A 110,252-nucleotide genomic window follows, 5' to 3' on the forward strand; every position below is an offset into this window, starting at 1 on the left:
GCTCCAACCCGCCTAAAACCTCGACCCGCATCGCCTGATGACCTTAAAGCTAGACTTAAGGTCACACGCTTCGCGAAATATACCGCATCAGACAAGACGGCGCTCGTCGGATGCGTACGCGGAACCGTAGAGCGCGTCATAAGCAGCCTCGTTCAAGCTCCGCGTCGGCGCATCGATGACAACGCAGCCGCGCGCAAGACCGATGACGCGATCGGTGAAGGTTCGCGCATAGCCGACCTGATGCAGGCTGCAAATCACGGCAACGCCTTCGTCGCGGGCGATGTCCTTGAGAAGTTGCATGACCCCGGCAGCCGAACTGGGGTCGAGACTTGCAACCGGCTCGTCGGCGACGATCAACCGTGGCTCCTGGGCAAGCGCGCGCGCGATCGCGACCCGCTGCTGCTGTCCGCCCGAAAGCGTGTCGGCGCGCTGGAGTGCGTGATCGAGCATGCCGACACGCTCCAGGCATTCGAACGCCTTGAGCTTGTCCGCGCGTTCGAAACGGCGGAATACACCCCGCCAGGTCGGTAAATGGCCGAGCCGCCCGGCAAGTACGTTGTCGAGAGCCGTGAGCCGCCGCACCAGATTGAATTGCTGGAAGACGACCGCGATTTGCCGTAGATCGCGGGGCGTCAGCCGCTCGATCTCGGTGCCGCCGAAGCGAATGCGCCCCGTGTCCGATTTGGCCGAACCGGTGATACAGCGAAACAGCGTGGTTTTACCGGCGCCGCTCGGCCCCAGAACCGCAACGAACTCATGCTCCATCAACGTGAAGCTTACATTCTCTACCGCCGATCGCGCACCGAAGCTCTTCGAGAAGCTCTCGACGGAAAGTACCGGCGGCTTGCCGACAATGTCCGGTTGCGGGCAAAAGGCGAGCCCATCGGCAGATATCCTGTTCACGGGGTCACCCATTGGTCATACGAGCCTCTTGCGCAGCCACCCCGACAGCCAGTCCAGCGCCGTCACGACAATGAGGATGACCGCTATGATTGTGAAGAGCCGGGAGAAGTCGAGAAGGTCCATGCTGTTCTTCAGCTCCTGACCGATGCCGCCGGCGCCGACAACGCCCAACACCGTGGAGGCGCGGACATTGAACTCCAGCCAGAACAGCGAGGTTGAGAGCAGAAGCGGCAGAATATCCGGCAGGAGCCCATATGTGAGTGCAGTAAGCCGTCCCGCACCGGTTGCGCGGATCGCATCGTGAGGACCGAGGTCGGTGCTTTCGATCTGATCGGCGAAGAACTTGGCGGCCGTGCCGGCCGTATGAAGCATTATGCCGAGCACACCTGCGAACGGCCCGAGCCCGACCGCCGCCACGAACAACAGCGCAAACACAAAGGAATCGATCCCGCGCAGCGCATTCAGAAACCATCTCGTCGGGAAATACAGCCACGGTAAAGGCGTGATATTGCGGCTCGCAAGGATTGCAAACGGCAGTCCGATCAGTGTGGCCAGCGTTGTGCCGATCGCTGCCATCGCGACCGTCTCCGCCGTTCGCCAAAGGAACAGCGGGAGCTCGTCGAACCTCGGCGGCCAGGCCCGCGACAGCCAGTCCCAAAGTTTAGGGAGACCCATGCCGAGCTTGCCGAGGTCGAGTTGTGCGAGATCGGCGGCCACGAGATAGAACGCAACAATGGCCGCAACGAGCAGCCAGCCTTTGACTCGCGCAACGCTGAATGTGCGTTGCGCGGCTTCGAGCTTCGCCAGCGCTTCTGCAGCGGTTTTCATCCCGCCGTAACGAGTGATCGCACCGTCGAGGAGACGTCCCGCTCCCGTAGCGTTCATCTCACACCTTTGCCTTGATCTTGCCGACGGAGATACCGGCATTTTCGATCGACCTGTAGGAGGCATGGGTCGCCGCGACGAAGCCGGTGTACCGGTTCGGCAGCAGCAACTTTGCCTGTTCGACCGTGATCGCGGTCAGGATGGCCTGCACTTTGCTCGACATCTCGGCGGAAGCGTTGGCGGGTACCGCGATGGCATCGTTGGGCAGCGGGTCTGATGTCCAGATGATCTTGTTTGAGTCCTCCTTGACCCGGCCGGACGCGATCATTGCATTGCGGTTGCGGTCGAAGTCGGTAGCCATGTCCACTTGGCCAGACGAGACGGCGATCTCGTTGGCCGCGTGTGTGGCCCCGTCACTGTACTTCCAGAAGGCCTTGGGATCGATTTTCCAGACTTCCTTTGCGTAGAAGGTCGGGATCAACCAGCCGGAAGTGGAGCCGACGTCGGCAAAGGAAATCGACTTGTCCCTCGTATCGTCGGGGAATTTCGTCACCTTGAGATCGGGCCGCGCAATGATGATGGCCTGATAAGTCGGCTTTTCATCATATTTGGCGGTGGCGACCGCCCGACAACCGGTCGCATTGTTGGCAATGATGTAGCCCCACGGCCCCATCCACGCCAGATCGAGCTGACCGCCGCCCATGGCAACTGCCATCCCGGCCCAATCGGTGGTCGCCGCCAGCTCGAAATCTGCACCGAGTTCTTTTGCAATGTGGGCAAATACCGGTCCGAACGCCTTTTTCGTGTCCTCGGGGTTGGGCAGAAGCGGCCCAACCGCGAACCGAAGCTTCTTGGTCTGCGCGATGGCTGGCCGAAAAACTGAAGTGGCCGCAGCCGCTGCCGCAGTGGTCGCCAGGAACTTGCGTCTGTTAATGCTCATAACGTCTCCACACATTGCTAGATCGAATAAGGACTAACTTAAGGGTCTGTAGATTGATGCCTTCGCTCGCGAACTCGACGTACAGCGCTCCGCCGGCGACCAGCACCGCACGGACCGAGTTTCTTTCATCCAAGCCCCGTTTCCAGAAACGGGGCGGACACACCCAGATCGCTCCACTTGCTTCCGCAAAATTCGCCGTAAGCCCGACCTGCGGCGCAAATCCGGCTTCGCAACTGACGGCGACATCGGCCCTGACCCGCACGTCGCAAGAATCAAACGCGCGCGGTTGTACCCAAGGATTGCGCGCTCAATTCACCTCGGCGGGACGATCGTAGAGCAAGCGCCGCGCCCGCTTCTGGTTGTCGAACAGGCTGAACCGTTCTTGCGCTTCGGGCGGCATCGGAAAGGGCACGGGGCACGGCAGTGCGACCATCCTCGGGTTGCGGGTCGATTGTCCGCAAACCATGTCCGCTTCATACTGGTCCCAGTTCCTCACGCCCAACAGCGGCCACGCGTCAGCCGCAGCATATCCAATCAAAAGCAACCGGCGGGGCTGGGCGGACATGTTTGGTCCGGAGGCGTGCATTGTACGGACATGGTGGAACGACACGGTCCCTGCCGGACCAACGCACTCTTCGGCGCCGGTGGCGTTCACAGGATCGGCATCCAGATCGACCGCGCTGCAGAAGTACCCGGTATCAGGGTTGTGGTGATCGTAGATCTTGCCTTGGTGCGAGCCAGGCAGGCACAGCAGAGGCCCATTAACACTGGTGATATCGTCCAGGAACACGCCCACCGTCAGGAACGCGTCGTTGGTGTGCGGATAAAAGCACCAATCCTGGTGCCACTCGACGGGCGAACCGATCCGGCCCGGCTTCAGGTTGATCTTGGAGTTGTGTACTCGTACGTCTGGGCCGATCAGCTTCTGGAGACTATCGATAAGGGCGGGATGTCGCACGAACTCCCTGAAGAAGTCGAAGTGCCTGTGCGGCATCTCGATTCGACGAACGGCGGGTTGTTCCGGAGTGTGGGATGGCTCGAGCTCGAAGGTCGGCGTCGGACTTGTTAGCGCTGAGGCTTCGACAATCAACTCGTCAGTGACACGCCGCAACTCGCCGATCTCCTGTTCGGCAAAGAGCCCCTCGGCGACGGTAAAACCTTTGGTGTGATATTCGGCGACGTGACGATCCGTCAACATGCTCCGCTCCTTCCTGGTGACGGGCGGCGCGATCAGCGACGCCGCCCCGTTCGAAATCCCCTCCAGCGCTCACTTGTCCACTCAAGCTAGCTGGCAACCCGCGTTGTTCTGATAGCTCTCTGCGGTGACAGGGGCGTGTATAGTATGTGTCGGTGGTGCGACATTCGCTCCATTGCGCAAAAATACTGCCTGGATCGACTGTTCGATTAGACAAGTGGCTTAGACCAGTTGTATGGCTGTGTTGATTGTCATGAATGCAGAAAGACTCCTGCAGCAGACACGAAACCCGCTGCAGTTTCGCGACATAAGCATTACAAATTATCTTCTCCGCGCAGTGGTCTACGTTAGCGCAACCGAGCCGCATTATTCCCGACAGCAACCATCTTCGATGCGATGTCATCATGAGCGAACAGCAGCAAGCCCGGCGACGGTCGGACCACGAAGAGCGCGGGGTCTATCTTCACATTGCACGGCAGCTTCAGGGACGTATCCGCGCCGCCTATAAATCGGGTGACCGGCTGCCGTCGGAGCGCGCGTTGGCGCACGAGTTCAATGTGCACCGGAATACGATCCGGCGCGCGATCGAAGCGCTGAACAAGGCGGGCATAATTTCAACGACCTGGGGCGCCCGGAGTGTCGTGACGAAGAAGCGGCTCAACCATCGTATCACCTTCAATACGAGTTTCACCGCGTCGGCACTGGCGGCAGGCGTTACCCCCAGAACGGAATTGATTTCGGCCGCGGATCTCCCGTCCCGCACCTCGCTCCAGATCTGTCGCCGCGTCCTGCAAAGGGACCCGACCGGCGAGGTCACCACCGTTCGGTATATGGACGACGAGCCCGTTTGCTGGATCCGGCAATTGCTGTTTGGGTTTAATGCGCAGTGGCTCATGGAGGGCTTTACTGGAGCTTCCGTCCACGAATGGATGTGCGAGAAGATCGGCGTCAGTCCTCAACGTATCGAGACCATCGTCGGAGCCGATCGCGCAACGAGCATCGATTGCAAAATGCTGCGGGTGCCCCGCGGGGCCTCGATCTTGTATTCCCACAGCGTCAACAATGATCCGCGAACCCAGGAATTGATGGAATTGTCGATCACTCGCTTCAGGAGTGAAGCCGCGGAATTGAGAATGACGCTGTAGAAGCCCGGTGGAGCAAGAATGCCGGACTGCGAAAGCCACACACGACGAACGCGCCACAATAGCCCTTAGGACTTCTTGAGCCTCCTTCCGTCTTCTCAACCAGCTCAATCACCATCTGCGTACTATCGCATTCGAACCGTTGATTTACGGCGCATTCGCGCTCGGGCTGAAATCTCGGTTTGCTGGAGAGGCCGATCCTGACCTCTGGAATGTGCTGAGAGGAACTCGCCACTCACGACACCGGCCAGCGAATTGCGATGGCGGGCCAAGCATCGACCTGATGTACAGGTGTGAAGAGATCATTTTGAAGCAATTTGACGCCTTCTGATCGGACGATTTTGGTTCGTCTTGGTTCAGTTTGCGTCGGAGAACCTGCGGCGACGTTTGCATGATCGAACATTACCCCGGCACGCAGTCGTTCGGCTGACATCCCATCGTCATGCATCAACGACGAACTCCTGAAACAGTTCGATCTGTCCCCTTCTGTGTTGCCGGATCCGCCTCGAACGCCTGCTTCCCCTTTGCGCCCCATAGCTCGCGCGCCTGTGCGCCTTGATCGCTTTTGAGCTTGTCTGCCATCCAAAGCAGCGCGCCAAGGATGGTAGCGCGATCATCGCCGGTCAGGTCGATGAGTCCAGCTTTCACGACGAGCCCGCCGAGTTCGATCAGATGCCGCGTGCGCTTGCGGCGCTCGACTTGCCATGTGCGCATATCATGCCGAGCCCTTGCTGCCTGGCGACGGTTGCGCGCCGCCCAGTTTCGCCGGAGCGCCGCCAGTGTTGCGCTCAGCTGCCGGTGCAGTTCGCCGCGCCCGGCCCTGAAAGAACGCGGCCCCACGTTTTGCCCATGCCTCCTTTCTTGCAGTGTCCTTCGTCTCTGCCAGCATGATCAGTGCGCCTGCCAGTTCGTCGGCGCCGAGGCTATCTGCTCCGGTGGCGATGACCACTTCGCCGAGCTGCTGCACCTTGCGGCTCTTGAGGTCGCGTGCCTTGTCCTGAAGTGCTTTCAGTTCCCCATCGAAATCCCGTGGCTTGCGCATCACGTTCTCCAGCAATGTTGATGGAGTGATGATAGTCGAGCGCCCGGTGTAATGCTGTAAGGTTACCGGGACGGCTTGAGACGGTGTAATCCCGCCCGAGAATTTTTCGAAGGAGGGCGCGCTTATACGTCGTTCCGACGTGCGCTTCTCCGTGTAGATGATTCGGTCGCGATGGCGATCTATCATCTTCACGTCAAGGTCATTGGCCGCAAGTCTGGCTCCAGCGCGGTGGCGTCGGCCGCCTACCGCTCGGGCTCGCGGCTGCGCGACGAGCGGCTTGACCGCAGCCACGATTTTTCCGGCAAGCGCGGCGTCGCTCATTCCGAGGTGATGCTGCCTGAACATGCGCCGGAAGCGTGGAGCGACCGTGAACGGCTCTGGAACGATGTCGAGGCGTTCGAGGTTCGCAAGGACGCCCAGCTTGCCCGTGAGGTCGAATTCGCCATCCCGCGCGAGATGACGCAAGCTCAAGGCATCGAACTGGCCCGCGACTTCGCGCAGGCGGAGTTTGTAAGTTTGGGCATGATTGCCGATCTCAATGTGCATTGGGACATCGGCGAAGACGGTCTGGCCAAACCCCATGCCCACGTCATGCTGACCATGCGCGCGATGGACGAGAATGGCTTTGGTCCCAAGGTCCGGGACTGGAACCGCACGGAGATGATCGAGCGTTGGCGCGAACGCTGGGCGGGGCTTGCCAATGAGCGGCTGGCGGAACTCGACATCGACGCGCGGATCGACCATCGCAGCTTCGAGGCGCAGGGGATCGCGCTGGAGCCGCAAAGCCAGATCGGCGCACCCGCGCAACGGATCGAGCGCGAAGGAAACGAGGCCGACCGCGCCGAGATGCACCGCGAGATCGCGCGCGGCAATGGCGCGCGGATCATCGCCGATCCTTCCCTCGGGCTGGACGCGATCACGCGACAGCAATCGACCTTCACGCAGCGAGACATAGCGAAGTTCGCCCACCGTCACAGCGACGGTCTCGACCAGTTCAATGAGGTCATGGGCGCGATGCGTAGCGCTCCAGATCTTGTCGAACTCGGCAATGACGCTCGCGGCGAGGATCGGTTCACCACCCGCGAGATGATCGAGGCTGAACAGCGCCTGCACCGCGCCGCCGAACTCATGGCGGAACGGGAGCGCCATGAGTTGCGTGACACGGATCGCGAAGCGGCTTTGGCGCGTGCGGAAGCGCGCGGCCTTGTCCTTTCGAGCGAGCAAGCTGATGCGCTGTCGCATGTCACGGATGGGCGCGATTTGGGCGTCGTGGTCGGCCATGCCGGAACGGGAAAGAGCGCGATGCTGGGCGTGGCGCGGGAGGCATGGGAAGCAGCGGGCTACGAGGTCCGGGGCGTAACACTGTCTGGCATTGCGGCGGAAAACCTCGAAGGCGGATCGGGAATCTCGTCACGCACCATTGCGAGCATGGAACATGGCTGGGGACAGGGCCGCGACCTGCTCACGATCCGCGACGTGCTTGTCATCGACGAGGCGGGCATGGTCGGCACACGGCAGTTGGAACGCGTACTGTCCCATGCTGCCGACGCCGGCGCCAAGGTCGTGCTGGTCGGCGATCCGCAACAGCTGCAAGCAATAGAAGCGGGAGCGGCCTTCCGCTCGATCCATGAACGCCATGGCGGTGCCGAGATCGGCGAGGTGCGCCGTCAGCGCCAGGACTGGCAGCAGGACGCCACCCGTGATCTCGCCAACGGCAAAACCGGCCATGCGCTGGAGGCCTATCGCTCTCACGGCATGGTGCATGAGGCCCAAACACGCGAGCAGGCGCGCGACGATCTGATCGACCGCTGGGACCGCGACCGGCAGGCATCGCCGGACCGTGCCTGCATCATCCTCACCCATACCAATGACGAGGTGCGCGCGCTCAACGAGGCTGCGCGGACGCGGATGCGTGCCGCCGGTGATCTCGGCAATGAGGTGCGTTTGACCGTCGAGCGCGGCGACCGCGGCTTCGCCAGCGGGGATCGCGTCATGTTCCTGCAAAACGAACGTGGCCTCGGCGTGAAGAACGGCACCCTCGGCACCATCGAACAGGTGAGCGCGCAGTCCATCACCGTTCAGACCGACGATGGCCGATCCGTGCACTTTGATCTCAAAGATTTCAACCGCATCGACCATGGCTATGCGGCGACCATCCACAAGGCGCAGGGCATGACGGTGGACCGCATCCATGTGCTGGCGACACCGGGCATGGATGCCCATAGCAGCTATGTCGCCCTGTCACGACACCGCGACGGCGTGGAGCTGCATTATGGCCGCGACGATTTTGCCAATCGGGACCGGCTCACCCGCACCCTGTCGCGCGACCGGTCGAAGGACATGGCTTTGGATTACGAGCAGCGCGATCCGGTCCAGAGCTATGCCGAGCGGCGCGGCATCACCTTCGGCGAGCGCGTTGCCGAAATTGTCAAGAAGATCGTGCCGGAGAAAGTGCGCAACATGTTCGACGGCCTGCGGCCGTCTCCCCACGCCGTCCCTGGCCCGGACGGCACGCGGAGGCTGGAACTGGAAGCGTCGGAAAAGAAGTCGGTGGAAGACCTGGAAGCGGCGCTGCGCAAGGCCCGCACCAAGGCGCTGCTCCGCCATGCCCAAGCCGTGGATGCGATCTTCGATATCCATGAGCGGGGCGGCAAGGCCAGCCCGACACAGGTGAAGGAATTGCAGGAGGCCCGCAAGGTCTTCGAGGGGGTGCGGCCCTATGGCTCGCACGACGCCGAAGCCGCCTACAAGAAGAATCCGGAACTCGCCCGCGAGGCGGCTGGCGGCCAGGTCAACCGCGCCATCCGCGCGCTCCAGCTCGAAACCGAGCTGCGGACCGATCCGAGCCGCCGCGCCGACCGTTTCGTGGAACGCTGGCAGAAGCTCGACCACACCAGCCAGCGTCAATATCAGGCTGGCGACATGTCCGGCTACAACGCGACGCGCTCGACGATGGGCGACATGGCCAAAAGCCTCGAACGCGATCCGCAAATGGAATCCATCCTCGCCAACCGCAAGAAAGACCTCGGCATCGCGTTCGAATCAGGCCGCCGGCTCGGCCAGGAGTTGGCCTTTACCCACGGCATCGACCTTGGCCGCGGCCGAGGCATCGGAATTTGACCCATCCTATTTTCCGCCGTCTCTCCGCCACGCTCCAACGAGTCGAAAAACCCCTCTTGCGCGTCTTCGAACGCCAGCCTGTCTGGTCTCAGCAGCCGTCAGAAACAGCCAGCAGGAGGCCGCGCGGCCATGCGCGAACCGGACCGTATCATCCGTCTGAAAACTGTCCTTTCCCGGACCGGGCTGTCCCGGTCCACCATCTACCGCAAGATCGCCGAAGGCACGTTCCCGGCTCAGCTCAAAATCAGCACCAACGGGACCGGCTGGCATGAATCCGACATCAACCGCTGGATCGCAGATCCTGTCGGATGGCGTCCGACAGGCGAGTTCGATGAAGTCCGCTGAGGTCAGTGGTTGCCTGCCTTCGGCCAGACCATCCGGCGGCATGTCCTTTTGCTGCTGACAGCAGTGAACCGGACCGGCCTGAGGCCGTAAAGGCTGGCGCTGTCGCCCCCCGCTTCGCGGCTTCGGCCTTGACGGCCTGACGCCGCCCCGGTTTGGGCTCTCCAAGCAGACAAGGCGGATAGCGCTCCCAATCCGGACTGCTATGCCCTGCACCAACCATGTGCTTGGCAACGGCTGCGACGACGCCTGCGCCGTGGACCGCAAGGCGCTGGAAAGCCGCGTGCTGACCGGGCTGCGCGAGCGCATGATGACGCCGGAGATCGACGCCGAGGTCATGCGCGCCTATTCGCAGGAAACCAATCGACTCAACCGCCAGCGCCGAAGCTCATTGGAATCCACCCGCCACGAGCTTGCCGAAGCCAGGAAAGGCCATCGCGGAGATCGCGCTCGTCATCGAGCAACGCGGTTGGCACCGCGCCCTGTCCGACCGGCTGACCGAGCTTGTGGCCAAACAGACAGCCTCACCGCCCGCTGAGCGGACGCCATAGCGTGGCACAGCGCAGACTTGGGCTGTTCACCTACGCCAAGACGCGTGACACAATGCGTACCATGGCTCATCCTCGCAGATCCCATGACCACGTTTCGACGAACAAGGCAGTGTCGAGTGTGGACAACGATAAGAGTACCGGAGTTGATCCGATCGACCCCTCGGCCCTCGGTTTTACGAAAGTAGCGTACGCGGTCGACGAGACACTTGAGTTGCTCAGTATCGGCCGCACTGCGCTGTACGCAGCGGTCAAACGAGGTGATCTCAAACGCGTCAAGTTCGGCAAAAAGACGTTGTTTTACGCTGCCGACCTTGCCGCGTTTATGGCGCGGCTTCGGCACCTGAGCGAATCGGATGAGAGCCAGGGCGATCACGGGCCTCGCTAGATATTAGCGCCTAAATGCAAGATTGACCTGCAGCCCGCCGTGGCACCGACAATCAAGCTGCTCGTGCCGGACCAACTTCAAAAAGTACTTTCCCGACTGATAGCGATCGAGCTACCTTCGTAGTTCGATCGGACGCGATGGACGACCAGAGCGCCGCTGGCGACTGCACGTAGGGCCGGCGGACCGATCTTCTTCCCCTTGGCAACTTTGTTGGTATCTTTGTTGGTACCCGTTGAATCAACATTTTGATAAGACCAAGAAACCCCTCAAGAAAAGCAGCTTCATATGGCGGCTGCCGGGCCCACCAACCATATCAAGAGGTTGAGAGCGCATTGAGAGGTGTCTCCGGTCCCGGCGCAACTTCGGATAACCAGGCTAACGCGCGGCGGGCCGCGTCTTACCACCAGCCTCGTTGCATCGGAACGTAGAACTGGCCGCCGCCCCGGCGCGGTGGCGGATTCGGATTGCGCTGAAAAAACGCGTCGAAGCCGCCGTCGTCCTGCCGGCCGCTGCCCCAGCCGTTGTCGTCCGCCATCAGAACCTCGCTTGGCTTGCGCGTGATGAAGCCGCCTTGAGGCTGGTCGCTCAGCACGACGACAAATTCGGTTCGATAGTTGGTTTCTTCGCTCAGCGGCTCGTCTGAAATGACGATCGAGGATCGCGGCAATGCGGTCGGCGCAACGCGGTCCAAAATTTCCTTCGGGATGGTGATGCGGTCGAGTGCGCTTTTTGCGCCATCGCCGTTGTCGATGGAGACGGCCGTCCAGCGCAGACCTGCGTCGTTGCGCGCCACTGCCGTGAGCACGTGCGTGCCGAGCGGTTTGCCGGGATCGCGGATTGCGATTGGAACTTCGATGCTCGCATCAAACACTTCGCCGCCGCCGTCCGGCGCCGGCTTGTGCGTATTACGCCGGACATAAAGAGTCCGCGTCGCGCGGCTGATGTAGATCGAGACCGGCTCGGCAGCGAGCTTTGCATCGAGAGCCGCTTTTGCTGTGTCGGCTTTCTTTGTCTGAGCCGTCTTGGCGGCTTCCTTCGCGGCGCTGGCTGCATCGAGCTTCGATGAGGCGTTCGCGTTGTCGGCGTCGAACCGGGCCGCCAGTTCCGCTGCCTTGGCAGCAGCCTTCTGTTGGCGGTCCTCGGCCTTCGCCCTGGCTTGATCGGTCTTGGCGGTGGCCAGGGCTTTATCGGCGAACACAAGCTCGGCGTCGGCCCGCGCCTTGAGCCGTTCGAGCTTGCGCAGAGACGTTGCGAGCAGAGCGGATTCTCGGGCGGCTGTGGCGGCAGTCTTCTTTGCCTCCTCGGCCGCCATGGCGGCGTCCGCGGCCTCGCGTGAAAGCGTCTGGGACTTTGCCGGAGCAGCTGCGATGACCTCCGCGTTCGGCACGAATAGCGATAGCGACGGATGAGAAAAGTCGGCTGGGGCAGCATCGTCCGGCGAAATGATCACCCGCATTCCGATTCGGGTCATGTCGAACAGCTTCTCAGCAAAACCGAAAGGCATCCGCACGCAGCCGTGCGAGGCCGCATAGCCGGGCAGCGGTCCGCCGTGCAATGCGAGGCCGTTCCAGGTGATGCGCTGCATGTTCGGCATCGAGGCATCGTCGTACATATTCGAGCGGTGGTCTTTGTTTTTCTGGACGATGGCGAAGACGCCAGCGGGCGTTTCGCGCTCCTTGACGCCCGTCGACACCGGCGCGCGCAGGATCCAGCCCTCGGCGTCATAGATCGTAACCTGCTGGCTCTTGATCGACACGATTGCCATGATCGGCTCGCCTGCCTCGCGCGGCGCTGCCGTCTCGGCAGGTTGCGCGCGGCGTGCCGGTTTCGCTGCGGCGTCGGCGGTCGGGGTCAGCAGTGCGGCTATTGCTGCAAACATCACCACGGCGGATGGTCCCCAACGACGCATCGCCATAGTGGATTTCGCCGACGTCAATCGATCCACCATTCCATTCCCCGTTGCAGCGCGTGTCTGCTGCCGTGACCAACCTCACATATCCGACTCGTGAGAAACAAGCATGCTCGCCGTTGAAGTTGGCGCAAAAACGGACGGCGAGCGCTCGCAGGCCTGCCATCCGACGCCGTTGCTTACAGGCAACACTTCCGGGAAAAGGGTGGGAGCCGCCCGGTTAGGCCATTGCGTGGCCATGACCTTGCTCGAACAATCAAGGGCGTCCGCATGTTTGGCTGTGCACTCCGGTTCCGATGAGGCTGGAATGATGAACCTGCAGCGACCTTCAATGCAAACCCCTATGTTGCGATCCGCCGTTTTTGCGACCGGGATTGTCGGCCTGCTGGCGACGGGGTCAGAAGCACCCCAAACAGCCGTCGCCGCTCCGCGCGACGATATCAGTTCTCACTTCACGGAATACCAGCCCGCCGGTAGATCACAGCCACGCTCAGTGCTCAATGACGATCTTGCGCAAACCGATGCCGCGATGGGCGAACTTGCAGACGCAGTTGCCGAAGCACTCATCGCTTTGGACAGGCAGATCCTGGTTGCCAAAGCTGCCTCGATCAATTCGCCGGATGTGCCGCTAACGCAACCAGCGCCTGTGCAACTCGCGAGCGTGGATCCGTTGGACGTCCAAATCGGCAGGCCAAACAAGGCTGTGAACTCCACCGAAATTGTCGATGAGTGCCTGGTGATGGAAATATGCGTCGATCGATATCTGTGGGCTCTCTATGAGAGGACGTTCAAGGAAGACACCATTAAGGTGCCTGAACGGAGGAGTGTTACCGTCAAGCGCAGAGGCAAGATGGTGACCGTGACCAGAACGTTCACCAAGCTGGTCGATCAGGATTTCGGATGGAAGGACCCGAAGGCGGCGGAACGAGTCCGCATGTCCATGCAGGACTATGTGATCGGCGGCATGGACCGGAGCTTCAAGCTGAAATTGTTTCATATGCTTCACGCGGCGGAGGCCGCGGGTCTTTCGCCCGGCATCACCAGCGGATTCCGTGACGACTACCGTCAGTCGATCGCAAGCGGCCTTAAGGCGGCGAGCAACAGGTCGTATCATGGCGGCAGCTTGCGCGGCGGTTATGGGCATGGGCTCGCGGCTGATGTGGTGAGTGTCGACGGCGGGACGCGCAATCAGCGATGGACTTCTTCCGACAAACTCTGGAAGTGGGTTGATGCGAACGGGAGGGGGTTTGGCATCGGGCGCCCGTATCTCGGCAGGGACCCGCCGCATGTCGCGCCGGTCGATGGCCAGGAATTTGCAAGACACAGCCGTGGCACCAAACAGGCGGCATCGGAGGTGAAGACGGCAAAGAAGGCGGAGGTAAAGAAGGGCGACGTGAAAAGGGCCGACGTGAAGAAGGTGAAGCGCGTTGCCACGCGCGACCACTCACGCCCCGCGAAACGCCCGAGAACTGTAGTCGCTTCAAAGCTGAATCGAGCTGATTAGCTTGGGTCCGCTTGGAACGAAGCCCTGGCGACAATTTTCGAACATCATGGGGCGCTAGCAAAATAGTGCGGCAGGTGATTGAACGGGAATTGTCCAGTCAATTGCCGGCGCGGTCCACGTGTTCGATTCGTGGAGGCGGGGTGGCCTTTCCCGGGCCATTCTGTTCGTCAAACAGAATACGTTCGGCCGCTCCGGCAAGATCATCATATTGCCCGCTTCTGAGCGACCACATGAAAGCTCCGAGCGCTGCGGCTCCAAGTGCGAGCGCGATCGGAATCAGGTAGAAGAAATCAGTCATCGCGCCTCCCCCACCCGAAGCGCATACAACTGGCTGGCGACGGGATTATCCGCGCGCAGCTTTTTGTCAGGGCGCGAGCCCGTCAGACGCAGGGCGTTGGCGATCACAATCAGTGAGGAAGCCGACATCGCCACGGCGGCAATCAGCGGCGTGACATGGCCGAGAATAGCAATCGGCACGGCAATCACATTATAGCCGATTGCGAGAGCGAGGTTTTGACGCACCAAGTGTCCTGCGCGGCGTGCAACGCCGATTGCCAGAGGCACCGCAGTCAGGCTTTCGTGCAGGAACACCAGATCGGCAGTATTGCGGCTCACGTCGGCCGCGGAAGCCGGCGCCATGGAAGCGTGGGCGGCGGCCAATGCTGGTGTGTCATTGAGGCCGTCGCCGATCATCAGCACGCGCCGTCCTGAAGCCGTCAGCACTGCTATGTGATCTGTCTTGCCACCAGGTGAAACGCCGGCGAGATAGGCGACGTCGAGCGTAGCGGCGAGGTGGCGCACAGGCTCGTCGCGATCTCCTGACATGATCTCGACGCGGTGTCCCTGGGACAAAATCTCGGCAACGCTCTGGCAAGCGTCCGGCCGCAGATCGTTATCGAAATGGAATGCGCCTCGCAGCCGTCCGTTTTCCGACAATACGACACTGGAGGACGAGTCGTGCTCAGATCCATCAGTCAGGGCCCAATCGGGTCTGCCCAGCCGGTACTGTGTTTCACCAATGCGGGCTTCAAGACCAGCTCCCGGAATTTCGGAAATCCTGGTCACAGCCAATGGCGCAACACCGCTGTCTCGACCGGCCGCGGCGATGGCGCGTGAATAGGGGTGACGGGAGTGTGATGCGATCGACGTTGCGATACCAAGCGTAGCTGGATCGACGGACTCGCCATTGGCGAGTTTCACGCGATCCAGGGTCAGTGTGCCGGTCTTGTCGAAAACCACGGTGTCGATCTCGGCCATGCGCTCCAGCGCACCGCCGTCCTTGATCATGATGCCGTGTTCGAACAGCCGGCGAGCCGCAACGACCTGTACCATGGGAACGGCAAGACCAAGCGCGCATGGACACGTAATGATCAGAACTGCGATCGCGATGGTTATCGCCCGGTGTGCATCGCCGGCGGCGATCATCCAGCCGATGAGTGTCAGCAAAGCGGTGAGATGCACGACGGGGGCGTAGAGCCGCGACGCGCGGTCGGCGATACGGCGATACACGGAGCGGCCTGCTTCGGCAGCTTCCATCATTCGTACCATTTCCGCGAGGAATGAGTCCTTCGCAGCCGCGGTGGCGACAATGGTCAGAGGTCCCGTCAGGTTCAGCGTTCCGGCTGAAAGCATTGCGCCTGCAACGGCCGGTTGCGGCCGGCTCTCTCCGGTAACGATGGCGCAATCGATGTCCGATGTTCCCTTGATCACTTTAGCATCGACCGGCACGCGTTCGCCCGCAGGCAGGATGAGGATCATGCCTTGCTGGATTTCGCCTACGGGCAGATAGGTATACGCGCCGTCGTCGTGAACGACAAGCGCTCCGCGCGAGGCAAGGCGAGCAAGCCCATTGACGGCATCACGAGCACGCTCTCGCATCATGTGATCGAGCGTCCGGCCGATTAGCAGAAAGAACAGCAGCGAGATGGATGCATCGAAGTAGGCATGAACACCATGGGTGATCGTCTCATAGAGGCTCATTCCAAATGCGAGCAGCACGCCGATGGAAATTGGGACGTCCATATTGGTCTGGCCATGACGCAACGCGCTCCAGGCGGACTGGAAGAATACATGGCCCGAATAAATTAATGCAGGACAGGCGATCAACGCGGACAGCCAATGAAACATGATGCGGGTATCCGGCTCCGCGCCGACCCAGATCGCGATCGATAGTCCCATGATGTTGCTTGCTGCGAATCCGGACACCGCAAGCGCGCGTATCAGCTCCGTCAGCGTCTCATCCTTGCGTTCCGCGTCGAGATCGTTGAGGTGAGCGTGATAGCCAATCCTCTCCAGCGTCTCGATGAAGGGCGGTGGCCGCTTGTCGGTTTCCCAGCGGACCGAGACCCGTTTCGTCGACAGATTGACGCGCGCCTGCTCGACGCCGGGAAGCGCACAAAGCGCTGTCTCGATCTTCTGGATGCAGCCGCCACAATGAATCGAAGGTATGGACAGATTTGTCTGGCGAATCCCGTCGCTGACAACATGGCTGGCGAGCAGCAGTTCGTCATCCGCGATATGCGGATTGGTTATCGCAAGAGCGAGTTCGGCGCCGGGTGCGCAGCAACTCATCGGCTACTCCATCTCCGCGCCGTAGCGCGGCCTTCGCGGCGGCTATGCTTTACGATGCTTCGGCTGAAACGGCTCGATAGGCGTGCCAGGTGCCGTGCCCGAGCACAGGAAACACCACGATCAGTCCGACAAGCCCGGTGACCAGGCAAAGAAGAAACAAGGCGAGGACAAGGGCGCCCCATGTCAGCATCACCGGCAGGTTGTTCCAGACCAGTGCTGTGCTCGTTCCCATGGCTGTCAACGCATCGACGCGTTCGTTCAGAAGCATCGGAATAGAGAATGCGCTGATTGCAAACGAGAAGGCCGCGAACAGTCCCCCGATGGCACTGCCGACGACAAGCATCGCCCAACCGGTGGGCGTGGTGAACAACATCGAAGCGATGTGATTGAGGCCGGGAAACGGCACCAGACCGAAGAACAATGCATAGACGATGACTGCGGCGCGCATCCAGGTGATCATCAGCAGACACAGCAGCACCCCCGCGAACAGGATTTGCCCGCCGGACTTCGGCTTGACGAAAATCATCCGCGTGAGACTTACCGGCAAGCCGGCGGCCAGCCGCTGGCTCTTCTCATACAGGCCGACGGCGAGAATCGGACCGACAACCATGAACCCGGCGAAAGCCGGAAACAGGATGTAGTCCCATCCAAACCGGAACAACCCGAGAACGATTGCGATCGATACCAGAAATATCATCAAGCCATATGCAAGGCTCGAAGCCGGTTGCACGACGAGATCACGCCAGCCAGCCGCCAGCCATGTGAAAGCGTCGGATGGGGCCAGTGACCGATTCCAGCGGTTCTTGACCGGAAGTGGTGGCACAAGGCTCGGGATCATGGTCATGCGAAGTTACTCCGCCGATAGTTTGGTTGGCTTCGCGGCTTTTGGCGAACAGGACGATTTCGCCGCGCTGAAGCTGTTCTTTCCTTCGCTCGCCTCACCACGACGCACGTGATCGACGCACTCCGGCTGCGAGGTTACAGCTACATAAAGCAGGTGCGCATTCGCACCGACAAGCAGAATAAGGCCGAGCCCAGTCACCAGCATGATGAATGGCTTCAACCTCAGCCGGGCAGGGGATGTTGCAGCGTCCATCATTGGCCGGTCGCTCGTTGGTCGAAAAGGTAAAGCGCGAGAATTTTACGGTCGAGCGGTGTCAGGCGGCTTTCCCACGTTGGCATGCGGCCCTGCCGGCCGCTCCAGACAGTGTTGAGAATGGATTGCCTGTCGCCGCCATAAATCCAGGACTTGTCGGTCAGGTTGGGCGCTCCGAGATCGGTCTTGCCCTTGCCGTCGTCGCCGTGACAGGCGGCGCAGGTCGCCGCGAATACGGTCTTGCCAGCCTCGATCTGCCCCGGTTTTGCGTCGTTCGCGGTAGAGGGGGCGGACAAGGTCTGCACATAGGCGACGACGTTGTCGACATCGGCCGACGGAATCATCTGGTCGTGACCGAATGCGGGCATCTGCGAGACGCGCGTGTCCGGATGCGTCGAATTGATACCGACGCGGATCGTCTCCGCAATGGCTGCAGGATCGCCGCCCCACAGCCATGACGAGGTGGTGAGATCAGGGAAACCTGGGCGGCCCTTCGCGTTGAAGCCATGGCAGGCGGCACAGTTGTCGCCGAACAACGTCCGTCCTGACTGGCGAACGATGTTCATCAACCGCGGATCGGCCTGAATGGTCGCATAGCTGTCGGTTTCGATCTTTTTCGCCCATTGATCGCGGCCGAGCGCAGCCTGCTTGAGCGTATCTTGCAGGTTCTGCCGGTCATCAAGCCCAAGCAGTCCCTTTGTGTAGGTCACACCAATCGGCCACGCCGGCATCAACACCCAGTAGCCGAGCGAGAACAGGGCCGTCAGGACGAGGAAGAAATAGACCGGACGAGGGACCGGCGTATTCAATTCCTTGATGCCGTTCCACTCATGTCCGGTGGTCATATAACCGGTATGAAGATCGCGTTCTTCTACCGCCATGGCTTGTCCTCATCGCGCAAAATGGAAGTCGCGGCGCGATCGAAGCTTTTTCTGTTCGACGGCCAGTAGGCGTAGACCAAGACGATGATCGAGAGCGCGATCAGGTAGAACAATCCGAACGATTTCGAAAACCACACCAGCGTGTTGTGCTCGACATCCATGACTATTTCGCCTCCGCAACGGGCTTGTACGCGGCATCTGTCAGCCGGCCGAGAATCTGGAGATAGGCGACAAGCGCGTCCATCTCGGTCAGATCGCCCGGCTTGCCGTCGAACGCGCGAACATTGGTGGCCGCGCCGTACCGCTTCGTCACGCCCTCCGCGAACGGAGTGTCCGGTGCAGCCTGTCCGTAGGTATCGGCCGCGGCATTCGCGATCATGTCATCGGTGTAGGGGACACCGACTGCGCGTTGCGCCTTCAGTTGCAACCCCATGTCATCCGTCCTTAGCGCGGTCCGTGATAGCCAGGCATAGGCGGGCATCACCGAGACGGACATCACGTCACGTGGATTGTTGAGATGGGCGACGTGCCACTCGTCCGAGTACTTGCCGCCGATACGTGCCAGATCAGGACCGGTACGCTTTGAGCCCCAGAGCATCGGATGGTCGTATTTCGATTCGACGGCCAGAGAGTAGGGACCATAGCGTTCGACTTCGTCGCGCAGCGTGCGGATCATTTGCGAGTGGCAGGCATAGCAGCCTTCGCGGATGTAGATATTGCGGCCGGATAGCTCTAGCGGCGTGTAGACGCGCATATCCGGTGCGTTCTCGACGGTCTGGTGGATCGTGAAGAGCGGGGCGATCTCGACCAGTCCGCCGATGCTGGACACGATGACAATGCCCAGAACAAGGCCGATGGCTTTCCGCTCAAGTTTGTAATGCAGTCCGAACATCGGCTTATTCTCCCGCCTGAAGGGCAGGCACCGCGGCAATTGCCGGGCGATCGGCCGTTGTTTCGGGCTCAACGCTTGAGGCCGCCGTCTTGATGGTCATCCAGATATTGTAGCAACCGACCACTGCGCCGATGAGGAACAGGAGGCCGCCAATCGCGCGGGCAATATAGTAGGGCCGCATGGCAACCAGCGAGTCGACGAAGGAGTAGGCCAGCGTGCCGCTCTCGTTATAGGTCCGCCACATCAGTCCCTGAATGATCCCGGAATTCCACATTGCGAAGACGTAGACAATCGTGCCAGCAACGGCGAGCCAGAAGTGAACTTCGACAAGCCTCGGCGAATACATGGTTTTGCTTTTCCACAACCACGGCACGGATGCGTAGATTGCGCCAAACGAGATCATCGCCACCCAGCCGAGCGCCCCGGCATGGACATGGCCGACGGTCCAGTCAGTGTAGTGTGAGAGCGAGTTGACGGAGCGGATCGCCAGAAACGATCCCTCGAAGGTTGTCAGTCCGTAGAACACCGCTGCCACCATCATGAAACGCAGCGTGGCGTCGTCGCGAACCTTGTCCCAGGCGCCGTTCAGTGTCAGCAGCGCGTTGGCGGCAGACGCCCATGACGGTATGAGTAACATCAGCGAGAAGGTCATGCCCAGCGTCTGCACCCACTGCGGCAATGCCGTGTAATGCAGGTGATGCGATCCCGCCCACATGTAGAAGAATGTGATGCCCCAGAAGCTGATGATTGACAGGCGATAGGAAAAGATCGGCCGGCCCGCGCGCACTGGCAGGTAATAATACATCATGCCGAGAAAGCCTGCCGTCAGGAAAAACGCGACGGCGTTGTGGCCGTACCACCATTCCGTCATGGCATCCTGCACGCCGGCGAACAGCGAGTAGCTTTTGGCGTGGCCAAAGGACACCGGCACAGCCAGGTTGTTGACGATATGCAAGATCGCAACGACCAGTATGAAGGCCATGTAGTACCAGTTGGCCACATAGATGTGCGGCTCTTTACGCCGGGCCAGCGTGCGCAGGTAGATGCCGAAGTAGACCACCCAAACGATCACGAGCCAGATGTCTGCGTACCATTCCGGCTCCGCATATTCTTTCGACTGCGTAATGCCCATCATGTAGCCGGTAACGGCCAGAACGCAGAACAGGTTGTAGCCGAGCAGCACGAACCATGAGCTGAGCTGGTCGGGAAGCCGGGCGCGCGATGTGCGTTGCAGGACGTAAAGCGAAGTCGCGATCAGGGCGTTGCCGCCGAATCCGAAGATGACGCTCGTGGTGTGGACCGGCCGCAACCGTCCGAAGCTCGACCATCCGGCATCGAATGTGAGTTCGGGCTTGACCAGCAGCCACGCCACCCAGTCGCCGACGAACAGGCCGAACACGGCCCAGACCATAGCCAGAATGATGCCTAGTTTGGTCGGATCGTCGTAGTAGTGGGCCAAGCGTTCGTCGCTGGGCTCCGGCTCGTAATAGACCGAGATGATCTTGAAGATTCCGGCAAGCGCGGCCAGCACGATCAGCAAGCCGTGCGCGCCAAGGATGTCATCCCTTCCCGCGACACCCAGTGCCAGTCCGCAAAGACTGACGGCAAGCAGAATAATCAGCGCAAGCTGTCGCTCGCTCTTTGTAAGTTGCCCCATCATCATTATCGCCCGTTCCAGCCAATTTGGGCTGGCTCCCTGCAATTAAAATCAAATGCGCGCTGACCGTGTCGATGAGCGCACCAAGCCTACGCCCCGACTTTGGAACCTGGAAGTCTATTAAAACTGCTGCAGCACCTCGGGTTGCTTCTCTCAGGCTATGCCAATGATCGCCGTTGTCTTTGCGCCAGAGCAAAGACATCAGTCCTAAATCCTGTCGCCTAGCCTCCGAAAGAGCTGAAGCGGCATGCCGATCTGGGCTTCCATAAAGAAATATTTTATATATATCTTATTCACATTCAGCAATCTGGATTCAGAAGCCGCAATGCGATTGACCAATTTCTCGGACTACGCACTACGCGTGCTGCTTTATGCCGCCGCACGTCGCAACGCATTGATCACAATCGAGGAAACGGCGCAGGTCTATGGAATATCCCGGGCACACCTCATGAAGGTCGTGAACCAGCTGACGCGCGCCGGTTTTCTGAAGGCGGTGCGCGGACGCTCCGGCGGACTCGAGCTGGCCAGGCGCCCTGAGAAGATCAGTCTTGGCGACGTGGTTCGGACCACCGAGCCGGACTTTGCGCTGGTCGAATGTTTCTCGCCCGAAAACAAGTGTCTGATCACGCCGCGCTGCCGCTTGCGGGGCGTTTTGAATGAGGCGTTGGCGGCTTTTATTGCAACGCTCGACCGCTATACGCTGGCCGACCTGGTTCTTCGCCCGGAGGATTTTGGAATTCAACCGGCTGCGTGAGCCGCGGCCCATTGAGGATCGAAAAAATGAGTGATTTGGAAGCAGGTGGACCTGAGCGCCGGGCGCGGATCACAGCCGATATCATGGCAGAAACCGGCATCGATGAGCCAATGATCGAGCGCCTCGTCAGGTTGTTTTATCAGCGCATCCAGGCTGAGCCTGTGCTCGGACCGATTTTCGCGACGAGGGTCACAGACTGGGAGCATCATATCGCAAAACTCTGCGCGTTCTGGTCTTCGGTTGTGCTGATGACCGGCCGTTATCACGGACAGCCGATGAGGATGCATATGGATCTCCCGGTAAGCGGGGCACATTTCGACCGCTGGCTTGAACTGTTCGAGGGCACGGTTGCGGAGGTATGTCCACCGGCCGCGGCCGCGCATTTTATGGAGCGTGCGCGGCGGATTGCGGACAGCCTTGAACTGGGAATTGCAACGACGCAGGGCAGGATCGACGCACCAAGGCACTTGCGCTCGCAGTCCGGGCAGCTCAGTGGCGTCGTGTGCTCGGGATAAAACTTATGCGGCTGGCCGATAGGTCGTAGGCGGTGGGGCAGGCGCCCGGCACGCCGGTCCTGCGGCTGAAGGGTTGTTCGAGGCTGATGGTCTGGCAGGAGAAGCGGGCGGCAAGTTCGTTTGCGCTGGCGATAATGGCTTCGTCGATCAACTGGCCAGGCATCCGTGCGACCACGAGATTGCCAAGACATAGTTTTTTACGTGCCCTCAGATCGATATCGATCCGGTATCCAAATAGTGCATGAATAAGGCCACGGCGATCCCGGATGGCGATCAGGCCGGTGCGATCCGATGGTTGGCGGCATCGACGCCGAGCGAAGCGCAGCCATTCTTCCAGCGATATGCTGGCGTCATGCAGATAGACCAGCGGGTAAGCGGACTTTGCGTCTTTTAGGCCGATCGAATGCGCTTGAAAATGCTGATCCATCGCCAAGTGAGCCCGCCGCCGACCGTATCCAGTAAAAAGGCAGATTGGACGGTTCGCGGCCCTTCCGGCATTGATGTGCATCAACTATCTGGCACTTTGACATAGATCAAAAATGCTGGACGATTGCGTATATATAGAGAGACAGGTCAACACGGACGGCATCGATGGACAGGTTTGAACAGTGCACGGCGGCGGGCGAGCCATGCAAGCACAATCGCAGCAGTGCCGGATGCGCCGAATGCAGCGTTCGCCTGGTAAGCGTTTGTGGCGCTCTCGAATTGTCCGAGCTTGAGGCACTGGAACGCATCAGTCAGCCGACGACCTTTGCGCCCAAGGTGATGCTGTTCGATCAGGGGGCGCTTGCCAGCCACGTTTTCAATGTAACCGAAGGTGTCGTACGACTTTACAAGTCGCTGCCCGATGGTCGGCGTCAGATCATGGGATTTGCATTGCCCGGCGATTTTCTCGGCCTTGCTTTGATGGATCGTTACGGCGTGACGGCTGAGGCGATCACACCCGTCAAGGTGTGTCGCTTCCTGCGTTCGTCGTTCCTGTCTTACATCGACGGCAAGCCGCATCTGCTGCGAAGGTTGCACGAATTCGCCGGGCATGAGCTCAGCCTCGCACAGGATCAGATGCTGTTGTTAGGCCGCAAGACGGCAGAAGAGAAGGTTGCCGCCTTCCTTGTCAACCTTCAGGCTCGCTACGCTAGAATCGGCCCGATGTCGGTCACGGTTGCCTTGCCGATGGGACGGCAGGACATTGCGGATTACCTGGGACTGACGATTGAGACGGTGAGCCGGACACTGACGAAACTGGCGCGCGAAAAAACCATACTCATCGTGCCCGATGGTGTGAGGTTGCTTAGCGCAGAGCGGCTGGATCACCTGACCGCGGCCTGAACATGTATCGGTTTTGACTTGGCTCAAATGGCCACTTGATCAACAAGCGTAAAAGCTTCTCCACAAGACTGGAGAAGACCATGCCCACAGACACCATTCTCGCTATCGTCCCGGTTATCCTTCTGTTCGCGTTTTTTGCCGCCACTATGGTGTGGGCTGATATCTATAGCCGTAAACAGTGATGCTTGAATCTTGGGAGCGATTCACAACGACAGGATGCGCCCATTACGGACGCATCCTGTCGCTGCCTTAGAATCCTCAGACGGCCGCCGCCTTGTCCGCCTGAAGAAAACGTACGGCCTTGATCCATTCCTGGCCGATGGTCAGGTCGGCTTGCGACAACTGGTGCCCGGTGGGCAGCACCGGATGCTGAACATTCGCACCAGCCTTCGTCAGCAGCGCTGCTAGCTGCGCCGAGTTGGTCGCGGGGATGATCGGATCGAGCTTGCCTGACACGATCAGCACCGGTTTGTCCCTGAGATCGGCCTGCGGCGGTTGCGACAGCGGCACCATCGCACGCAGCAGGATAGCACCCGCAAGAACATCCGGCCTGAGCAGCAGCATCGCAGCCGCGATGTTTGCCCCGTTCGAGTAACCCAATGCGACAGGCGCAGCGATGCCGTAGCGCGCGCGTGCGGATTCAACAAAATCCGCAAGCTCGTCGGCGCGACGTTGTACGTCGTCCTCGTCGAACACGCCCTCGGCCAGCCTGCGAAAGAAGCGCGGCATGCCATGCTCGAGCACCTTGCCGCGCGGCGACAGCAGTGCCGATCCCGGCGAGATCGTCTTGCCCAGCGGCAGCAGGTCGTTCTCGTCGCCGCCCGTGCCGTGAAGCAGCAGGAGCGGTGGTGCTTCGAGCCGGTTTCCCGGCTCGAAGCGGTGGATGAAGTCGTTACTCATCACGCAGCCTTTCCAAGCGGAGGCAGCACGGCCTCGATTTCCTTGCGGTGGGCTTCGAGGAACCTCGGCAGTTTCAGATCCTGACCGAGCGTTGCCACCGGTTCGTCCACGGCGAAGCCGGGAATATCGGTTGCGATCTCGAACAGGATGCCGCCGGGCTCACGGAAGTAGACCGACCGGAAATAGTTGCGGTCCTTCTGCTCTGTCGGATGCAGGCTATGTTTCTCGATCAGCTTCTTTGTCATATCGGCCTGATCGGCATCGTCCTTCGCCCGAAAAGCGATGTGGTGAACCGATCCGGTTCCCTGCCGCCCAGGCAGGAAGCCCTTGGCTTCATAGATGTCGACCAAGCCGCCGGTGACGAGGCCAGGGGCTTTGAAACGGATCACCGATCCCTCACGAGCGGATTCCTCGAAGCCGAACACGTCGGTCAGGATCGCACCGGTCCGGGCCGCGTTGTCGAGCAGCAAGGTGACGCCATGGAAACCTCGGATCGCGTGTTCAGCCGGCACATCACCGTTGCTCCAGCCTGCCTCGTTTTCCGCGCCCGGAACGCCGACCAGCGCGAGGCTCATGCCATCGGGATCGGTGAACGGCAGTACGGACTCGCCGAACCGCTTTTCCAGCGCTTCGTGGGCGATACCTTTCTCGATGAAGCGATGCGTCCAGTAGCCCAGCGAGCGGGCCGGAACGCGGAAGGCAGTCTGCTGGGTCTGGCCCACGCCGCCGCGGCCGGGCGCCGCGCCTTCCCAGGGGAAGAACGTCAGGATCGTGCCGGGGCTGCCGGCCTCGTCGCCATAATAAAAGTGATAGGTGCCTGGATCGTCGAAATTGACCGTCTTCTTGACGAAGCGAAGTCCAAGGGCGCGGGTGTAAAAATCGTAGTTTTGTAATGCGTTACCAGCGATAGCTGTGACGTGGTGAATGCCGGACATGGTGTCTTCTCCTGCGTATGAGGCGGATCAGCCTCTGGTGCAGGAATAATTGGTCGACGTTTATTTGAAGACAATCAGCGCTTTCATGGCATCTCTGTCTATGATTTGATGACAATCTTCAAGGTCATCGAATGCTCTTCCCCGGGAATCAATCACATGGACAAGCTGGCCAGCCTTCGGGCGTTCGTCAAAGTGGTCGAACTCGGCAGCTTCTCCGAGGCGGGGCGACACCTGCGGCTATCGCGCTCGGCGATCAGCAAATACGTCAGCGAACTGGAGCAAAGCCTCGGCGTTCAATTGCTCAACCGGACAACGCGTCACGCGAGTCCTAATGAAAACGGGCAGATGTATTTCGAACGCGCGCTAAGCATCCTCGCGGACATCGATGCCGCGGATCAGGCGGTTGCGCATCTGCAATCCACGCCGCGCGGACTTCTTCGCGTCAATGCGCCGATGTCGTTCGGGACGTTGCAGCTCGGGCCTGCGATCGCCGACTTCATGGAGGCGAATCCCGAACTGCAAATCCATCTGGTTCTGAGTGATGAACAGGTCGATCCGGTGCAAGGCGGGTTCGATGTCACGCTTCGCATCGCTGATCTGGAATCCTCAAGTCTCATCGCGCGCAAGATTGTCCCGATCGAGCGCGTCATCTGTGCGTCGTCATCCTATCTCGAGCGCCACGGCATTCCCACTCATCCAAACGCGTTACGCAATCATGCCGCGCTCACCTATGGCTTCTTGCTCACCGGAAATCAGTGGAAACTCACAGGCAGGGACGGCGATCACTGGATCCAGCCGTCATGGCTGTTATGCGCCAACAATGCCGAAGTCCTGTGTGACGCGGCTGTGAAGGGACGGGGCGTAGCGCTTCTGCCCACATTCATTGCAGGCGCTGCATTGCGTGCGGGCAAGTTGCGGACCGTCCTCGACGATTACAAAGCTCCGCCGCTGACACTCTACGCAATTTACCCGCCGACGCGGCATCTGGCTGTGAAGGTCCGGTTATTCATCGATTTTCTTGTTGCACGGTTCAGTGCCGGTCCGGAAGGAAAGCTCAACACGGTGTGAGCGGAAATTCCTTTGACTGCCGGCAGAACGGCGTCGTTGACCTGTGTCAAGCAAGCGGCAATTATTCACCTCTCCACGGGACCACGACCTGTGGTTACGCACCCGCCAGTGATGACCGGCAAGTGCGATCACGTCAGAGGGGAGAGCGATATGGCCTTCACCATCAATGTTAATGGGACAGCACATAACGTCGACGTCGATGGCGATACACCGCTGCTGTGGGTGTTGCGCGACGTTCTGGGTATGACGGGTACGAAGTTCGGCTGCGGTATGGCGCTGTGCGGCGCCTGCACGGTCCATATCGACGGAGTTGCAACGCGCTCCTGCATCACCGATATCGAAAGCCTTGGCACATCGAAGGTCACGACGATCGAGGCGATCGGCGCGACGCCTGCCGGCGCCAAGATCCAGAAAGCCTGGCTCGATCATGAAGTGCCTCAATGCGGCTATTGCCAGTCGGGACAGATCATGTCGGCATCCGCGTTGCTGGCCGACAAGCCGCAACCGACCGATACGGATATCGACGATGCGATGAGCGGCAATATCTGTCGTTGCGGCACCTATGTCCGCATCCGCGAAGCCATCAAACTCGCAGCGCGAACATAGGGGAGGCTGACATGAATCTCGATCACATCGCGTCTTCCATCCCCGATGCGACTTTGTCGCGACGCAGCTTCCTCGCGACCACCGCCGCCGGTGGCGCTTTCATGTTAAGCCTCAGTCTGCCTCTTGGGAAAAGCGAAGCAGCTTCGCCCGAGGGCTTCGCGCCGAACGCCTTTATTCGTATCGGAAGCGACGGTCAGGTTGCTCTCACCATGCCTTATGTCGAGATGGGACAAGGCACCTATACCTCGATTCCAATGCTGATCGCGGAAGAATTGGACGTGAGCTTGAAGCAGGTGCGTCTGGAGCATGCACCGCCAAACGAAAAGATTTATGCCAACCCGTTACTCGGCGTGCAGGCGACTGGCAATTCCAACGCGATGCGCGGCGCATGGAAGCCGATGCGCGAGGCCGGTGCGACCGCGCGATCCATGCTGGTCGCGGCTGCAGCCAAACGCTGGGCGGTCGATCCGGAATCTTGCCGCACGCAGGATGGCGAGGTGGTGCACCCGCAGACGAACCGGCGTCTGACTTATGGAGAGCTTGCCGCGGAGGCTGCGAAACTTCCTGTGCCGAAGGCCGTCGCGCTGAAGCCGGCGGCGGATTTCAAGCTGATCGGGACGCCGGCCAAGCGGCTCGATGGACCGGGAAAAGTCAACGGGACTGCGGTCTACGGCATCGATGTTCGTCCGCCCGGCCTGAAAGTCGCGACGCTTGTACAATCGCCTGTGTTCGGCGGACGCGTGAAGAGCGTGGATGACGCGGAAGCCAAGGCGGTCAAGGGCGTGCGCCAGATTGTCCGGCTCGACGACGCCGTTGCGGTGGTCGCGGACCATATGGGCGCGGCAAAGAAAGGGCTGGCTGCGCTCAAGATCGAATGGGACGATGGCCCCAATGCCGGACTCGCCACGGCGGATATCGCCCGCGAACTCGAGCAGGCGACGCTCCGTTCAGGACCTGTCGCGCAGAATCTCGGCGACGCCGATAAGGCGATGGCGGGCGCTGCCACCAAGGTGGAAGCGATCTATCAGGTGCCATTCCTGGCGCACGCCACGATGGAGCCGATGAACTGCACGGTGCATCTGCGCAAGGACGAGTGCGAAATCTGGATCGGCAACCAGGCAATTGCCCGCGTTCAGGCGATGGCAGCGAAGGCGGCGGGCCTACCCGCGGAAAAGGTCATCGTGCACAATCATCTCATCGGCGGCGGTTTCGGCCGGCGGCTGGATGCCGATGGTGCGGTCCGCGCGGTCGAAATCGCCAAACACGTGGATGGTCCTGTGAAGGTCGTATGGACCCGCGAGGAGGATATCCAGCACGCGATGTATCGGCCCTATTGGTTCGATCGCATTTCGGCCGGGCTGGACGACAAGGGCATGCCGGTCGCCTGGAAGAATCGTTTTGCAGGCTCGTCCGTGATCGCGCGGTGGCTGCCGCCGGCTTTCAAGGATGGACTCGATCCCGATACGACGGAAGGCGCGATCGATCTGGTCTACAACTTGCCGAATTTCCACGTGGAATATGTACGCGTGGAGCCGCCGGGCATCCCGACAGCGTTCTGGCGCAGTGTGGGTCCTTCCCACAACGTCTTTGTGACCGAAAGTTTCATCGACGAACTGGCGGCGGCAGCCAAACAGGATGCGGTTGCCTACAGGAGAGCGCTGCTCGACAAGTCACCGCGCGCCAAGGCGGTCCTTGATCTCGCCGCCGAGAAAGCCGGCTGGGGACAAGCGTTGCCAAAGGGAAGCGGCCGCGGCATCTCCCTGCAATTCTCGTTCGGGAGCTACATGGCGCACGTGGCCGAAGTCGAGGTGTCGAAAGACGGCGCCGTTCGGGTCCGCCGGGTCATCTGTGCGGTCGACTGCGGCACGGTGGTGAATCCCAATACGGTCCAGGCGCAGATCCAGAGCGGGATCGTCTTCGGTACGACAGCGGCGCTCTACGGCGAGATAACGCTGAAAAACGGCCGTGTCGAGCAGGGCAACTTCGATACCTACCAGATACTGCGCATCAATGAGGCACCGGCTATCGAAGTTCACGTCGTTAAAAGCACGGAGCCGCCGGGCGGCATGGGCGAGACCGGAACATCGGCGATCGTTCCCGCTATCGCCAATGCGATCTTTGCGGCAACCGGCAAGCGCCTGCGCAAGATGCCCATTGATACCAGCGTGCTGAAATCGGCGTGAACGGTTGGGCTTTGCGCCGCTGAAGGCGGTGATAAGTTTGAGGAGGCAGAAGCCGGGCCAGCGTGTGCTCTTTCCCGACCGGCGCGGTGGTGGGACAGTGATGACGGTATCAACGTCGTCCTTCTTCACCGGCTTGCCATGCTCATCGACCAGAGCGACGGACTTTTGGTCCCGTTGTCTTTGACTGGAGCGCCAACGGTCCGGAGCCGTTGCCGATCCACCGGTCACTCCATTCGGTTAGCGCGGTGAAGGACAAGCCAAGCGATTGGCCATGTCGGTGAGCGGATACGCGACCCGCGCGCGTTGCCCGTCGTCGCGATACTCTCTCCGCTCCATGACGCCGGCTTTTACAAGCCGGCGAGGCGGCTGCCGAGTGCGGGCAAATTCCCGAAGATTCCAAGAAGCGCGCAAACTGCATCGTGATCGTCGAGGAAGTACCTGCCGGAAACTGGACTTTCGGCGGACACGATTTGTCGCGCATGCTGGTGTCGTTTGTCGCCACGGTGCTTTCTCCGAAGCTCTCGGAGAACGCTTCGGTGCTCGCCTGCTTCCCGACAGCGCCGCCAACACTGAGTTGCCGCCGTTCTTTGCACCCCCCCACAGCGCCGCTCATCTCACCGACGAGGCTGGGCAGCCGACCAATGCCGCGCGCGATGAGATAATCTCGTTCTTTGCCCGCCGGCTCAAATCGTGACTAAATGCGAGCGATCTTAACTGGTTCGAGGCAAGGCAATGCAAATTGCAGTTATGGGCGCCGGAGCCGTCGGTTGCTATTTCGGCGCGATGCTTGCGAGGGCCGGGCATAGGGTGACTCTGATAGGGCGGTCCCAGCATGTGGAGGCGATCAGGCAGCACGGTCTCCTCCTTGAGCACCGCGATTTCAAGGATCACGTGCGGGTAGCCGCTACGACTGACGCCATCGGTGTTGTGGAGGCGGATGTCGTTCTGTTTTGTGTAAAATCGGCTGATACAGAGGCCGCTGGACGTCTGATCGCACCTCACCTGAAGCAAGGTGCTGTGGTTCTGTGTTTGCAGAACGGTGTTGACAACGCAGAGCGCTTGCAAGCTACGATCGATCAGATTGCTGTTCCAGCGATCGTCTACGTCGCGGCCGAAATGGCTGGCCCCGGTCACGTCAAGCACCATGGCAGGGGCGAACTGATCATTGGCGCCTCGCCTTCTAGTGCGAGTATCGCCGCAACCTTTACACAGGCTGGCGTACCTACCACAGTCTCCGACAAGGTCGCCAATGAGTTGTGGCTTAAGCTCATCACGAACTGTGCCTACAACGCGTTGTCGGCGGTCGCACAAATGCCCTATGGGCGGCTTTTCAAAGTCGACGGCGTCACGGAGGTGGTCAGGGCCGTCGTACGCGAATGCACTGAAGTGGCATCGGCGCTGGACATTGCCGTACCGGAGAACATCGATGAAACGGTGCTGGCCCTGGCGGGATCGATGCCAAATCAGTATTCGTCCACTGCGCAGGATCTGGCGCGCGGCAAGAAAACCGAAATAGACTACCTGAATGGCTATGTCGTCCGGAAGGGTGAGGAGCTTTCCATTCCGACGCCAGCGAACCGGGCGCTCCTTGTCATGGTCAAGTTGCTTGAAGAAAAGACGCAGCAAGCGATCTGACGAACTGCGCGGCGGCGGCATCCTGAGTGATTTGATGATGCAGCGACGACAGTTTGCTGTTGTCAGGCCAAGACACTTGCTGATATTGCGCGCCTCACAACCATCGTGTTGACGAGAGGCGCGCGGAATGAATCGGAACGTTGGTATTGTTGGCGTCGGAATTATGGGCACCGCAATGGCGCGAAATCTGCGCGAAGCGGGCTTTAGCATCGTTGGTTACGATCCCGTGCCGTCGGCGGCTGAGCGTCTCAATTCGCTGGGCGGGCAGGCGCTGATGTCTCCCCGCGCCGTTGCCGAAGCGGCGCCGATTGTCATCATGTCTTTACCGAAGGCCGAAGCGTTGACCGAGGTCATTAGTGGCGTCGATGGTATCGCTCAGGCCGCAGGGACCGGACAGATCGTTATCGAATGCTCCACATTGCCTCTCGACATCAAGCAGGCCGCGCATGACGTCATGCAGAAGAACGGCAAGGTTCTCCTCGATTGTCCGATCAGCGGAACGGGTGCGCAGGCGGTTGCCAAGGATCTCGTGATCCTGGGCAGCGGTGACCAGGCGGCCTTCGAGCGCTGCGCTCCGGTTTTCGCCGGCATGTCCCGCGTGCAGCATTACCTTGGACCATTCGGACGCGGCAGTATCATGAAGTACATCGCCAATCATCTCGTGACGATCCATAACGTTGCTGCAGCGGAAGCCATGGTTCTGGGCATTAAGGCAGGCATAGATCCCGCTGTCGTCTATGACACGCTTGCTGACAGCGCGGGCACTTCGCGGATGTTTCAGATGCGTGGTCCTTTGATGCGCGACGAGCGTTATGACGAGCCGACGGCGACAATCCGCATGCAGCTCAAGGATATTTCGATCATTAATGCCTTCGCGGCCGATCTCGACTGCGCGCTGCCGGTCTATGCGGCGGCATCGCAAGTCTACCACGCGGGGGCGGCACTCGGACGCCGGGAACAGGACACCGCAGCGGTCTGTGCCGTGCTTGAGACAATGCACGGAATTGACCGGACGAAACTCAAGTCGTAGAGCAATCGGCGCATTTTGCTTCTCATTCGCTCGGTTTGAGCACCGTCATTGAAGGGTAGGGCTGGCATGGCCGATCTGACTATTATGGTCGCGCCGAATGGCGCGCGCAAAGGCCATGCCGAGCATCCAAATCTGCCGCTGACAACTGAGGCAATCGCAGCGGATGCGCTTGCATGCAAGAGTGCGGGCGCGCAGGCCATTCATATGCACGTTCGCGATGCGGATGGTCGTCATACGCTTGATGTGGCGCGCTATCTGGCCGCGACCGAAGCGGTGCGGCAGCTCACTGGTCCGGAGTTCGTCGTCCAGATTACAACTGAAGCGGTCGGCATCTTCAGCCCCGACGAGCAGATCGCCGTGGTACGAGCCGTTCGCCCCGAGGCAGTCAGCATCGCGACCAAGGAGTTGATCCCGGACCCGAGCGCGGAAAGCGCTGCTGCGGACCTGTATCGATGGGCCCACGAGCAGCGCATTGCCGTTCAGCACATCGTCTATGCTGCAAATGAATTCGACCATCTGCTCGATCTTGTGAAGCGTGGGGTCATCCCCGGTCATCGGCATTCCGTCATTTTCCCGCTTGGCCGATATGCCGTGGCTCAGGAAAGCGATCCCGCTGAACTCGCGCCATTCGTTGCGAAGGTTCGGGACAACGGCGGCGCGGAACGCTTCGATTGGTGGGTTTGCGCTTTTGGCGCATTCGAGACGGCATCGCTGGTCGCCGCAGCCGCGATGGGCGGGCATTGCAGGATCGGATTCGAGAACAGTTTCATCAATGCGGATGGAAGCCGGGCCGGCAGCAATGCTGAGCGTGTTCGGGATTTGCAGGCTGCATTGTGCGGAATTCATCGTCCGCGCTCGTCGCGAGCGCAGATTTTGAGGGCGCTGGGTCGGCCAGACTAGGCTACCGCGAAGGGTCTAAAGGCCAGCTTCGCATCGGGAATTTCGAGATTTGGCAGGGATAGATCAGTACGCCGCGCGCTTTGTGCGGCGCACTGAGCTGCGCCGTGCTTGCAATTCCGGTTCTGTTGCGTTATTTATCGGGTGATAAAATAAAAAGCTCAACAAGCTCGCGGGAGTGAAGACATGAAAGTCCTTGGTTTCAACCACCTTTCTATTGGCGCGAAGAACCTCGAAGAGTCCGCCCGTTTCTATCAGACCGTGCTGGGCATGGAGCTGATCCCGACCTACAATTTCGGTTTCAAGACCAAGTATCTGCGCTGCGGAGATCTTCAACTTCATCTGTTCGAACTCGAAGATAGTGTTCCGGTCTATCAGCACTTCGCCCTCGACGTTGACGATTTTCATGCAGCTTATGAGAAGGCTAAAGCGATCGGAGCGCTCGATTTCTCGGCCTTCCGCAATGCAGTCAACGAACTGCCGGACGGCTGCGTACAGATGTATCTGCGTGACCCCGCCGGCAATCTGGTTGAGATTGACTGGCCGGATGTGAATACGCTGGATCGTTCGCGTATTCCGGAGATGAAATTGCTGTCCGAGTTTGCGACTCAGGACGACGAAGGACTGCGAGCATCGCTCTATCTCGATCGTCCGCATATCAAGCCAAATGCTCCGAGAAAAGCTGCGGCGCGATAGTTTCAGGGAGGCGAGCATGTCAGGGACTGTCCATAAGCTTGATCTGGATCGGCGTTCGAACGGTCAGGACGGCGCATACTCAGAAATGCTGGAGCGGGCACGCGCGCTTGTTCCAATGTTGCGTGAGCGCGCTGCCAAGACCGAAGAGATGCGGCGCCTTCCGCCTGAAACGGAGAAGGAGCTTCACGAAGCTGGTTTGTTCCGAATTCTCCAACCCAAGCGGGTCGGCGGCTCCGAGCTTGATTATGTCGCGTTGGTCGATTTCGCTGATGTTGTCGCGCTTGCCGATGCGTCGGTCGCATGGAATCTCGCGAACCTGGCCAGCCATCACTGGATGCTCGGCATGTTCGATGCGCGCGCGCAGGACCTGATCTGGAACGAAAATGTCGATGCCCTCATTGCATCGTCGTTTGTGTTTCCAGCCGGCCGCGCCACGAAAGTCGCCGGTGGATATACCCTGTCGGGCCGTTGGCCGTTCTCGTCGGGTGTGGATTCAAGCACGTGGAACATGCTTGCGGGCATCGTGTCGTCCGAGGACGATGCGGATGGCGTGGAATACCGGATATTTCTGTTGAAGCAGTCCGACTACAAGATTCTCGACACATGGAGTTCGACCGGCCTGAAGGGGACCGGATCGAACGACGTCGAAGCCAAGGATGTGTTCGTTCCGGATTACATGACGCTTGCGGTCAAGGACGTTGCCGGTGGCGCGACACCTGGAAGCGCGGTGAATCCCGGTGCGCTCTACGCCTTGCCGGTATTCTCCCTGTTTCCGTTTGTCCTGTCAGGCGCGGGCCTGGGCAATGCGCAGGCGTGCCTTGATGACTATGTCGGGATCGCCAAGCATCGCGCTTCGACCTACAACCGCGCAAAACTTGGCGACCTGCAGACGACGCAAATCAAGATCGCTGAAGCCTCCGCGAAAATCGATGCGGCACGTCTCATCATGCGCCGGACGTGCATTGAAGCGATGTCTGATGCCCGCCATGGTACTGTTCCCGATCTCTCGGAAAAAACCAAATACCGGCGCGATGGGGCATATGCGGTCAATCTGTGCACCGAAGCGGTCTCGACGCTGTTTTCGGCGAGCGGCGCGCGGGGCCTTTACACGACCGGCGCATTGCAACGGCAGTTCCGCGATGCTCACGCAATCAACGCTCATATCGCGTTCAGCTTCGATGCTGCCGGAACCAACTATGGTCGCGTTGCGCTGGACTTGCCGTCCGAAAACCTGACCCTCTGAGGCTCGGTGATGGTTGCATCGCAGAACCCGACGGATTTCAGGAACGAATTGTCGAGCGACAGTTCGCCGATCGATCCGCGCGATTTCCGGAACGCGCTGGGGTCCTATGCCACCGGCGTGACGGTGATTACGGCGGCAACGCCGGACGGCCGGCAGGCCGGCCTGACCTGCAATTCGTTTGCGTCGGTATCGCTGAATCCGCCGCTCGTCTTGTGGAGCCTGGTATCTTACTCTCCAAGCATGAATATCTTTCAGAACGCGAGCCATTTTGCGGTCAACGTGCTCGGAGCATCCCAGCAGGGCTTGGCAAAGCAGTTTGCCACGCGGGCCGAGGACAAGTTCGCTGGGGTGTCCTGGAAACCCGGTCTTGGCGATGCGCCGGTTCTGGCAGATGCGGTCGCCACATTCCAGTGCCGTAGCGCCGACCGCTATTACGGGGGCGACCACGTTATTTTCCTTGGTGCTGTAGAGGCTTATGATTACAACCGTGCGGAGCCGCTGCTGTTTGCACGCGGAAGTTTTGGTCACTTTGTTTCTGGGGCATAACCCCAGCAGGTCTTTATGAAAAAGAAACCGTCACCATCGGTTGCGCGGGTCAAGCAGAAGCGCCTGTCTCCCGAGGACCGGCGTCAGGAATTCGTTCGCAAGGCGACTGAGTTCTTTTCCGAAGAGGGATTCAACGGTGGCACGCGTGAACTCGCGCGCCGGCTGGGTGTGACCCAGCCGCTGCTGTATCGCTACTTCCCGAGCAAGGAAGAACTGATCAAGGAAGTCTATCGCAAGGTCTATCTCGAGCCCCTCGACACCGGCTGGGAGAAGCTTCTCACCAACCGTTCGCGGCCCATCCGCGAGCGCCTTGTGCAGTTCTACGAAGCTTATACCAACGTGATCTTCACGCGGAAATGGCTTCGGATTTATCTGTTCTCCGGCCTGAAGGGCCTGGACATCAACCGCTGGTATGTCGGCGTTGTGCGGGACAAGATCCTGACGCGCATCATCAAGGAAGTCAGGTTCGAAGCTGGTCTGCCGACGCAGGCCAAGCCGACGGCATCCGAGATCGAAATGGCGTGGGTCTTCCACGGCGGCATTTTCTATTACGGCGTTCGCAGGTACATCTACGAGATGGAGCCGCTTCAGGAAAAGGAAGAAATGATCGCGAATGCGATCGACGGCTATCTTGCGGGATTTGCACGCGTGTCCAACAATGTTGCCAAGCGGCCGGCGGTGAAATCAAACCGGCTCAATGCCGCCGCTGGCAGCTGATCGCTGAATGGCTTCGAACGTGCGAACGTTCATTAGCATTTCCTCATGGGTTACGGGATACAGGCTTCCGCCGAGCGCCGCCCTTCCGAAAGCTTCCAGATTATCCCTCACCGCAGGGTGGGGCTGATAGTAAGCGGTTTCCGGTGGCCGATCGCGCTGAACGCGTGTGACGTCCCAGCCGGTCGGGCTCTCCGGATGGGTCCGGTCGCGGATTTCCATCCAGCCCTTTGATCCCAGCAGCGCGAGCCGACCCATAAATGGCGTTGCGAGCACCGCGTTCAGAGTAGCCGTCGTTCGGTTCTCGAAACCGATGGTGATCGAGAGCGTATCCCCGTTTGCAAAATGGCTCCCGAGCGTGGCCAGTCGCGCCCAGACGTGAGTGGGCTTTCCGAGAATCCCGATCGAAAGATCGACCAGATGAATACCGGTTGCCGAGAGGGGGGCGACGGGATTGTCCGTATTCGACAGGCGCCAGTTATCCGGCGGCAGATTGAGGAACTTGTCCTGGCTGAAGTTGCCCTCCAGCACGAGCGCATTGCCGAACTCGCCATCTGCGAACCGCTTGCGCAACTCGATCACGGCGGGCTCGAAGCGGCGCTCATGTCCGATGCCAAGTTGCACGTTCGCCTTTCTGATAGCGGCAATGGCTCGCTCTGCATCTGCTCCGGTCGTGCAAAGCGGCTTCTCGCAAAACACATGACGGCCGGATTTAGCGGCAGCTTCGATCTGCGCCGCATGGCGATCTTGGGGCGTGCAGAGGATAACGGCGTCGATGTCGGAGCGCGCCAGGGCATCCTCGAAGTGGCCGGAAGTTTCAAGCCCCAGCGCGGCACCTTTCGCGCGCATGGGCTCGAGGGGATCGATGCCCAGCACCGGCCTGATGACCTCGCTGGCCGCAAGATTGCTGGCGATGGTCTGTCCCCACCATCCCAGTCCGACAATGGCGGCTCGGATCATGTTTGAACTCCAATCGGATTTTAAGCCTTGGCCATCTGGTCGCGATACCAGTCGCCTATTTCGCTCGCAGTCATCAAGGCAACGCCGTCGTGGCCGATCACATAGTCGAGCAACTGCTCAAGATACTTGATCCGGTGCGGAACGCCCGTGATGTAAGGATGAATTGAGATCGCCATGACACGAGCGTTTTCTTCGCCTTCAAGATACAGCCGGTCGAACTGGTCGATGCATCGGCGCATGAACTGATCCGACGCCATGTGTTGTAGCGCGTGAACGACGATGTCGTTGGTCTCGACAGTGTAGGGAATCGTCGTGATTGTGCCATGCGGGGTATCGATGTCCTGAGGAAGATCGTCGATCACCCAATCCGCGACGTACTCGATCCCGTTCAGTCGGAGAAGATCGAGCGTATCGTTGGTTTCCGTCAATCCGGGACTTTCCCACGAACGCGGGGCCTTGCCGGCGAACTTCGCAATGGTGTCGACAGCGCGCTTGATGGCGTCGCCCTGGTTGTCGAGTTTGTGCATTGGTCCTTGAAGGAAGCCGTGCCCCATGAATTCGAATCCGGCATCGCGCGCCGCCGCCGCGACGCGCGGATACGATGAGCAGACATTGCCGTTGATGGCCAGCGTGGTCGGAATGTTCCGGTCGGTCAGCGCCTTCAACTGCCGCCAGAAGCCCGCGCGCATTCCGTATTCGTGCCACGCCCAGTTTGGCACGTCAGGCAGCAGCGGCTGCCCCATCGGTGGGCTGAGAACCGTGCGCGGCATCGCATTTTCGATCCGCCATTCTTCGACATTCAGGATGATCCAGACCGCCAGCTTCTTGCCGCCGGGAAGGACCAGCTTGGGGCGATCGATGAGGGCTTGGTAGGGGACGCGATCGGTGAGGGCCAATGGAGATTCCTGCTTTAGCAACTACTCTGCGGCTCTTGCCTGTCTGGGCGAACCTGCGTTCACCAGCGGCAAGACTTTTTCCGCCGTCAGGATCATGGATCTTCGCCCGAGTTCGTGGTCTTTCCAATCCTTGCCGGCATAGAGCAGCGTCCCGAATGTGCCGACCTCGTTCTGAAAAGCAAGAAGCTGATCGGCAACGCTGTCCGGCGTGCCATAGATGATCAGCTTGTCGCAGATCATCTCCAGCGTCACCTCGTCATCCGGCTGATCGCGGCGCGTCTTGAACAGTTCGATCCGTCCATTCTTCTTCAGCTTCGTGAACAATGAGCGGTAATAGTTCACATATGGACCGTTGGGATCGGTGGCATAGGCTTTGGCAGTCGCGGCATCGTCAGCCACGAAAACGCTCTTGGCGACACGCCAGTTTGCGGGATCCGCGGGGCGACCGCCGCGCTCGCAGCCTTCAATGTATTTCGGCCAGTGGCTTTTGACCCATGCGGGCATCAGGAAGTTTGCAGAAATCGGGTCCCATCCCCGAACGGCCGCTTCGGTAACGCCCTTTGAAAAGGGCGCGACCGCTGTCACGACGATTGGCGGATGCGGCCGTTGCAGCGGGCGAGGGATGTAGCCCTGGCCGATTTCCTTGATTTGCGTTCGCTGCGTGGACACCGTCCAGTACTTGCCTTGCAGATTGTACGGCGGCTCTCCCGACCAGATGCCAAGCACCTGATTGATCGCCTCGAGGAACATCTCGTTGCGGTTGAAATCGAGATTGCCGAACAGTTCCGCATCGGACAGGAGGCCGCCGGGGCTGATCCCGAAAATGAAACGGCCATCGAGCATATGGTCCAGCATCGCGATGGTGGCTGCGACCGTTGCAGGATGCGTGTTGGGCATATTGACGGTGCCGGTGCCCAATTTGATCTGCTTCGTCGCGGCAGCGATCCAAGCCAGAAATGTCACGCAGGACGTGATGTTCTCTGCCTTGTCGGTGACATGCTCTCCGACATAGGCCTCGGTAAATCCGAGTTCGTCGGCGAGCAGGAAGGCCTCGCGATCCTCGGCCAGCGACTGCCGCCAGTCCTTATCCAGCGGATGGATCGGCATGGTGAAAAAGCCCAGCTTCATTGTGCGTTTCCCGAGACGTTTGTTTCTGAACGCAAGAGTAACGATTGTGGGCTATTAGAAAAATGATTATTCCTACTCAATTGCATTAAGAAAGTTGATGGATGATTTCGCTTCGCCAGATCAGGTCTTTTGTCGCGGTCTATGAAGAGGGCTCATTCACATCGGCTGCCAAACGGGAGGGCGCGACCCAGTCCGGGATTTCGCAGCATCTCAAGCAGCTTGAGTTCGAACTCGGGGCAGCGTTGCTGGAGCGTAATGGCCGCAACATCGAGCCGACACTCGCCGGGAAACTCTATTATCGCGAGTGCGTGGACGTTCTGAAAAAGCTGGAGGCGGCGCAGCAAAGTGTCGCGGTCAATCATGTCCGCGGCGCGATCCGCGTGGGTCTGATGCCAACGTTCACCAGATCGCTGCTCGCTCCGGCGCTCGACAGGTTTCTGACCTCCGCCCCGGGCTCCGAGATCAGCGTCACTGAAGCCTATTCGGGCGTTCTTACCGACATGATCCTGAAAGGCGAACTGGATTTCGCCATTGTGCCGGCGTTTGAGGGGGTAACCGGGATATCGCATCGCCTTCTTGCACGCGATCGGGAGATGCTTGTCAGCGCGAAGCGGACCAAAAGCAATCTGAAGCCGGTCAGGCTTTCAGACCTTGATCCGCTCAAAGTGGTTTTGCCCGGTCCTCAGAACACCCGCCGCCGCAACATCGAAACGTACTTCACCGCCAATGGCGTTACGGTCGCGCAGCGCCTCGAACTCGACGCGATGATGGGCACGCTGCAATTTGTCGCAGCGAGCGACTGGGTCGCCATTCTGCCCTTTGTGATGATGGTTTCGGACCTGGACGAGGATCGCTTCGATGTCAGGCCCCTCGATGAGCCGCCGTTTTATTCCGAGTTCGTTTTGATCGAGCCGGCACGAAAGGTGATGTCCCCGGCGGCGGCTTTATTCGCTGAAATTCTCAAGATGGAAGCCGAACGGGCGCTTCTTGTTTTTCAAAAACGCACTGGTGCGCAGCGAATATCGCAACGGCGCGCGACGCGACCAGCGGTTCGGCGCTAGGAAATTGTGCAACGCGAAAGCCTTCGTTTCCCGGATCTTCCAATTGTGAATTCCGTAACCCTGTCTTTGATTTGTCTTATCTCGCTTATCCATACAGAGGCGGTGAATCGCCTTGATGTCCGGCCGTCCACGTCACGACCTGTTCATGGCAGCGAAATAATCGTTCGATAAACAACGCTTGACCTTTGGTGCGCGGCACCCTCTAATAAAATCCAAGCCCATCATAAAATGAGGCGAGGGGAGGTTGCCGGAATGAAAGCTTCGGCTTTCAACTATGCGCGTGCTTCAAGCGTCGACGACGCATTGGATCTGCTTGCTTTGCACGGCGATCAGGCGAAAGTGCTCTCCGGTGGTCAAAGCTTGATGCCGGCCCTGAATCTCAGGCTGTCGGCGCCGTCGCTGCTGGTTGATATCGGCGCCATTGCCGAACTGCGCGGGGTCTCCGTAACCAATAGCGTTCTCAAGATCGGCGCTCTCACGCGGCACGTCGATGTTCAGAAGTCCTCGGACATCGCCAAACACGCTCCGCTTTTGACCGAAGCTATCGCGCATGTTGCTCACCCGGCGATTCGCAACAGAGGTACTATTGGCGGCAGCTTGGCGCATGCCGATCCGGCATCGGAACTTCCGGCGTGCGTCATCGCGCTTGGTGCATCCATCGTTGTGCGCGGTAAGGACAGTGAGCGCCGCATCCCCGCGGCCGACTTTTTTACAGGAATCTACGAAACATTGCTGTCGCCAGAAGAGTTGCTGGTTGCGGTAGAGGTTCCCGTCGCAATGCCGAACTCCGTCCACTTCTTTCACGAATATGCGCGTCGCAAGGGCGATTACGCCATCGTGGGATTGGCGGCATCCGGGGTTCTTGAGCGGGACGTGCTCTCGGATCTCAGGCTCGGCTTTTTTGCGGTGGGCGACAAACCGATGCTTGCAGGCGCATCAAAGCATCTCATCGGAAAGCCTGTAACGGCATCGATGCTTACCGACGCACAGGCTGCCCTCGATGAAGAGCTTGATCCGCAGGAGGATCAGCAGGCTTCGGCTTCCATGCGCCGCTATCTGGCGCGTCAGCTTCTGGAGCAGTGCGTTGTGACGTTGCTCGGCCGGCCCGATCTCGAAACGAGAAAGCTCGCATGACTGATCTAATGCCGATCTCGCTGATCGTGAACGGAGAGCGCGTGTCCGCGAGCGTGTTTCCTCGGCTCAATCTGGCTGATTTCCTGCGGGAGCATCTGTCCCTTACCGGAACGCATGTCGGTTGCGAGCATGGCGTTTGTGGTGCTTGTACCGTTCGCGTCAATGGTGACATTGTGCGGGCCTGCCTGCTGTTGGCGGTGCAGGTGGAGAACGCGTCCGTTGAAACGATCGAAGGTCTGTCGGACAGCGGCGAGATTTCCGATTTGCAGGCCGCATTTCAGGATCGCAATGCTCTTCAGTGCGGATACTGCACGCCGGGGATGCTGATGGCGGCGCAGGACATCCTGAAGCATGAGCCACAAGCTGACCGCGAGCAAATCCGCGAGCATCTGTCCGGCAATTACTGCCGCTGCACGGGCTATCATGCAATCGTCGATGCCGTGGAAGCCACGGCACGCGCACGCGCGGGGCGGGTGCGATGAACGATAGCTCAATGAAGCAGCGCGGTCTTTCCGTTCTCGACCGCCCGAATTCGTATATCGGCAAGACGGTGCCCCGCCCCAACCTGGGACGGCTCATGCAGGGTCGCGGCCAGTATGTCAGCGACCTGACGCTGCCGCGCATGGCGCACGTCGTATTTCTGCGTTCGCCCTACGCTCATGCCAGGATTCTGAAGATCGACGCGACCGAGGCTAAAGCGATGCCCGGCGTGATCGCGGTCGTGACCGGCGTTGAACTCGCGAAGGTCATTTCGCCGTGGGTTGGTGTCCTGTCGCATCTCAAGGGCCTGAAGTCAGCGCCGCAGCATGCAATCGCCGTCGACCGGGCTTGCTGGCAGGGCGAAGCGGTGGCCGCCATTATTGCGACCAGCCGCGCGCTCGCCGAGGACGCCGCCGAACTTGTCTCGGTGGATTACGAAGAGCTCGTGCCGGTGACGGACATGCGCACGGCGCTCGATCCTGCAACACCGGTGATCCATCCCGATCTCGGCGATAATCTGGCTTTCGAGCGTAATCTCGATGCCGGAGCTGTTGATCAGGCGTTCAGGGAGTCCGACGAGGTAGTGGAAGCCGAGTTTGTGTTCGGCCGCCACACCGGTGTCACGCTCGAGCCGCGCGCGGTGCTTGCGGACTGGAACAGCGGCGATGAGCGTCTCACCGTTTATCTGGGCACCCAGGCACCACATATGGTGCAGAACATTGCCGCCAAGCATCTCGGTCTTGATGAGGCGCAGGTTCGGGTTGTCTGCAAGGACGTCGGTGGCTCATTCGGCATCAAGGTCCATATCTACGCGGACGAAATGGCGACATTGGCGCTGTCGAAGCTGCTGCGCCGCCCGATCAAGTTCGTTGCGGATCGGGTTGAAAGCTTCAACACCGACATTCACGCGCGAGATCACGTTTGTAAGGCGCGAATCGGCGTCAGCAAAAACGGCACGATCAATGCATTCGAGATCGACGACGTCACCGGTATCGGTCCGTATTCGATGTATCCGCGCACCAGCGCGATCGAAGCCAATCAGGTCGTCAATCTGGTCGGTGGACCCTACACGACACCAAACTATCGGGCGCGGACCCGTGTCGTTTTCCAGAACAAGAACGTCACCTGCCAATATCGCGGTGTGGGGCATCCGATCGCATGCTCGATCACCGAGGGTCTGGTCGATCTTGCCGCTCAGCGGATCGGGATGGATCCATTCGAAATTCGGCGACGCAACCTGATCCGCGATGACGCCTATCCGTGCGGTTCGCCATCCGGGTTGAAGTTCGAGGCGCTGTCGCATCACGCCTCGCTCGACAAATTGTACGCGATGATGAATTACGGTGCGCTGCGCGCCGAGCAGGCGGCCCTGCGCAAGCAGGGAATCTATCGCGGCATTGGCATCGCCAGCTTCATCGAGGTGACTAACCCAAGCGCAGCGTTCTATGGCGTTGGCGGGGCGCGGATTTCCTCGCAGGATGGCGTCGCCGTTCGCCTGGACGCCACAGGTCGCGTAATCTGCCAAACCAGCATCACCGAGCAGGGGCAGGGATCGGAATCCCTCACCGCACAGATCGTCGGCAGCGTGCTTGGCGTATCGATGGAGTGTGTGCGAGTCATTCTTGGAGATACCGACAACACGCCTTACGGCGGTGGCACCTGGGCGTCGCGCGGCGCCGGCATCGGCGGCGAAGCCGCGTTGCAGGCGGCCAAGGTTCTGCGCAACAACATTCTGGATGTCGCGGCTGCTATTTTACAGGCCAAGCCGGCGGACCTGGATATCGCTAACAACGCCGTCGTGGACGTTCAGGGCGGCCAGCAACGTATCGAGCTGCATGAGCTCGCCCGAATCGTTTACTTCAGGCCCGATACCTTGCCGCCGGGCTTCCAGCCCGAGTTGATGGCGACACGCCATTTCGTGCCACGCGAGTATCCGTTTGCATTCACCAACGGCATTCAGGCTTCCTGGCTCGAGGTCGACACCCGCACTGGCTTTATCAAGCTGCTCAAGCACTGGGTTGTCGAGGACTGCGGCACCATCATCAATCCGCAACTCGTGGACGAACAGATCCGCGGCGGCGTCGTGCAGGGACTTGGCGCAGCGCTGTACGAACACTGCATCTACGATGAACGCGGACAGCTCACCAACGCCAACATGGCGGACTACCTGGTGCCGATGTCAGGCGAAATGCCGGATATCGATGTCGGGCATATCGTTTCTCCGACGCTGGATGGCGAGCTTGGCGCCAAGGGGGCCGGAGAAGCCGGGACCGCGGCGGCCGCCGCCGTTGTGGCCAACGCAGTGAATGATGCGCTGTCGCCGTTCAATGTCACCGTGACCGAAATTCCGCTAACGCCAAGAGTCATTCTTACCGCTCTCGGGCGCATCTGACCGACGCTACAAAACAATATCAACCTCGGAGGAATACATGGCCAAGAAGACGACAGGTTCTAACTCGATTTCGCGCCGCCGCCTGCTGACCACAGCCAGTGCTGGCGCCGTTCTGGCGGCCTCGCCGTTTCGCATCAATCTTCTTCAGGCACAGGAAGCGACGATCAAGGTTGGTTTTCCCGTTCCGCTGACCGGTCCCTACGGCACCGAAGCCCAGGACCAGGTGCGCGCAGCGGAAGTTGCCATTGCCGAATTCAACGAGGCCGGTGGTCTCGATGGCCGCAAGGCCGAGTTGCTGGTCCGCGATGACAAGCTCAATCCTGGTGAAGCGGCGACCCGCACGCTGGAACTGATCGAGAAGGAAAAGGTCAACTTCATCGTCGGCAGCCTGTCTGCGTCCGTTCAGCTTGCAGTGAACAACGTTACCAAAGAGCGCAAGATCATCTACAACTCGATCAGCCAGTCGGACGAAATCAACGAGGCCAAGGATTTCAGCAAGTACACGTTCCACGAAGCGCTCACGCCGCATCTGACCGCGGGCGCTGTCGGACGCTACGCGTTCTCGAAGTTCGGCAAGAAGGTCGCGTTCCTCACTGCGGACTATGCTTATGGCCATGAAATGGTGCGCGGCTTCCAGGAAGCCGGGAAGGCCTTCGGGATCGAAAGCCTTGTCGATATCCGGCATCCGCTCGGCACCACGGACTTCTCGGCACTGTTGCCGCGCATTCAGGCTTTGAAGCCGGACATTCTCGTCATCAGCAACTTCGGCCGCGATCAGCAGATCGCGCTCAAGCAGGCAACCGACTTCGGCATGAAGAAGAGCATGAAGATCGTTGCGCCGATCCTGCTTTATACGGGCCGCATCGCTGCCGGCGCGCAGGCATTCGAAGGCGTCGTCGGCGGAACCTCGTACTACTGGGGCATTGAAGACAAGGTTGCCTCTGCAAAGGCGTTCAACGATCGGTTCCGCAAAATGCACGGCGGCAAGGTCCCGTCGGACTACGGCGCGCTGGGCTATGCCGGCGTCAAGACGCTGCTGATGGGCGCCAAGGCCGCCGGAAGCCTCGACACAGACAAAGTCATCGCTGCGGTCGAAGCCTTGAAGTACGATTACTACAAGGGCCCTGAATATTATCGCAAGTGCGACCACCAGGCCGTGCAGTCGGTTCTGATCATCGAGTCAAAGTCGAAACCCGAGAAGGGCGAGTCCGACGTGTTCAATGTGCTGGCGACTGAAGAGCCAAGCGAAAAGAACCTGCGCACCTGCGAAGCGCTCGGCCACAAGTCCTGAACTGTGAACCAGCAGACGCGCGTCCCTCGCGGGGCGCGCGTCTTACTTGGAGATAACTATGGCCGGCCTGAGCTTTGATCTGATCGCACTGCAACTCTTCACCGGGTTGGCGCTTGGCGCGATCTACGTGTTGTTCGCCATCGGCTTGTCGTTGATTTTCGGCATGCTGACCGTGGTGAACTTCGCGCACGGCGCCTTCTATATGGTTGGAGCTTATGTCGGACTGTTCCTTCTCTCGCTGGGCGGGAACTTCTGGCTCTGTCTGGTTGCCGTCCCGTTGATTGTCGGCACTATCGGACTTGTCGTCGAACGGTTCCTGATCCGGCCGCTCTACGGCCGCGGCATCGACTATCCGCTGCTGCTGACGTTTGGTCTCAGCTACGTCATGGTCGAACTGATCCGCATTGCCTTCGGCAAGAGCGGCTATCCATTCGATACGCCGGAGCTCCTTCAGGGCGCGGTCAATATCGGTGTCGGATACTTCCCGCTCTATCGTCTGTTCGTGATCGGCGTCGCGGCAGCGGTCCTGCTTGGCTTGTGGCTCTTCCTTGAGCGTACCAGCTTTGGTCTGATTATCCGTGCCGGCGCACGCGATCCGCAGATCGTTCGCGTGCTTGGGGTCAATGTGGCACGGGTATGGCTGTTCGTATTCGGGATCGGCTCGGGAATTGCCGCGCTGGCCGGGCTTCTCGCGGCGCCTCTGCAAGGCGTTATCCCGGAAATGGGAGCGACTATTCTCGCGGAGGCCTTTGTTGTCACCGTGGTTGGTGGCATGGGCTCCATCGGGGGCGCGGTCATCGCCGGCCTGCTGGTTGGCGTGGTCGTCAGCATGACGTCGCTGTTTGCGCCCGAAATGGCCAAGGTTTCAATCTTCGCCCTGATGGCAATTGTTCTCCTCATCCGTCCGCAAGGCTTCTTCGGCCGCGCGGGTCTCATGAGCTGAGGCGGGTATAAAGTAATGAATGAGTTTTCTCAGACCCTGACCCAGCCGGCTGTCGCATCGGCGAGCTGGTTCGATTTCGCCAAGCGTCACCGCGCGATCCTGGCGAGCATCTTTGTGCTGGTGTTTCCGCTGGTGATGCCGTTCACCGCGCTGGCCGTGAACATCCTGATTTACGGGCTCTATGCCGTCGGCTTCAATCTGCTGTTCGGATACCTCGGGCTGCTATCCTTCGGTCACGCCGCGCTGTTCGGCACCGGCGCCTATCTCTGCGGCATCGCTATCGTTCATCTCGGCTGGCCGTGGTATGTCGCGATTGGGATGGGCATTCTCGGCGGCACTGTCATGGCCGCCGCGATCGGTTCACTGGCGATCCGTACTCGGGGCATTTACTTCGCCATGGTGACGATGGCCCTGTCGCAGTGCGTTTTCTATCTCTTCTATCAGGCGGTCGATTGGACCGGCGGCGAGAACGGCCTGCGCGGAATCAACGTTCGCGTCATCGACATCCTCGGTTTCAAATTCGACTTTATCAATCCGCTGACGCGGTACTATGTCGTCGCGGCGTTCGTCATCATGGCGCTCTTCGTCCTGTCGCGAATTCTGGCGTCGCCGTTCGGTGCTGTGATCGAGGCCGTTCGCGAGAATGAAGCACGCGCGCGCGCATCGGGGTATAATGTCACGCTGACGCGGCTGATCACATTCATCCTGTCTGGTGCATTCTGCGGTCTGGCCGGTGCATTGATGGCGTTGCACCTGTCCATCGTGCCGATCGAAATCCTGCACATCGAGACATCGGGCATGGTTGTCATGATGTCTTTGCTGGGCGGGATGGGCACCTTCTTCGGTCCATTCGTTGGCGCCGCGGTTTTTCTGCTGCTTGAGAATCTGGTGTCGTTGTGGACCGTCCACTGGCAATTGATCGTCGGCGCGGTGTTCATGATCTGCGTCCTGTTTTTCCCGGCGGGCATCTGGGGAACGATCTTGAAGCGGATCAACAAATGATGACTTCGACAGATACATCGCAGGTCATCCTGCGCACCACCGGCGTGAGTAAGTCGTTCGGGAAGTTTGTGGCCCTGAACAACATCTCTGCTGAATTCTCGCGCAATGCGATCACATCCATCATCGGCCCGAACGGCGCCGGCAAAAGCACCTACTTCAACCTGCTGTCAGGCGCGTTTCCTCCGTCCAGCGGCAAGGTCGAATTCGAGGGGCGCGATGTGACGAATATCGCGCAGCACGAGTTCGCGCATATGGGGATCGCAAAATCGTTCCAGATCACCAACGTGTTCCCGCTGTTGACGACGCGGGAGAACGTGCGCGTCGGATTGCAGGCCTTTGTGTCGCGCTACGATATCTGGCGTCCTCGGTCCAGGCTTCCGGGTCTTATTGAGAAGGCGGATGCGCTGCTCGCGCTGGTCGGCCTTTGGGATCGCCGCGAGCGGTTGGCCAAGGAACTTGCGCATGGTGAACAGCGTGCGCTTGAGATCGGGATGGCGCTGGCCGCGAATCCGCGTCTGCTGCTGCTGGATGAACCGACAGCGGGCATGAGCCCCGAAGAAACCCGCGTGATGATGGATCTGATCGTGAAGCTCTCGAAGGAGCGCACGGTCATTCTTGTCGAGCACAAGATGAAGCTGGTGATGGGTATCAGCGACCGGGTGCTGGTTCTTCACCACGGCGAACTGCTTGCTCAGGGAACGCCAACGGAAGTCCGCCAGAATGAACAGGTCAAGCGAGTCTATCTTGGCCAGCGGGAGCACTGAAGCGATGTTGCGCGTCGAAAATCTCAACTCCTGGTATGGCGCGAGCCATGTGTTGCAGGATATCGGCCTTGAGGTGAACAAGGGCGAGATCGTCTGTCTGATCGGCCGCAATGGAGCCGGCAAGACCACGACACTCAAATCGATCATTGGTTTACTCGACAAGACCCGCGGATCGGTGGTGTTCAAGGATAAGGAAGTGCTGGGCCAGCCGGCTCACGTCCGCTTCGGTCTCGGTTTGGCGTATGTTCCAGAAGAACGCCGCATCGTGCAGGGACTGACCGTGCGTGAGAATCTGCGGCTCGGCCTTGTTGCGTCGCCTGCGAAGAAGGAAGAAGTCCGTCGCATTGCTCAGATCGCGGAAATTTTTCCCCGTCTGGCGGAGCGGTTGGATCAGGAAGCCGTGACAATGTCTGGCGGCGAACAGCAGATGCTGGCGATTGCGCGTGCGATGATATCGAAGCCCGATCTCATCATGCTGGACGAGCCTTCGGAAGGTATCATGCCCGTGCTCGTCGACGAGATGTTCGAGCTGTTCCGAAAGATGAAGTCGGAAGGCACAACGATTCTGCTGGTTGAGCAGAACGTCGAACTGGCGCTCGATATCGCCGATCGCGCCTATGTCCTGGACCAGGGCTCGGTTGTGCATCACGCGACTGCGGCCGCACTGCTGGCCGATGATGAAATCAAGGAGCGTTACTGCTCGGTGTAGCCTGAAGAAGCTGCTCCGGGCGATCGCTCGCCGACAAAATTATCATTCGATAAATAATGCAAGGAACATCTCCATGAAAGTCGACAGAGCTGCAATCTATGAAGCCGCCAAGAAACTCTCGAACTGGGGCCGGTGGGGTGCTGACGATCAGATCGGAACGCTCAATAACGTGAGTCCTGAAGATGTCATCAATGCAGGCAAGCTCATCAAGAAAGGGAAGGTGTTTGCGCTTGGTCTTTCGCTGAAAGAGCCGATTCAGTCCGGCCTGTTCGGAGGCCGCTGGAATCCAATTCACACCATGCTGGCGACCGGCACGGATGCCGCAGCAGGCAATCAGGACGTTCCTTCGCCGTATCTGCGTTACGCCGACGATGCGATCAACATGCCCTGTCAGGCATCGACGCAATGGGATGCCCTCTGCCACATCTTCCTCGATGACAAGATGTACAACGGCTACGATGCCAAGTTGGTCGACGCCCGCGGCGCGAAGAAGCTCGGCATCGAGCACACGCGCGACAAAATGGCGGGCCGTGGCGTGCTGCTCGATGTCGCCCGGTTCAAGGGCGTGGAGTCGCTCGATGACGGCTATGCGATCACCAATGCGGATCTAAATGCCTGCGCGAAGCATCAGGGCGTTGAAATCCGCAAGGGCGATTTCGTCATCGTTCGCACCGGCCACCAGGAGCGATGCCTGAAGAAGAAAGACTGGTCGGGCTACGCCGGTGGCGATGCGCCGGGCATGGCATTCGAAACCTGCTACTGGATTCGCGAGAAGGATATCGCCGCAATCTGTACCGACACCTGGGGATGCGAGGTTCGCCCGAACGAGACCAATGAAGCAAACCAGCCGTGGCACTGGGTGGTGATCCCGGCGATCGGAATCTCCATGGGCGAAATTTTCTATCTGAAAGAACTCGCGGAGGATTGCGCGCAGGACAAGGTCTATGAATTCTTCTTCACCGCCCCGCCAATGCATCTGCCGGGCGCGGCCGGGTCGCCAATTAATCCTCAGGCAATCAAGTAATCGCGGAGGCACCCGATGACAAAGTATCTCAAGCGAAGCCGTGATGCCGCCCAGCGGGCGGAAGACGATACGAAGGTCCGTACTGCAGTCGAGGGGATTCTTGCGGATATCGAAAAGCGTGGCGACGACGCGGTTCGCGAACTGTCGGTGAAGTTCGACCAGTGGGACCGCAAGGACTACCGGTTGACCGATGCGGAGATCAAAGACTGTGTCGGGCAGCTTTCCAAGCGGAACATCGACGACATCAAGTTCGCGCAGGAGCAGGTGCGCAATTTCGCCCAGCATCAGCGTGACTCGATGAAGGATGTCGAGGTCGAGACGCTGCCGGGTGTCGTTCTCGGCCAGAAGAATATTCCGGTCAATTCCGTCGGCTGTTATGTGCCGGGCGGCAAGTACCCGCTGCTGGCATCCGCACACATGTCGGTCATCACCGCGAAGGTCGCAGGCGTTTCGCGCATCATCACCTGCGCGCCCCCGTTCCAGGGCAAGCCGGCTCCCGCCATCGTCGCCGCCCAGCATCTAGCCGGTGCCGATGTCATCTATTGCCTCGGCGGAATTCAGGCTGTCGGTGCGATGGCGATCGGAACGAAATCGATCGCGCCGGTCGATATGCTGGTCGGGCCGGGCAACGCTTTCGTGGCGGAAGCCAAGCGGCAACTCTACGGCCGCGTCGGTATCGACCTTTTCGCCGGGCCGACTGAAACGCTCGTGATTGCCGACGATACAGTTGATGGCGAGATGTGTGCCACCGATCTGCTGGGACAGGCAGAGCATGGGCCGAACTCGCCCGCGATCCTGCTCACCAACTCGGAAAAACTCGCACGAGAGACAATGGCCGAAATCGAGCGCCTTCTGAAGATACTGCCGACTGGCGCGGTCGCGGCCAAGGCGTGGGAAGATTACGGCGAAGTGATCGTCTGCGATTCCGAAGAAGAGATGGTGAGAGAGGCTGACCGCATCGCCTCCGAGCATGTGCAGGTGATGACCCGTGATCCGGACTATTTCCTGAAGAACATGACCAACTACGGCGCCCTGTTCCTCGGACCGCGCACCAATGTGGCTTACGGCGACAAGGTGATTGGCACCAACCACACGCTTCCGACCAATAAGGCGGCGCGCTACACTGGCGGTCTGTGGGTCGGCAAGTTCCTCAAGACCGTGACCTATCAGCGCGTCCTGACGGATCAAGCCTCCGCGATGATCGGTGAGTACTGTTCGCGGCTTTGCATACTTGAAGGCTTTGCGGGTCATGCCGAGCAGGCCAATGTTCGCGTGCGTCGCTATGGCGGGCGCAACGTGCCTTATGCGAGCGCGGCGGAATGAGCGCTTTGCCCACAACGCCGGCGTTCCGGCTTGACGGGCGGCGCGCGCTTGTCACCGGGGCGGGCCGAGGCATCGGGCTCGCCGCGGCGACGGCTCTTGCGGAAGCGGGTGCGCACGTCACACTGTGTGCACGCACTGCCAGCGAGATTGACGAAGTTGCCTCCGCTCTGCGCAAAAAAGGCTTTTCGGCGGATACGCTTGCGCTCGATGTGACAGACGTCGCTGCGTTTCGTGCCGCGATGGAGGCGCGCGGGCCTTATCATGCCTTCGTCAACAATGCCGGCACCAACCGGCCCAATTCCTTCACCGAAGTGCCGGTTGAGGATTTCGACGTTGTCATGAATCTGAATGTGCGGGCGGCATACTTCGCCGCCCAGTCTGTTGCGCGACGGATGGTGTCGGCGGGTGTATCCGGTTCGATCATCAACATGTCGTCGCAGATGGGGCATGTCGGCGGCGTCAATCGCTCGCTCTATTGCGCGTCGAAATGGGCGATGGAGGGTTTTTCGAAGGCGATGGCGCTCGACCTTGCAGCCAGCAAAATCCGCGTCAACACGCTGTGCCCGACCTTCATCGAGACGCCAATGACCAAACCTTTCTTTGAAAATCCGGCGTTCAAAGAGAGTGTGTTACAGAAGATCAAGCTCGGTCGCCTTGGCACAGTCGAGGATCTGATGGGGGCGATCGTTTTCCTCGCCAGCGATGCATCTGCGCTGATGACCGGTTCGTCCCTGGTGATCGACGGTGGATGGACCGCCGACTAGAGGTTGGCCTCCGCGCCGCGCCGCTATGTCGCTCCCACGCGTTCTCCATCGAGGCGATTTGCTAGTTCACGGACTGTGAGGAGACTAGTCTATAGTGGCGCGAATAGAAAAGCGGCGCGGTGTTGTTTCACCGCGCCGCCAAATTCAGCTCAAGGGTGCTTATCGCGGACCTTAGCCCTTTGCAACCTCGTGGTTGGCCATAGTTTCCAACGCTTTCACCATTGCGGAGTGATCCCAGGCGTTGCCGCCGTGGGCGACGCAGGCATTGAAAAGCTGTTGCGCCGTCGAGGTGTTTGGCAACGATACGCCGAGTGCCCGCGCGCCTTCCAGCGCGAGATTGAGATCTTTCTGGTGCAACTCAATGCGGAAACCGGGATTGAATGTGCGCTTGATCATGCGCTCCCCGTGCAATTCGAGAATGCGCGACGTGGCAAGTCCTCCCATCAGCGCCTGCCGGACCAGAGTTGGATCGGCACCAGCTTTCGAGGCGAACAGCAGACCCTCGGCGACGGCCTCGATAGTGAGTGCAACGATGATCTGATTGGCGACCTTGGTGGTCTGGCCGTCACCGTTACCGCCGATCAGGGTGATGTTCTTGCCCATCTTCTCGAACAGCGGTTTGACGGTATCGAACGCGCCTTGTGGCCCACCCACCATGATGGTCAGCGATGCAGCCTTCGCACCGACTTCACCGCCGGAGACCGGCGCGTCCAGATAATCAGCGCCTTTCGCATTGACCTTTTTTGCAAATTCCTTCGTCGCGATCGGCGAAATCGAACTCATGTCGACGACGATTTTGCCTTTCGAAAGTCCTTCCGCAACGCCGCCGGCATTAAAGAGTACCGATTCAACGTCGGGTGTGTCGGGGACCATGAGGATGATGACGCTGGCTTTCTCAGCGATCTCCTTGCCTGATTTGCACGCCGTGGCGCCGGCGGCAACGAGGTCCTTGGAGGCAGCGGATTTCTCCAGAACAAACAGGCGATGTCCGGCGGCTTGCAGGTGGCCCGCCATCGGCCGTCCCATAATTCCAAGGCCGATGAACCCGATATCGGTCATTCTTTGATCTCCCTCGTTTTTTAATTACGCATCGACCGTATGCGGTTCGTACCACCCAAGACCGTCCAGGGTAGTGGTCTTCGGCTTGTACTCACAGCCGATCCAGCCACGATAGCCGATCGCGTCCAGATAGCGAAACAGGAAGGGATAGTTGATTTCGCCGGTGCCGGGCTCGTTGCGGCCGGGGTTATCTGCAAGCTGGATATGCGCGATACGGCCGAGATGCCTTTTCATGGTTGGAGCGATGTCACCCTCCATGATCTGCATGTGATAGATGTCATATTGAATAAAGAGGTTCTCGGAGCCCACTTCCGAAATGATCTGGAGTGCCTGCTCTGTTCCGGTGAGGAAGAAACCGGGAATATCGCGGGTGTTGATCGGCTCGATCAGCAGCTTGATATGGTGCTTCGCGAGTGCATCTGCAGCGTAGCGAAGATTCTCCACCAACACGGCGCGAAGCTCCGCAGAGTCGGAGCTGGCCGGTGTAATGCCGGCAAGGCAATTTACCTGACGGCAGTCCAGTGCCTTGGCGTATTCGATGGCGCGGCTGACGCCATCGCGGAATTCTGCGACCCGATCGGGAAGGATTGCGATTCCCCGTTCACCCGCGCCCCAGTTGCCTGCCGGAAGGTTATGCAGCACCTGGGTGAGACCATGCTGCTGCAACTGCTCGCCAAGCACTGCTTTTTCGTAGTCATAGGGAAACAGATATTCCACGCCCGCGAACCCGGCCGCCTTTGCTGCCGCGAAACGGTCGATGAACGGCAATTCGTTGAAGAGCATGGTCAGATTGGCTGCAAATTTTGGCACGGCGGAATGTCCTTTTCCTGTTGGTCGTTAGACGGGCAGCAGCTTGCCGCGGGACGTCTTTTCCGGACTTGCTGGCGTGTCATCAAGCGGCAGGTCGAGCACTTCCTCGAATTCGACGATATTGTCGATCTCGGTGCCCATCGCGATGTTGGTGACGCGTTCGAGAATGAACTCGACCACGACCGGGACGCGATACTCCGCCATCATCTCGCGTGCGGTTGCGAACGCCGCCTGCGCTTCTTCGGGGTGGGTGACGCGAATTGCCTTGCAGCCGAGCCCCTCGGCGACGGCGACATGATCGACGCCGTAAACGCCAAGCTCCGGTGCGTTGATGTTTTCGAACGAAAGCTGCACGTGGTAGTCCATGTCGAAGCCGCGCTGCGCCTGACGGATCAGACCCAGATAGGAATTGTTCACGACGACATGGATGTAAGGCAGCTTGAACTGTGCGCCGACGGCAAGCTCCTCGATCAGGAACTGGAAGTCGTAATCGCCGGACAGTGCGACGATCTCGCGTTCCGGATCTGCGGCACGGACGCCCAGCGCTGCGGGCAGGGTCCAGCCGAGCGGGCCGGCCTGTCCGGCATTGATCCAGTTGCGCGGGCGATAGACGCCAAGGAATTGCGCACCGGCGATCTGCGACAATCCGATCACGCTGACGTAGCAGGTGTCACGGCCGAACGCCTTGCTCATCTCTTCATAGACGCGCTGTGGTTTGATCGGCACGTTATCGAAGTGACTCTTGCGCAGCATGGTGCGCTTGCGGTCCTGAACGGCCGCGGGCCACGCCTGGCGCTCTTTGAGCTTTCCGGCCTTGCGCCACTCCTTCGCCACCGTGACGAATAGTTCAAGCGCTGCCTTGGCATCCGAGACGATGCCGAAATCTGGATTGAACACGCGGCCGATTTGTGTGGGCGCGATGTCCACATGCACGAACGTGCGGCCTTTGGTATAGGTTTCGACTGATCCGGTGTGGCGGTTAGCCCAGCGGTTGCCGATGCCGAGCACGAAGTCCGACTCCAGCATCGTCGCATTGCCATAGCGGTGGCTGGTCTGAAGGCCGACCATTCCGGCCATCAGAACATGATCGTCCGGGATTGCGCCCCAGCCCATGAGTGTTGGCACCACGGGAACATTGACGATCTCGGCAAACGCGACGAGAAGGTCGGATGCGTCGGCATTGATGATGCCGCCGCCCGCCACGATCAGCGGGCGTTCGGCAGCGTTGAGCATTTCAAGTGCTTTCTCGACCTGCTTGCGCGTTGCGGCTGGCTTGTAGACGGGAAGCGGCTCATAGGTCTCGTCGTCGAATTCGATTTCGGCGAGTTGCACGTCGAGTGGCAGGTCGATCAGCACCGGACCAGGGCGGGCGGACCGCATGATGTGAAATGCCTGGCTGAAAACCCGCGGCACCAAGGCTGGTTCGCGCACGGTGACGGCCCATTTCGTCACTGGCTTGGCGATCGACTCGATGTCGATAGCCTGGAAATCTTCCTTGTAGATGCGGGCGCGGGGAGCCTGTCCGGTGATGCACAGGATCGGGATCGAATCCGCGATAGCCGAATACAATCCCGTGATCATGTCGGTGCCAGCCGGGCCCGACGTCCCGATACAGACGCCGATGTTCCCCGCCTTGGCCCGGGTATAACCTTCGGCCATATGCGACGCGCCTTCGACGTGGCGCGCGAGAATGTGATTGATCGATCCGCGTTTTTTCAGTGCCGAGTACAGAGGATTGATCGCGGCGCCCGGAACGCCGAACGCACAGACGACGCCTTCCTTCTCAAGGATACGCACCGCCGCATCGATTGCCCGCATCTTCGCCATGTCACACCTCGAATGGGTTAAGTTCGGATGCAATCATCGCGAGGCGTGCTGGCCGGCTCAACGGCCTTCAATTTGTTTCCCGCGATACGATGCCCGCGCGAAAATCTCTCGCGCGATCAAATGCCTAGGATGAAGTAAAAGTGAAAACGGTTTTGGCAAACCGGGCCGCGCGGCAGTCAGCTTTTTCGCGCAGCAGGGGGCATGATTCCGCCAAGCGCAACCGTCAGTTCGGCAGCGACGTCGCGCACGATGTTACCGATGACCGGCAGGCGTTCGTCGGTGAAGCGGGAGGTCATGCCGGAAACTGAAATCGTGGCGAGTGGCTCACTGCAATCGTTGTAGACCACGGCGGCAACGCATCGAAGTCCAATGCGGGCTTCTTCGTCATCCACCGCATAGCCTTGCTGCCGGATTGTTTGCAGCGCTTTGAAAAGTTCGCCGGGCCGCACGATGGATTTCTCCGTCAGCCTCGGCATTCCCTGGCGATGGATGATCGCGCTCACATCTTCATCGGAATAGGTCGCCAGAACGGCCTTGCCGACCCCGGAGGCCACCATCGCCACGCGGCCGCCAACCTTGGTGAGCGAGCGCATGATCTCGCGGCTTTCCACGCGCGTCAGAACGATGATGGTTTCGTCGTCGACCACCGCGAGATTCGCGGTTTCCCGCGTCAGGTCTCGAAGTTTGCGCAGGTACGGCATGGCATGGGCGACAAAATTCCGCCGCCGCGCGAACGTCGAGCCGACGGAGAAGCTGCGCACGCCGATGTGCCACTTGGCTTCGCTGCGGTCGAATTGCACGAAACGGCGCTTTTCCAGCGTCGTCAGCAAACGATGTACGGTTGATGTGGACAGGCCGGTGCGCACCGCCAGATCGGTGAGCCGGTAGCCTTCATCGTCTTCGGCAAGGGTCTCTATCAATGTCAGGGCGCGGTCGACGGACTGAACACCGCCATCCCGGCCTTCGGTCTCTGTCTCAATGCCGACACGGGGCTCGACAGATTTTCGCCGGATCACGCTTTTCTTCATCGCCTACCTACGGCCTGCGGATAGAAGTGAAGGTCGTGCTGGGAACAAGGCGGGTGCCGCCTTTGGAGGCGGCACCCATTGTCAGAACTTACAGCAGGCCGGCGCCGCGTGCCCACTTATATTTTGCACCAAGCACTTCGACCGGAAGTTCGGTCGAGTACGCGTAAGCCGGGATACCGTTCTGATAGAGGTATTCAGCGGCTTCCTCGACCTCGACGTCACCGGCCAACGAGGCGACCATCGGCTTGCTGATACCCTTGGCTTCCATTTCCTTCTTCACCTCGACCATGTTCCTGGCGAAGACCATTGGCGGCGTGACGATGGTGTGCCAGTAGCCGAGGATCAGCGAGTGAATGCGGTCATCCGACAGGCCGAGCTTCACGGTGTTGACGTAGGTGATCGGCGGTTCGCCGCCGGTGATGTCCACCGGGTTGCCAGCAGCGCCGAATGGCGGAATGAACTTGCGGAACGCCGCATCGAGGTCCGGCGGCATCGCCATCAGCGACAGACCGTTGTCGACCACGGCGTCCGACAGCAGCACGCCTGAGCCGCCTGCGCCGGTAATGATGAGCACGTTCTCGCCCTTCGGGGTCGGCAGCACCGGAATGCCGCGAGCGAATTCGAGAAGCTGACGCAGCGAGCGGGCGCGAATGACGCCAGACTGCTTCAGTACGTCCTCATAGATCTTGTCGTTACCGGCGAGTGCGCCGGTGTGCGACGACGCAGCCTTCGCGCCGGCCGAGGTGCGGCCAGCCTTGAGGACAACAACCGGCTTCTTCTTGGAGACACGCTTGGCGGCTTCCGCGAAGGCGCGGCCGTCCTTCAGATCCTCGCAATGCTGCGCGATGATCGTGGTGTTCGGGTCCTGTTCGAAGAAAGCGAGCAGATCGTCTTCGTCGATGTCGGACTTGTTGCCGAGACCGACAATCGCCGACACGCCCATCTTGGCGGACCGCGAGAAGCCGATGATGGCCATGCCGATACCGCCCGACTGCGATGACAGAGCGGCGTGGCCCTTGACGTCATAAGCGGTGCAGAAGGTCGCGCAGAGATTGGCCGGTGTGTAGTAGAAGCCGTAAATGTTCGGCCCCATCAGGCGGATGTCGTATTTCTTGCCGACCGCGACGATCTCTTCCTGAAGTTCGGGCGCGCCAGCCTCGGCGAATCCCGACGGGATCAGCACGGCGCCGGGGATTTTCTTCTCGCCGCATTCGGCGAGTGCTGCGGCGACGAACTTCGCAGGAATGGCGAATACCGCCGTGTCGATCACGCCGGGCACATCCTTCACGCTCTTGTACGCCTTGATGCCCATGATCTCATCCGCTTTCGGATGGATCGGATAGATCTGGCCTTTGTACCCGCCGTTAATGAGGTTCTTCATCACCGAGTTACCGATCTTGCCGGCTTCGGATGACGCGCCGATCACGGCGACCGCCTTCGGCATCATGATGCGGTTCATCGCAGTGACGATTTCGTCATTCGAGCGCGGAGCAGGACGCGGCTTGTAGTCGAAATCGACGACAATGCGCACGTCTGCGGCGATCGCGTCTTTCTTGGTGGCGAAAACCGGGTTGAGATCGAGTTCCACGATTTCAGGGAAATCGCTGACGAGCTGCGAAACGTTGACGATGATAGCCGCCAGAGCCTCGCGGTTGACCGGATCGCCGCCGCGAACGCCGTTCAGCATTTCGTGGGCTTGAATTCCATCGAGCATGGAAAGCGCATCGGCATTGGTTGCAGGCGCGAGGCGGAAGGTGACGTCTTTCAGAACTTCGACCAGAACGCCGCCGAGGCCGAAGGCCACCAGCTTGCCGAATGAGCCGTCGGTAATAGAGCCGACGATGACTTCAGTGCCGCCCAGCAGCATCTGCTGAACCTGGATGCCTTCGATCTTGGCATCGGCCTTGTACTTCTTGGCATTTGCCAGAATTGTCTCATAAGCCTTTTCGGCGTCGGCGGCTGTTTTCACGCCGACAATCACGCCGCCTGCTTCGGTCTTGTGGAGAATGTCGGGGGAAACGATCTTCATCACCACCGGGAAACCCATGCCGGTCGCGATCTTTGCGGCTTCGGCGGCGGACTTTGCCACGCCTTCCTTTGGGACCGGAATTCCGTAAGCATCGCAGACCAGTTTGCCTTCCGGCGCGGTCAGGCTGGTGCGCTTGTCGGCCTTTACGGCGTCGAGAATTCTCCGAACCTCAGCTTTTGCCCGTTGTCCGACGTCGATCTTGCGAGCTGCGTCCTGCGAATGAGCCATTACACTTCCTCCTGTCACGTCCATTTTTGAAATCTGGTTGCGCGCGGGTTGTCGGACGGTCGTTCCCGAGCGCTTAGATCACCACATCTTGGCGTTTGCCCGCACGGATTGAAGCGTGCAGAGACAAAATGTCCATCTTTGGCATTTGGTATGCCAAGAACCATCTTTGTCAAGCCTATTCACTAGGCCCTGCGGCACCGGGCGCGTTGCTTGACATGCTGGCATCTGGTATGCCAAGAACCTAGGCAACGCTTCCGTGGTATACAGCCCCTCTGGAAGAGAGGGAGATGATTCATGGCTACTCAGAAAATCTCAAAGGCACCATTGAATGAGCAGGACATTGCGATCGTTCGCATTGCGCCTGAGGCAAGTTTCAAAAACAAGGCCTATGACGCTTTGAAAGAAGCCATTCTCAAAATGGACATCTACGCCAGCCCTGAGCCCGTGATGCTCGACGAGCGCGCGCTGTCGGAACATCTGGGTGTCAGCCGCACGCCGATCCGCGAAGCGATCGCGATGCTGGAGCAGGACGGTTTCGTCAAGACGGTTCCACGCCGTGGCATCGTGGTGGTGCGCAAGACCAAGGCCGAAATCGTGGACATGATCCGGGCATGGGCTGCGCTCGAGAGCATGGCCGCGCGTCTCATCACTACGACGGCGCGCAAGAAAGACATTTCGGCGCTGCGCAACTTCTTCAAGGACTTCAACAAAGACCGGCTACCGCAGGATCATATCGAAGAGTATTCGAAAGCGAACATCGCGTTCCATCAGGCGCTGATTTCGCTGAGTGAATCTCCCGTCCTGGTCGATATGACCAACGACATCCTTCTGCACGTGCGTGGCTACCGGCAACTGACGATTGGCCGAACCGACCGCACCGCGGTGTCTTTGCCGGAGCATCTTGCCATCATCGAAGCGCTCGAGGAGCGCGACACCGAGCTCGCTGAAAAGCGCGCCCGCGACCACACGCTTGGGCTTGCGACCTACGTCGAAACCCATGGACAGGAAATCTTTACGTAGACCAGACGATCAAAAAAAGAGACTAGGGAGGCCACCGATGCTGACGGCAGCGAGTAAGTTAGAGGCGACGACTGCGAATGATGCAGAGCAGGAGCTGACAGATGGTTTTCATCTGATCATCGACGCGCTCAAGCTTAACGGCCTCAATACGATCTACGGCGTGCCGGGGATTCCGATCACGGACTTCGGCCGCATGGCGCAAGCGGAAGGCATTCGTGTTCTTTCGTTCCGCCATGAACAGAATGCTGGTTATGCCGCGTCGATCGCCGGCTTCCTGACGAAGAAGCCGGGCGTCTGTTTGACAGTGTCGGCACCGGGCTTTCTTAACGGCCTCACAGCGCTCGCCCACGCCACGACCAATTGCTTCCCGATGATCCTGATTTCCGGCTCGTCGGAACGCGAAATCGTCGATCTTCAGCAGGGCGACTACGAAGAAATGGATCAGCTCGCGGTCGCGAAGCCGCTGTGCAAGGCGGCGTTCCGTGTGCTGCATGCGCAGGACATCGGTATCGGCGTTGCGCGTGCGATCCGTGCTGCGGTGTCGGGCCGTCCCGGCGGTGTCTATCTCGATCTGCCGGCGAAGCTGTTCGGTCAGGTTATGAATGCGGACGCCGGCAAGAAGTCGCTGGTGAAAGTCATCGATGCGGCGCCGGCACAGATTCCGGCACCCGACTCGGTGAAACGCGCGCTCGACGTGCTCAAATCGGGGAAGAAGCCGCTCATTATCCTTGGCAAGGGCGCGGCTTACGCACAGGCCGATGATGAGATCCGCACTCTGATTGAGAAAAGCGGCATCCCGTTCCTGCCGATGAGCATGGCCAAGGGCCTTCTGCCCGACACGCATCCGCAATGCGCCGGTGCGGCACGCTCCACGGTGCTGAAGGACTCCGACGTCGTCATGCTGATTGGCGCGCGCCTCAACTGGCTGCTGTCGCACGGCAAGGGCAAGACGTGGGGCGACGCGCCGAAGAAGTTCATCCAGATCGACATCGAGCCGAAGGAAATGGACTCCAACGTCGAGATCGTCGCGCCAGTGGTCGGCGACATCGGATCGTGCGTCTCGGCGCTCGTGCAGGGCATGGGCAGTAACTGGCAGACCCCGCCGGCGGACTGGATCAAAACCGTCCAGACTAAGCGCGACGACAACGTTGCCAAAATGGCTCCGCGCCTGATGAACAACAACTCGCCGATGGACTATCACGGCGCCCTCGGCGTCCTGCGCACCATCATCAAGGAGCGTCCCGACGCGATTCTTGTCAATGAAGGCGCAAATACACTCGATCTGGCGCGCGGCATCATCGACATGTATCAGCCGCGCAAGCGCATCGACGTCGGCACCTGGGGCATCATGGGTATCGGTATGGGTTACTCCATCGCCGCTGCGATTGAGACCGGCAAGCCGGTGCTCGCGGTCGAGGGCGACAGCGCATTCGGCTTCTCCGGCATGGAGGTGGAGACGATCTGCCGCTACAAGCTGCCGGTCTGTGTCGTGATCTTCAACAATGACGGCATCTATCGCGGCACCGACGTCAACCCCTCGGGTGGCCCGGACGTGGCACCTACGGTGTTCGTGAAGGGCGCACGTTACGACAAGATGATGGAGGCCTTCGGCGGCGTCGGAGTCAACGCGACGACTCCCGACGAGTTGAAGCGAGCGGTTAACGCGGCGATGGATTCGGGCAAGCCGACACTCATCAATGCGGTCATCGATCCCGCTGCAGGCAGCGAAAGCGGCCGCATCGGCAATCTCAACCCTCAAAGCGTCTTGAAGAAGAAATAACTGGTCACACGGCAGGGAGCATGTCGCTTCCTGCCGATTTCAGTCCTCGCACTCGGCGTCAGAAGGCGTCGACCGATACGGAGTATTACACGATGACACAGGCGCTGAAGGGCGTTCGGATTCTCGATTTCACCCACGTCCAGTCAGGACCGACGTGCACGCAGTTGCTGGCATGGTTCGGCGCCGACGTGATCAAGGTGGAGCGTCCCGGCGTCGGTGACATCACCCGCGGCCAGCTGATGGATGTCCCCAATGCGGACAGCCTCTATTTCACGATGCTGAACCACAACAAGCGTTCGATCACGCTCGACACCAAGAACCCGAAGGGCAAGGAAGTCCTCACCGAGCTGATGAAGAAGTGCGACGTGCTGGTCGAGAATTTCGGTCCGGGTGTGCTGGATCGTATGGGCTTCCCCTGGGAAACCATCCAGAAAATCAATCCGAAGCTCATCGTCGCCTCGATCAAGGGTTTCGGCCCCGGTCCCTACGAGGATTGCAAGGTCTATGAGAACGTCGCGCAGTGCACCGGCGGTGCTGCATCGACCACCGGTTTCCGCGATGGTCTTCCTCTGGTGACAGGTGCGCAGATTGGCGATAGCGGCACCGGCCTGCATCTGGCGCTCGGTATCGTTACCGCCCTCTATCAGCGTTCGACCACCGGCAAGGGCCAGAAGGTTACTGCGGCAATGCAGGACGGCGTGCTCAATCTGACGCGCGTCAAGATGCGCGACCAGCAGCGTCTCGCCCACGGTCCGCTCAAGGAATACAGCCAGTTCGGCGAAGGCATTCCGTTCGGTGATGCTGTGCCGCGCGCTGGCAACGATTCCGGCGGTGGCCAGCCCGGCCGCATCCTGAAGTGCAAGGGTTGGGAGACCGACCCGAACGCCTATCTCTATTTCATCACGCAGGCTCCGGTCTGGGAAAAGATTTGCGACGTGATCGGCGAGCCCGGCTGGAAGACGCATCCGGACTACGCCAAGCCGGCTGCGCGTCTGCCGCGTCTGAATGAGATTTTCGGACGCATCGAACAGTGGACCATGACCAAGACCAAGTTCGAGGCGATGGAAATTCTCAACAAGGACGACATTCCGTGCGGTCCGATTCTGTCGATGAAGGAAATTTCCGAGGACAAGTCTCTCTATGCCACCGGTACACTCGTCGAGGTCGATCATCCGACCCGCGGCAAGTACATTTCGGTCGGCAATCCGATCAAGCTATCGGACAGCCCGACCGTGGTGACGCGCTCGCCACTGCTGGGCGAGCATACCGACGAAATCCTGAAGCAGGTTCTCGGCTTTAATGACAATCAGGTTGCGGAGATTCACAATTCGGGTGCTCTTTCGCCACCACGTAAGGTCGAAGCAGCCGAGTAAGCATCTGACTTGCGAGACCAAAGGCCGGCGAACTTCGCCGGCCTTTTTGTGGTTTTTAGATACCTTCAAGTCATTGATACTGTGTGGGAAAGTTGAGACATTTCGTCGCGTCCAAGGCCGATGTTGCGATGCACTAACGCAAATGCTGCTATGCGGAATCTCGTATTGAGTCTGGCATCTGGTATACCTAGATTGGCCATGACGCAGCGCGATGCCAGCGCTGAATTCATCGGTTCTGAAAGGCCCTCCCATGTCCAAGACTGCTTCGATCGGCTTTGCTTCTTGCAACGGGCTGTTCCGTCAGCTGATTGCTTTCGTTGATAATTTCCTGATGAAGAGCGCCAAGATTTCCGCCAGGAATGGCGATCTGCCGCGGTTCGGACTGTGACGATTAAGGTACTGAGCGCTCGCAGATAATCGCGAGCATCGTATTAAATGACATTGTGAAAGGCCCCGGTTTTCCGGGGCTTTTTTGTTGAGCGCGCACACTGGCGAATAGTGCAGTGCCGCACTGTGGTGTCTGGAATAACTCTTGTGTCCTGGCATATCGCATACAACGATGCGTTTCAGGCAGCAGCTGTCGGTTTTCAATAGAACAGCGCGCCTTGGGAGAGGGACCATGGCTGATACCGTTCTTACGGTGTCCAGGCGGCCGCGCCGAAAGGCGGATGGCGTGACCATGGCTGTTGGCGCGAACTTCCCCACAACGATCCTGGCTGACCCGTTGCCGCGACGTGGCTGTGAAGTTGCCATGCAGCGTGCATCGTATTCAGCCGTGACTACTCTTCACGAACGTTTCTGGAGGCAGACGAACAGACGTCACCAGGGATCGAACTCTGCAGGCTGCCGTAGGCAGATTTTTGGAATTAAGCCGCCGTTGAGCGGCGTGAAACAACGGGTGGGAGAAACGCAATGATGTTGTCGTCTTATCGAACGTTAGGTCTTGCACTGGGAGTTGGAGCTTCGCTGGGTTTCGCATCCAGTCCCGCCTCGGCGGCATGGGAGCCGACCCGGCCGGTGGAGATCGTGGTTCCCGCCGGTACCGGCGGCGGCGCGGACCAGATGGCCCGCACCATCCAGGGCATCATCACCAAGCACAATCTGATGAAGCAGCCGTTGGTGGTGGTGAACAAGGCCGGCGGCGCCGGCGGTGAAGGTTTCCTTGATGTCAAAGGTTCAGCAGGCAACCCGCACAAGCTGGTGATTACCCTCTCCAACCTTTTCACGACGCCATTGGGTACCGGCATTCCGTTCAGCCACAAGGATCTGACGCCGGTCGCGATGATGGCGCTGGATGAGTTCATCCTCTGGGTGAATGCGGACAGCCCGTACAAGTCCGTGAAGGACTACATCGAGGCCGTGAAGGCGAAGCCCGGTGAGTTCAAGATGGGCGGCACTGGATCGAAGCAGGAAGACCAGATCATTACCGTTGCGATCGAGAAGGCGTCGAACACCAAGTTCACCTACATTCCGTATCGCGGCGGTGGCGAAGTTGCGGTCCAGCTTGTCGGCAAGCATGTCGATTCCACGGTCAACAATCCGATCGAAGCCGTCGCGCAATGGCGTGGCGGAGCCGTCCGCCCGCTCTGCGTGTTCGATGCCAAGCCGCTCCCCTACAAGGACGTAGTCGCAGATGGAAAGTCGTGGGGCGACATTCCGACATGCAAGTCGCAAGGGCTCGATGTCGAGTACGTGATGCTGCGCGGATTCTTCACATCGCCGAAGGCGACCAAAGAGCAGGTCGACTATTACGTGGATGTGTTCAAGAAAGTTCGTGAAACACCCGAATGGCAAAGCCTGATGAAGGATGGTGCCTTCAATCAGACCATGATGGTCGGTCCTGAGTATTCGGCATGGGTCGATAACGAACAGAAGCGGCACCAGGCATTGATGAAAGACGCCGGCTTCCTGGCTGCACCACAATAATTTCAACGACAGATGCTGCCGGCGGACAGGTTCCGCCGGCAAAGGCTTCAGCGTGGGGAAAAATATGAGCGAGCATTCTTCTGGGGTTGGTCAGCGCGGGCCGTCGCATCGATGGACGGAGTTCGGCGTTGGCGTGTTCTGCATCCTGTTCGGGGTGATCACGATTATCGGGAGCATGAAAGCGGGAGCTGGATGGGGGGCGGAGGGTCCCAAATCCGGATTCTTTCCCTTCTACATCGGCATCATCATTGTGCTGGCGAGCTGCGTGAACTGCATCCAGCTTCTGATGGAGCCTGATGACGGTCAGCTCTTTGCGGATTGGGGACAGCTTCGCCAGGTCCTCTCCGTCTTCGTGCCGACCACCATTTACTGTCTGAGCATCCCGTATCTCGGCATCTATGTCGCCTCGGTGCTTCTCATTGCTCTGTTCATGAAGTGGCTCGGCAAATACCCGTGGACTACAACTGCTGCCGTAGCGCTCGGCACGCCGCTAGCAGTCTACCTGTTCTTCGAAAAATGGTTCCTCATTCCGCTGCCAAAAGGCCCGCTGGAAGAGTTGCTTGGTCTCTAAATTCCCGCTGCGGCTGAGGACATTGACATGGAAGAAATCGTAAATCTGTTTCACGGCTTCGCGACGGTACTGCAGCCGTTCAACATCCTGGTCATGGTGATCGGGATCGTTCTCGGTGTGGTAATCGGAGTGCTGCCGGGTCTCGGCGGCGCAAATGGCGTGGCGATTCTGCTGCCGCTGACGTTCAGCATGCCTCCAACGTCGGCGATCATCATGTTGTCGTGCATTTATTGGGGCGCGTTGTTCGGAGGCGCCATTACATCGGTGCTGTTCAACATCCCAGGTGAGCCGTGGTCCGTGGCCACGACGTTCGACGGTCATCCGATGGCACAGAAGGGCAAGGCCGGTGAGGCGCTCACTGCGGCATTCACATCGTCATTCGTCGGTGCATTATTTGCCGTGATCATGATCACGCTGGTGGCGCCGCTGGTGGCAAAATTCGCGCTTCAGTTCGGCCCGGCGGAAAAGTTCGCGGTCTTCTTCATCGCCTTCTGCAGTTTCATCGGCATGGGCAAGGAGCCGCCGTTCAAGACAATTGTCGCGATGATGATCGGCTTCGCGCTGGCGGCGGTTGGTCTTGACAGCATCACGGGACAACTGCGTTTGACCTTCGGCTTCTCCGAAATGCTTAGCGGATTCGATTTTCTGATAGCGGTCATCGGGCTCTTTGGAATCGGCGAGATTCTTCTCACCATGGAGGAGGGGCTCAATTTCAGAGGCAAGCCGGCCAAGATCAACGCACGGGTGGTGTGGGACACATGGAAAGAACTCCCGCGCTATTGGGCGACGTCACTGCGCTCGTGTCTGATCGGTGTGTGGATGGGTGTTTCGCCGGCCGGTGCGACGCCCGCGTCGTTCATGAGCTATGGCATCGCCAAGCGCATGTCGAAGCAGGGCAAGAATTTCGGTAAGGGTGAAATTGAAGGCGTGGTCGCGCCCGAGACTGCGGCGCATGCCGCAGGCACGGCTGCGCTGTTGCCCATGTTGTCACTTGGCGTTCCGGGATCGCCGACGGCTGCGGTGCTGCTCGGTGGCTTGCTGATCTGGGGATTGCAGCCCGGGCCACTGCTGTTCGTCGAGCAGAAGGACTTCGTCTGGGGCCTGATTGCCAGCATGTACCTCGGCAATTTCGTCGGATTGATCGTGGTGCTGACTTGCGTGCCGCTGTTCGCTGCGATCCTGCGCATTCCGTTCAGCATCATCGCGCCGGTGATTCTCGTGCTGTGCGCAATCGGTGCTTACACCGTTCACAACAACACCTTCGACGTCGTGATGATGATGGTGTTTGGCGTGGTCGGTTACGTCATGAAGAAGTGTAACTATCCGATGGCGCCGCTGGTTCTTGCCATCGTGCTTGGCGACAAGGCGGAGGAAGCATTCCGGCAAGCGTTGCTTGGATCGCAGGGCAGCCTCGGCGTGTTCTTCTCCAACGGTCTTGTCGGATCGATCATGACCTTGGGATTGATCGCCCTGTTCTGGCCTTTGATCTCGAACGGCTGGGCGCGGCTGTCGTCGCGCGCACCGAAAACGGCAATGTAAATAAGGAGAAAGAGCTTCTGCGTTTCGGATACTTGGGGCCCGTCGCAAGGCTTCTCTGAAAGAGGATTGTCCTTTTGAATGGCCTCGGCAACCGCCGGGGCCATTTTTCTTGCGCAAACCCATTACAGAGGTGCATAGCTAAAAAGTCGCAGTTCCTTCGAATACCTCTTGCAATCTGGCATATCATATACCAGCCTTCCCCGCTGTAGCGTCTGCCGAACTTTAACAGAGCAAGGGCGCACTCGGAGGAACGATGACGGATACGGTTCATACGGCGGCCCCGGCGGCTGCGCGCGTCAGCGATACCTATCGCTGGGTCCAGTTGGCGATCGGCGTTGGCGCCATGGTGATGATCGCGAACTATCAATACGGCTGGACGTTCTTCGTCCCCGACATTCAGAAACAATTCGGATGGGATCGCGCATCGATCCAGTGGGCGTTCACGTTGTTCGTGCTGTTCGAAACGTGGCTGGTCCCCGTCGAGGGGTGGTTCGTCGACAAGTACGGTCCGCGCATCGTTGTTCTCGTCGGCGGGGTTCTTTGCGCGATCGGCTGGGCGATCAATGCACAGGCCACAACGCTCAACGGTTTCTACCTTGGCATGATCATCGCGGGCATCGGCGCCGGCGGTGTCTACGGCACCTGCGTCGGCAACGCGCTCAAGTGGTTTCCCGACAAGCGCGGTCTTGCCGCGGGCATCACCGCTGCCGGCTTTGGTGCTGGCTCCGCGCTCACGGTCGCGCCGATCCAGGCCATGATCAAGAACGACGGCTTCCAGAACACCTTCCTTTATTTCGGTCTGGGGCAGGGCATCATCATCGTGATCCTCTCGTTCCTGATGTTCGCACCGAAGGCGGGACAGGTGCCGCCGCCAGTTGTGAATGCCGCGCTTCAGCAGACGCGCCGTAACTACGCGCCGACCGAAGTTCTCCGGCATCCAATTTTCTGGCTGATGTACTTCATGTTCGTTATCGTCGGCGCCGGCGGACTGATGGTGACTGCGAACCTCAAGCCGATCGCGGTTGACTGGAAAGTCGACAGCGTTCCTGTCACGCTGATGGCCATGACGATGACCGCGGTGACATTTGCCGCGACCATTGATCGCGTACTCAACGGTTTGACACGCCCGTTCTTCGGCTGGATCTCCGACATGATCGGCCGCGAGAACACCATGTTCATCGCGTTCGGCATGGAAGGCGTCGGCATCTATATGCTCTACCTCTGGGGTCACGATCCGGTCTGGTTCGTGCTGCTGTCGGGCTTCGTGTTCTTCGCGTGGGGTGAGATCTACTCGCTCTTCCCCTCGACCTGCACGGATACTTTCGGGTCGAAGTTCGCGACCACCAATGCGGGCCTGCTGTACACCGCGAAAGGAACGGCAGCGCTGCTTGTGCCTGCCGCGAACTACATGCAGCAAAGCTCGGGCACGTGGGACATGGTCTTCATCGTGGCGGCCGGCGCGAATATTCTCGCTTCGCTGCTTGCCATCATCGTGCTGAAGCCCTGGCGCAAGTCAGTGGTCGAGAAATCGATGGCGACGGCCTGACGCGCAACGACCTGACTGTCTCAAGAGCGCGCTCATCTCCGGATGGGCGCGTTTTTCTTTTTCTGACCCGATTGACTCATACCGGATGAGTGGGGCAATCTCTGGTATACATAATACAAGACAGGGATTTGATCTCATAAGCCCTGAAAACAGGGCGTTTCTTGACCTCGGTCATGACGGGAGGATTGCGATGGATATCCACGAATATCAGGGCAAGGCAGTCCTGAAGACTTTCGGCGTGCCGGTGTCGGCAGGTGCGCCTGCGTTCACTGTCGATGAAGCGATCGCTGCGGCAAAGTCGCTGCCGGGTCCAGTCTATGTCGTGAAATCGCAGATCCATGCTGGTGGCCGCGGCAAGGGCAAGTTCAAGGGATTGCCGGCCGACGCAAAGGGCGGCGTGCGGCTGGCGAAGTCGATCGATGAGGTCGCAAGCTTCGCCAAGGAAATGCTCGGACGCACACTGGTGACCGTGCAGACCGGGCCCGCTGGCAAGCAGGTCAATCGCCTGTACATCGAAGACGGCTCGGACATCGAAAAGGAATTCTATCTCTCGATACTGGTCGATCGCGAAACCTCGCGGATCGCATTCGTGGTGTCCACTGAGGGCGGCATGGACATCGAGAAGGTGGCGCACGATACACCGGACAAGATCGTGACCTTCTCCGTCGATCCCGCGACCGGCGTGATGGCCCATCACGGTCGCAAGGTTGCGCAGGTTCTTGGCCTGAGTGGCGATCTCGCCAAGCAGGCTTCGATCCTCACCTCGCAGCTCTACAACGCGTTCGTCGCCACCGACATGGCGATGCTGGAGATCAATCCGCTGGTGGTGACGAAGCAGGGCGACCTGCGTTGTCTCGACGCCAAGATCAACTTCGATTCCAACGCGCTATATCGTCACCCTGAACTGATGAAGCTGCGCGACCTCACCGAAGAGGACGAGAAGGAAATCGAGGCGTCGAAGTACGACCTGAACTACATCGCGCTCGAAGGCACCATCGGCTGCATGGTCAATGGCGCCGGACTCGCGATGGCGACCATGGACATCATCAAGCTCTACGGCGCCACGCCGGCGAACTTCCTCGATGTCGGCGGCGGTGCGACCAAGGAAAAGGTCGCGGCGGCGTTCAAGATCATCACCTCCGATCCGAACGTGAAGGGCATCCTGGTCAACATCTTCGGCGGCATCATGCGTTGCGATGTCGTCGCCGAAGGCGTGGTCGCCGCGGTGCGCGAGGTCGGCCTCAGTGTGCCACTGGTGGTCCGGCTGGAAGGGACCAATGTCGAACTCGGCAAGAAGGTCATTGCCGAATCCGGATTGAATGTCGTCGCCGCAGACGATCTCGACGATGCCGCGCAGAAGATCGTTCGCGCCACACGAAAGGAAGCCGCGTAATGTCCATCCTCATCGACAGCAATACCAAGGTGATTTGCCAAGGTTTTACGGGGAAAAACGGCAGCTTCCATTCCGAACAGGCGGCGCTCTACGGCACGCAGATGGTCGGCGGCACCTCGCCCGGCAAGGGCGGCTCCACCCATCTCGGCCTGCCGGTGTTCGACACGGTGGCGCAGGCGCGTGAGGCCACCGGCGCGGACGCCAGCGTGATCTATGTTCCGCCGCCAGGCGCTGCGGATGCAATCTGCGAGGCGATCGACGCCGAAGTGCCGCTGATCGTCTGCATCACCGAAGGCATTCCGGTGACCGACATGGTGCGCGTCAAGCGCGCGCTGGAAGGATCGTCGTCGCGTCTGATCGGTCCGAATTGCCCCGGCGTGATGACGGCGGGTGAATGCAAGATCGGCATCATGCCCGGAAATATTTTCAAGAAGGGCAACGTCGGAATCGTCTCGCGCTCCGGTACGCTGACCTACGAGGCGGTGTATCAAACTTCAGCCGAAGGCCTCGGTCAGACCACCGCGGTCGGCATCGGCGGCGATCCCGTGAAGGGCACCGACTTCATATCGATGCTCGAACTGTTTCTTGCCGATCCCGACACCAAGTCGATCGTGATGATCGGCGAGATCGGCGGATCGTCGGAAGAGGACGCCGCGCAGTTCATCAAGGACGAAGCGAAGCGCGGACGCAAGAAGCCGATGGTCGGTTTCATTGCCGGACGCACCGCGCCTCCGGGCCGCCGCATGGGCCATGCCGGAGCGATCATCTCCGGCGGCAAGGGTGATGCCGAATCCAAGATCGCCGCGATGGAAGCAGCCGGCATCCGTGTCTCGCCGTCGCCAGCGCGCCTCGGCAAGACTCTGGTGGATGTGCTCAAGGGGTAAGCGCTCGCGCGAGTAATCGCGCGACGACGGACCGCTGATCTTTCTCATCCGTTGCGATTCATCAAGATGCCCGGGCTCGTCCCGGGCATTTTTGTTTGCGATTGATCCCGCTGTGTCATTGAGAACGCAGCGAAGTGATCCAGGTAAATCATCATCACGCGAAGACTGGATTGCTTCGTCGCCACGCTCCTCGCAATGACGAGGAAACGCATCGCATCTGTTGATTTCGCATCATTCTTCCACTTCCAGCAGACGAGAGACGATTGCTGTGCGCTTTCAACGTCTTGGCGTCGGATCACGGCGCGCATCGCTGCATAAGGCGAAGTGGTGACGAACTCCGCCGCAAAGGGCGGAGTGGTGACGGCATGATGGCCGCCGTTTCGTCCGCGAAAACCGGCCAGGTCCGCCGGTGGGATACCACAGCAATTAGGAATTCGTTCCTATTGACTCTTGGCATAATGTATACCAATCTCAGCCAATCAGAGAGGACATGGCTGTCCTCCAGCATGAACCGTCCACGGGGAAGGTCATCCCCACCAGCGAGGAGGTTGTGATGAGAGTCGGAGACATCCTGAACAGGAAGAGCACCCGTATCGCCACCGTCCGCATGAACGAAACTGTCGCCACTGCCGCGCGGCTGCTGCGCAACGACAATGTCGGCGCGCTTGTCGTGAAGGACGTCTGCCGCACCGAGGGCAATGTTGCCGTCGGCATGTTCTCTGAACGCGATGTGGTGCGCGCCGTCTCCGAGCACGGGCAGGCCGGCCTTGCCATGAAGGTTTCCGCGCTGATCTCGGTTCAGAAGCTGGTGTCGTGCCAGTCCACCGACTCGATCGAACACGTGCGCGAACTGATGATCGACAATCACATTCGGCATGTGCCGGTGATCGACGACCACACACTGATCGGCGTGATCAGCATCCGCGACATCAACGCTGTGGATGGCCTTATTGCAATTCCCGAACTCGAAGCGACCCAACCTGCGTTTGTTGCCTGACGGTTCTCCCTGCAGAGCGCGATCACATGATCTCCCCGGTGGTGTGATTGCGCTCTGATCTTTTTTCGCTTCGCGATATTTCGGGAAACACCATGAAGATCTGTATTTACGGCGCAGGCGCGATCGGAGGCTATCTCGGCGTGCAGCTCGCGCGGGCGGGCGCTGACGTCAGCCTGGTGGCGCGCGGCGCGCATCTCGCAGCGATGAAGGCCAACGGGTTGAGGCTTCTGATCGGCGACGAGGAGCGGGTGGTTCATCCGCGCTGCACCGACAATCCAGCCGAGCTCGGTCCGCAGGATTTCGTCATCATCTGCCTCAAGGCCCATTCGATCACCGGCGTGATCGATGCGATGCAGCCGCTGCTCGGGCCGAAAACCCGCATCGTCACCGCGGTGAACGGCATTCCGTACTGGTACTTCTACAAGCATGGCAACGAGTGCGAAGGCTCGGCGCTGGAGAGCATCGATCCCGGCGGCCGTCAGTGGAAAGAACTTGGACCGGAGCGCGCCATTGGCTGCGTGGTCTATCCCGCGACCGAGATCGAAGCGCCGGGCGTCATCCGCCATGTCTATGGCGACCGCTTCCCGCTCGGGGAGCCCTCCGGCGAGAAGAGCGCCGATGTCGAGGCGCTGTCGGCGATGTTCGTCAGGGCCGGGCTCCAGGCGCCTGTGCTTGAGAACATCCGCGACGAAATCTGGCTCAAGCTGTGGGGCAACGTCTGCTTCAACCCGATCAGCGCGCTGACCCATGCCACGCTCGATGTGATCGGCAGCGATCCGGGCACGCGGGCGGTTGCGAAGTCCATGATGGTGGAAGCCCAGACCATCGCCGAGAAATTCGGCATCCGATTCCGCGTCGATGTGGAGCGGCGGATCGAGGGCGCGCGCAAGGTCGGCGCGCACAAGACCTCGATGCTGCAGGATCTCGAACGCAGCCGGCCGATGGAAATCGATCCGCTGGTCACGGTGGTCCAGGAGATGGGCACGCTGTCGAAAATCCCGACGCCGTCGATCGATATCGTGCTGGCGCTGGTGGCACAGCGCGCCAAGATCGCGGAACTTTATTGAGCGTGTAAGAGCCAACTCTCTGTGGTCGTCCCGGCGAAGGCCGGGACCCATACTCCCTGAAGTTAGCTGTGATGCGCGATGCGTTTTCTATCGTGAAGCCGGTGGTTATGGGTCCCGGCCTTCGCCGGGACGACGATGAAGGTTTGGAGGTTTTACCGTGACGAGTTGGGTTCGCTTTCGCCATCAGGATCAGATCGGGTTCGGCACGCTGTCGGGCCAGAACATCACCGTGCATCACGGCGACATGTTCGACAGCCCGAAGGCGAACGGCAAAACGCTCGCGCTGGCCGATGTCGAACTGCTGGCGCCCACCACGCCGTCGAAGATCGTGGCGCTGTGGAACAATTTTCATGCGCTGGCGGCGAAGCTTGAAAAGCCCGAGCCGCCGGAGCCGCTCTATCTTTTGAAGGCGCCGACCACAGCGGCTTCACCCAATGCGGTGGTGCAGAAGCCTGCCTGGTACGACGGCAAGGTGGTCTATGAGGGCGAACTCGCCATCGTGATCGGGAAGGTTTGCCGCGCGGTTTCGGTCGAAGAGGCCGACGATTTCATTCTCGGCTACACCTGCGTCAACGACATCACCGCCGCGGACATTCTCAACAAGGACCCGACCTTTCAGCAATGGGCGCGCGCCAAGGGATTCGACGACTTCTGCCCCTTCGGCCCGGCCATCGTGACCGGTATCGACCCTGCGTCGCTCACGGTCCGCACCGTTCTCAACGGCGCTGAGCGGCAGTCCTACAAGATCTCGGACATGATCTTCTCGGCGCAGGAGCTGGTCAGCAAGATCTCGCACGACATGACGCTGCTGCCCGGCGATATCATCGCCTGCGGCACGTCGCTCGGCGTCGGCGTGATGAAGGAGGCGGTGAATTCCATTACCGTCGCCATCGACGGCGTCGGCGAACTGACCAACGAATTCAGGAACTGATGTTTGGTTATCCCGGCCTTGGGTCTTTCTTCACCTCGCCCCGCGCTTGCGGGGAGAGGTCGCGAGCGAAGCGAGCGGGTGAGGGGCAATTTTCTTGTTTGATGGATGTTAGCCCCTCACCCGGAAGCTTCGCTGCGCTTTGCTTCCGACCTCTCCCCGTAAACGGGGAGAGGTGAAGAAGCCTCACCGTGAATTCTCAGGTTCGTTCTTCGTCATCTTGGTGCCGGTGAGTTCGGCGAACGCCGGGCCAAGGCCCGCCATGCGCACCAGCAGCGAGAGATCGTTCTTCTGCGTGCCGTTCAGTTGCGAATAGAATGCGCGCGTCGCGGTCTTCAGGCGGGTGATGGCGTCGCTTTCGGTGTCGAACGAATCGTCGCGATCCTTCTTCAGCCGCTTCTGATAGTCCTCGATCTGCAATGTGACCTCGCGCATCGCGCTTTCCACCGGCTGCCAGTATTTTTGCTGCGCCGGCGTAAGGTTGAGCCGCTTCTTGATGCCGGCGATCTGGGTGTCGTTCAGAAACAGCCGCGACGGCTTTTCGGATTTCGCGGCCTGCCGGCGCGGCAGCGTCACCGGCGCGTTGAGCCAGGCGCGTGCGGTCTCATACATATCATTCGGCAAACCGGCGTCCGTGCTCTCGGCAGGGGCAGGCGAGGCGATCACGCGGTCCTGCTTCGTCATCGCGTTGGAGACCGGATACCGAGCCTCGAACACGGGCTCGTCCGGCGTCAGCGACGCCGAGGCGCGCTGGAAGAACAACTGGTCGCCGAGCAGCCATCCACCCACGGCGGCAAGGGTGCCTGCGCCGCCTATCAGCACGAGATATGTTGTCCTGATCGCCAATGGGTTTCTCGATCGCGGGTTTCCGGTCGCGGAAAGCCGTCAAGTCTGCCGCAAAATGTTGAACAATTGTGGCTTTCCGAGGCTCCGACTCTAGCAGGCCTCGGCGCCTCCTTGCCAATATCGGGTAAATTAGCCCATTGGGGCCACTTTCGCAGCGCAAGACAGGGCAGCCCGGATCGGTTAAAGGGAGCGCAGCAGCGACAGGTTCCCCCGTTTCGGGATCGTCACCTCGTCCCGGAGAACATCAATGAGCGACAAAAAACAGGACGCCGGCAGCGCAATGGCGCAGTACGACGCAGAAGGCCGCGCGGTGCGCGCCAATATGGAAAAACTGCGCGCGCTGCGGCTCGCCAAGGAGGCTGCGGAAGCGGCATCGGCGCCCCCGCCCAAGGCGAAACGGGCGGCAGCGGCGAAGCCCGCCAAGAAGGAAGCCCCGGCGAAGCTGTCCGACTGGCTCGCCAATCAGCAAAAGGGCGGATTTCGCACCTGAGGAGCATGATCCTGAAGCGGGAACCCGTTTTCGGATCAGCTCATGCTCCCACAGCAGGCGGCATGACGGGAGAGCGCCATTGACGACGGTCTACGATTTCTCGGCTGCGACGCTGGACGGCGAAGAGCGTCCGCTCAGGACCTATGAGGGGCAGGTGCTGCTGATCGTCAACACCGCGAGCGCGTGCGGGTTCACGCCCCAATACGCGCAGCTCGAGGAGTTGCAACGCGCGCTCGGCCCGCGCGGCTTTTCGGTGCTGGGTTTTCCGTGCAACCAGTTCGGCGGGCAGGAGCCGGGCAGCGCGCAGGAGATCGCGGCGTTCTGCTCGCAGAAATACGACGTGACGTTTCCGATGTTCGCCAAGATCGATGTCAACGGCGACAAGGCGCTGCCTCTGTTCGATCACCTCAAGCGCGAGAAGCCGGGGCTGCTCGGCGCCTCGATCAAATGGAATTTCACGAAATTCCTCGTCGACCGCGCCGGCAAAGTCGTCGCGCGGTACGGCTCGACCACCTCGCCCAGAGCGCTGACCCGCGACATCGAAAAGCTCCTGTCATCCGGGACGCTGTGATTTAAGACCGCTGTAACTTCAGAATAACAAGAAGCAGGATATGACGATGAGCGAATTGCCCGACCGCCTCTCCACCGACCCCCGCAGCCCGTACTACAACGCCGAGGTTCTCTCGCGCGATGTCGGCATCCGCTTCAAGGGCGTCGAAAAGAACAACGTGGAGGAGTACTGCGTCAGCGAGGGATGGGTGCGCGTGACCGCAGGCTCGTCCAAGGACCGCTACGGCAATCCGCTGACCATCAAGCTGACCGGCCCGGTCGAGCCGTATTTCCGCGACGAGCAGTAAGTTCGATTCTGCCGCTGCCCCTTTGCGGGCGGCGGCTAATGGCGGCGCGCGTTGGCCGCTTCGGCGCGCTGCCGCGCCGTCTCAAAGGCCGCCGCGGATTCGTCGTGCCGCTCAAGCTTCTGCAGGCTGAGGCCGATGGCCGCCCAACTGTCGATCAGGCCGGGCATCAGCGCCACCGCGCGCTGATACGCCGCCAGCGCGTCTTCATACCGGGCGAGGCCGGACAGCGCGTTGCCCCTGTTGTGATGGGCCAGCGCATAGTTCGGCTGGAGCGCGGTCGCCCTGTCGAAATCGGCCAGCGCAGCCTCAAAGTTTTTCAGATCGTTGTAGACCGTGCCGCGATTGCTCAGGGTTTCGGCGTCGTCGGGAGTGATCGCAAGCGCCTGCGTGAACTGTGTCAGCGCTTCGTCCGGGCGGCCCAGCGCCTTGAGCGCAAGCCCGTGATTGTACAGCGCGACGTGAGCGCCCGGATTGAGCTTCACGGCGGACCGCAGAAACCGCTCGGCTTCGTCGTATTTTCCGGTGCCGACAAGAATGGCGCCGAGCACACTGAGCGCCAGCGGATGATCTGACGTCCTGCGCACCAGCTTGCGAAGGGTTTTCTCGGCCTCGCGCGTGCGCCCGGCCTGAAGGAGCGAGATCGCTTCACTGAACAGGATGTCGGTCGAGGCGGCCACTGTCGATCTCGCTGAAATTGATGTGGAGTTGATGTCGGCCGGTGCCGCCGGTGCTGCCGAGAACCGCGGCAGGCCGGAACTCATGGTTGGACGATATAGTATCCGCCGACGACGAGGATGAGCGCGAGCACCACGATGACGCCGAGGACGGCAGCGATGATCGCTCCCAGTCCATGCGAATCCAGCCAGTTCTGAAGTGCTCTGCCCGCTCTCATGCCGGTCTTCTAGACCAGTTTGCGCGGAGATGGAAACCGGGGTGCGGCAAAAAGGACCGGACGGTTACCGGGCCTTTTTGTTGTCCACGACTTCGGTCACTGGCCGGTCGGTGCCCCGGACGGTTTCCTCGCGCCAGTTGCCCTGGCCGTCCTCGAACTGGATGACCTCGGTCCGGCCGGGCACCCGCTGTTCCGCCGCGGCGCGGGTGGCGGCCGCGCGCGCCGCCTCGTGGGTCGGAAAGGTCTCCGAAAACACGTTGTTGAACTTGTACGCCCAGCCGCCGTCGTGCTCGACTATCTCGTAGACCACCTTGACCATGCTGGCACCTCAAGTTTGCGGCGGGACTGGACCCTTAACTTGATCCCTGCCGCCGCCGATTTCAACGTCCTGATTGCTGCAGGTTCCAGCCGGACGGCTAACCCAGCCCGCCCAGGACATCCTCGACGATCCTGCGTTCCTCAGGCGTGAGCGGGGTTTGCGGCGCAATCGGATCGCCCACGGCATAGCCCTGCATCTCCAGCCCGGCCTTGATGCAGGCGGCGAGATTGAACCGCGCGAACACCTCGTTGACCCGCCACAGTTTGCGCTGAAGCGTGATCGCTTCGTTCCAGCGCCCCGCCTTGCACAGATCGTAGAGCTTCACGCTTTCGCGCGGTACGATGCAGGCCGGTCCCGCCATCCAGCCGACGCCGCCGATCAGCATCACGGCGGCGGGAATGTGCGCCGATGCCGCGAAGACGCGCATCCTGTCGCCGCAGCGGTTGATGATGGAGAGCAGGCGCCCGGTGTTGTTCGAGGCATCCTTGATGTACTGGATGCGCGGATGCTCGGCGAGGCGCGCGATCACGTCGAGGGTGAGATCGGAGCGCTGGAAATTCGGATTGGTGTAGATCACCACCGGAATATCGACGGCGTCCGCGATGGCGCGGAAATAGGCCTCGACCTGCGCGTCCTTCACCGGGAAGTACGCTTCCAGAATGGCGAGAATGCCGTCCACACCGAGCGCCTGATAGGCCCTAGCCTGCGCGACGGCGTCTGCCGTCGATGTCGATGCCACGCCCGCGATCACCGGCACACGCTTGGCTGTGGCCTCCACCGTTGCCTTCACTACGGTGGTGCGCTGCTCGCGGCCGAGATAGGCGAACTCGCCGGTCGAGCCGAGCGGCGTCAGCCCGTGGACGCCGGCCTTGATCATGTCGTCGCAGAGCCTGCCCAGAACATCGGTCTTGATGCTGCCGTCGGTTGCGGTCGGCGAGACGAGGTAGGGAAACACACCGTGCAAGTCTTTTGGCAAGTCTTTTGGCAGGTCTTTTGGCAAGTCCTTTGGCAGGTCTGTTCGCTGGTCGGTCATTGCGGGCTTCGCTCTCTTTGGGGCGCGTTAACGATTGACGCCTGTTTTCAACGTTTCGATTGAACTTCGCAACCCTCGCACAGCATGATGTGGACGTGCTGCGTGCATGCGACACAAGATGTCGGTCAGCCATCTGGCTAGCATGGTATGAATCGCTGATTCGGGCGCGTTTCGTTCCACCCGCGTTCCAAACCTTAAGATCGCGCAACATCTTCGCTGGTTACCCCGTCACGTTATGAGACAGTTTGCGCCGAACGTGCGGAAACGTGCACGATGCCTTGAGCCAATGATGAGGTCGGACATGACGAGATTGCTGATTGCCGCTGCGCTGCTGACGCTGATGCCGCACGGAGCGATGGCGCAGGACGTGCCGGGCATCGAGATATGCACCGCCGAGAAAACCATGGAGCGCCGCACCGGCTGTCTCCAGAGCAATGTGAATTTCCTCAAGGCGTCGCTGACCAAGGCTTCATTGGAGAGCCAGCAGAAGATCGACGCCGCCAACCGGCAGATCGATGCGCTGAAGGCGACCGTGATCGGGCTGCAGAACACTGTGGCTCAGTTGCAAGGTCAGGTGCAGGCGCTGGGCAAGCCGGCGAACGGCGCAGCCAAGGACGCGCCGAAGGAAGCGCCAAAGGCGCCCGCCGCGAAGTGACACGGGCCGCCGCTGGATATTCAATGTCGTCCCCGCGAAAGCGGGGACCCATAACCACCGGGCGGAACGTTCGGGAGAAATTTTTCGCCCATCCAGTGCAAACTCGATGTCAGGGAGTATGGGTCCCCGCCTTCGCGGGGACGACGTGTGGTGGGTTCATGCCATGAGTTCTGCTTCTTCATCAAAATCGAAGCGTCCCACGCGGAAAAAACCCGTCGCCTTCGTCTATGTGCTCGGCTGCTTTCACAAGGGCCGTTACATCTCCTATGTCGGCTGGACCAATGACGTGACGCAGCGGCTTGCGAAGCACAACAATGGCACCGGGGCGCGCTCGACACGCGGGCGGGCCTGGACGTTGCTGCACACCGAACCGTTCCAGACGCGCAACGAAGCCATGAGCCGCGAATGGCATCTCAAGCGCGACCGGGCCTTCCGGAAAAAGCTGATGGACGCGGTGAGGGCGGGGCAGAGCGCGTCCTCACCTCGCCCCGTTCTTACGGGGAGAGGTCGGATTGCGAAGCAATCCGGGTGAGGGGCGCTTTCGCGAAATCGTGATTATTTGCAATATGCCCCTCACCCCAACCCTCTCCCCGCAGGCGGGGAGAGGGAGCGCGTCCGCGAGATTCTCGGAAACTGTAAATGACCCCGGCGACCCCATCCCCATCCCCGATCGTGATCGACGCCGCGCACACCCGCGCCAGCCTGCCGTTCGACCGGCTGATTGCCGCATTACGCGAAGCCTTCACTGTCGGCGCGGACGTGCCGCTGCGGCACCATCATTTCATGCCGCAGCCGGACGGCTCGACCGCGACCATTCTCATCATGCCGGCATGGCAGCGCGCCTTCATCGGCATCAAGATCGTCACGATCTTTCCGGAAAACGGCAAGCGTGCCCTGCCGGGACTGTTTTCGAGTTATCTGCTCTGCGACGGCGAGACCGGGCAGCATATCGCGCTGATCGACGGCAACGAGATCACCTCGCGGCGCACCGCGGGCATCGGCGCGCTCGGCGCGGACTTTCTCGCCCGCAAGGACGCGCGCAGGCTGCTGGTCTGCGGCTCGGGCCGGATCGCGAGCCTCACAGCGGATGCGTTTCGCGCGGTGCGGCCGATCGAGACTGTCGCGGTGTGGAATATCAACGAGGCGGGCGCAGCGCGGCTGGTGTTCGATCTCCGCGCCAGAGGCATCGACGCCCATGTCGCGACCGATCTGGAGCGCGCGGTGGGCGAGGCGGATATCGTGAGCTGCGCGACGCTTGCGCACAAGCCGATCATCAAGGGTGAATGGCTGAAGCCCGGCGTGCATCTGGATCTGGTCGGCAGCTTCACGCCGTTCATGCGCGAGGCCGACGACGAGGTGTTCCGGCGCGGGCGCATCTGGCTCGATACTTACGATGCGCTGAAGGAAAGCGGCGAGCTGCTCGACCCGATCCGCGACGGGGTGATTGCGCCAGATGATATTCGCGGTTCACTCAATGAGCTGTGCAAGGGCGAACGCAAGGGCAGGACCAGCGATAGCGAGATCACCGTGTTCAAGGCGGTGGGCAACGCGCTGTCGGACATTGCGGCGGCAGGGCTGGTGTGGAGGGATTTTTCGGCGAAGGGCTGATACGTCTGGCACGTCATTCCGGACAACGCGCTTTTGCGCGTTGATCCGGAATCCAGCTTTTATTGAGCGACTGCTGGATTCCGGGTTCGCTCGCAAGCGCTCGCGCCCCGGAATGACGACGGGGTTTGATAAGCCGGCCCTGCGTCCTCGCGCTGGTCACAACGGACACGAGCGGATAGATTTTGCTTCGTCAAATGGTGAGGCCCGCATGCTGGACTGGTTCGGTGGTGATTACGGCCCGCTTCTGGGACGGTTCAGGCGATGGCTGGACGGCAAGCCAACCCGCGATTTTTCCAGCTCGCCGCCGCTTCATAAACTCGGGCGGCTTGGACTCATGGCGCTGGCGCTGATTCTTCTGATGGCGCCGCTCTGGTGGCTTTTCACACGATAGATCTGCCGTTCCCGCACTGGTCATCGCTGAATCCGCGCGATAGGTTTTGCGTGCAAAAATCAAAAACACTGTCCGGGAGGTCTTCATGTCCAACATCCGCGTCATCGCAACCGGTCTCGAGTTTCCAGAAGGGCCGGTGGTGATGCCCGATGGCTCGGTGGTGCTGGTGGAAATCCGCCGCCAGACCCTGACGCGGGTTTATCCCGACGGACGCAAGGAGATCATTGCGAAAATTCCTGGCGGGCCGAACGGCGCGGCGCTGGGACCGGACGGCAAGATGTACATCTGCAATAACGGCGGCTTCTCCTGGGCGCCGGGTCCGGGCGGCAACATCATGCCGGGCGCGCCGCGTCCGTCGGAATATATCGGTGGCTCGTTGCAGCGTGTCGATCTCTCAAACGGCAAGGTCGAGACGCTGTTCACCCATTGCGGCGAACGGCAGCTCAAGGGGCCGAACGACCTCGTGTTCGACAGGGAGGGCGGGCTCTGGTTCACCGATCTCGGCAAGCGCCGCGCGCACGATCTCGACGTCGGCGCCGTCTACTACATGAAGAAGGGCGGCACAGAACTCGTCGAGGCTGTGCCGCACATGCTGCCCGCCAACGGCATCGGCCTCTCGCCGGACGAGAAGACCGTCTATGTCGCCGAGACGCCGACGGCGCGGCTATGGGCGTTCGCCATCGGTGTGCCGGGACAGATCGCGCCGGTTGAACCGATCTATCGCGGCGAAATGGGCAGGCCGATTTCCGGTCTCGGCGGCTATCAGATGTACGATTCGCTGGCCGTGGAAGCGTCCGGCAACGTCTGTGTCGCGACGCTGATCTCGGGCTGTATCTCGGTGATCGCGCCGGATGGCAAGCTGGTGGAGCAGGTGCCGACCGGCGACAACGTCACCACCAACATCGCGTTCGGCGGGCCGGAACTGAAGACCGCCTACATCACGCTGTCCGGCAAGGGCGAGCTGGTGGCGATGGACTGGCCGCGCGGCGGCCTGCCGCTGAATTTTCTGAGTAAGTAAGGCGCATCCCATGGCATGGCTTGAGCCGATAGTTCTCGAAGGATCACATGCGCGGCTTGAGCCGCTGTCACGGGATCACGCCGCCGAACTCACGGAGGCCGTGCGCGACGGCGAGTTGTGGAAGCTCTGGTACACCTCCATCCCGTCGCCGGAGGCGATGCAATCCGAGATCGAGCGTCGTCTCGGTTTGCAGGCGGCGGGATCGATGCTGCCGTTCACGGTGAAGGATGCCGATGGCAAGGTCGCCGGCATGACGAGCTACATGAATGTCGATGCCGCCAACCGGCGGGTCGAGATCGGCTCGACATGGTATGCAAAGCGGGTGCAGCGCACTCCGCTCAACACCCAGTGCAAGCTGCTGCTGCTCACCCATGCCTTCGAGACCCTGAACTGCATCGCGGTGGAATTCCGCACGCATTTCTTCAATCATCAGTCGCGGCGCGGCATCGAGCGGCTCGGCGCCAAGCTCGACGGCGTGCTGCGCAGTCACCAGATCGCGCCGAACGGCACCCTGCGCGACACCGTCGTGTACAGCATCACCGCCTCGGAATGGCCGACGGTGAAAGCGCACCTGACCTATCAGTTGCATGAGAGGACGCGGTAGTCGGGCGCGCCGTGTCATCCTGAGGTGCGAGCCGCTCTTCGCGGGGAGCCTCGAAGGATGACATTTCTGGCGGGTGTTGCCACGAGGCGCGCAAGAGCGCGCACCTCAGGATGACGTTCCTTGCCTCCGGTTCCGGATTTAACTTTCGCGGCGGGCATTAAGGTTTAAACGCAGGTTTCGTTGCGCGCGCAAACCGCCGGACTAACGTCTGATTGCGGACAATTGCCCATGTCCGTTAACGACAAGACGGGGCCGTCGGCCGGTATACTGCGATCGGCGGCCCTCGCCATGAGGCAATCATGTCCGAGGCTGTATTCGTTCTTGTTCTGGTGTTCGTGGCCGGTTTCGGCATCGGCTACGGTGTGCGATCCCAGATGGTCATCATGCGCCGAGCCAAGGCCCGCCGCAGGGTGTGATGGGCCCGCCGCGCGGAAGCATTACGCGTCAGCGCGCAGCGCAAGCGAACCGATAAATTCAGGTGACGTCGAGGAATCGGCGGATCTCGTCGAGAAAGATCGGCAAGCCCGAATCCTGTTCGAGCGGGATATGATTTTTGCCCGGCAGCGTGACGAGGCGTGCGCCGGGGATACCTGCTGCAAGCTCCCGGCCTGACGCAATCGGTACCCTTCGGTCATCGCGGACATGCATGACGAGGGTGGGCACCTTGATTTGCGGCAGCAGATCGCGGACGTCGAAGTTGATCACCGTTTCCAGATATCTGACGGCGCATTCAGCCGACGCGCTGACACGCTGGGCTTCGTTGAAGGCGTCCATCTGTTCCTTCGTCGCAGCGGGGATCATCGACGCGGTGAAGAGTTGCCGGAAGGTCGGCTCGTTCGCGCCCCAGCCGAGCTTCATCAGCGTTTTCATCGCGTCGAACTGCTCGCGTGCGGCGGGCGTCACGTTCGGGCTCTTGTAGACGCCGGCGGCAAAGCCTCCATAGAGGATCAGATGCGAAACCCGTTCCGGATGCCGGATCGCGAATGCGATCGCCACCGCGCATCCTTGAGACAACCCAAGAATCGGAAACCGGTCCAGTCCCGCCGCGTCGGCAACACTCTCCATGTCGCTCACCCAGTGATCCAGCGAGATGTTGCCGACGTCCCAATCCGACAGCCCGTTGCCCCGCGCGTCGAAGCGGACCAGCGAAAAGCTGGAAGCCAGTTCGAGCAGGAGACCGCGGAAGATCGGCAGTTCCCAGTCGTATTCGAGATGCCCCAGCCAGTGTGCCGTGCGCAGCAACGGCGGGCCGTTGCCGACCTTCGCGAAAGCCAGCCGGACGCCGTCGGCCGCCTTGCAGTAGCGGATCTCCTGTTGAAGATTCGCGCCGGTCAGAATGCGCGCCGCCTTGGATGAGCCGTCATGGAGGTCGATCGCAAAGACCTCGATCGGCCGTGCGATGTTCTTCAGGTTCTGACGGCCCATTTCGCGGAACTGAAGCTTGAGCTTGCCTTCGATCTGATCGAGCACCTGCCGGGAAATACAGATGCCGCCCCTCGGCGCGATACTCTCCAGCCGCGCCGCGACGTTGACGCCATCGCCGAAGATTTCGCCGCCGTCCTCGATCACATCGCCGATGTTGATGCCGATGCGGAATTCGAGCCGGCTCTCCTCGGGCACCTTCGCGTTCCGTGTAATCATCGCGCGCTGGATTTCGACCGCGCAGCGCACGGCTTCAACCGCACTGGCGAACTCCGCCAGCAATCCGTCGCCGGCGGTGTTGATGATGCGGCCGCGATGTTTCCTGATCCGCCGGTCGATCAGGTCGTGGCGGTGCGCCTTCAACTGTGCGTGGGTGCCTTCCTCGTCGGCGCCCATCAACCGGCTGTAGCCGGCGACGTCCGCGGCGAGAATGGCTGTCAGGCGGCGATCGACGTGCTTCTTGGTCACGCGGCACCTCGCATCCGAGGCGGCCAGTCTATGCGGGCGGGGCGGCAGTGGCCAGCATGGCGTCGCGCTTCATTCTGACCCGGTGGCAAGGGCCTTGTTCCCGCGCGGGCGCGCTCAGCATTCCGCGTCGTCCCCGCGAAAGCGGGGACCCATAATCACCGAATTCACGTTAAAGCGAGATGCCTGCGCCGCTTTTTCAGCGCCAAGCCAGAACGATGGGCTGGGGTGTCTGGGTCCCCGCTTTCGCGGGGACGACCAGTTGAGGAATGGTGCGTCGTTCGAGAACGCACGCCATTCAGCAAACAGAGACCGCGCTCAGACTTCCCGGCGGCTGAGGAACGCGAGGCGCTCGAACAGGTGGACGTCCTGCTCGTTCTTGAGCAGGGCGCCGTGCAGCGGCGGGATCAGCTTGCGCGGATCGCGTTCGCGGAGCTGCTCCACGGTCATCTCTTCGTTGAGCAGCAGCTTGAGCCAGTCGAGCAGTTCCGAGGTCGAAGGCTTCTTCTTGAGGCCCGGCACTTCGCGCACCTCGAAGAATATCTTCATCGCTTCCTGTACCAGACGCTTCTTGATGTCCGGGAAGTGGACCTCGACGATCTCGCTCATGGTGTCGATGTCGGGGAACTTGATGTAGTGGAAGAAGCAGCGGCGCAGGAACGCGTCCGGCAGTTCCTTCTCGTTGTTCGAGGTGATCATGATGATCGGGCGCTGCTTCGCCTTGATCGTCTCGCCCGTCTCGTAGACATGGAATTCCATGCGGTCGAGTTCGAGCAGCAGGTCGTTCGGGAATTCGATGTCGGCCTTGTCGATTTCGTCGATCAGGAGCACCGGGCGCTTCTCGCTGGTGAACGCGTCCCACAGCTTGCCGCGCTTGATGTAATTGGAAATGTCGGACACGCGCGGATCGCCGAGCTGGCTGTCGCGCAGGCGCGAGACGGCGTCGTACTCGTAGAGGCCCTGCTGCGCCTTGGTGGTGGACTTGATGTGCCAGGTCAGCAGCGGCGCATCGAGGGCCTTGGCGACTTCTTCCGCCAGCACGGTCTTGCCGGTGCCGGGTTCGCCCTTCACGAGCAGGGGACGTTCGAGCACGATCGCGGCGTTGACCGCGACCTTGAGATCATCGGTGGCGACGTAATTCTTGGTGCCGGTAAATTTCATCGAAGGTTGCCTTGTTAAGTCCTGTTCGCCACGCGGAACACGAAAGAGTTCAAACAAGAAGCGACCGTTTTTGAAACGGCCGCTTCCGAGGATCGATTAGGTCGTCACGCCCGCCGGATCAACGACAGGATGACCAGCACGATGATGCCGCCGATCGCGGCGTTGATGATGGCGCGGATGATGCCCGTGCCGAGATTGATGCCGAGTTGCGGCAGCAGCCAGCCGGCAACGACAGCGCCGACGATGCCTATCACGATATTGCCGAGCAATCCGAAGCCGCCGCCCTTGACGATCAGCCCAGCCAGCCAGCCCGCGATCGCGCCGACGATCAGCCAGACGATAATGGATTCAATGCCCATCAGCCAAACCCCCTGTTTAAAACGCAGTTATCTGCGTCCCGGTCAACGCCGCGAACCGTCCGGCTGGAGCGGTCCGGGTGGCGTCAAACAACAGTTTAAATGAAATGGCACGGCACGCCAGCGGGCGCCAGTGCTGTTTTTGAACGCAAACCTGCCTTGCAGGGCTCAGGTCTGCTGATTTCGAGCAGACCCGTATAATCGGATGTTGTAGCTTCACCTCTCCCCATTGGGGAGAGGTCGGTGCGCGAAGCGCGCCGGGTGAGGGGGTTCGATTTCAAGATATTGAGCATCGAACCCCTCACCCCGACCCTCTCCCCCGAGGGGAGAGGGAGTTCATGCACTTGACGGAAGCGGCTTCGGAGGCGATCTAGGTCCCATGTTCCTGCAATTCTTCACATCGCTGCGCGACGCGCAGGTTCCGGTTACGCTGCGTGAATATCTGACGCTGATGGAGGCGCTCGACGCCAATCTCGCGGATCAGAGCGTGGAACATTTCTATTATCTGTCGCGCGCGGCACTGGTGAAGGACGAGCGCAATCTCGACAAGTTCGACCGCGTGTTCGGCACCACCTTCAAGGGCCTCGAAAGCCTGCTCGACGCGATGGAGAAGGCGGAGATTCCCGCCGAGTGGCTGCGCAAGGCCGCCGAGAAATATCTCACCGAGGAAGAGAAGAAGCAGATCGAGGCCATGGGCTGGGACAAGCTCATGGAGACTCTCAAGAAGCGTCTCGAAGAACAGAAGAAGCGTCACGAGGGCGGCAGCAAGTGGATTGGCACCGGCGGCACCTCGCCGTTCGGCGCGAACGGTTACAATCCCGAAGGCGTGCGCATCGGCCAGGAGAAGAACCGCAACTTCTCGGCGGTGAAGGTCTGGGACAAGCGCGAGTTCAAGGATCTCGACGGCAACGTCGAACTCGGCATCCGCAACATCAAGGTGGCGCTGCGCCGCCTGCGCAAGTTCGCGCGCACCGGTGCGCCTGACGAACTCGATCTCGACACCACCATCAAGGAAACCGCCAATCACGGCTATCTCGACGTGCACATGCGCCCCGAGCGGCGCAATGCCGTGAAGGTCCTGATCTTCTTCGACATCGGCGGATCGATGGACGGCCACATCGCGCAGGTCGAGGAACTGTTCTCGGCGGCGAAGGCCGAGTTCAAGCACATGGAGTACTTCTACTTCCACAACTGCCTCTATGAAGGCGTGTGGAAGAGCAACAAGCGCCGCTTCACCGACCGCACGCCGACCTGGGACATCCTGCACAAGTACCCGCACGACTATAAGGTCGTGTTCGTCGGTGACGCCTCGATGTCGCCCTACGAGATCGTGGTGCCGGGCGGGTCTGTCGAGCACGTCAACGAGGAGCCGGGCTCGGCTTGGCTGGAGCGCGTGACGCGCACCTATCCGCACACGGTCTGGCTCAATCCGGTCGCGCGCAAGCACTGGGATTATTCGGAATCCACCACCATCATCCGCAAGCTGTTTTCCGAGCGCATGTTCCCGCTGACGCTGGAAGGCCTGGAGGGCGCGATGAAGGAATTGACGCGGTAGTTTTCTCCCTCGCCCTGCGCTTGCGGGGAGAAGGGCATCGCGTGATTTTTCATGTTGTCGTCCCCGCGAAGGCGGTGACCCATAACCCCTAAGCCATCGTTATCGTGCTCTCGGCGTTCCAGCTCTTCGGCTCCTAAAGCTATGACAGTGAGTATGGGTCCCCGCCTTCGCGGGGACGACCCGTTGTGAGATGTTGTATTCTCCTTCATGCCCGGGCTTGTTCCGGGCATCCACGCCTTTAAGGTGGCGGGCAAGACGTGGATAGCTGGAACGAGTCCGGCCATGACAAGAAACGAAAGAGCTGCCCCCAAATGCCCTCCACCATCACCCGCGGCTACAAGAAACTGCTCGACGAGGCCAACGCCCAGATCGAGACCATCAATGCGGCGGAAGCCGTCGAACGTTTTCCGCAGGGCGGCGTGGGACAGGATGAAGTCGTGATCGTCGATCTGCGCGATCCGCGCGAGATCGAGCGCGAGGGCCGCATCCCCGGCGCATTCCATTGTCCGCGCGGCATGCTGGAATTCTGGATCGATCCGGACAGTCCCTATGCCAAGCCGGTGTTTCAGGAAGACAAGAAGTTCGTGTTCCAGTGCGCCTCGGGCTGGCGCTCGGCGCTCGCCGCCAAGACCGCGCAGGACATGGGCCTCTCTCCGGTGGCGCATCTCGGCGGCGGCTTTACCGCATGGAAGGCCGCCGGCGGGCCGATCGAGAAGGTCGAGCCGAAGAAGACTTAGTTCAATCATGAACCGTCACACGCGGGCTTGACCCGCGTGTCCATCTTGAAAGATGGATTGCCGGGTCAAGCCCGGCAATGACGATTGAGGAAGAATGCCCATGCCCACAACCGATCCTCTCGTTTCCACCGAATGGCTGGCCGCGCACCTGAACGATCCGCGCGTGAAAATTCTCGACGCGACGTTCAAGCTGCCCGGCGTGCTGCCGCTGCCGAAGGACGACTATCTCGCGCAGCACATTCCGGGCGCGGTGTTCTTCGATGTCGACGCGGTGTCGGATCACGCAAGCGCGCTGCCGCATATGTTTCCCAGCGCCGAACAGTTTGGACGCGATGTCGGCGCGCTCGGCATCAGCAACGATGACACCGTGGTGCTGTACGATGCCGGAGGGTGGGTCGCTGCGCCACGCGGGTGGTGGATGTTCCTGTCGTTCGGCCACCAGAATGTGCGCGTGCTCGATGGCGGGTTGAAGAAGTGGCTGGCGGAAGGCCGCGCGGTCGAAGGCGGCGAGGTGAAGCCAAAACCCGCGGCGTTCAAGGCGACGTTCGATACAAAACGCGTCCGCAGCATGCAGCAACTGATTGGAAATCTTGAGAGCAGGGCCGAGCAGGTGATCGACGCGCGGCCGAGCGCTCGCTTCGAGGGCAGCGTGCCGGAGCCGCGTCCGGGTCTTCGCGGCGGACATATTCCCGGTGCGCGAAGCGTGCCCTATGCGGGGCTGTTCGATGCCAATACCGGCGCGATGAAGCCGCTCGGGGAACTCCGCGCGGCGTTCACCGGCGCGGGGGTCGATCTCGACAGGCCGATCGTCACGAGCTGCGGCTCGGGGGTGTCGGCCGGCGTGCTGACGCTGGCGCTGTACCGGCTCGGGATTGCCGACACCGCGCTCTATGACGGCTCATGGGCGGAGTGGGGCGAGCAGGGCGGACCGCCGGTCGCGACCGGGCCGGCATAGCCGGGCCGTCTCAACCGCCGAACAGCGGAAATGCTTTTTGCTGCTGCCGCAATTGTTCAGCCCGTGCGCGTTCCTCCGCGCGGGCGCGAGCGACCTGACGCCGCTGTGCGACGGCGAGCGGATTGACGCGGCGGACTTTCTTCGCCGCAGGCCAGGGGATCGTCGCGGAGGCCGTTGCTTCCGTCGATCGTTCCAGAGACGCAACCGTCTCCGTCGATCGCGGTTCGGAGGCTTCGGTTTCCGAGGGCTTGGCCTCGGTTGGCTTCGCTTCGGGTGATTTCGTGTCCACTCGCTTCGGTTCAGCCAGGCGAGTTTCGGACATCGCATCGACAGCTTTCGCTTCGGAGATCCTGAACTCGGAGGCCTTCACGTCGGCGGGCCTTGCTTCAACCGGCTTCGCCTGCTGAGGCTTCTCGTCCTGAACCTTCGTCTCGGGGGCGCCGGCTTCGGACGTCTGAACATCGGTGGATTTGACGTCCGCAGCCGATGTCTCCGCCGCAGGAGCCTCGGCGCTGGGCTGTGCATTCAGGGCGGCGGCGGTCTCTGCTGGCGGAGTAGGTTCGGCCGGAGTTTGCTCGGCGCTCCTGGCCGCGTCGCCGGTATCCGGTTTCGCGATCTCGGCCGGCTTCGCGTCCGGCAGGTTGCGCGGAATGTCGCGGATGATGGCCTGCTGGCGGATTGTTCTCTCCGGAGCCGGCTTCGCGTTCAGCGCCTCGACCCGCAGCATCGCCAGCGTCGGTCCGCTCATCTCGAACTGCGGCGCCAGCATCGGCTGCTGCGCCAGCCGCCACGACGGGAGGCTCGCGAATTCCTCATGCGCCGCGCGCAGCAGCGCGGCCGCGCCGAGGCCGAAGATCAAAATCGAGATCGCCAGCACCGTGGTCGCGAACAGGAGTCGGAGTCCGGGGAGCATGGTGAGGTGTCCTGCCTTCGGCGGCGGAGGCGCGAAGGTCTTCGAGCCAAAACTGAACGCATGGGAACGCTGGAAAACGCAAATCTGGAGGCTGACGGGTAGGCAAAAGGCCACGAATCAAGCCCCTCGAGAAGGATACCGCACGCCATGGATTTGCCCGAAAAAAGTTCGGCCGGCGCTGGGGACTGCGTCACATTGTCGGGAACCTGTTGCACGGCTGCAATCTCGCGAAAAAGTCAGCCATTCCGGGCGCTTTTTTCCAACGAATGTCTTGAATGCGCCGCTATCCTGCGCGAACTGCCGTTAACGATACGGTGGCGGGTTCGCGCTATATAAGGGGCATGATGTTCAATCGGCTTTCCAAGGGTTTTTCTGCCAGGTCTCTCACGACGGCTTTTGCGGTTTCCGCAGTGGCCGGCCTCTCGGGTGCATCTGTCGCACTGGCGCAGTCCTATCCGCCGCCTCCGGGCTATTCGCAGCCGATCCAGCCTGCGCCCTATGATGCGCGGGACGATCGCGGCGTGCCGGACTTCGACCGCCTCGACGGCGACGACCGCGGCACCGCGCTGTCGCCTCCGGGCTATCAGCAGCAGCCGAATTACCAGCAGTCCGCTCCGCAGCAGCAGAGCTACCAGCAGCCGGGCCTCGACCCGCGCGGCCCGGTGATGTCGCCGGACGATCCGCGTTATGGCCGGCCCACGGCCTATTCGCCGCCGCCAGCCTATTCGGATCGCGGTCCTGCACCGGCACCTGCCTATTCAGATCGCGGCCCCGCGCCGATCTACAGCGACCGCGGTCCGCCGCAGGGCGCCGATTTTACCGACCGTCCGCGTCCGCCTGGGACAGTGGACGGCGCGCCGACGGGCGCGCTCGATCTGCAGGCGCCCGGCACGGCGCAGGGCGCCAACGGCCGCTCCGTGATGTCGGCGTTGCCGCCGGAAGAGCAGCCGGAAACCGGCCCGCGCAAGGAATTGCCGCCGAACCTGCGGCGCACCGAGGTCAATTATCCGACCAAGGAGCCGGCCGGCACCATCATCGTCGATACGCCGAATACGCACCTCTACTACATTCTCGGCAATGGCCGCGCGATCCGCTACGGCGTGCGCGTCGGCCGCGACGGCTTCACCTGGACCGGCGTGCAGAAGATCACCCGCAAGGCGGAGTGGCCGGACTGGCATCCGCCGACGGAAATGATCGAGCGCCAGCCTTACCTGCCGCGCTTCATGGCCGGCGGTGATGGCAATCCGCTCGGCGCGCGTGCGATGTATCTCGGCTCGACCGTGTACCGCATCCACGGCACCAATCAGCCGTCGACCATCGGCCAGTTCGTATCAAGCGGCTGCATCGGCATGCTGAACGAGGACGTCACCGACCTGTTCGAGCGCACCAAGGTCGGCACCCGCGTTGTGGTGCTGCCGGGCGGCAAGCCGCCCGCACTGTCGCAGCCGGTGACGGCGTCCGCGCAGCCGTATCAGGGCGGACCTGCGCCCGCGCCGATGGCGAACGGTGCTCCTGCACCGCGTCCGACCGCGTCGATGGGCGTGCCCAATCAGGGGCCGACGGTCGTGCCGCCGATGCCTGCGCCGGTCACCATCCGGTAGTTATGGTCATTCCGGGTCCGCGCAAAGCGTGCGCGTCCCGGAATGACGAGTGTCAACAAGCCCGGCCTTCGCGCTGGGCTTTTTGTTTGCGCATCACATGCAACCTTTGCAAATTTGCGGTCTTGATGGAGTGACAACGACCGAGGAAGGAACCCGCATGGCCAAGAACAAGAGCACGATCTGCGTCTGGTACGACAAGGACGCGGAAGAGGCCGCGACGTTTTACGCGAGCGTATTTCCGGACAGCAAGGTCAACGCCGTGCACAAGGCGCCGAGCGACTATCCGTCCGGCAAGAAGGGCGACACCATCACGGTGGATTTCACCGTGGCGGGCATTCCCTATATCGGCCTGAACGGCGGGCCGATCTTCAAACACAACGAAGCGTTCTCGATCTGCATCGCAACCGACGATCAGGCGGAGACTGACAAATACTGGAACGCCATCGTCGGCAACGGCGGCCAGGAAAGCGCCTGCGGCTGGTGCAAGGACAAATGGGGCATCTCGTGGCAGATCACGCCGCGTGTCCTGACGGACGCGATGGCCAAGGGCGGCGAGGAAGCCAGACGCGCGTTCGAAGCGATGATGACCATGAAGAAGATCGACGTAGCGACAATCGAGGCCGCGATACGCGGGTGAAGGCTTTGTCCATTCGTCATTGCGAGGAGAGGGTTGGGGTGAGGGGCAAGCTGCCCACATCACGGATGCTTCCGCACCTCACCCGGATCGTTTCACGATCCGACCTCTCCCCGTAAACGGGGAGAGGTGAACACTACGTCATCACCCGCACCGGCGCGCCGCTGAGCCACGCGGCGATGTCCTCGACCATGTCGCCGTAGTAGCGCCGGTAGTTGTTCTCGGTGACGTAGCCGAGATGCGGTGTCAGCACGACATTGTCGAGTTTGCGCAGCAGATGATCGAGCGGCAGCGGTTCCTGCGAGAACGTATCCAGCCCCGCGCCTGCAATCTTCCTGCGCTGAAGCGTATCCAGCAACGCGGCTTCATCCACGATCGGTCCCCGCGCGGTGTTGACCAGATAACTTGTCGGCTTCATCTGTGCGAGATCGTCGCGCGTGATCAGCCCGCGCGTGCGCTTGCTCAGGATGGTGTGGATGGTCACGATGTCGGCGGTGGCGAACAGTTCGTCCTTGGTCGCGTAGCTCACGCCCGCCGCGGCGCAGGCCTCCGGCGTCAGGTTCTGGCTCCAGGCGATCACGTTCATGCCGAGCGCCTTGGCAATCGCCGCGACCTTCGTGCCGAGCTTGCCGAGACCGACGACGCCGAGCGTCATGCCCTCCACATCCTGCCCCATGGTGGTCTGCCAGAGTTCGCCATCATGCATGCGCGCGTTCTCAAAGCCGATCTTGCGCGTCAGTTCCAGCATCAGGCCAATGGCAAGGCTTGCAGTGGCGTTGCCGACGCCGCCGGTGCCGCACACCGTGACGCCGCGCTCTTTCGCGGCCTCAAGATCGAACGAGGCGTTGCGCATGCCCGATGTCAGCAGCAGTTTCAGCTTCGGCAGCGCGGTCAGCACCTCGCGCGGAAACGGCGTGCGCTCGCGCATGGCGCAGACGATCTCGAAATCCTGCAACGCGCGCACGGCTTCGTCCTGTGAGGCAAACGGCTTGTCGAACACGGTGATGTCGATCCGGTCCTTGAGCGATGACCAGTCCGCGAACTTGAGCGCGACGTTCTGGTAGTCGTCGAGAATGGCGCAGCGCAGGGGCATTTGTTTGCTCTCTTTGTTATGTCCGCAAGAAATCGCGATGCACTCCCTCTCCCCGTTTACGGGGAGAGGGTTGGGTGAGGGGCGCACGCGCGGCTTGCCCCTTACCCGGATCGTTTCACGATCCGACCTCTCCCTGCAAGCGGGGAGAGGTGACGCATGTCGTAAGCGGCGCGCAGTCGTCATCCTTCGAGGCTCGCAAGTGCTCGCACCTCAGGATGACGACCGATTGTCTTGGAAATTTTTACTTCGCGGTCTTGCCGAGTTTCCGCGCGCAGGCGGGGCCGGGGCCGCGCATATAGTGCCGTTCCGGGTGATAGGGGTCGAAGGCCGCCCGGATGAAGGTGCGCCAGAATTCGGCGATCTCGGCCAGCAATCCCTTGGAAGAGGAGGCCGTGCGGGGTGCGGACAGGTCCGCGATGCCGGGTGTGATCGATGTGCTGTGCGTCGTCATGGCTTCTGCTCGACGATCTGTATTCTTGATTCGTGTGACGCTTGCTTATTGGTCGCGGCGCGCCTGTCCGCGGTTCGAACCGGCAGATTGCGCGGATTCGATTAAAAAGCCGTTTTCGCCGCGGCAATGGCCTCAGATCGCTGGAAAATTCTCTCGGCAGCCTTTCCAAAACCCTACCTTTGGAGGGCGTGCCGGTTGCCCTTTGCGGTTCCCGCCGCTACATCAACGGCAGCAAATTTCCCCGCACAACGAAGGTTTTCCGGAACCGTCAAAGGATCACGATGGCTCGCCAGTTCGTCTACTTCATGCAGGGTCTGACCAAGGCCTATCCGACCCGCAAGGTGCTCGATAACGTGCATCTGTCGTTCTATCCCGACGCCAAGATCGGCGTGCTCGGCGTCAACGGCTCGGGCAAGTCGACGCTGCTGCGGATCATGGCCGGCATCGACAAGGACTATAACGGCGAAGCCTGGGTCGCCGAGGGCGCGCGGGTCGGCTACCTCGAACAGGAGCCGCAGCTCGACGCCACCAAGACCGTGCGCGAGAACGTCATGGAAGGCGTCGCCAAGCAGAAGGCGATCCTCGATCGCTACAACGAACTGGCGATGAACTACTCGGACGAGACCGCCGACGAGATGACCAAATTGCAGGACGAGATCGAGGCCGCGGGCCTGTGGGATCTCGACAGCAAGGTCGATCAGGCGATGGACGCGCTGCGCTGTCCGCCGGACGATGCCGACGTCACCAAGCTCTCGGGCGGTGAGCGCCGCCGCGTCGCGCTGTGCCGCCTGCTGCTCGACCAGCCGGATCTGCTGCTGCTTGACGAACCGACCAACCATCTCGACGCGGAATCCGTGTCGTGGCTGGAAGGCCATCTGCGCAACTATCCCGGCGCGATCCTGATCGTGACCCACGACCGCTACTTCCTCGACAACGTCACGGGCTGGATTCTCGAACTCGACCGCGGCAAGGGCATTCCCTACGAGGGCAACTATTCGCAGTGGCTGGTGCAGAAGCAGAAGCGCCTGGAGCAGGAAGGCCGCGAGGACGCCGCGCACCAGAAGACGCTCGCCCGCGAGCAGGAGTGGATCGCGTCCTCGCCGAAGGCACGTCAGGCCAAATCCAAGGCGCGTTATCAGCGCTATGAGGACCTGCTAAAGCAGGCCAGCGAGAAGCAGACCCAGACCGCGCAGATCATCATTCCGGTGGCCGAGCGTCTCGGCAACAACGTGGTGGACTTCGAGGGGCTCAGCAAGGGCTTCAACGATCGCCTTCTGATCGACAATCTCACCTTCAAGCTGCCGCCGGGCGGCATCGTCGGCGTGATCGGCGCCAACGGCGCGGGCAAGACCACGCTGTTCAAGATGATCACCGGACAGGAAAAGCCGGATGCCGGCACCATCACCGTCGGTGAGACGGTGCATCTCGGCTACGTCGATCAGTCGCGCGATGCGCTCGACGGCAAGAAGACCGTGTGGGAGGAAATCTCCGGCGGCAACGATCTTATCCTGCTGGGCAAGAAGGAAGTGAACTCGCGCGGCTATTGCTCGGCGTTCAACTTCAAGGGTGCGGACCAGCAGAAGAAGGTTGGCGCGCTGTCGGGCGGTGAACGCAACCGCGTCCATCTCGCCAAGATGCTGAAGTCGGGCGCCAACGTCCTGCTGCTGGACGAGCCGACCAACGACCTCGATGTCGACACGCTGCGCGCGCTCGAAGAGGCGCTGGAGGATTTCGCCGGCTGCGCCGTGATCATCAGCCACGATCGCTGGTTCCTCGACCGCATCGCGACGCATATCCTCGCCTTCGAGGGCGACAGCCATGTCGAATGGTTCGAAGGCAACTTCCAGGACTACGAGACAGACAAGATGCGCCGTCTCGGCCAGGATTCGGTGATCCCGCATCGCGTGAAATACAAGAAACTGACGCGGTGAATGCTCCGCTGGACAGCGATCTCGACGCGCAGGAGCGTGCGCTCCTCGCGATGGATGTCGCCTGGGTCCAGTGGCGGTCTGAATTCCGGCAGAAGCTTTTCAAGGACGGCGTGCTCGACCGTCCGCTGCGCAGCGTGTTCGAAGCGGACATGATCTTCAGCATCGTCGCGCATCATGCGCTGCTCGGGCGGCCCGTCACGCTCAAGGAGCTTGCGACCTATTTCGGCATGATCGCAACGGAGGCGACCGTTTCGCGTCACATCGACGATATGGAGCAGGGCGGACTCGTCGAGCGCCGCCTCGATGCGAGCGACCGCCGCCGGATGTTCCTGATCCCGACGCGGCGGCTCGAGGGTCTGGGCCACGAATTCCAGCGTGCGCGGCTGCGAATCATGCAGGAAAATGGCTTCGTCTGGAATCGCGGAAAAAGCGCGGAGTAAAATTTCGTGGGGGATGACGACAACAAGGTGACGTCCGAGGAAATCGGCGCGAGTCCAGCAGTTACATTCAATCTCAGCGAATGCACGATCGATGCGCAGGAGCGCGCCGCACTGGCCATCGATGTCGCTTACGTTCAGTGGCGTGCGGACTTTCGGCGCACGGTGATCGCAGCCGGCGTGCTGAACCGGCCATGGCGCAGCGTGTTCGAGGCCGACATGATGTTCAGCATCGTGGCGCATCGCTGGCTGGCCGAGCGTCCGATCACGCACAAGGAGCTTGCGACCTATTTCGAGATCTTCGTGACCGAAGCGACAGTCTCGCGACATCTCGATGACATGGAGGAAAGCGGCATGATCGTGCGTCAGACCGATCCCGACGACCGCCGTCGTATCTTTCTGCTGCCGACGCGGCGGCTGGAGACCATCGGCCACGGATATCTCCAGGCGAGAATCCGTCTCATGCGCGAAAACGGTTTTGTCTGGGTGGGGCGCAACGAAGCCGCCAGCGATCTTGCATGAGCCGGCGCCGAAGGGCAGACGTCACGCTCGGGTAATCTGGCCATCGCTTGCCGGGTGACGTAGAAAGGTCATCCGAAAGCGTGGAGCGTCACGATGGCCGACTGGGATGCGCAGCAATACCTCAAATTCGAGGACGAGCGGACGCGGGCGGCCCGCGACCTGCTGGCGCAGATTCCGGTTCAGGACGCGCGGGGCGTTGTGGACATCGGCTGCGGGCCCGGCAATTCCACCGAGCTTCTTGCCAGGCGCTGGCCGCAGGCCAAGATCACCGGCATCGATACTTCCGCGGACATGCTGCGCCAGGCCCGCGAGCGGCTGCCGCAGCACACCTTCATCGAGGCCAATATTTCGCACTGGGCGCCGCCGTCCGGCACCGACGTGCTGTTCGCCAACGCGATCTTCCAGTGGGTCCCGAACCATCTCAAGCAGTTGATGCGTCTGGCCATGGCGCTGCCGGACGGCGGAGCGATGGCCGTTCAGATGCCGGACAACATGGATGAGCCGTCGCATGTGCTGATGCGCGAGGTGGCGCGCCTGCCGCAGTTTCACACCCAGCTCGCGCACGCGCTGGAGGCGAGGGGCGAGTTGCCGAAGCCCGGCGTTTATTACGACGCGCTGCGGCCGCTGTGCCGGCGGATCGACATCTGGCACACCATCTACAATCACGTGCTCGAGGATGCTCCCGCCATCGTCGAATGGGTCAAGGGCACGGGACTGCGGCCGTTCCTCGATCCGCTCGAAATGCCCGAGCGCCGGGAATTCCTGGAGGCCTATACCGCGCGTATCGCCGCGAGCTATCTGCCTCAATCCGACGGCAAGGTGCTGCTGCGGTTCCCGCGGATTTTCATCGTGATCGTCAAGTAGCGCCGCAGCCTGACAAATCTGACGTGATGATGTCGAACGGGAAAATCCGCTGCGGTGAAAAGCCGCTAGAGCGCGCCTCGACAGAATCTGACATGTTCCTTAGCTGAGTACCGTCTGAAAACGGCCAGCCGGAGCACACATGTCCCTTACGCCCGATACCCCTTTGCCACCACGAGGCGATACCTCGCTGCGTCCGATTCCGATGCTGATCTTCGGATCGCGCTGGCTGCAATTGCCGCTCTATGTCGGTCTGATTGTGGCCCAGGGCGTTTATGTCATTCTCTTTCTGAAAGAGCTCCTGCACCTCATCACCCATTCGTTCGACTTCTCCGAGCAGCAGATCATGCTGGTGGTCCTCGGTCTGATCGACGTGGTGATGATCTCCAATCTTCTGGTGATGGTGATCGTCGGCGGCTACGAGACATTCGTGTCGCGGCTGCATCTCAAGGGCCATCCCGACGAGCCGGAATGGCTGAGCCATGTCAACGCCAGTGTGCTGAAGATCAAGCTCGCTATGGCGATCATCGGCATTTCCTCGATCCACCTGCTGCGTACCTTCATCGAAGCGGGCAACCTCGGCGGGGCGGGCCGCACCACCAACTATACCGAAGCGGGCGTGATGTGGCAGACCATCATCCACGGCATGTTCATTCTCTCCGCCATCGGCATCGCCTATGTCGACCGGATTTCAAACGGGCCGGTGCTGGCGCCGAACGGCGAGGGCGGGCATGGCGGCACGAAGGGACATCACGGGCACTGACGCAGCCACGCGAAAGCCGTCATTGCGGGCGAAGGATGAACATGGATTTCTCCTTGTTCCGTCATTGCGAGCGAAGCGAAGCAATCCCATGTCGGACCCGCAGCGATGATCGATAAAAGACTGGATTGCTTCGTCGCTGCGCTCCTCGCAATGACGTTGTTTCTGATTCCGCAGTCTTCACGCGCCGCCGACGCCGGCTTCACGAACTTCGTCGCCTCGCTCTGGCCCGAGGCGCAGAAAGCCGGTGTCTCGCGCGCGGTGTTCGAGCGCGAGACGCGCGGGCTGGAGCCGGATTATAAATTGCCGGATCTGCTGCTGCCCGGACGTCCATCGACCGGCGCGCCGTCACAGGCCGAATTCGTGCAGGTGCCGGCGGATTATCTGAAGGAGGCCAGCATCGCGCGGCTTGCCGCCCACGGCCGCACCCTGATGCAGCAGCATGCCGCGACGCTGAAGGCCATCGAGCAGCGCTTCGGCGTCCCCGGCACGATCATCCTGGCGATCTGGGGCCGCGAGACCGACTACGGCCGTTACGCGCTGCCGTATGACGGCCTGCGGGTGCTGGCGACACAGGCCTATGTCGGGCGGCGCAAGGACCAGTATCGCGGCGAATTCATCGAGGCGCTGAAGCTGATCCAGAACGGCGATGTCACGCGCAAGGATCTGCGCACCTCATGGGGCGGCGCGACGGGGCTGACGCAGTTTCTGCCGTCCGAGTTGTCCAAGCACGGCGTCGATTTCGACGGCGACGGCCATATCAATATCTGGACATCGGTGCCGGATGCGCTTGCCTCTGCCGCGCAGCAGTTGAAGAACAAGGGCTGGGAGCCGGGCCTGCGCTGGGCTTATGAGGTTCGCGCGCCGGCCAACGCCGATTGCTCGCAGGGCGTGCCGGAAGTGACCCGGCCGATCTCCGAATGGCTGCGTCTGGGCTTCGTGCCGGTGCGCGGCCTGCGTTTGTCCGCCGCCGAGCAGGCGCAGGAGGCATCGCTGTTGCAGCCGGAGGGAATCTACGGCCCGGCGTTTCTGACGACGAAGAATTACTTCGTCATCAAGGAATACAATTTCTCCGATCTCTATGTGCTGTTCGTCGGCCATCTCGCCGACCGCATGGCGGGCGGCCAGCCGTTCGCGACGCCGTGGTCGGCGTCCACGCAACTGCGCAGCGCCGATGTCGAGGCGATGCAGAAGCATCTGACGCGGATCGGCCTCTACTCGTCCAAACTCGACGGCAAGGCCGGGATGCAGACCCGCGCGGCGCTCGGCGCCTATCAGAAGCAGGCCGGGCTGAAGGTCGATTGCTGGCCAAGTGCGGACGTGCTGCGCGCCATGAGCGCGGGACGATAACTCGTCATTGCGAGCGAAGCGAAGCAATCCACTCTTAAGAAGACAAGCTGGATTGCTTCGTCGCTGCGCTCCTCGCAATGACGGAGCTTCTTTAAAAACAAAAAACCCGGCCGCAAGGCCGGGTTTTGAAACGCATGTCTCACGACGCAATCGTGAGAAATTCAGATCAATCGCAAACCTGAACGCGGCGAACGCGCCAGCCGTAACCGTCCCAGAAACGCTCGCGCACGAGGCGGCAGGCGGGTTCTTCAACGTACACGGGGCCCGGAGCGTAGCCATAGCCGTAAGCCGGACGGCTGTTGGCGATCGCGGCGCCGGCGATCGCGCCGCCGAGAATGCCAAGGCCAACGCCAGCGGCAACAGCGCCACCATCACGCGCCTGAGCGGCAGGCATCGCGGTTGCAAGCGAACCAGCGATCGTCGCGACCGCGAGGAACGCTGAAAGAACCTTCTTCATGTTTATCTCTCCTCAGATCACGCCACAGCCCGGCGCAAGGCGATTGGTCTGCAAGAAGCCAATGACGGAACTCAAGATAGCCCGATTTGGCCCCCGTTAGAAAGTACCGGCGTCATCCCCCACCGGCGATTCAGCATTGTCCCGGCGCCAATATAGCGGATTCTGGCCCCCGGACCCTTACAAAAAACGCCCCGGAGCGGCTTTTGCCGTCCGGAGTGTACCTTTCTTCCAAGCCCGGACGGCCAAAAAATGGCCGCCCGATGAACGGTTGCGTCAGTTACAAACCTGCACGCGGCGGACGCGCCAGCCGTAACCGTCCCAGAAGCGCTCACGCTGCCAGTAGCAGGGCGCGCCACCGTAATAGACGGGGCCGGCGCCGTAATAGCCGTAGCCCGGGCCATAGTAACCGCCGCTGTTTGCGATCGCCGCGCCTGCGATGGCGCCGCCGAGGATGCCGAGGCCCACGCCGGCCGCGATGCGCCCGCCGCGCGCTTCGGCGGGTGCCGGGGCTGCGAGGGCGGTGACTGCGACAGTGGCGGCAGCGGCAACTGCCAAGACGATCTTTCTAGCGCCGATCTTCTGCATGGCTTTCACCTTTCATCGTTGTGACCGTTAGATAACGGGTCCCGGCGGTGAAGGTTTCACAGTTGCGTTGAACGGGATCTGAATGGAGGGGCCGGATTTCAGCCATCATCAGGCGCGGGCATAAGAAAAACGGCGCCTCGCGAATGCGAAGCGCCGCTGGAATTTTCGAAAGCCGCGCGGATGATCCGCGTGGCCGATGATCAGAACAGCGAAGCGTACTGTTGGAGACCAGCCTTCTGCACGAGGCCCATCGCCGTGCGCTTCTGGTCTTCATCGAGGGTGGCGAACAGCGCCGAGGCTGCCGGAGCGAAGCGGCGGACGGCGGCTTCGTTAACCTGCGGTTCGCGGGCGAGCGCACGCAGTGCGCTGGCGACTGCGGGCCAGTATCTTGCCTGTTCGGCCTTCAGTTTCAGCGCGGCGCGATAGCGCATGATGGCGACTTCGCTCATCGCCGACTGGAACATCGAAATCTTCTTTTGAGGCGCGGCGGTTTCGGCACCGACGGACGCAGTGAAGTCCTGAGCGGAGGCGGGTGCAGTGACGGCAATTGCCAGCGTGGCAACAACAGACGCAATCGCGATTAGCAATCTTCGCATTTGTCTCACTTGTGTGTGGGGAATGATGGTGGCGAGGTACGTGCCATATGTGACCAAAATGCGATGGGTTGAGTTAACAAACCCAGAAAATCCGGGTTGATGCACCATTAAGGTTTAGGGGCCGGATTTGTTCCCAAAAAACAATGCTATATTTGCAGCCGTAACATTCGCTCACGAAAGGTGAAGCGGGTTCCTTGGTTAATTCAGGAACATGAACGACGGAATCTGCCGATAAATGCTGGATATTCGCAATGATTGCGATTCGCGGCAGTTTAATCAGCGCGCGGAATCCATCGTTTCGGCGAACAGTTCGAGCGAGCGAAGCGCGAAGGCGCGCATGTTGGCGATGCGATTGCTGTCGCCGGTCTCAAGCGTAATGGCGCGCGCGAGCGGTCCCGCAACCGCCATGCATGAATGCCCCGCGGCGTCGCCGTAACGGTTGCCGCTTGGGCCGGTCGCGCCGGTCTCGCTCAGGCCCCACGTGGTGTTGAGAAGTTCGCGCGCGCGGTTCGCGAGCAGGGTGGCATAAGGCTCGGTCGCCCCGCGCATGCCGATGGCTTCCATTTCTTCCTTCGTGATGTTCACCAGCGCCGCACGCGCACGCGGCGTGTAGATCACGCCGCCGCCGCGGTAGTAGGCCGATGCGCCGGGTACGGAGAGCAGCGCCGCCGAGATCAATCCGCCGGTGGAGGACTCCGCGACGGCGATGGTTTCTTTTCGCGCGATCAGGGACGCGGCGATTTTTTCCGCGAGCGGCAGCAGCTTTTCCATAGCGGGACTTTCAGTATGAGGGCGACGTAAGCGGTACGAGAGGAGAGTCCTGATGCAAGATGATGTCTGTCTCTCTGCTCGTCCCCGCGAAACCGGGGACCCAGAGATTGAGTACTGGATTCCGGCTTCCGCGGGAATGAGCGGATACTTGTATCGGCGCAGATCAGAGCTGCGTCTTGTAACGCGCTTCGACAGCGTCCTGACTTTCCGGCGTGCCCTGGCCGGTCTGCTCGTGGATGACCTCAGAGATGCTCGGCTGAGCCGAGCGCGCCACGCGCGCCTCCGGCGACCACAGCTTCGAGCGCATCAGCGCCTTGCCGCAGTGGAAATAGACTTCGCGCACGGCGATATCGAGCACGGCGCGCGGCAGCTTTCCGAATTCGATCATGGTGGCCAGCACGTCGGCGTCGGCCGAGAGCTTTGCATTGCCGCCCACGCGCAGGGTTTCATCGAGGCCCGGCACGAAGAAGATCAGTTGCACGTAGCCGCTGCCCGACAGCACATTGCGGAAGCTGTCGATGCGGTTGTTGCCGGGGCGGTCCGGCATCAGGAGGCGCGTCTCGTTTTCAATGCGGACGAAGCCGGGATTGCCGCCGCGCGGGGAGGCATCGACGGTGCCGTCGGGACCCGCCGTCGCCAGCACGCAGAACGGCGAGAGGCCGATGAAATTGGCGGCATGGCGGTCGATGCGCGGAAGCTGTTTCGCGATCACGCGGTCGGTGGGCGGCGCGTAGATGGCGCCGAGGTCGTCAGGTCCGATATGCGTCACGCCGTCGTGCTCCTGCTTCTTGCGATGCGGAAGTTTAACCCAATCTGCAGCGCCCCGCATTTGGAGGCTGCGCCACAGCGCGCCTTGCAGGCAGGTTCCGTTTAGATCGATTCTAGATTGGATTGCAGCGGCTTAGCCAGTTTGGAATAGCTTAAAACTGGCTGTTTTCCTTTTGCATCGGGGGCTGCGGTTTAATACCTGTTGGTCAACAGTCCTTACAGGTTCTCCAGACATCCATGATTGTTTGTTCCTGCAACGTCCTGACTGACCACGACGTGCGTAACGTTGTGACCCAAGCTAAGGATTTCCCGCGCACGGCCGGGCAGGTCTACGGCTGCTTGGGCTGCAGCGCCGAATGCGGCCGTTGCGCCCGAACCATCAAGAAAATCATGGACGAAGCGCTGGGCGCCTGCGCCAAGGCTTGCTGCTCGGGATGCCCCCACAGCCATCACGAAGCCGCGAACGAAGACCAGCAGCCGGTCGTCCTTCTGGCCCAGGCCGCCTGCTAAACACCTTCAGACATTCAAATTTCCCCAGCCTATCCCGGTCCCTCAGCCCCGGGGTTGTACTTGCCCGTAATCTCATTTAGAACGCTTCTAAATTGAATTGGGACCGTCAAGCGACGGTTCCGCAAGGGAGTGCAACATGAAGGGCGACCCGAAGGTCATCGATTATCTCAACAAGGGACTGCGCAGCGAACTGACGGCGATCAATCAGTACTGGCTGCATTTCCGGCTGCTCAATCATTGGGGCCTGAAGAGCATGGCCAAGCATTGGCGCAAGGAGTCCATCGAGGAGATGCACCACGCCGACCGCTTCACCGACCGCATCCTGTTTCTCGATGGCTTCCCCAACATGCAGGTGCTGGATCCCTTGAGGATCGGCCAGAACGTCAAGGAAATCCTGGAATGCGATCTCGCCGCGGAAGTCGGCGCGCGCACGCTCTATCAGGAGGCGGCGACCTACTGCCACAGCATCAAGGACTACGTCTCGCGCGACCTGTTCGAGAGCATCATGAAGGACGAGGAGCATCACATCGACTTCCTCGAAACCCAGCTTGATCTCGTCGAGCGCATCGGAATCCAGCTTTACGAACAGAAGCATGTCGGCGATATCGGCGACGACAATCCGCCCGAAGGCGAGGGGCACTGATCGCTCCTGCCATCAATCCAACTGAAGACAAAGGCCCGGACCGCTTGCGCGGCTCCGGGTTTTCTTTTGGCTCTTACTTCCGCCGAAAATGCTCTAGCCTCGCCGGCAACAAAAACATTTGGGAGAAACGCGATGACCTACGACTGGCCCGCGATCGTCGATGATCTCAACACGCTGCTGAAGCTTCGCTCGATCCCGTTCGGCATGAAGATGTTCGCGCGGCGCGAGGACATGGAAGCGATCCCGAAGATCCGCCGGCCGCAATCGGTGCATACGCTGGATCAGATCGTGGCGCAGGCGGCGCGGATCGGCTGGACGGTCGGCATCACCAGCGATGATCTCGTCGGCGCGCAGTGCCGCGCCGTGGTCGGCCTCGGCGGCGCCAAGACCGAGGCGTGGCAATCCGGTCAGCACATGACCGGCGTGTGGTTCTCGACGCAGCAGGATGCGCAGGCGCATCAGGAAGCGATGCACTGCGTGCCGGACGGACAATACGATGCGCTCGCGGTCGGTCCGCTGTCGTCCGGCAAGCTCGATCCGCCGGACATCGCGCTGTTCTACGCGACGCCCGGTGCGATGATCTATTTCATCAACGGATTGCAGTGGTCGGGCTACAAGCGGTTCGACTGGAGCGTGGTCGGTGAATCCGCCTGCGCGGACTCATGGGGCCGGGCGCTGACCACGCGATTGCCGAGCCTGTCGATTCCATGTTTCGCCGAGCGCCGCTACGGCGGCGTGCTCGACGAGGAAATGCTGATGGCGACACCGCCGGAATATCTCGTCAGCGCCATCGCCGGCATGAAGGCGCTGTCGAAGAACGGATTCCGTTATCCGTTCGCACAGTATGGCGTGCAGCAGGACGTGCGCGCCGGCATGGCGGTGAGTTATCCGGGCAGGGCGTAGGGCGTATCTGAAGACCAACACTCGTCATTGCGAGGAGCCATGAGCGCGTCTTGGACGCGCTTTGGCGACGAAGCAATCCAGCTCTTTCCTGTAGCTATGGATTGCTTCGCTCCGCTCGCAATGACGATCGGGAGACGCCTGCGTTCCTCACGATCCGTCCGCCGGCACGAAACATGTGATCTCGATGTTGCCGCGGATCGTGACATACCACACCACGGCGCCGCCGGTGGGATTGCCGCCGGTGCGGATGATCGCCTTCTCCGGCACCAGCCACCACGACCCCTCGATCGGCACCCAGTAGCTGCCCTCGCGGACATCGTAGTCGGTGCGATGGCCATCCGACACGTCGCAGCACGGCACGCCGGCCGGACTGCGCGCATCCTTGAACCATTTGCGGATGTGTTCGGGGACATCGCCGAATTGCCCGCGATCGACCGCGAGGGCCGCAGCAGCAGACAGCGTCAGCGGAATCATCAGGGCAAGGCGAAGCGGCCACCTCATGCGATCCTCCGCGATCAGAATCGTCAAGAGTTTCGGACGGCCATCTGAAGGCGTCCAGACACACCCGCGCGAGGCACCGTGTTCTTCCCGCGCATAGTTGAGGCACGATGCATCGCAGCATCGGTTACGCCTTCGCGGCGCGCTTCTTCTTTTTCGTCTCTGGCGGCGGCGCGGGAGGCGTCAGCGGGCAGCCGGCAAACGCGGCTTCAAGCGCGGCGGGCGCGCCGTCGAGCTTGAATTCGGCGGTGGTGCGTCCGGCGGCGAGCGAGCGAATCCGGATCACGAGCGTGTTTGAGGTCGCAAGTTCGTTGACGAATGTCGTCACCGCCGCCCGGTCCTCGATCACGACGGTCCGGTATTCCTGAAGAAAGCGCGCGGCGATATTGTCGTGGCCGGGCTTGTCGTCGAAGCGATAGCCGAGCGTCGAGTTCGGGTCGGTGCCGACCTTGAACTCGAAGGCGAAGCGCACCATCGGCTTGCCATCGAAGCAGGTGAGCTGCATCGAAGCCATCTTGGCGTAATCGGCGAAACTGTTGGAGGCGTTGTCGACAATCAGCATCGCGCTCGGCACCGGAACGCCGGTGATGCGATCGGTCTGCTTCTCGATCTTCCAGTTGCCGGACGTTGTGGTTGCCGGGGTGGCCACATAGGGATCGCGCATGGCGCACGCGCCAAGGCCCGCGCTCAAGCCTGCGCCCAGCAAGACGGCCATCACGGCGAACGCGACACGACGCACAACGCAATCCCCAGCCCGTCCTTATCCTGCAACCGGAGCGGGTAGGGCGCAAGCGGGTTTATGCCGGGCGTGTTTCCTCGACCCGGATTATCGCGGCGGCGAAACCGACGGCGACCGAGAGCGCCAGACACCAGAAGCCGACATAGACATACATCACCGCAGCGACTGCGCAGCCGGACGCGAAGAAGCAGATCGCAAGCGCAAGGCGGCTGAAACGGGTTTTCACCGCCACACGCTCCTCGGGTTTGGTGCCGGTGAGGAGATCGACGGCGTCAAGCGTGACCTGAACGGTCGATCCGGTCATCATGGTGGACGGCGGCAGGCTGGCCATGTGCACGCGCTGCACGGCGTTCTGCATAGCCATCGCGGCGACGCCGGCAAATCCGGTCAGCAGCGCCATCGGTGTGTTGGCGTCGGGAAACGGGCCGTACTGCACGGCGAGAAGAAAGAACGCCAGCAGACATGCGACTTTAACCCCGAGCAGGATCTGCATCGCCGGCAGACTATGCGCGCGCAGCGCAATGCCGGCGAGCCGGGCGAGCGCGATCACCGCGACGAATTCGGGCAGTGCCAGGATCTTGCCGACGATGCCGTGGCTGCCATGCACCAGCGCCGCGCCCAGCGTGACGAAATTTCCGGTGACATGCGCGGTGAACAGCCCGGCGAGACCGAGGAAGCCGGCGGTGTCGACGAAGCCGCCGTTGAACGACAGCAGCGCCGCGACGACGTTGGATCGGGTGATCTGTTTCATATGCGGATGCTCGTGCTCGGAGTTGAAGTCACCAGATCATGGTATGTGCCGGATCACGCGCAGAATCCGCAGCAGGATCGACGAATGATAGAACGTGTAGCCGGTCAGGGCGGCCGCGGCGCCTGCGGGAATCCATCCAAGGATCAGGCCCCAGAACTCGAATTCCGAGATCAAGATAGCGTAGAGAATGATCATTGTTAAAGAAGCGCCGAGAAATGCAGAAGCCATGCGCACCCGGTGTTCCGCCTTGTCGGCTGTGTCCCGTCTCTTGACGGCAATGAGCTTGCCCGAAGAGTAAATTTGATAACTTACGGCTTCATCGCCGATAAAGGGGCGGCCTTCCTTCGCCCAATGAAAGGCGTCGGCGCGATCCTCGAATGTCCTTTCGTTGGTCGCGCCATCCAGTGACTTCAGTCGGACCTTAAAAGTCATCCCGTGTGTCCCGGTTAGGCGTGCGCCGGTCTAGGTTTCATCATCTGCGAACAGCCCGACTTCTTCGCGCACGGCGTCGATCGGCTGGATCGCCGCCGACCAGAAATCCCACGCCGGAGCGAACAGGTCGGCGGTGGTGTCTTCACCGCGCGCCCAGGCGTAAAAGAATTCCTGCGGCTCGAAGGCGCCTGTCGCAGCGCCGGCGACATCGTTGAGCGGAATGCCGAGATGCCAGCTCAGCATCACCGGCAGCACGTGACCCGACATGGCGTTGACGCGATGCATGGTCGCGGTCAGCGTCGATGTCATCAGTTCGCCGCGCGGCGAGGTATCGTAACCGGCGAGCACGTGGGTGGAATCGTGCGGCACGGCGAATTCGAAATTCAGCGCGGTCGGCTCGCCGGGATAGGCGTAACCGTTGGCCTGATAGAACGTTGCAAACGCATGGCCGAACGTGTTGTCCGGCAATCGCGCCAGCGCATGAAAACGCCTCGCCAGTGCGGGATCGGGCTCCGCGCCGTAAGGCTGCAGCCACGGACCCATCTCGTCGGCAGTCCATGTACGGCCGGTCACGCTTTCGAGATTGGCGAGGAGCATGTGGGCCTTGGCGTCTTTCAGATCGCCCAGCGCGATCCGCGCCAGATCATGGACAAACTCGTCCTTGACGCCGAGCGAGTCCGCAAGCTTCACGACCCCGCTGAGCTTCGCGGGGTTGATCGTACCCTCGACGAGCGCCATGACCGCTGCGAAACTCACGGCCTGCGCGGCAAGAGCGGGATCTTCGGCAAGTTCGGCCTGCCGGTAGGGACTGAGCGGTGTCAGCCCCGCGAGGCCGAACTGCGGCTCGAGATGAAAAATATAACGCGTCGCTGCGGCGATGGTCTCGTGGTCGATTTCGGTCGGCATTCCCTCGGTTGCGGCAATGCCGAGCATCACGGCGAGGGTGCTGCGGGCCTGATCCAGCGTCGCGGGAATGTGCATGGGGTCTGCCGCGTTCCTACCTGAACTGCGTCTGGCAGAGCGGACTGAGCCTTCTGACGTTCTTCTGCATGCAGGCGGTGATGCGCTTCACGTCCGGGACGAACTCCCGGCAGTATTTCATCGCGTCCTTGCGGCAGGCACGGCGCTGCTCCGGCGTGCCCGCGGCATGTGCCGACGAGGCGTAAGCCATGGCGATGGCCGCACAGGCGGCAAGGGTTTTGACGAGCGGTCGGGTCATAATCAGGGTCCTGGTGAGGGAACCGTAACCCGATCGTTCTCGCCCATCAAACGGTAAACCGGTGCTGGCGAACTCCGGTTTTTCGTCTGGCATAATCCTGGACCAGCATCATCGCTAATGATGTGCAGGGACCTCAGCGCCGTCGGCCGAATACTGCCGGATCTTGTTGCGCAGTGTGCGCACCGAGACGCCGAGAACCCGAGCCGCATGGGTGCGATTGCCGTCACAGCGGGCAAGCGTTTGCAGGACGAGTTCGCGTTCGATTTCCTGGACTGTGGCGCCGATGAGCAGCGGGACCACCTGGCCCGGTGCCACGGCCGGCGCATCAGGCAATAATTGCGATGCGCGTACGTGCATTTCCTGGGTCATCGAGACCTCCTGACCACTGCTGCACCTGTCAGGGACGCAGACTATATCCAAGGTTCTCCGATCTCAGCCCGGGTTGAGGGTGGGCCGATAGGGTTAACAGGACCTTAATTTCCGGGATAACCCGTTCATGGAACTCGTGAATCGGAACCCGATGGAACCGCCCGGGATCGCAGGAGAAATCGGGCCGGCTGCGAACACACGCCTAAAATTTGCGCGTCTCACCGCCGGGAATTAAGTGAGATGCAGGCCCGCGCCGGGCGTGAAGGGAAGAAGACTCATGTGCCGCAACATCAAAACGCTGTTCAACTTCGAGCCGCCCGCCACCGAAGACGAAATTCACGCGTCGGCCTTGCAGTTCGTGCGCAAGCTCTCCGGCTTCAACGCACCGTCGAAGGCGAATGAAGAAGCGTTCAACCGCGCTGTCGCCGAAGTCTCCGGCAGCGCGCGCAAACTGCTGACCTCTCTGCACACCCACGCGCCGGCGCGCGACCGTGAGGTCGAAGCGGAGAAGGCGAGAGAGCGGAGCCGGGCGCGGTTCGGCTAAACGCAAAACGGGCCAGCGAGAGCCGGCCCGTTTTCTTTTGCGTTGCGAAGTGCTTCAGGAGCGCGGCATTGCGATCGGCACGAACCTTGGATCGCTGGCGCGGCGGTCGATTGCCGCGACTCGCAGCAGGGCTTCAAGTTTCAACAAAAAAATTTCCGCCAACATTGTCATAATCCCTTCCGGTTGACTGTATGGCAGTTGGACGCCGACTCAACGCCGCGCGTTCAATGTCTGAAATAAAACTATGCCTCGCCGTTGTCGTTCGCAATGGTCTTGCCGCCGGATGATAGGAAGTTAACGTTACGCACCGCCATCGGGGACCGGAGGCATTTGATGAAACGTGTCGTCGCACCGCTGCTGTTCATACTCTCGCTGGGCTGCGCGGCGTCTGTCGCGCAGGCCGACACCTCGGACCGCTTCGCCATGGGCGGCTGGATCGAGAAATTCCAGCCGGCCATCGATCAGGCCAACGCCAGCGGCGAACTGTTTCGCATCCGCGGTCACTGCCAGTCGAACTGCACGCTGTTTCTCGGGGTGCGCAATGTCTGCGTCGAGCGCAGTGCGCGGCTGCTGTTTCACGCCGGTCATGGCCGCGGGCCCAACAGGCATGTCATCAACGCCGGTTCGACCCAGCGGATGCTGAACGCCTACAACGGAAAGCTGCGGCA

The 110,252-nt window shown here is 60.8% G+C and carries 119 protein-coding genes (1 of these 119 running past the window's edge); 69 read left to right on the forward strand and 50 right to left on the reverse strand.

The window, feature by feature from the left end:
• Window positions 1-87: 87 nt before the first annotated feature.
• The 4 genes from phnC to ACP7AL_RS06655 all read right to left on the reverse strand — a co-directional run bounded on the left by phnC (window position 88) and on the right by ACP7AL_RS06655 (window position 3,866).
• Window positions 88-903, reverse strand: coding sequence for a phosphonate ABC transporter ATP-binding protein (gene phnC, locus ACP7AL_RS06640; RefSeq protein ID WP_230646637.1), 816 nt, complete (start codon window positions 901-903; stop codon window positions 88-90).
• 15 nt (window positions 904-918) lie between these two features.
• A complete protein-coding gene (gene phnE / locus ACP7AL_RS06645) occupies window positions 919-1,788 on the reverse strand; it encodes a phosphonate ABC transporter, permease protein PhnE (RefSeq protein WP_012046222.1) in 870 nt (289 codons plus the stop codon).
• Window position 1,789: 1 nt separating this feature from the next.
• Window positions 1,790-2,668: a phosphate/phosphite/phosphonate ABC transporter substrate-binding protein gene (locus ACP7AL_RS06650; RefSeq protein ID WP_012046223.1), complete on the reverse strand. Its 879-nt coding sequence runs from the start codon at window positions 2,666-2,668 to the stop codon at window positions 1,790-1,792.
• Window positions 2,669-2,975: 307 nt separating this feature from the next.
• Window positions 2,976-3,866, reverse strand: coding sequence for a phytanoyl-CoA dioxygenase family protein (locus ACP7AL_RS06655; protein ID WP_012046225.1), 891 nt, complete (start codon window positions 3,864-3,866; stop codon window positions 2,976-2,978).
• Window positions 3,867-4,267: 401 nt separating this feature from the next.
• Between ACP7AL_RS06655 and ACP7AL_RS06660 the strand changes: the two genes are divergently transcribed.
• Window positions 4,268-5,008, forward strand: a complete 741-nt coding sequence (locus ACP7AL_RS06660) for a GntR family transcriptional regulator (protein WP_012046226.1) — start codon at window positions 4,268-4,270, stop codon at window positions 5,006-5,008.
• Window positions 5,009-5,240: 232 nt separating this feature from the next.
• On the opposite strand, the gene ACP7AL_RS06665 is transcribed toward ACP7AL_RS06660, so the two are convergent.
• From ACP7AL_RS06665 to ACP7AL_RS06675, 3 genes are read right to left on the reverse strand one after another with little or no spacing between them, the layout of a single operon-like run.
• Window positions 5,241-5,456 (reverse strand): hypothetical protein, encoded by a 216-nt coding sequence (locus tag ACP7AL_RS06665; RefSeq protein WP_148221526.1) that lies wholly within the window; start codon window positions 5,454-5,456, stop codon window positions 5,241-5,243.
• A complete protein-coding gene (locus tag ACP7AL_RS06670) occupies window positions 5,453-5,719 on the reverse strand; it encodes a conjugal transfer protein TraD (protein ID WP_041750971.1) in 267 nt (88 codons plus the stop codon). The genes ACP7AL_RS06665 and ACP7AL_RS06670 overlap by 4 nt, the downstream gene beginning before the upstream one ends.
• Before the next feature lies 1 nt (window position 5,720).
• Window positions 5,721-6,047: a conjugal transfer protein TraD gene (locus tag ACP7AL_RS06675; RefSeq protein ID WP_063996990.1), complete on the reverse strand. Its 327-nt coding sequence runs from the start codon at window positions 6,045-6,047 to the stop codon at window positions 5,721-5,723.
• 171 nt (window positions 6,048-6,218) lie between these two features.
• Here ACP7AL_RS06675 and traA point away from each other — a divergent pair, with 171 nt between their 5' ends.
• The 4 genes from traA (at window position 6,219) to ACP7AL_RS06695 (ending at window position 10,445) form a co-directional block, all read left to right on the forward strand.
• Window positions 6,219-9,167, forward strand: coding sequence for a Ti-type conjugative transfer relaxase TraA (traA, locus tag ACP7AL_RS06680; RefSeq protein ID WP_012046228.1), 2,949 nt, complete (start codon window positions 6,219-6,221; stop codon window positions 9,165-9,167).
• 129 nt (window positions 9,168-9,296) lie between these two features.
• The gene (locus ACP7AL_RS06685; RefSeq protein WP_012046229.1) at window positions 9,297-9,512 is read left to right on the forward strand and encodes a helix-turn-helix transcriptional regulator; all 216 of its coding nucleotides are present in this window, start codon (window positions 9,297-9,299) and stop codon (window positions 9,510-9,512) included.
• A gap of 202 nt (window positions 9,513-9,714) precedes the next feature.
• Complete coding sequence (locus ACP7AL_RS06690) at window positions 9,715-10,047, forward strand: hypothetical protein (RefSeq protein WP_041750972.1); 333 nt, start codon at window positions 9,715-9,717, stop codon at window positions 10,045-10,047.
• 131 nt (window positions 10,048-10,178) lie between these two features.
• Window positions 10,179-10,445, forward strand: a complete 267-nt coding sequence (locus ACP7AL_RS06695) for a helix-turn-helix domain-containing protein (RefSeq protein ID WP_041750973.1) — start codon at window positions 10,179-10,181, stop codon at window positions 10,443-10,445.
• A gap of 397 nt (window positions 10,446-10,842) precedes the next feature.
• Here the strand turns inward: ACP7AL_RS06695 and ACP7AL_RS06700 are convergent, their stop codons facing one another.
• A complete protein-coding gene (locus ACP7AL_RS06700) occupies window positions 10,843-12,393 on the reverse strand; it encodes a L,D-transpeptidase (RefSeq protein WP_425990057.1) in 1,551 nt (516 codons plus the stop codon).
• Window positions 12,394-12,661: 268 nt separating this feature from the next.
• On the opposite strand from ACP7AL_RS06700, the gene ACP7AL_RS06705 reads away from it, so the two are divergent.
• Window positions 12,662-13,858 (forward strand): peptidase M15, encoded by a 1,197-nt coding sequence (locus ACP7AL_RS06705; RefSeq protein ID WP_425991630.1) that lies wholly within the window; start codon window positions 12,662-12,664, stop codon window positions 13,856-13,858.
• 97 nt (window positions 13,859-13,955) lie between these two features.
• Here the strand turns inward: ACP7AL_RS06705 and ccoS are convergent, their stop codons facing one another.
• The 8 genes from ccoS to ccoN are packed head-to-tail and all read right to left on the reverse strand — an operon-like array spanning window position 13,956 to window position 20,958.
• Window positions 13,956-14,156, reverse strand: a complete 201-nt coding sequence (ccoS, locus tag ACP7AL_RS06710; RefSeq protein WP_006021866.1) for a cbb3-type cytochrome oxidase assembly protein CcoS — start codon at window positions 14,154-14,156, stop codon at window positions 13,956-13,958.
• Window positions 14,153-16,429, reverse strand: coding sequence for a heavy metal translocating P-type ATPase (locus ACP7AL_RS06715; protein ID WP_425990060.1), 2,277 nt, complete (start codon window positions 16,427-16,429; stop codon window positions 14,153-14,155). The genes ccoS and ACP7AL_RS06715 overlap by 4 nt, the downstream gene beginning before the upstream one ends.
• Window positions 16,430-16,478: 49 nt before the next feature.
• On the reverse strand, window positions 16,479-17,273 hold the full coding sequence (locus ACP7AL_RS06720) for a DUF2189 domain-containing protein (protein WP_425990062.1): 795 nt from the start codon (window positions 17,271-17,273) through the stop codon (window positions 16,479-16,481).
• A gap of 6 nt (window positions 17,274-17,279) precedes the next feature.
• On the reverse strand, window positions 17,280-17,528 hold the full coding sequence (locus ACP7AL_RS06725) for a hypothetical protein (RefSeq protein ID WP_425990064.1): 249 nt from the start codon (window positions 17,526-17,528) through the stop codon (window positions 17,280-17,282).
• Complete coding sequence (gene ccoP, locus ACP7AL_RS06730; protein WP_425990066.1) at window positions 17,525-18,406, reverse strand: cytochrome-c oxidase, cbb3-type subunit III; 882 nt, start codon at window positions 18,404-18,406, stop codon at window positions 17,525-17,527. The genes ACP7AL_RS06725 and ccoP overlap by 4 nt, the downstream gene beginning before the upstream one ends.
• Window positions 18,397-18,567: a cbb3-type cytochrome oxidase subunit 3 gene (locus tag ACP7AL_RS06735; RefSeq protein ID WP_006021861.1), complete on the reverse strand. Its 171-nt coding sequence runs from the start codon at window positions 18,565-18,567 to the stop codon at window positions 18,397-18,399. Before ACP7AL_RS06735 ends, ccoP begins: the two co-directional genes overlap by 10 nt.
• A gap of 2 nt (window positions 18,568-18,569) precedes the next feature.
• Complete coding sequence (gene ccoO, locus ACP7AL_RS06740; protein ID WP_006021860.1) at window positions 18,570-19,298, reverse strand: cytochrome-c oxidase, cbb3-type subunit II; 729 nt, start codon at window positions 19,296-19,298, stop codon at window positions 18,570-18,572.
• Window positions 19,299-19,302: 4 nt separating this feature from the next.
• A complete protein-coding gene (gene ccoN / locus ACP7AL_RS06745; RefSeq protein ID WP_425990068.1) occupies window positions 19,303-20,958 on the reverse strand; it encodes a cytochrome-c oxidase, cbb3-type subunit I in 1,656 nt (551 codons plus the stop codon).
• 322 nt (window positions 20,959-21,280) lie between these two features.
• Here ccoN and ACP7AL_RS06750 point away from each other — a divergent pair, with 322 nt between their 5' ends.
• Both ACP7AL_RS06750 and ACP7AL_RS06755 read left to right on the forward strand, forming a co-directional pair.
• Window positions 21,281-21,709, forward strand: coding sequence for an RrF2 family transcriptional regulator (locus ACP7AL_RS06750; RefSeq protein ID WP_425991632.1), 429 nt, complete (start codon window positions 21,281-21,283; stop codon window positions 21,707-21,709).
• 26 nt (window positions 21,710-21,735) lie between these two features.
• Entirely contained in the window at window positions 21,736-22,224 is a 489-nt protein-coding gene (locus ACP7AL_RS06755) for a group III truncated hemoglobin (RefSeq protein WP_425990070.1), read from the forward strand.
• Here the strand turns inward: ACP7AL_RS06755 and ACP7AL_RS06760 are convergent.
• Window positions 22,199-22,651 (reverse strand): hypothetical protein, encoded by a 453-nt coding sequence (locus ACP7AL_RS06760; RefSeq protein WP_024921956.1) that lies wholly within the window; start codon window positions 22,649-22,651, stop codon window positions 22,199-22,201. The genes ACP7AL_RS06755 and ACP7AL_RS06760 overlap by 26 nt on opposite strands.
• A gap of 164 nt (window positions 22,652-22,815) precedes the next feature.
• Here ACP7AL_RS06760 and ACP7AL_RS06765 point away from each other — a divergent pair, with 164 nt between their 5' ends.
• Window positions 22,816-23,553 (forward strand): cyclic nucleotide-binding domain-containing protein, encoded by a 738-nt coding sequence (locus ACP7AL_RS06765; protein ID WP_006021855.1) that lies wholly within the window; start codon window positions 22,816-22,818, stop codon window positions 23,551-23,553.
• Window positions 23,554-23,811: 258 nt separating this feature from the next.
• On the opposite strand, the gene ACP7AL_RS06770 is transcribed toward ACP7AL_RS06765, so the two are convergent.
• Both ACP7AL_RS06770 and ACP7AL_RS06775 read right to left on the reverse strand, forming a co-directional pair.
• The gene (locus ACP7AL_RS06770; RefSeq protein WP_425990073.1) at window positions 23,812-24,453 is read right to left on the reverse strand and encodes an alpha/beta hydrolase; all 642 of its coding nucleotides are present in this window, start codon (window positions 24,451-24,453) and stop codon (window positions 23,812-23,814) included.
• Entirely contained in the window at window positions 24,453-25,388 is a 936-nt protein-coding gene (locus tag ACP7AL_RS06775) for a ring-cleaving dioxygenase (RefSeq protein ID WP_425990075.1), read from the reverse strand. Before ACP7AL_RS06775 ends, ACP7AL_RS06770 begins: the two co-directional genes overlap by 1 nt.
• Before the next feature lie 156 nt (window positions 25,389-25,544).
• Here ACP7AL_RS06775 and ACP7AL_RS06780 point away from each other — a divergent pair, with 156 nt between their 5' ends.
• The 10 genes from ACP7AL_RS06780 (at window position 25,545) to ACP7AL_RS06825 (ending at window position 36,009) form a co-directional block, all read left to right on the forward strand.
• Complete coding sequence (locus tag ACP7AL_RS06780; protein WP_425990077.1) at window positions 25,545-26,456, forward strand: LysR substrate-binding domain-containing protein; 912 nt, start codon at window positions 25,545-25,547, stop codon at window positions 26,454-26,456.
• A gap of 150 nt (window positions 26,457-26,606) precedes the next feature.
• Window positions 26,607-27,062, forward strand: a complete 456-nt coding sequence (locus tag ACP7AL_RS06785) for a (2Fe-2S)-binding protein (RefSeq protein WP_006021850.1) — start codon at window positions 26,607-26,609, stop codon at window positions 27,060-27,062.
• An 11-nt stretch (window positions 27,063-27,073) separates the two neighbouring features.
• Entirely contained in the window at window positions 27,074-29,245 is a 2,172-nt protein-coding gene (locus tag ACP7AL_RS06790; RefSeq protein ID WP_425990080.1) for a molybdopterin cofactor-binding domain-containing protein, read from the forward strand.
• Between the two features lie 732 nt (window positions 29,246-29,977).
• On the forward strand, window positions 29,978-30,880 hold the full coding sequence (locus tag ACP7AL_RS06795; protein ID WP_425990082.1) for a ketopantoate reductase family protein: 903 nt from the start codon (window positions 29,978-29,980) through the stop codon (window positions 30,878-30,880).
• Window positions 30,881-31,007: 127 nt separating this feature from the next.
• Window positions 31,008-31,910, forward strand: coding sequence for an NAD(P)-dependent oxidoreductase (locus ACP7AL_RS06800; protein WP_425990084.1), 903 nt, complete (start codon window positions 31,008-31,010; stop codon window positions 31,908-31,910).
• Window positions 31,911-31,994: 84 nt separating this feature from the next.
• Entirely contained in the window at window positions 31,995-32,810 is an 816-nt protein-coding gene (locus tag ACP7AL_RS06805; RefSeq protein ID WP_425991635.1) for a 3-keto-5-aminohexanoate cleavage protein, read from the forward strand.
• Between the two features lie 183 nt (window positions 32,811-32,993).
• Complete coding sequence (locus ACP7AL_RS06810; protein ID WP_006021845.1) at window positions 32,994-33,503, forward strand: VOC family protein; 510 nt, start codon at window positions 32,994-32,996, stop codon at window positions 33,501-33,503.
• Between the two features lie 85 nt (window positions 33,504-33,588).
• Window positions 33,589-34,746: an acyl-CoA dehydrogenase family protein gene (locus ACP7AL_RS06815; protein ID WP_425991637.1), complete on the forward strand. Its 1,158-nt coding sequence runs from the start codon at window positions 33,589-33,591 to the stop codon at window positions 34,744-34,746.
• A 9-nt stretch (window positions 34,747-34,755) separates the two neighbouring features.
• Window positions 34,756-35,292 carry a flavin reductase family protein gene (locus ACP7AL_RS06820; RefSeq protein ID WP_425990086.1) on the forward strand — a complete coding sequence of 179 codons (537 nt, stop codon included), beginning with the start codon at window positions 34,756-34,758 and terminating at the stop codon, window positions 35,290-35,292.
• A gap of 15 nt (window positions 35,293-35,307) precedes the next feature.
• Window positions 35,308-36,009 (forward strand): TetR/AcrR family transcriptional regulator, encoded by a 702-nt coding sequence (locus tag ACP7AL_RS06825; RefSeq protein WP_006021842.1) that lies wholly within the window; start codon window positions 35,308-35,310, stop codon window positions 36,007-36,009.
• Here ACP7AL_RS06825 and ACP7AL_RS06830 read toward each other — a convergent pair.
• From ACP7AL_RS06830 to ACP7AL_RS06840, 3 genes are read right to left on the reverse strand one after another with little or no spacing between them, the layout of a single operon-like run.
• Window positions 35,977-36,966: a Gfo/Idh/MocA family protein gene (locus ACP7AL_RS06830; RefSeq protein ID WP_425990089.1), complete on the reverse strand. Its 990-nt coding sequence runs from the start codon at window positions 36,964-36,966 to the stop codon at window positions 35,977-35,979. The genes ACP7AL_RS06825 and ACP7AL_RS06830 overlap by 33 nt on opposite strands.
• Before the next feature lie 20 nt (window positions 36,967-36,986).
• Window positions 36,987-37,862 carry a polysaccharide deacetylase family protein gene (locus ACP7AL_RS06835; RefSeq protein WP_425990091.1) on the reverse strand — a complete coding sequence of 292 codons (876 nt, stop codon included), beginning with the start codon at window positions 37,860-37,862 and terminating at the stop codon, window positions 36,987-36,989.
• A 21-nt stretch (window positions 37,863-37,883) separates the two neighbouring features.
• The gene (locus ACP7AL_RS06840; protein WP_425990093.1) at window positions 37,884-38,990 is read right to left on the reverse strand and encodes an LLM class flavin-dependent oxidoreductase; all 1,107 of its coding nucleotides are present in this window, start codon (window positions 38,988-38,990) and stop codon (window positions 37,884-37,886) included.
• A 101-nt stretch (window positions 38,991-39,091) separates the two neighbouring features.
• On the opposite strand from ACP7AL_RS06840, the gene ACP7AL_RS06845 reads away from it, so the two are divergent.
• The 12 genes from ACP7AL_RS06845 to ACP7AL_RS06900 all read left to right on the forward strand — a co-directional run bounded on the left by ACP7AL_RS06845 (window position 39,092) and on the right by ACP7AL_RS06900 (window position 51,877).
• Window positions 39,092-40,051, forward strand: coding sequence for a LysR family transcriptional regulator (locus ACP7AL_RS06845; protein WP_425990095.1), 960 nt, complete (start codon window positions 39,092-39,094; stop codon window positions 40,049-40,051).
• A gap of 252 nt (window positions 40,052-40,303) precedes the next feature.
• Window positions 40,304-41,185 carry an FAD binding domain-containing protein gene (locus ACP7AL_RS06850; RefSeq protein ID WP_425990097.1) on the forward strand — a complete coding sequence of 294 codons (882 nt, stop codon included), beginning with the start codon at window positions 40,304-40,306 and terminating at the stop codon, window positions 41,183-41,185.
• Window positions 41,182-41,667, forward strand: a complete 486-nt coding sequence (locus ACP7AL_RS06855; protein ID WP_425990099.1) for a (2Fe-2S)-binding protein — start codon at window positions 41,182-41,184, stop codon at window positions 41,665-41,667. Before ACP7AL_RS06850 ends, ACP7AL_RS06855 begins: the two co-directional genes overlap by 4 nt.
• Window positions 41,664-44,057, forward strand: coding sequence for a xanthine dehydrogenase family protein molybdopterin-binding subunit (locus ACP7AL_RS06860; RefSeq protein ID WP_425990101.1), 2,394 nt, complete (start codon window positions 41,664-41,666; stop codon window positions 44,055-44,057). Before ACP7AL_RS06855 ends, ACP7AL_RS06860 begins: the two co-directional genes overlap by 4 nt.
• 37 nt (window positions 44,058-44,094) lie before the next feature.
• Complete coding sequence (locus ACP7AL_RS06865) at window positions 44,095-45,348, forward strand: ABC transporter substrate-binding protein (RefSeq protein WP_425990103.1); 1,254 nt, start codon at window positions 44,095-44,097, stop codon at window positions 45,346-45,348.
• Between the two features lie 58 nt (window positions 45,349-45,406).
• A complete protein-coding gene (locus ACP7AL_RS06870; protein WP_034459219.1) occupies window positions 45,407-46,291 on the forward strand; it encodes a branched-chain amino acid ABC transporter permease in 885 nt (294 codons plus the stop codon).
• A gap of 15 nt (window positions 46,292-46,306) precedes the next feature.
• Window positions 46,307-47,293, forward strand: coding sequence for a branched-chain amino acid ABC transporter permease (locus ACP7AL_RS06875; protein WP_425990105.1), 987 nt, complete (start codon window positions 46,307-46,309; stop codon window positions 47,291-47,293).
• Window positions 47,290-48,057, forward strand: a complete 768-nt coding sequence (locus ACP7AL_RS06880; protein ID WP_425990107.1) for an ABC transporter ATP-binding protein — start codon at window positions 47,290-47,292, stop codon at window positions 48,055-48,057. Before ACP7AL_RS06875 ends, ACP7AL_RS06880 begins: the two co-directional genes overlap by 4 nt.
• Before the next feature lie 4 nt (window positions 48,058-48,061).
• Window positions 48,062-48,766: an ABC transporter ATP-binding protein gene (locus ACP7AL_RS06885; protein WP_006021830.1), complete on the forward strand. Its 705-nt coding sequence runs from the start codon at window positions 48,062-48,064 to the stop codon at window positions 48,764-48,766.
• 73 nt (window positions 48,767-48,839) lie between these two features.
• Window positions 48,840-49,790, forward strand: coding sequence for a cyclase family protein (locus ACP7AL_RS06890; RefSeq protein WP_425990110.1), 951 nt, complete (start codon window positions 48,840-48,842; stop codon window positions 49,788-49,790).
• Window positions 49,791-49,805: 15 nt separating this feature from the next.
• Complete coding sequence (gene hisD, locus ACP7AL_RS06895) at window positions 49,806-51,113, forward strand: histidinol dehydrogenase (RefSeq protein ID WP_425990112.1); 1,308 nt, start codon at window positions 49,806-49,808, stop codon at window positions 51,111-51,113.
• Window positions 51,110-51,877 (forward strand): SDR family NAD(P)-dependent oxidoreductase, encoded by a 768-nt coding sequence (locus tag ACP7AL_RS06900; RefSeq protein WP_425990114.1) that lies wholly within the window; start codon window positions 51,110-51,112, stop codon window positions 51,875-51,877. The genes hisD and ACP7AL_RS06900 overlap by 4 nt, the downstream gene beginning before the upstream one ends.
• Window positions 51,878-52,048: 171 nt before the next feature.
• On the opposite strand, the gene ACP7AL_RS06905 is transcribed toward ACP7AL_RS06900, so the two are convergent.
• The 5 genes from ACP7AL_RS06905 to ACP7AL_RS06925 form a co-directional block, all read right to left on the reverse strand.
• On the reverse strand, window positions 52,049-52,936 hold the full coding sequence (locus ACP7AL_RS06905) for a 2-hydroxy-3-oxopropionate reductase (RefSeq protein ID WP_425990116.1): 888 nt from the start codon (window positions 52,934-52,936) through the stop codon (window positions 52,049-52,051).
• A gap of 24 nt (window positions 52,937-52,960) precedes the next feature.
• Entirely contained in the window at window positions 52,961-53,746 is a 786-nt protein-coding gene (gene hyi / locus ACP7AL_RS06910) for a hydroxypyruvate isomerase (protein ID WP_425990118.1), read from the reverse strand.
• Between the two features lie 27 nt (window positions 53,747-53,773).
• Complete coding sequence (gene gcl / locus ACP7AL_RS06915; protein WP_425990120.1) at window positions 53,774-55,573, reverse strand: glyoxylate carboligase; 1,800 nt, start codon at window positions 55,571-55,573, stop codon at window positions 53,774-53,776.
• A gap of 176 nt (window positions 55,574-55,749) precedes the next feature.
• A complete protein-coding gene (locus ACP7AL_RS06920; protein WP_425990122.1) occupies window positions 55,750-56,601 on the reverse strand; it encodes an IclR family transcriptional regulator in 852 nt (283 codons plus the stop codon).
• Between the two features lie 88 nt (window positions 56,602-56,689).
• Window positions 56,690-58,858 (reverse strand): acetate--CoA ligase family protein, encoded by a 2,169-nt coding sequence (locus ACP7AL_RS06925; protein ID WP_425990124.1) that lies wholly within the window; start codon window positions 58,856-58,858, stop codon window positions 56,690-56,692.
• Between the two features lie 294 nt (window positions 58,859-59,152).
• Between ACP7AL_RS06925 and ACP7AL_RS06930 the strand changes: the two genes are divergently transcribed.
• The 13 genes from ACP7AL_RS06930 to ACP7AL_RS06990 all read left to right on the forward strand — a co-directional run bounded on the left by ACP7AL_RS06930 (window position 59,153) and on the right by ACP7AL_RS06990 (window position 73,885).
• A complete protein-coding gene (locus ACP7AL_RS06930; RefSeq protein WP_006021821.1) occupies window positions 59,153-59,878 on the forward strand; it encodes a GntR family transcriptional regulator in 726 nt (241 codons plus the stop codon).
• 37 nt (window positions 59,879-59,915) lie between these two features.
• Window positions 59,916-61,658, forward strand: a complete 1,743-nt coding sequence (gene oxc, locus ACP7AL_RS06935; protein WP_425990126.1) for an oxalyl-CoA decarboxylase — start codon at window positions 59,916-59,918, stop codon at window positions 61,656-61,658.
• A gap of 92 nt (window positions 61,659-61,750) precedes the next feature.
• Complete coding sequence (gene frc, locus ACP7AL_RS06940) at window positions 61,751-63,031, forward strand: formyl-CoA transferase (RefSeq protein ID WP_006021819.1); 1,281 nt, start codon at window positions 61,751-61,753, stop codon at window positions 63,029-63,031.
• Window positions 63,032-63,281: 250 nt separating this feature from the next.
• Window positions 63,282-63,419: a hypothetical protein gene (locus ACP7AL_RS06945; RefSeq protein ID WP_425990128.1), complete on the forward strand. Its 138-nt coding sequence runs from the start codon at window positions 63,282-63,284 to the stop codon at window positions 63,417-63,419.
• Window positions 63,420-63,943: 524 nt separating this feature from the next.
• Window positions 63,944-64,957 (forward strand): Bug family tripartite tricarboxylate transporter substrate binding protein, encoded by a 1,014-nt coding sequence (locus ACP7AL_RS06950; RefSeq protein ID WP_425990130.1) that lies wholly within the window; start codon window positions 63,944-63,946, stop codon window positions 64,955-64,957.
• 64 nt (window positions 64,958-65,021) lie between these two features.
• Window positions 65,022-65,528 carry a tripartite tricarboxylate transporter TctB family protein gene (locus ACP7AL_RS06955; protein ID WP_425990132.1) on the forward strand — a complete coding sequence of 169 codons (507 nt, stop codon included), beginning with the start codon at window positions 65,022-65,024 and terminating at the stop codon, window positions 65,526-65,528.
• Between the two features lie 27 nt (window positions 65,529-65,555).
• A complete protein-coding gene (locus tag ACP7AL_RS06960) occupies window positions 65,556-67,067 on the forward strand; it encodes a tripartite tricarboxylate transporter permease (protein ID WP_425990134.1) in 1,512 nt (503 codons plus the stop codon).
• Window positions 67,068-67,320: 253 nt separating this feature from the next.
• Window positions 67,321-68,613 carry an oxalate/formate MFS antiporter gene (oxlT, locus tag ACP7AL_RS06965; RefSeq protein ID WP_425990135.1) on the forward strand — a complete coding sequence of 431 codons (1,293 nt, stop codon included), beginning with the start codon at window positions 67,321-67,323 and terminating at the stop codon, window positions 68,611-68,613.
• A 190-nt stretch (window positions 68,614-68,803) separates the two neighbouring features.
• Window positions 68,804-70,006 carry an ADP-forming succinate--CoA ligase subunit beta gene (sucC, locus tag ACP7AL_RS06970; RefSeq protein ID WP_425990137.1) on the forward strand — a complete coding sequence of 401 codons (1,203 nt, stop codon included), beginning with the start codon at window positions 68,804-68,806 and terminating at the stop codon, window positions 70,004-70,006.
• Window positions 70,006-70,890 carry a succinate--CoA ligase subunit alpha gene (gene sucD, locus ACP7AL_RS06975; protein ID WP_425990139.1) on the forward strand — a complete coding sequence of 295 codons (885 nt, stop codon included), beginning with the start codon at window positions 70,006-70,008 and terminating at the stop codon, window positions 70,888-70,890. The genes sucC and sucD overlap by 1 nt, the downstream gene beginning before the upstream one ends.
• Before the next feature lie 553 nt (window positions 70,891-71,443).
• Window positions 71,444-71,887, forward strand: a complete 444-nt coding sequence (locus ACP7AL_RS06980) for a CBS domain-containing protein (RefSeq protein WP_006021811.1) — start codon at window positions 71,444-71,446, stop codon at window positions 71,885-71,887.
• 92 nt (window positions 71,888-71,979) lie between these two features.
• The gene (locus tag ACP7AL_RS06985) at window positions 71,980-72,954 is read left to right on the forward strand and encodes a 2-dehydropantoate 2-reductase (protein WP_425990141.1); all 975 of its coding nucleotides are present in this window, start codon (window positions 71,980-71,982) and stop codon (window positions 72,952-72,954) included.
• A gap of 157 nt (window positions 72,955-73,111) precedes the next feature.
• The gene (locus tag ACP7AL_RS06990) at window positions 73,112-73,885 is read left to right on the forward strand and encodes a fumarylacetoacetate hydrolase family protein (RefSeq protein WP_006021809.1); all 774 of its coding nucleotides are present in this window, start codon (window positions 73,112-73,114) and stop codon (window positions 73,883-73,885) included.
• Window positions 73,886-74,068: 183 nt separating this feature from the next.
• Here ACP7AL_RS06990 and ACP7AL_RS06995 read toward each other — a convergent pair whose 3' ends face one another.
• Complete coding sequence (locus ACP7AL_RS06995; protein WP_425990144.1) at window positions 74,069-74,728, reverse strand: hypothetical protein; 660 nt, start codon at window positions 74,726-74,728, stop codon at window positions 74,069-74,071.
• 247 nt (window positions 74,729-74,975) lie between these two features.
• Between ACP7AL_RS06995 and ACP7AL_RS07000 the strand changes: the two genes are divergently transcribed.
• The 3 genes from ACP7AL_RS07000 (at window position 74,976) to ACP7AL_RS07010 (ending at window position 76,075) form a co-directional block, all read left to right on the forward strand.
• Window positions 74,976-75,218 carry a hypothetical protein gene (locus ACP7AL_RS07000; protein ID WP_006021807.1) on the forward strand — a complete coding sequence of 81 codons (243 nt, stop codon included), beginning with the start codon at window positions 74,976-74,978 and terminating at the stop codon, window positions 75,216-75,218.
• A 79-nt stretch (window positions 75,219-75,297) separates the two neighbouring features.
• Window positions 75,298-75,789, forward strand: coding sequence for a glutathione peroxidase (locus ACP7AL_RS07005; protein ID WP_425990146.1), 492 nt, complete (start codon window positions 75,298-75,300; stop codon window positions 75,787-75,789).
• Window positions 75,790-75,835: 46 nt separating this feature from the next.
• The gene (locus ACP7AL_RS07010) at window positions 75,836-76,075 is read left to right on the forward strand and encodes a DUF3297 family protein (protein WP_006021805.1); all 240 of its coding nucleotides are present in this window, start codon (window positions 75,836-75,838) and stop codon (window positions 76,073-76,075) included.
• A 35-nt stretch (window positions 76,076-76,110) separates the two neighbouring features.
• Here the strand turns inward: ACP7AL_RS07010 and ACP7AL_RS07015 are convergent, their stop codons facing one another.
• From ACP7AL_RS07015 to ACP7AL_RS07030, 4 genes are all read right to left on the reverse strand, one after another.
• On the reverse strand, window positions 76,111-76,752 hold the full coding sequence (locus tag ACP7AL_RS07015; RefSeq protein WP_425990147.1) for a tetratricopeptide repeat protein: 642 nt from the start codon (window positions 76,750-76,752) through the stop codon (window positions 76,111-76,113).
• An 80-nt stretch (window positions 76,753-76,832) separates the two neighbouring features.
• A complete protein-coding gene (locus tag ACP7AL_RS07020) occupies window positions 76,833-76,967 on the reverse strand; it encodes a hypothetical protein (RefSeq protein ID WP_425990149.1) in 135 nt (44 codons plus the stop codon).
• A gap of 64 nt (window positions 76,968-77,031) precedes the next feature.
• On the reverse strand, window positions 77,032-77,286 hold the full coding sequence (locus ACP7AL_RS07025; RefSeq protein WP_006021802.1) for a DUF2188 domain-containing protein: 255 nt from the start codon (window positions 77,284-77,286) through the stop codon (window positions 77,032-77,034).
• A gap of 97 nt (window positions 77,287-77,383) precedes the next feature.
• A complete protein-coding gene (locus ACP7AL_RS07030; RefSeq protein WP_425990151.1) occupies window positions 77,384-78,319 on the reverse strand; it encodes a dihydrodipicolinate synthase family protein in 936 nt (311 codons plus the stop codon).
• 301 nt (window positions 78,320-78,620) lie between these two features.
• Between ACP7AL_RS07030 and ACP7AL_RS07035 the strand changes: the two genes are divergently transcribed.
• The 6 genes from ACP7AL_RS07035 (at window position 78,621) to ACP7AL_RS07060 (ending at window position 82,595) form a co-directional block, all read left to right on the forward strand.
• The gene (locus ACP7AL_RS07035; RefSeq protein WP_006021800.1) at window positions 78,621-78,974 is read left to right on the forward strand and encodes a hypothetical protein; all 354 of its coding nucleotides are present in this window, start codon (window positions 78,621-78,623) and stop codon (window positions 78,972-78,974) included.
• A gap of 163 nt (window positions 78,975-79,137) precedes the next feature.
• A complete protein-coding gene (locus tag ACP7AL_RS07040) occupies window positions 79,138-79,506 on the forward strand; it encodes a GIY-YIG nuclease family protein (protein ID WP_425990153.1) in 369 nt (122 codons plus the stop codon).
• Between the two features lie 107 nt (window positions 79,507-79,613).
• A complete protein-coding gene (locus tag ACP7AL_RS07045) occupies window positions 79,614-80,582 on the forward strand; it encodes an ornithine cyclodeaminase family protein (protein WP_425990155.1) in 969 nt (322 codons plus the stop codon).
• Between the two features lie 208 nt (window positions 80,583-80,790).
• On the forward strand, window positions 80,791-80,973 hold the full coding sequence (locus tag ACP7AL_RS07050; protein ID WP_006021797.1) for a hypothetical protein: 183 nt from the start codon (window positions 80,791-80,793) through the stop codon (window positions 80,971-80,973).
• 85 nt (window positions 80,974-81,058) lie between these two features.
• A complete protein-coding gene (locus ACP7AL_RS07055; protein ID WP_425990157.1) occupies window positions 81,059-81,991 on the forward strand; it encodes an SMP-30/gluconolactonase/LRE family protein in 933 nt (310 codons plus the stop codon).
• A 10-nt stretch (window positions 81,992-82,001) separates the two neighbouring features.
• Entirely contained in the window at window positions 82,002-82,595 is a 594-nt protein-coding gene (locus tag ACP7AL_RS07060; protein WP_425990159.1) for a GNAT family N-acetyltransferase, read from the forward strand.
• A gap of 474 nt (window positions 82,596-83,069) precedes the next feature.
• Here the strand turns inward: ACP7AL_RS07060 and ACP7AL_RS07065 are convergent, their stop codons facing one another.
• From ACP7AL_RS07065 to ACP7AL_RS07075, 3 genes are all read right to left on the reverse strand, one after another.
• Complete coding sequence (locus ACP7AL_RS07065; protein WP_425990161.1) at window positions 83,070-84,485, reverse strand: alpha/beta fold hydrolase; 1,416 nt, start codon at window positions 84,483-84,485, stop codon at window positions 83,070-83,072.
• Between the two features lie 315 nt (window positions 84,486-84,800).
• Window positions 84,801-85,643, reverse strand: coding sequence for an AAA family ATPase (locus tag ACP7AL_RS07070; protein WP_006021791.1), 843 nt, complete (start codon window positions 85,641-85,643; stop codon window positions 84,801-84,803).
• Between the two features lie 104 nt (window positions 85,644-85,747).
• The gene (locus ACP7AL_RS07075) at window positions 85,748-86,002 is read right to left on the reverse strand and encodes a GlsB/YeaQ/YmgE family stress response membrane protein (protein ID WP_002712978.1); all 255 of its coding nucleotides are present in this window, start codon (window positions 86,000-86,002) and stop codon (window positions 85,748-85,750) included.
• A gap of 376 nt (window positions 86,003-86,378) precedes the next feature.
• On the opposite strand from ACP7AL_RS07075, the gene ACP7AL_RS07080 reads away from it, so the two are divergent.
• From ACP7AL_RS07080 to sseA, 3 genes are all read left to right on the forward strand, one after another.
• The gene (locus tag ACP7AL_RS07080; protein WP_425990164.1) at window positions 86,379-87,554 is read left to right on the forward strand and encodes a vWA domain-containing protein; all 1,176 of its coding nucleotides are present in this window, start codon (window positions 86,379-86,381) and stop codon (window positions 87,552-87,554) included.
• A 311-nt stretch (window positions 87,555-87,865) separates the two neighbouring features.
• A complete protein-coding gene (locus ACP7AL_RS07085; RefSeq protein ID WP_425990166.1) occupies window positions 87,866-88,291 on the forward strand; it encodes a rhodanese-like domain-containing protein in 426 nt (141 codons plus the stop codon).
• 100 nt (window positions 88,292-88,391) lie between these two features.
• Window positions 88,392-89,246 (forward strand): 3-mercaptopyruvate sulfurtransferase, encoded by an 855-nt coding sequence (gene sseA / locus ACP7AL_RS07090; protein ID WP_425990168.1) that lies wholly within the window; start codon window positions 88,392-88,394, stop codon window positions 89,244-89,246.
• Between the two features lie 10 nt (window positions 89,247-89,256).
• On the opposite strand, the gene ACP7AL_RS07095 is transcribed toward sseA, so the two are convergent.
• Window positions 89,257-90,159, reverse strand: coding sequence for a hypothetical protein (locus ACP7AL_RS07095; protein ID WP_425990170.1), 903 nt, complete (start codon window positions 90,157-90,159; stop codon window positions 89,257-89,259).
• Between the two features lie 344 nt (window positions 90,160-90,503).
• Between ACP7AL_RS07095 and ACP7AL_RS07100 the strand changes: the two genes are divergently transcribed.
• Both ACP7AL_RS07100 and ACP7AL_RS07105 read left to right on the forward strand, forming a co-directional pair.
• Complete coding sequence (locus ACP7AL_RS07100) at window positions 90,504-91,760, forward strand: L,D-transpeptidase family protein (RefSeq protein WP_425991640.1); 1,257 nt, start codon at window positions 90,504-90,506, stop codon at window positions 91,758-91,760.
• A 157-nt stretch (window positions 91,761-91,917) separates the two neighbouring features.
• Complete coding sequence (locus ACP7AL_RS07105) at window positions 91,918-92,397, forward strand: VOC family protein (protein ID WP_425990172.1); 480 nt, start codon at window positions 91,918-91,920, stop codon at window positions 92,395-92,397.
• A gap of 133 nt (window positions 92,398-92,530) precedes the next feature.
• On the opposite strand, the gene ACP7AL_RS07110 is transcribed toward ACP7AL_RS07105, so the two are convergent.
• A complete protein-coding gene (locus ACP7AL_RS07110) occupies window positions 92,531-93,487 on the reverse strand; it encodes a D-2-hydroxyacid dehydrogenase family protein (protein WP_425990174.1) in 957 nt (318 codons plus the stop codon).
• 241 nt (window positions 93,488-93,728) lie between these two features.
• Entirely contained in the window at window positions 93,729-93,938 is a 210-nt protein-coding gene (locus ACP7AL_RS07115) for a hypothetical protein (protein WP_006021781.1), read from the reverse strand.
• Window positions 93,939-94,219: 281 nt separating this feature from the next.
• Here ACP7AL_RS07115 and ettA point away from each other — a divergent pair, with 281 nt between their 5' ends.
• From ettA to ACP7AL_RS07145, 6 genes are all read left to right on the forward strand, one after another.
• Window positions 94,220-95,869 (forward strand): energy-dependent translational throttle protein EttA, encoded by a 1,650-nt coding sequence (gene ettA, locus ACP7AL_RS07120; RefSeq protein WP_425990176.1) that lies wholly within the window; start codon window positions 94,220-94,222, stop codon window positions 95,867-95,869.
• Window positions 95,866-96,309 (forward strand): MarR family transcriptional regulator, encoded by a 444-nt coding sequence (locus ACP7AL_RS07125; protein ID WP_425990178.1) that lies wholly within the window; start codon window positions 95,866-95,868, stop codon window positions 96,307-96,309. The genes ettA and ACP7AL_RS07125 overlap by 4 nt, the downstream gene beginning before the upstream one ends.
• Window positions 96,310-96,315: 6 nt before the next feature.
• On the forward strand, window positions 96,316-96,828 hold the full coding sequence (locus ACP7AL_RS07130) for a MarR family transcriptional regulator (RefSeq protein WP_425990180.1): 513 nt from the start codon (window positions 96,316-96,318) through the stop codon (window positions 96,826-96,828).
• Window positions 96,829-96,921: 93 nt separating this feature from the next.
• A complete protein-coding gene (tam, locus tag ACP7AL_RS07135) occupies window positions 96,922-97,692 on the forward strand; it encodes a trans-aconitate 2-methyltransferase (protein WP_425990182.1) in 771 nt (256 codons plus the stop codon).
• A gap of 139 nt (window positions 97,693-97,831) precedes the next feature.
• Window positions 97,832-98,452 (forward strand): TIGR00645 family protein, encoded by a 621-nt coding sequence (locus ACP7AL_RS07140; RefSeq protein WP_006021777.1) that lies wholly within the window; start codon window positions 97,832-97,834, stop codon window positions 98,450-98,452.
• Window positions 98,453-98,602: 150 nt separating this feature from the next.
• Window positions 98,603-99,799, forward strand: coding sequence for a lytic murein transglycosylase (locus tag ACP7AL_RS07145; RefSeq protein ID WP_425991642.1), 1,197 nt, complete (start codon window positions 98,603-98,605; stop codon window positions 99,797-99,799).
• 166 nt (window positions 99,800-99,965) lie between these two features.
• On the opposite strand, the gene ACP7AL_RS07150 is transcribed toward ACP7AL_RS07145, so the two are convergent.
• From ACP7AL_RS07150 to ACP7AL_RS07170, 5 genes are all read right to left on the reverse strand, one after another.
• On the reverse strand, window positions 99,966-100,256 hold the full coding sequence (locus ACP7AL_RS07150; protein ID WP_006021775.1) for a hypothetical protein: 291 nt from the start codon (window positions 100,254-100,256) through the stop codon (window positions 99,966-99,968).
• Between the two features lie 273 nt (window positions 100,257-100,529).
• The gene (locus ACP7AL_RS07155; RefSeq protein WP_006021774.1) at window positions 100,530-100,841 is read right to left on the reverse strand and encodes a hypothetical protein; all 312 of its coding nucleotides are present in this window, start codon (window positions 100,839-100,841) and stop codon (window positions 100,530-100,532) included.
• 200 nt (window positions 100,842-101,041) lie between these two features.
• Complete coding sequence (locus tag ACP7AL_RS07160; RefSeq protein ID WP_425990185.1) at window positions 101,042-101,437, reverse strand: hypothetical protein; 396 nt, start codon at window positions 101,435-101,437, stop codon at window positions 101,042-101,044.
• Between the two features lie 276 nt (window positions 101,438-101,713).
• Window positions 101,714-102,208: a CinA family protein gene (locus tag ACP7AL_RS07165; protein WP_425990187.1), complete on the reverse strand. Its 495-nt coding sequence runs from the start codon at window positions 102,206-102,208 to the stop codon at window positions 101,714-101,716.
• Between the two features lie 163 nt (window positions 102,209-102,371).
• Window positions 102,372-103,037: a pyridoxamine 5'-phosphate oxidase family protein gene (locus ACP7AL_RS07170; RefSeq protein ID WP_425990189.1), complete on the reverse strand. Its 666-nt coding sequence runs from the start codon at window positions 103,035-103,037 to the stop codon at window positions 102,372-102,374.
• 176 nt (window positions 103,038-103,213) lie between these two features.
• On the opposite strand from ACP7AL_RS07170, the gene ACP7AL_RS07175 reads away from it, so the two are divergent.
• The 3 genes from ACP7AL_RS07175 to ACP7AL_RS07185 all read left to right on the forward strand — a co-directional run bounded on the left by ACP7AL_RS07175 (window position 103,214) and on the right by ACP7AL_RS07185 (window position 105,032).
• The gene (locus ACP7AL_RS07175) at window positions 103,214-103,486 is read left to right on the forward strand and encodes a (2Fe-2S)-binding protein (RefSeq protein WP_425990191.1); all 273 of its coding nucleotides are present in this window, start codon (window positions 103,214-103,216) and stop codon (window positions 103,484-103,486) included.
• Between the two features lie 136 nt (window positions 103,487-103,622).
• The gene (bfr, locus tag ACP7AL_RS07180) at window positions 103,623-104,129 is read left to right on the forward strand and encodes a bacterioferritin (protein ID WP_006021769.1); all 507 of its coding nucleotides are present in this window, start codon (window positions 103,623-103,625) and stop codon (window positions 104,127-104,129) included.
• Window positions 104,130-104,261: 132 nt separating this feature from the next.
• Window positions 104,262-105,032 carry a DUF169 domain-containing protein gene (locus ACP7AL_RS07185; RefSeq protein WP_006021768.1) on the forward strand — a complete coding sequence of 257 codons (771 nt, stop codon included), beginning with the start codon at window positions 104,262-104,264 and terminating at the stop codon, window positions 105,030-105,032.
• A 147-nt stretch (window positions 105,033-105,179) separates the two neighbouring features.
• Here ACP7AL_RS07185 and ACP7AL_RS07190 read toward each other — a convergent pair whose 3' ends face one another.
• From ACP7AL_RS07190 to ACP7AL_RS07220, 7 genes are all read right to left on the reverse strand, one after another.
• The gene (locus ACP7AL_RS07190; protein ID WP_425990194.1) at window positions 105,180-105,533 is read right to left on the reverse strand and encodes a hypothetical protein; all 354 of its coding nucleotides are present in this window, start codon (window positions 105,531-105,533) and stop codon (window positions 105,180-105,182) included.
• 124 nt (window positions 105,534-105,657) lie between these two features.
• On the reverse strand, window positions 105,658-106,269 hold the full coding sequence (locus tag ACP7AL_RS07195; RefSeq protein ID WP_425990196.1) for a hypothetical protein: 612 nt from the start codon (window positions 106,267-106,269) through the stop codon (window positions 105,658-105,660).
• Window positions 106,270-106,327: 58 nt separating this feature from the next.
• Entirely contained in the window at window positions 106,328-107,020 is a 693-nt protein-coding gene (locus ACP7AL_RS07200; protein ID WP_006021765.1) for a YoaK family protein, read from the reverse strand.
• Between the two features lie 36 nt (window positions 107,021-107,056).
• Window positions 107,057-107,452 carry a hypothetical protein gene (locus tag ACP7AL_RS07205; protein ID WP_425990198.1) on the reverse strand — a complete coding sequence of 132 codons (396 nt, stop codon included), beginning with the start codon at window positions 107,450-107,452 and terminating at the stop codon, window positions 107,057-107,059.
• A 30-nt stretch (window positions 107,453-107,482) separates the two neighbouring features.
• Entirely contained in the window at window positions 107,483-108,433 is a 951-nt protein-coding gene (locus tag ACP7AL_RS07210; protein ID WP_425990200.1) for a hypothetical protein, read from the reverse strand.
• 16 nt (window positions 108,434-108,449) lie between these two features.
• Window positions 108,450-108,671, reverse strand: coding sequence for a hypothetical protein (locus ACP7AL_RS07215; protein ID WP_081758519.1), 222 nt, complete (start codon window positions 108,669-108,671; stop codon window positions 108,450-108,452).
• Window positions 108,672-108,785: 114 nt separating this feature from the next.
• Window positions 108,786-109,040 carry a helix-turn-helix domain-containing protein gene (locus ACP7AL_RS07220; RefSeq protein WP_024920396.1) on the reverse strand — a complete coding sequence of 85 codons (255 nt, stop codon included), beginning with the start codon at window positions 109,038-109,040 and terminating at the stop codon, window positions 108,786-108,788.
• A gap of 277 nt (window positions 109,041-109,317) precedes the next feature.
• On the opposite strand from ACP7AL_RS07220, the gene ACP7AL_RS07225 reads away from it, so the two are divergent.
• Window positions 109,318-109,584, forward strand: a complete 267-nt coding sequence (locus ACP7AL_RS07225; RefSeq protein ID WP_425990202.1) for a DUF2277 domain-containing protein — start codon at window positions 109,318-109,320, stop codon at window positions 109,582-109,584.
• Window positions 109,585-109,917: 333 nt separating this feature from the next.
• Window positions 109,918-110,252, forward strand: partial view of a hypothetical protein gene (locus tag ACP7AL_RS07230; RefSeq protein WP_425990204.1) — the 5' portion only. Its footprint extends 106 nt past the window's final position; only the first 335 of its 441 coding nucleotides appear in the window; the start codon lies at window positions 109,918-109,920; its stop codon lies beyond the right edge, outside the window.

It is taken from the genome of Afipia sp. DC4300-2b1 (assembly GCF_049895725.1).
GTDB classification, from domain to species: Bacteria; Pseudomonadota; Alphaproteobacteria; order Rhizobiales; family Xanthobacteraceae; genus Afipia; species Afipia broomeae.

Bases quoted from the DNA above. Each gene is read 5' to 3' on its own strand.
- phnE (WP_012046222.1), bottom strand. From the start codon at position 1,788: ATGAACGCTACGGGAGCGGGACGTCTCCTCGACGGTGCGATCACTCGT.
- ACP7AL_RS06650 (WP_012046223.1), bottom strand. From the start codon at position 2,668: ATGAGCATTAACAGACGCAAGTTCCTGGCGACCACTGCGGCAGCGGCT.
- ACP7AL_RS06655 (WP_012046225.1), bottom strand. From the start codon at position 3,866: ATGTTGACGGATCGTCACGTCGCCGAATATCACACCAAAGGTTTTACC.
- ACP7AL_RS06660 (WP_012046226.1), top strand. From the start codon at position 4,268: ATGAGCGAACAGCAGCAAGCCCGGCGACGGTCGGACCACGAAGAGCGC.
- ACP7AL_RS06670 (WP_041750971.1), bottom strand. From the start codon at position 5,719: ATGCGCACATGGCAAGTCGAGCGCCGCAAGCGCACGCGGCATCTGATC.
- ACP7AL_RS06675 (WP_063996990.1), bottom strand. From the start codon at position 6,047: ATGCGCAAGCCACGGGATTTCGATGGGGAACTGAAAGCACTTCAGGAC.
- traA (WP_012046228.1), top strand. From the start codon at position 6,219: ATGGCGATCTATCATCTTCACGTCAAGGTCATTGGCCGCAAGTCTGGC.
- ACP7AL_RS06685 (WP_012046229.1), top strand. From the start codon at position 9,297: ATGCGCGAACCGGACCGTATCATCCGTCTGAAAACTGTCCTTTCCCGG.
- ACP7AL_RS06690 (WP_041750972.1), top strand. From the start codon at position 9,715: ATGCCCTGCACCAACCATGTGCTTGGCAACGGCTGCGACGACGCCTGC.
- ACP7AL_RS06700 (WP_425990057.1), bottom strand. From the start codon at position 12,393: ATGGTGGATCGATTGACGTCGGCGAAATCCACTATGGCGATGCGTCGT.
- ACP7AL_RS06705 (WP_425991630.1), top strand. From the start codon at position 12,662: ATGATGAACCTGCAGCGACCTTCAATGCAAACCCCTATGTTGCGATCC.
- ccoS (WP_006021866.1), bottom strand. From the start codon at position 14,156: ATGACTGATTTCTTCTACCTGATTCCGATCGCGCTCGCACTTGGAGCC.
- ACP7AL_RS06715 (WP_425990060.1), bottom strand. From the start codon at position 16,429: ATGAGTTGCTGCGCACCCGGCGCCGAACTCGCTCTTGCGATAACCAAT.
- ACP7AL_RS06720 (WP_425990062.1), bottom strand. From the start codon at position 17,273: ATGACCATGATCCCGAGCCTTGTGCCACCACTTCCGGTCAAGAACCGC.
- ACP7AL_RS06725 (WP_425990064.1), bottom strand. From the start codon at position 17,528: ATGATGGACGCTGCAACATCCCCTGCCCGGCTGAGGTTGAAGCCATTC.
- ccoP (WP_425990066.1), bottom strand. From the start codon at position 18,406: ATGGCGGTAGAAGAACGCGATCTTCATACCGGTTATATGACCACCGGA.
- ACP7AL_RS06735 (WP_006021861.1), bottom strand. From the start codon at position 18,567: ATGGATGTCGAGCACAACACGCTGGTGTGGTTTTCGAAATCGTTCGGA.
- ccoO (WP_006021860.1), bottom strand. From the start codon at position 19,298: ATGTTCGGACTGCATTACAAACTTGAGCGGAAAGCCATCGGCCTTGTT.
- ccoN (WP_425990068.1), bottom strand. From the start codon at position 20,958: ATGATGGGGCAACTTACAAAGAGCGAGCGACAGCTTGCGCTGATTATT.
- ACP7AL_RS06750 (WP_425991632.1), top strand. From the start codon at position 21,281: ATGCGATTGACCAATTTCTCGGACTACGCACTACGCGTGCTGCTTTAT.
- ACP7AL_RS06755 (WP_425990070.1), top strand. From the start codon at position 21,736: ATGAGTGATTTGGAAGCAGGTGGACCTGAGCGCCGGGCGCGGATCACA.
- ACP7AL_RS06760 (WP_024921956.1), bottom strand. From the start codon at position 22,651: ATGGATCAGCATTTTCAAGCGCATTCGATCGGCCTAAAAGACGCAAAG.
- ACP7AL_RS06765 (WP_006021855.1), top strand. From the start codon at position 22,816: ATGGACAGGTTTGAACAGTGCACGGCGGCGGGCGAGCCATGCAAGCAC.
- ACP7AL_RS06770 (WP_425990073.1), bottom strand. From the start codon at position 24,453: ATGAGTAACGACTTCATCCACCGCTTCGAGCCGGGAAACCGGCTCGAA.
- ACP7AL_RS06775 (WP_425990075.1), bottom strand. From the start codon at position 25,388: ATGTCCGGCATTCACCACGTCACAGCTATCGCTGGTAACGCATTACAA.
- ACP7AL_RS06780 (WP_425990077.1), top strand. From the start codon at position 25,545: ATGGACAAGCTGGCCAGCCTTCGGGCGTTCGTCAAAGTGGTCGAACTC.
- ACP7AL_RS06785 (WP_006021850.1), top strand. From the start codon at position 26,607: ATGGCCTTCACCATCAATGTTAATGGGACAGCACATAACGTCGACGTC.
- ACP7AL_RS06790 (WP_425990080.1), top strand. From the start codon at position 27,074: ATGAATCTCGATCACATCGCGTCTTCCATCCCCGATGCGACTTTGTCG.
- ACP7AL_RS06795 (WP_425990082.1), top strand. From the start codon at position 29,978: ATGCAAATTGCAGTTATGGGCGCCGGAGCCGTCGGTTGCTATTTCGGC.
- ACP7AL_RS06800 (WP_425990084.1), top strand. From the start codon at position 31,008: ATGAATCGGAACGTTGGTATTGTTGGCGTCGGAATTATGGGCACCGCA.
- ACP7AL_RS06805 (WP_425991635.1), top strand. From the start codon at position 31,995: ATGGTCGCGCCGAATGGCGCGCGCAAAGGCCATGCCGAGCATCCAAAT.
- ACP7AL_RS06810 (WP_006021845.1), top strand. From the start codon at position 32,994: ATGAAAGTCCTTGGTTTCAACCACCTTTCTATTGGCGCGAAGAACCTC.
- ACP7AL_RS06815 (WP_425991637.1), top strand. From the start codon at position 33,589: ATGCTGGAGCGGGCACGCGCGCTTGTTCCAATGTTGCGTGAGCGCGCT.
- ACP7AL_RS06820 (WP_425990086.1), top strand. From the start codon at position 34,756: ATGGTTGCATCGCAGAACCCGACGGATTTCAGGAACGAATTGTCGAGC.
- ACP7AL_RS06825 (WP_006021842.1), top strand. From the start codon at position 35,308: ATGAAAAAGAAACCGTCACCATCGGTTGCGCGGGTCAAGCAGAAGCGC.
- ACP7AL_RS06830 (WP_425990089.1), bottom strand. From the start codon at position 36,966: ATGATCCGAGCCGCCATTGTCGGACTGGGATGGTGGGGACAGACCATC.
- ACP7AL_RS06840 (WP_425990093.1), bottom strand. From the start codon at position 38,990: ATGAAGCTGGGCTTTTTCACCATGCCGATCCATCCGCTGGATAAGGAC.
- ACP7AL_RS06845 (WP_425990095.1), top strand. From the start codon at position 39,092: ATGATTTCGCTTCGCCAGATCAGGTCTTTTGTCGCGGTCTATGAAGAG.
- ACP7AL_RS06850 (WP_425990097.1), top strand. From the start codon at position 40,304: ATGAAAGCTTCGGCTTTCAACTATGCGCGTGCTTCAAGCGTCGACGAC.
- ACP7AL_RS06855 (WP_425990099.1), top strand. From the start codon at position 41,182: ATGACTGATCTAATGCCGATCTCGCTGATCGTGAACGGAGAGCGCGTG.
- ACP7AL_RS06860 (WP_425990101.1), top strand. From the start codon at position 41,664: ATGAACGATAGCTCAATGAAGCAGCGCGGTCTTTCCGTTCTCGACCGC.
- ACP7AL_RS06865 (WP_425990103.1), top strand. From the start codon at position 44,095: ATGGCCAAGAAGACGACAGGTTCTAACTCGATTTCGCGCCGCCGCCTG.
- ACP7AL_RS06870 (WP_034459219.1), top strand. From the start codon at position 45,407: ATGGCCGGCCTGAGCTTTGATCTGATCGCACTGCAACTCTTCACCGGG.
- ACP7AL_RS06875 (WP_425990105.1), top strand. From the start codon at position 46,307: ATGAATGAGTTTTCTCAGACCCTGACCCAGCCGGCTGTCGCATCGGCG.
- ACP7AL_RS06880 (WP_425990107.1), top strand. From the start codon at position 47,290: ATGATGACTTCGACAGATACATCGCAGGTCATCCTGCGCACCACCGGC.
- ACP7AL_RS06885 (WP_006021830.1), top strand. From the start codon at position 48,062: ATGTTGCGCGTCGAAAATCTCAACTCCTGGTATGGCGCGAGCCATGTG.
- ACP7AL_RS06890 (WP_425990110.1), top strand. From the start codon at position 48,840: ATGAAAGTCGACAGAGCTGCAATCTATGAAGCCGCCAAGAAACTCTCG.
- hisD (WP_425990112.1), top strand. From the start codon at position 49,806: ATGACAAAGTATCTCAAGCGAAGCCGTGATGCCGCCCAGCGGGCGGAA.
- ACP7AL_RS06900 (WP_425990114.1), top strand. From the start codon at position 51,110: ATGAGCGCTTTGCCCACAACGCCGGCGTTCCGGCTTGACGGGCGGCGC.
- ACP7AL_RS06905 (WP_425990116.1), bottom strand. From the start codon at position 52,936: ATGACCGATATCGGGTTCATCGGCCTTGGAATTATGGGACGGCCGATG.
- gcl (WP_425990120.1), bottom strand. From the start codon at position 55,573: ATGGCGAAGATGCGGGCAATCGATGCGGCGGTGCGTATCCTTGAGAAG.
- ACP7AL_RS06920 (WP_425990122.1), bottom strand. From the start codon at position 56,601: ATGAAGAAAAGCGTGATCCGGCGAAAATCTGTCGAGCCCCGTGTCGGC.
- ACP7AL_RS06925 (WP_425990124.1), bottom strand. From the start codon at position 58,858: ATGGCTCATTCGCAGGACGCAGCTCGCAAGATCGACGTCGGACAACGG.
- ACP7AL_RS06930 (WP_006021821.1), top strand. From the start codon at position 59,153: ATGGCTACTCAGAAAATCTCAAAGGCACCATTGAATGAGCAGGACATT.
- oxc (WP_425990126.1), top strand. From the start codon at position 59,916: ATGCTGACGGCAGCGAGTAAGTTAGAGGCGACGACTGCGAATGATGCA.
- frc (WP_006021819.1), top strand. From the start codon at position 61,751: ATGACACAGGCGCTGAAGGGCGTTCGGATTCTCGATTTCACCCACGTC.
- ACP7AL_RS06945 (WP_425990128.1), top strand. From the start codon at position 63,282: ATGTCCAAGACTGCTTCGATCGGCTTTGCTTCTTGCAACGGGCTGTTC.
- ACP7AL_RS06950 (WP_425990130.1), top strand. From the start codon at position 63,944: ATGATGTTGTCGTCTTATCGAACGTTAGGTCTTGCACTGGGAGTTGGA.
- ACP7AL_RS06955 (WP_425990132.1), top strand. From the start codon at position 65,022: ATGAGCGAGCATTCTTCTGGGGTTGGTCAGCGCGGGCCGTCGCATCGA.
- ACP7AL_RS06960 (WP_425990134.1), top strand. From the start codon at position 65,556: ATGGAAGAAATCGTAAATCTGTTTCACGGCTTCGCGACGGTACTGCAG.
- oxlT (WP_425990135.1), top strand. From the start codon at position 67,321: ATGACGGATACGGTTCATACGGCGGCCCCGGCGGCTGCGCGCGTCAGC.
- sucC (WP_425990137.1), top strand. From the start codon at position 68,804: ATGGATATCCACGAATATCAGGGCAAGGCAGTCCTGAAGACTTTCGGC.
- sucD (WP_425990139.1), top strand. From the start codon at position 70,006: ATGTCCATCCTCATCGACAGCAATACCAAGGTGATTTGCCAAGGTTTT.
- ACP7AL_RS06980 (WP_006021811.1), top strand. From the start codon at position 71,444: ATGAGAGTCGGAGACATCCTGAACAGGAAGAGCACCCGTATCGCCACC.
- ACP7AL_RS06985 (WP_425990141.1), top strand. From the start codon at position 71,980: ATGAAGATCTGTATTTACGGCGCAGGCGCGATCGGAGGCTATCTCGGC.
- ACP7AL_RS07000 (WP_006021807.1), top strand. From the start codon at position 74,976: ATGAGCGACAAAAAACAGGACGCCGGCAGCGCAATGGCGCAGTACGAC.
- ACP7AL_RS07010 (WP_006021805.1), top strand. From the start codon at position 75,836: ATGAGCGAATTGCCCGACCGCCTCTCCACCGACCCCCGCAGCCCGTAC.
- ACP7AL_RS07020 (WP_425990149.1), bottom strand. From the start codon at position 76,967: ATGAGAGCGGGCAGAGCACTTCAGAACTGGCTGGATTCGCATGGACTG.
- ACP7AL_RS07025 (WP_006021802.1), bottom strand. From the start codon at position 77,286: ATGGTCAAGGTGGTCTACGAGATAGTCGAGCACGACGGCGGCTGGGCG.
- ACP7AL_RS07030 (WP_425990151.1), bottom strand. From the start codon at position 78,319: ATGACCGACCAGCGAACAGACCTGCCAAAGGACTTGCCAAAAGACCTG.
- ACP7AL_RS07035 (WP_006021800.1), top strand. From the start codon at position 78,621: ATGACGAGATTGCTGATTGCCGCTGCGCTGCTGACGCTGATGCCGCAC.
- ACP7AL_RS07040 (WP_425990153.1), top strand. From the start codon at position 79,138: ATGAGTTCTGCTTCTTCATCAAAATCGAAGCGTCCCACGCGGAAAAAA.
- ACP7AL_RS07045 (WP_425990155.1), top strand. From the start codon at position 79,614: ATGACCCCGGCGACCCCATCCCCATCCCCGATCGTGATCGACGCCGCG.
- ACP7AL_RS07050 (WP_006021797.1), top strand. From the start codon at position 80,791: ATGCTGGACTGGTTCGGTGGTGATTACGGCCCGCTTCTGGGACGGTTC.
- ACP7AL_RS07055 (WP_425990157.1), top strand. From the start codon at position 81,059: ATGTCCAACATCCGCGTCATCGCAACCGGTCTCGAGTTTCCAGAAGGG.
- ACP7AL_RS07060 (WP_425990159.1), top strand. From the start codon at position 82,002: ATGGCATGGCTTGAGCCGATAGTTCTCGAAGGATCACATGCGCGGCTT.
- ACP7AL_RS07070 (WP_006021791.1), bottom strand. From the start codon at position 85,643: ATGAAATTTACCGGCACCAAGAATTACGTCGCCACCGATGATCTCAAG.
- ACP7AL_RS07075 (WP_002712978.1), bottom strand. From the start codon at position 86,002: ATGGGCATTGAATCCATTATCGTCTGGCTGATCGTCGGCGCGATCGCG.
- ACP7AL_RS07080 (WP_425990164.1), top strand. From the start codon at position 86,379: ATGTTCCTGCAATTCTTCACATCGCTGCGCGACGCGCAGGTTCCGGTT.
- ACP7AL_RS07085 (WP_425990166.1), top strand. From the start codon at position 87,866: ATGCCCTCCACCATCACCCGCGGCTACAAGAAACTGCTCGACGAGGCC.
- sseA (WP_425990168.1), top strand. From the start codon at position 88,392: ATGCCCACAACCGATCCTCTCGTTTCCACCGAATGGCTGGCCGCGCAC.
- ACP7AL_RS07095 (WP_425990170.1), bottom strand. From the start codon at position 90,159: ATGCTCCCCGGACTCCGACTCCTGTTCGCGACCACGGTGCTGGCGATC.
- ACP7AL_RS07100 (WP_425991640.1), top strand. From the start codon at position 90,504: ATGTTCAATCGGCTTTCCAAGGGTTTTTCTGCCAGGTCTCTCACGACG.
- ACP7AL_RS07105 (WP_425990172.1), top strand. From the start codon at position 91,918: ATGGCCAAGAACAAGAGCACGATCTGCGTCTGGTACGACAAGGACGCG.
- ACP7AL_RS07110 (WP_425990174.1), bottom strand. From the start codon at position 93,487: ATGCCCCTGCGCTGCGCCATTCTCGACGACTACCAGAACGTCGCGCTC.
- ACP7AL_RS07115 (WP_006021781.1), bottom strand. From the start codon at position 93,938: ATGACGACGCACAGCACATCGATCACACCCGGCATCGCGGACCTGTCC.
- ettA (WP_425990176.1), top strand. From the start codon at position 94,220: ATGGCTCGCCAGTTCGTCTACTTCATGCAGGGTCTGACCAAGGCCTAT.
- tam (WP_425990182.1), top strand. From the start codon at position 96,922: ATGGCCGACTGGGATGCGCAGCAATACCTCAAATTCGAGGACGAGCGG.
- ACP7AL_RS07140 (WP_006021777.1), top strand. From the start codon at position 97,832: ATGTCCCTTACGCCCGATACCCCTTTGCCACCACGAGGCGATACCTCG.
- ACP7AL_RS07145 (WP_425991642.1), top strand. From the start codon at position 98,603: ATGACGTTGTTTCTGATTCCGCAGTCTTCACGCGCCGCCGACGCCGGC.
- ACP7AL_RS07150 (WP_006021775.1), bottom strand. From the start codon at position 100,256: ATGAAGAAGGTTCTTTCAGCGTTCCTCGCGGTCGCGACGATCGCTGGT.
- ACP7AL_RS07155 (WP_006021774.1), bottom strand. From the start codon at position 100,841: ATGCAGAAGATCGGCGCTAGAAAGATCGTCTTGGCAGTTGCCGCTGCC.
- ACP7AL_RS07160 (WP_425990185.1), bottom strand. From the start codon at position 101,437: ATGCGAAGATTGCTAATCGCGATTGCGTCTGTTGTTGCCACGCTGGCA.
- ACP7AL_RS07165 (WP_425990187.1), bottom strand. From the start codon at position 102,208: ATGGAAAAGCTGCTGCCGCTCGCGGAAAAAATCGCCGCGTCCCTGATC.
- ACP7AL_RS07170 (WP_425990189.1), bottom strand. From the start codon at position 103,037: ATGCGGGGCGCTGCAGATTGGGTTAAACTTCCGCATCGCAAGAAGCAG.
- ACP7AL_RS07175 (WP_425990191.1), top strand. From the start codon at position 103,214: ATGATTGTTTGTTCCTGCAACGTCCTGACTGACCACGACGTGCGTAAC.
- bfr (WP_006021769.1), top strand. From the start codon at position 103,623: ATGAAGGGCGACCCGAAGGTCATCGATTATCTCAACAAGGGACTGCGC.
- ACP7AL_RS07185 (WP_006021768.1), top strand. From the start codon at position 104,262: ATGACCTACGACTGGCCCGCGATCGTCGATGATCTCAACACGCTGCTG.
- ACP7AL_RS07190 (WP_425990194.1), bottom strand. From the start codon at position 105,533: ATGAGGTGGCCGCTTCGCCTTGCCCTGATGATTCCGCTGACGCTGTCT.
- ACP7AL_RS07200 (WP_006021765.1), bottom strand. From the start codon at position 107,020: ATGAAACAGATCACCCGATCCAACGTCGTCGCGGCGCTGCTGTCGTTC.
- ACP7AL_RS07205 (WP_425990198.1), bottom strand. From the start codon at position 107,452: ATGACTTTTAAGGTCCGACTGAAGTCACTGGATGGCGCGACCAACGAA.
- ACP7AL_RS07210 (WP_425990200.1), bottom strand. From the start codon at position 108,433: ATGCACATTCCCGCGACGCTGGATCAGGCCCGCAGCACCCTCGCCGTG.
- ACP7AL_RS07215 (WP_081758519.1), bottom strand. From the start codon at position 108,671: ATGACCCGACCGCTCGTCAAAACCCTTGCCGCCTGTGCGGCCATCGCC.
- ACP7AL_RS07220 (WP_024920396.1), bottom strand. From the start codon at position 109,040: ATGACCCAGGAAATGCACGTACGCGCATCGCAATTATTGCCTGATGCG.
- ACP7AL_RS07225 (WP_425990202.1), top strand. From the start codon at position 109,318: ATGTGCCGCAACATCAAAACGCTGTTCAACTTCGAGCCGCCCGCCACC.